117 protein-coding genes and 4 pseudogenes (2 of these 121 running past the window's edge) are annotated in these 110610 nt (G+C 69.7%); 51 read left to right on the top strand and 70 right to left on the bottom strand.

Annotated elements, in window-relative coordinates:
• A protein-coding gene (locus tag BN4251_RS06330) for a VOC family protein (RefSeq protein WP_245810226.1) crosses the window boundary here: on the top strand, positions 1–77 show its 3' portion. Its footprint begins 499 nt before the window's first position; the window shows 77 of its 576 coding nt (coding positions 500–576); its start codon lies off the left edge, out of view; it ends in the stop codon at positions 75–77.
• On the opposite strand, the gene BN4251_RS06325 is transcribed toward BN4251_RS06330, so the two are convergent.
• Entirely contained in the window at positions 67–798 is a 732-nt protein-coding gene (locus tag BN4251_RS06325) for a lysoplasmalogenase family protein (protein WP_212647591.1), read from the bottom strand. The two genes, BN4251_RS06330 and BN4251_RS06325, sit on opposite strands and share 11 nt — an antisense overlap.
• A 76-nt stretch (positions 799–874) precedes the next feature.
• On the opposite strand from BN4251_RS06325, the gene BN4251_RS06320 reads away from it, so the two are divergent.
• The 6 genes from BN4251_RS06320 to BN4251_RS06295 all read left to right on the top strand — a co-directional run bounded on the left by BN4251_RS06320 (position 875) and on the right by BN4251_RS06295 (position 7276).
• Positions 875–1786, top strand: coding sequence for a macrolide 2'-phosphotransferase (locus tag BN4251_RS06320; protein WP_087484264.1), 912 nt, complete (start codon positions 875–877; stop codon positions 1784–1786).
• A gap of 294 nt (positions 1787–2080) precedes the next feature.
• Positions 2081–2980: a transglycosylase family protein gene (locus BN4251_RS06315; protein ID WP_087484263.1), complete on the top strand. Its 900-nt coding sequence runs from the start codon at positions 2081–2083 to the stop codon at positions 2978–2980.
• A gap of 670 nt (positions 2981–3650) precedes the next feature.
• On the top strand, positions 3651–4823 hold the full coding sequence (locus BN4251_RS06310) for a Gfo/Idh/MocA family protein (RefSeq protein WP_087484262.1): 1173 nt from the start codon (positions 3651–3653) through the stop codon (positions 4821–4823).
• A gap of 124 nt (positions 4824–4947) precedes the next feature.
• Complete coding sequence (locus BN4251_RS06305) at positions 4948–5796, top strand: sugar phosphate isomerase/epimerase family protein (protein WP_087484261.1); 849 nt, start codon at positions 4948–4950, stop codon at positions 5794–5796.
• A 272-nt stretch (positions 5797–6068) separates the two neighbouring features.
• Positions 6069–6881: a SurA N-terminal domain-containing protein gene (locus BN4251_RS06300; RefSeq protein WP_087484260.1), complete on the top strand. Its 813-nt coding sequence runs from the start codon at positions 6069–6071 to the stop codon at positions 6879–6881.
• A gap of 74 nt (positions 6882–6955) precedes the next feature.
• The gene (locus BN4251_RS06295) at positions 6956–7276 is read left to right on the top strand and encodes a putative quinol monooxygenase (RefSeq protein ID WP_087484259.1); all 321 of its coding nucleotides are present in this window, start codon (positions 6956–6958) and stop codon (positions 7274–7276) included.
• A 74-nt stretch (positions 7277–7350) separates the two neighbouring features.
• On the opposite strand, the gene BN4251_RS06290 is transcribed toward BN4251_RS06295, so the two are convergent.
• Entirely contained in the window at positions 7351–8418 is a 1068-nt protein-coding gene (locus tag BN4251_RS06290; protein WP_087484258.1) for a tellurite resistance/C4-dicarboxylate transporter family protein, read from the bottom strand.
• Positions 8419–8587: 169 nt separating this feature from the next.
• On the opposite strand from BN4251_RS06290, the gene BN4251_RS06285 reads away from it, so the two are divergent.
• From BN4251_RS06285 to BN4251_RS06250, 8 genes are all read left to right on the top strand, one after another.
• On the top strand, positions 8588–10039 hold the full coding sequence (locus tag BN4251_RS06285) for an MDR family MFS transporter (RefSeq protein ID WP_087484257.1): 1452 nt from the start codon (positions 8588–8590) through the stop codon (positions 10037–10039).
• Positions 10040–10206: 167 nt separating this feature from the next.
• Complete coding sequence (locus BN4251_RS06280; protein WP_087484256.1) at positions 10207–11445, top strand: acyl-CoA dehydrogenase family protein; 1239 nt, start codon at positions 10207–10209, stop codon at positions 11443–11445.
• Between the two features lie 256 nt (positions 11446–11701).
• The gene (gene betT / locus BN4251_RS06275) at positions 11702–13939 is read left to right on the top strand and encodes a choline BCCT transporter BetT (RefSeq protein ID WP_087484255.1); all 2238 of its coding nucleotides are present in this window, start codon (positions 11702–11704) and stop codon (positions 13937–13939) included.
• A complete protein-coding gene (locus BN4251_RS06270) occupies positions 13932–15416 on the top strand; it encodes an aldehyde dehydrogenase family protein (RefSeq protein WP_087484254.1) in 1485 nt (494 codons plus the stop codon). Before betT ends, BN4251_RS06270 begins: the two co-directional genes overlap by 8 nt.
• A gap of 89 nt (positions 15417–15505) precedes the next feature.
• Positions 15506–17098 carry a GMC family oxidoreductase gene (locus BN4251_RS06265; protein WP_087484253.1) on the top strand — a complete coding sequence of 531 codons (1593 nt, stop codon included), beginning with the start codon at positions 15506–15508 and terminating at the stop codon, positions 17096–17098.
• Positions 17099–17251: 153 nt separating this feature from the next.
• Positions 17252–18010: a helix-turn-helix transcriptional regulator gene (locus BN4251_RS06260; RefSeq protein ID WP_087484252.1), complete on the top strand. Its 759-nt coding sequence runs from the start codon at positions 17252–17254 to the stop codon at positions 18008–18010.
• Between the two features lie 103 nt (positions 18011–18113).
• Positions 18114–18911, top strand: a complete 798-nt coding sequence (locus tag BN4251_RS06255) for a VOC family protein (RefSeq protein WP_087484251.1) — start codon at positions 18114–18116, stop codon at positions 18909–18911.
• A gap of 93 nt (positions 18912–19004) precedes the next feature.
• Positions 19005–19496: a flavin reductase family protein gene (locus tag BN4251_RS06250; RefSeq protein WP_087484250.1), complete on the top strand. Its 492-nt coding sequence runs from the start codon at positions 19005–19007 to the stop codon at positions 19494–19496.
• Positions 19497–19582: 86 nt separating this feature from the next.
• Here BN4251_RS06250 and BN4251_RS06245 read toward each other — a convergent pair whose 3' ends face one another.
• The 4 genes from BN4251_RS06245 to BN4251_RS06230 form a co-directional block, all read right to left on the bottom strand.
• Positions 19583–21586: a TRAP transporter permease gene (locus BN4251_RS06245; protein ID WP_087484249.1), complete on the bottom strand. Its 2004-nt coding sequence runs from the start codon at positions 21584–21586 to the stop codon at positions 19583–19585.
• Between the two features lies 1 nt (position 21587).
• Positions 21588–22580, bottom strand: coding sequence for a TAXI family TRAP transporter solute-binding subunit (locus BN4251_RS06240; RefSeq protein ID WP_087484248.1), 993 nt, complete (start codon positions 22578–22580; stop codon positions 21588–21590).
• A 219-nt stretch (positions 22581–22799) separates the two neighbouring features.
• A complete protein-coding gene (locus tag BN4251_RS06235; protein ID WP_087484247.1) occupies positions 22800–23111 on the bottom strand; it encodes a 4a-hydroxytetrahydrobiopterin dehydratase in 312 nt (103 codons plus the stop codon).
• 32 nt (positions 23112–23143) lie between these two features.
• Positions 23144–23749, bottom strand: coding sequence for a GrpB family protein (locus BN4251_RS06230; protein ID WP_170931852.1), 606 nt, complete (start codon positions 23747–23749; stop codon positions 23144–23146).
• Between the two features lie 165 nt (positions 23750–23914).
• On the opposite strand from BN4251_RS06230, the gene arfB reads away from it, so the two are divergent.
• A complete protein-coding gene (gene arfB / locus BN4251_RS06225; RefSeq protein WP_087484245.1) occupies positions 23915–24355 on the top strand; it encodes an alternative ribosome rescue aminoacyl-tRNA hydrolase ArfB in 441 nt (146 codons plus the stop codon).
• Positions 24356–24426: 71 nt separating this feature from the next.
• Positions 24427–25014, top strand: a complete 588-nt coding sequence (locus BN4251_RS06220) for a 1-acyl-sn-glycerol-3-phosphate acyltransferase (RefSeq protein ID WP_087484244.1) — start codon at positions 24427–24429, stop codon at positions 25012–25014.
• Between the two features lie 17 nt (positions 25015–25031).
• Here the strand turns inward: BN4251_RS06220 and BN4251_RS06215 are convergent, their stop codons facing one another.
• Positions 25032–25796 (bottom strand): DUF429 domain-containing protein, encoded by a 765-nt coding sequence (locus BN4251_RS06215; protein ID WP_087484243.1) that lies wholly within the window; start codon positions 25794–25796, stop codon positions 25032–25034.
• A gap of 86 nt (positions 25797–25882) precedes the next feature.
• Between BN4251_RS06215 and BN4251_RS06210 the strand changes: the two genes are divergently transcribed.
• Genes BN4251_RS06210 through BN4251_RS06200 form a run of 3 tightly spaced genes read left to right on the top strand, consistent with a single transcriptional unit; the run spans position 25883 to position 27993 of the window.
• Positions 25883–26707, top strand: coding sequence for a DUF3152 domain-containing protein (locus BN4251_RS06210; RefSeq protein WP_140398399.1), 825 nt, complete (start codon positions 25883–25885; stop codon positions 26705–26707).
• A gap of 19 nt (positions 26708–26726) precedes the next feature.
• Complete coding sequence (locus tag BN4251_RS06205) at positions 26727–27491, top strand: dihydrofolate reductase family protein (protein ID WP_087484241.1); 765 nt, start codon at positions 26727–26729, stop codon at positions 27489–27491.
• Positions 27484–27993, top strand: a complete 510-nt coding sequence (locus BN4251_RS06200) for a flavin reductase family protein (protein WP_087484240.1) — start codon at positions 27484–27486, stop codon at positions 27991–27993. Before BN4251_RS06205 ends, BN4251_RS06200 begins: the two co-directional genes overlap by 8 nt.
• A gap of 34 nt (positions 27994–28027) precedes the next feature.
• On the opposite strand, the gene BN4251_RS06195 is transcribed toward BN4251_RS06200, so the two are convergent.
• The 5 genes from BN4251_RS06195 to BN4251_RS06180 form a co-directional block, all read right to left on the bottom strand.
• Positions 28028–28984, bottom strand: coding sequence for a phosphatase PAP2 family protein (locus BN4251_RS06195; protein WP_087484239.1), 957 nt, complete (start codon positions 28982–28984; stop codon positions 28028–28030).
• Between the two features lie 153 nt (positions 28985–29137).
• Positions 29138–29422: a hypothetical protein gene (locus BN4251_RS06190; protein ID WP_087484238.1), complete on the bottom strand. Its 285-nt coding sequence runs from the start codon at positions 29420–29422 to the stop codon at positions 29138–29140.
• Positions 29419–29592, bottom strand: a complete 174-nt coding sequence (locus BN4251_RS18240) for a hypothetical protein (protein ID WP_170931851.1) — start codon at positions 29590–29592, stop codon at positions 29419–29421. Before BN4251_RS18240 ends, BN4251_RS06190 begins: the two co-directional genes overlap by 4 nt.
• Before the next feature lie 77 nt (positions 29593–29669).
• The gene (locus BN4251_RS06185; RefSeq protein ID WP_087484346.1) at positions 29670–30110 is read right to left on the bottom strand and encodes a YtoQ family protein; all 441 of its coding nucleotides are present in this window, start codon (positions 30108–30110) and stop codon (positions 29670–29672) included.
• A 70-nt stretch (positions 30111–30180) separates the two neighbouring features.
• Complete coding sequence (locus BN4251_RS06180; RefSeq protein WP_087484345.1) at positions 30181–30567, bottom strand: VOC family protein; 387 nt, start codon at positions 30565–30567, stop codon at positions 30181–30183.
• Between the two features lie 133 nt (positions 30568–30700).
• On the opposite strand from BN4251_RS06180, the gene BN4251_RS06175 reads away from it, so the two are divergent.
• Entirely contained in the window at positions 30701–31447 is a 747-nt protein-coding gene (locus tag BN4251_RS06175) for a sulfurtransferase (RefSeq protein WP_087484237.1), read from the top strand.
• Between the two features lie 27 nt (positions 31448–31474).
• Here BN4251_RS06175 and BN4251_RS06170 read toward each other — a convergent pair whose 3' ends face one another.
• The 5 genes from BN4251_RS06170 to BN4251_RS06150 are packed head-to-tail and all read right to left on the bottom strand — an operon-like array spanning position 31475 to position 35321.
• Positions 31475–32119 carry a hypothetical protein gene (locus tag BN4251_RS06170; protein WP_087484236.1) on the bottom strand — a complete coding sequence of 215 codons (645 nt, stop codon included), beginning with the start codon at positions 32117–32119 and terminating at the stop codon, positions 31475–31477.
• A gap of 13 nt (positions 32120–32132) precedes the next feature.
• Positions 32133–33290, bottom strand: coding sequence for a trans-sulfuration enzyme family protein (locus tag BN4251_RS06165; RefSeq protein WP_087484235.1), 1158 nt, complete (start codon positions 33288–33290; stop codon positions 32133–32135).
• A 45-nt stretch (positions 33291–33335) separates the two neighbouring features.
• On the bottom strand, positions 33336–34313 hold the full coding sequence (locus BN4251_RS06160) for an aldo/keto reductase (protein ID WP_087484234.1): 978 nt from the start codon (positions 34311–34313) through the stop codon (positions 33336–33338).
• A complete protein-coding gene (locus BN4251_RS06155; protein ID WP_245810225.1) occupies positions 34303–34995 on the bottom strand; it encodes a class I SAM-dependent methyltransferase in 693 nt (230 codons plus the stop codon). Before BN4251_RS06155 ends, BN4251_RS06160 begins: the two co-directional genes overlap by 11 nt.
• A 26-nt stretch (positions 34996–35021) precedes the next feature.
• On the bottom strand, positions 35022–35321 hold the full coding sequence (locus BN4251_RS06150; RefSeq protein WP_087484233.1) for a putative quinol monooxygenase: 300 nt from the start codon (positions 35319–35321) through the stop codon (positions 35022–35024).
• A 128-nt stretch (positions 35322–35449) separates the two neighbouring features.
• On the opposite strand from BN4251_RS06150, the gene BN4251_RS06145 reads away from it, so the two are divergent.
• The 4 genes from BN4251_RS06145 (at position 35450) to BN4251_RS06130 (ending at position 38477) form a co-directional block, all read left to right on the top strand.
• Entirely contained in the window at positions 35450–36190 is a 741-nt protein-coding gene (locus BN4251_RS06145; RefSeq protein WP_087484232.1) for a sulfurtransferase, read from the top strand.
• A 240-nt stretch (positions 36191–36430) separates the two neighbouring features.
• Positions 36431–37150, top strand: a complete 720-nt coding sequence (locus BN4251_RS06140) for an MSMEG_4193 family putative phosphomutase (protein WP_170931850.1) — start codon at positions 36431–36433, stop codon at positions 37148–37150.
• Complete coding sequence (locus BN4251_RS06135) at positions 37147–37710, top strand: DUF3090 domain-containing protein (protein WP_087484231.1); 564 nt, start codon at positions 37147–37149, stop codon at positions 37708–37710. The genes BN4251_RS06140 and BN4251_RS06135 overlap by 4 nt, the downstream gene beginning before the upstream one ends.
• Positions 37710–38477: an SCO1664 family protein gene (locus BN4251_RS06130; protein WP_087484230.1), complete on the top strand. Its 768-nt coding sequence runs from the start codon at positions 37710–37712 to the stop codon at positions 38475–38477. The genes BN4251_RS06135 and BN4251_RS06130 overlap by 1 nt, the downstream gene beginning before the upstream one ends.
• A gap of 51 nt (positions 38478–38528) precedes the next feature.
• Here BN4251_RS06130 and BN4251_RS06125 read toward each other — a convergent pair.
• From BN4251_RS06125 to BN4251_RS06110, 4 genes and pseudogenes are all read right to left on the bottom strand, one after another.
• Positions 38529–39431, bottom strand: a pseudogene (locus tag BN4251_RS06125) (dihydrodipicolinate synthase family protein).
• On the bottom strand, positions 39407–39985 hold the full coding sequence (locus tag BN4251_RS06120) for a hypothetical protein (RefSeq protein WP_087484229.1): 579 nt from the start codon (positions 39983–39985) through the stop codon (positions 39407–39409). Before BN4251_RS06120 ends, BN4251_RS06125 begins: the two are co-directional and overlap by 25 nt.
• Before the next feature lie 108 nt (positions 39986–40093).
• A complete protein-coding gene (locus BN4251_RS06115; protein ID WP_140398398.1) occupies positions 40094–40714 on the bottom strand; it encodes a hypothetical protein in 621 nt (206 codons plus the stop codon).
• A 246-nt stretch (positions 40715–40960) separates the two neighbouring features.
• Positions 40961–41713, bottom strand: coding sequence for an aspartate/glutamate racemase family protein (locus BN4251_RS06110; RefSeq protein WP_087484227.1), 753 nt, complete (start codon positions 41711–41713; stop codon positions 40961–40963).
• Positions 41714–41732: 19 nt separating this feature from the next.
• Between BN4251_RS06110 and BN4251_RS06105 the strand changes: the two genes are divergently transcribed.
• Entirely contained in the window at positions 41733–43019 is a 1287-nt protein-coding gene (locus BN4251_RS06105; RefSeq protein WP_087484226.1) for an ISL3 family transposase, read from the top strand.
• Between the two features lie 168 nt (positions 43020–43187).
• On the opposite strand, the gene BN4251_RS06100 is transcribed toward BN4251_RS06105, so the two are convergent.
• Both BN4251_RS06100 and BN4251_RS06095 read right to left on the bottom strand, forming a co-directional pair.
• A complete protein-coding gene (locus tag BN4251_RS06100) occupies positions 43188–43475 on the bottom strand; it encodes an SDR family NAD(P)-dependent oxidoreductase (RefSeq protein ID WP_087484225.1) in 288 nt (95 codons plus the stop codon).
• Between the two features lie 231 nt (positions 43476–43706).
• Positions 43707–44771: a helix-turn-helix transcriptional regulator gene (locus tag BN4251_RS06095; RefSeq protein WP_245810224.1), complete on the bottom strand. Its 1065-nt coding sequence runs from the start codon at positions 44769–44771 to the stop codon at positions 43707–43709.
• Between the two features lie 56 nt (positions 44772–44827).
• On the opposite strand from BN4251_RS06095, the gene BN4251_RS06090 reads away from it, so the two are divergent.
• Positions 44828–45238, top strand: coding sequence for a VOC family protein (locus BN4251_RS06090; RefSeq protein WP_087484223.1), 411 nt, complete (start codon positions 44828–44830; stop codon positions 45236–45238).
• Between the two features lie 65 nt (positions 45239–45303).
• On the opposite strand, the gene BN4251_RS06085 is transcribed toward BN4251_RS06090, so the two are convergent.
• From BN4251_RS06085 to BN4251_RS06060, 6 genes are all read right to left on the bottom strand, one after another.
• Positions 45304–45849, bottom strand: a complete 546-nt coding sequence (locus BN4251_RS06085) for a hypothetical protein (protein ID WP_087484222.1) — start codon at positions 45847–45849, stop codon at positions 45304–45306.
• Positions 45850–45858: 9 nt separating this feature from the next.
• Positions 45859–46305, bottom strand: coding sequence for an SdpI family protein (locus BN4251_RS06080; protein ID WP_087484221.1), 447 nt, complete (start codon positions 46303–46305; stop codon positions 45859–45861).
• Positions 46306–46428: 123 nt separating this feature from the next.
• A complete protein-coding gene (locus tag BN4251_RS06075) occupies positions 46429–47595 on the bottom strand; it encodes a hypothetical protein (protein WP_140398397.1) in 1167 nt (388 codons plus the stop codon).
• A gap of 89 nt (positions 47596–47684) precedes the next feature.
• On the bottom strand, positions 47685–47840 hold the full coding sequence (locus BN4251_RS06070; RefSeq protein ID WP_087484219.1) for a DUF4259 domain-containing protein: 156 nt from the start codon (positions 47838–47840) through the stop codon (positions 47685–47687).
• Positions 47841–48105: 265 nt separating this feature from the next.
• Positions 48106–49569, bottom strand: coding sequence for a BCCT family transporter (locus BN4251_RS06065; protein WP_281255307.1), 1464 nt, complete (start codon positions 49567–49569; stop codon positions 48106–48108).
• A gap of 257 nt (positions 49570–49826) precedes the next feature.
• A complete protein-coding gene (locus BN4251_RS06060; RefSeq protein ID WP_245810222.1) occupies positions 49827–51206 on the bottom strand; it encodes an MFS transporter in 1380 nt (459 codons plus the stop codon).
• Between the two features lie 1193 nt (positions 51207–52399).
• Here BN4251_RS06060 and BN4251_RS06050 point away from each other — a divergent pair.
• Positions 52400–52759: a hypothetical protein gene (locus BN4251_RS06050; RefSeq protein ID WP_087484216.1), complete on the top strand. Its 360-nt coding sequence runs from the start codon at positions 52400–52402 to the stop codon at positions 52757–52759.
• A 43-nt stretch (positions 52760–52802) separates the two neighbouring features.
• Here the strand turns inward: BN4251_RS06050 and BN4251_RS06045 are convergent, their stop codons facing one another.
• The 8 genes and pseudogenes from BN4251_RS06045 to BN4251_RS06005 form a co-directional block, all read right to left on the bottom strand.
• Positions 52803–53201 (bottom strand): hypothetical protein, encoded by a 399-nt coding sequence (locus BN4251_RS06045; RefSeq protein WP_087484215.1) that lies wholly within the window; start codon positions 53199–53201, stop codon positions 52803–52805.
• Between the two features lie 100 nt (positions 53202–53301).
• Entirely contained in the window at positions 53302–53571 is a 270-nt protein-coding gene (locus BN4251_RS06040) for a hypothetical protein (RefSeq protein WP_087484214.1), read from the bottom strand.
• Between the two features lie 156 nt (positions 53572–53727).
• On the bottom strand, positions 53728–54552 hold the full coding sequence (locus tag BN4251_RS06035; RefSeq protein ID WP_087484213.1) for an alpha/beta fold hydrolase: 825 nt from the start codon (positions 54550–54552) through the stop codon (positions 53728–53730).
• Entirely contained in the window at positions 54549–54851 is a 303-nt protein-coding gene (locus BN4251_RS06030; protein WP_087484212.1) for a HigA family addiction module antitoxin, read from the bottom strand. The genes BN4251_RS06035 and BN4251_RS06030 overlap by 4 nt, the downstream gene beginning before the upstream one ends.
• Entirely contained in the window at positions 54838–55119 is a 282-nt protein-coding gene (locus BN4251_RS06025; RefSeq protein ID WP_087484211.1) for a type II toxin-antitoxin system RelE/ParE family toxin, read from the bottom strand. The genes BN4251_RS06030 and BN4251_RS06025 overlap by 14 nt, the downstream gene beginning before the upstream one ends.
• 52 nt (positions 55120–55171) lie before the next feature.
• A complete protein-coding gene (locus BN4251_RS06020; protein ID WP_087484210.1) occupies positions 55172–56479 on the bottom strand; it encodes an ISL3 family transposase in 1308 nt (435 codons plus the stop codon).
• Between the two features lie 486 nt (positions 56480–56965).
• Positions 56966–57805 (bottom strand): class I SAM-dependent methyltransferase, encoded by an 840-nt coding sequence (locus BN4251_RS06010; RefSeq protein ID WP_087484208.1) that lies wholly within the window; start codon positions 57803–57805, stop codon positions 56966–56968.
• A 197-nt stretch (positions 57806–58002) separates the two neighbouring features.
• Positions 58003–58458, bottom strand: a pseudogene (locus BN4251_RS06005) (ISL3 family transposase); the annotation flags it as partial.
• A 102-nt stretch (positions 58459–58560) separates the two neighbouring features.
• On the opposite strand from BN4251_RS06005, the gene BN4251_RS06000 reads away from it, so the two are divergent.
• Positions 58561–59148 carry a hypothetical protein gene (locus tag BN4251_RS06000; RefSeq protein WP_087484207.1) on the top strand — a complete coding sequence of 196 codons (588 nt, stop codon included), beginning with the start codon at positions 58561–58563 and terminating at the stop codon, positions 59146–59148.
• A complete protein-coding gene (locus tag BN4251_RS05995) occupies positions 59145–59717 on the top strand; it encodes a TetR/AcrR family transcriptional regulator (protein ID WP_087484206.1) in 573 nt (190 codons plus the stop codon). The genes BN4251_RS06000 and BN4251_RS05995 overlap by 4 nt, the downstream gene beginning before the upstream one ends.
• Before the next feature lie 29 nt (positions 59718–59746).
• Here the strand turns inward: BN4251_RS05995 and BN4251_RS05990 are convergent.
• From BN4251_RS05990 to BN4251_RS05975, 4 genes and pseudogenes are all read right to left on the bottom strand, one after another.
• Positions 59747–60076: pseudogene (locus BN4251_RS05990) on the bottom strand (TetR/AcrR family transcriptional regulator C-terminal domain-containing protein); the annotation flags it as partial.
• A 349-nt stretch (positions 60077–60425) separates the two neighbouring features.
• Positions 60426–60974 (bottom strand): GNAT family N-acetyltransferase, encoded by a 549-nt coding sequence (locus BN4251_RS05985; RefSeq protein WP_245810220.1) that lies wholly within the window; start codon positions 60972–60974, stop codon positions 60426–60428.
• Between the two features lie 107 nt (positions 60975–61081).
• Positions 61082–61507, bottom strand: coding sequence for a type II toxin-antitoxin system VapC family toxin (locus tag BN4251_RS05980; protein WP_087484203.1), 426 nt, complete (start codon positions 61505–61507; stop codon positions 61082–61084).
• Positions 61504–61737: a FitA-like ribbon-helix-helix domain-containing protein gene (locus tag BN4251_RS05975; RefSeq protein WP_087484202.1), complete on the bottom strand. Its 234-nt coding sequence runs from the start codon at positions 61735–61737 to the stop codon at positions 61504–61506. Before BN4251_RS05975 ends, BN4251_RS05980 begins: the two co-directional genes overlap by 4 nt.
• Before the next feature lie 317 nt (positions 61738–62054).
• Between BN4251_RS05975 and BN4251_RS05970 the strand changes: the two genes are divergently transcribed.
• Positions 62055–62744, top strand: a complete 690-nt coding sequence (locus BN4251_RS05970; RefSeq protein ID WP_087484201.1) for an ArsR/SmtB family transcription factor — start codon at positions 62055–62057, stop codon at positions 62742–62744.
• A gap of 82 nt (positions 62745–62826) precedes the next feature.
• On the opposite strand, the gene BN4251_RS05965 is transcribed toward BN4251_RS05970, so the two are convergent.
• Complete coding sequence (locus BN4251_RS05965) at positions 62827–63186, bottom strand: ACT domain-containing protein (protein ID WP_087484200.1); 360 nt, start codon at positions 63184–63186, stop codon at positions 62827–62829.
• 656 nt (positions 63187–63842) lie between these two features.
• Here BN4251_RS05965 and BN4251_RS05955 point away from each other — a divergent pair.
• Together BN4251_RS05955 and BN4251_RS05950 are read left to right on the top strand one after the other, a co-directional pair.
• The gene (locus BN4251_RS05955) at positions 63843–64445 is read left to right on the top strand and encodes a TetR/AcrR family transcriptional regulator (RefSeq protein ID WP_342744512.1); all 603 of its coding nucleotides are present in this window, start codon (positions 63843–63845) and stop codon (positions 64443–64445) included.
• The gene (locus tag BN4251_RS05950) at positions 64442–65026 is read left to right on the top strand and encodes a hypothetical protein (RefSeq protein WP_212647590.1); all 585 of its coding nucleotides are present in this window, start codon (positions 64442–64444) and stop codon (positions 65024–65026) included. The genes BN4251_RS05955 and BN4251_RS05950 overlap by 4 nt, the downstream gene beginning before the upstream one ends.
• A 326-nt stretch (positions 65027–65352) precedes the next feature.
• Here the strand turns inward: BN4251_RS05950 and BN4251_RS05945 are convergent, their stop codons facing one another.
• The 3 genes from BN4251_RS05945 to BN4251_RS05935 all read right to left on the bottom strand — a co-directional run bounded on the left by BN4251_RS05945 (position 65353) and on the right by BN4251_RS05935 (position 67736).
• Positions 65353–66519 carry a low temperature requirement protein A gene (locus BN4251_RS05945; protein WP_087484198.1) on the bottom strand — a complete coding sequence of 389 codons (1167 nt, stop codon included), beginning with the start codon at positions 66517–66519 and terminating at the stop codon, positions 65353–65355.
• A 102-nt stretch (positions 66520–66621) separates the two neighbouring features.
• A complete protein-coding gene (locus BN4251_RS05940) occupies positions 66622–66951 on the bottom strand; it encodes a nuclear transport factor 2 family protein (protein ID WP_087484197.1) in 330 nt (109 codons plus the stop codon).
• A 29-nt stretch (positions 66952–66980) separates the two neighbouring features.
• A complete protein-coding gene (locus BN4251_RS05935; protein ID WP_087484196.1) occupies positions 66981–67736 on the bottom strand; it encodes an SDR family oxidoreductase in 756 nt (251 codons plus the stop codon).
• Positions 67737–67799: 63 nt separating this feature from the next.
• On the opposite strand from BN4251_RS05935, the gene BN4251_RS05930 reads away from it, so the two are divergent.
• Entirely contained in the window at positions 67800–68489 is a 690-nt protein-coding gene (locus BN4251_RS05930) for a TetR/AcrR family transcriptional regulator (RefSeq protein WP_087484195.1), read from the top strand.
• Between the two features lie 165 nt (positions 68490–68654).
• Here BN4251_RS05930 and BN4251_RS05925 read toward each other — a convergent pair.
• Positions 68655–69758: pseudogene (locus BN4251_RS05925) on the bottom strand (ISL3 family transposase); the annotation flags it as partial.
• Positions 69722–69949: a transposase gene (locus BN4251_RS18980; protein WP_087484194.1), complete on the bottom strand. Its 228-nt coding sequence runs from the start codon at positions 69947–69949 to the stop codon at positions 69722–69724. The pseudogene BN4251_RS05925 and the gene BN4251_RS18980, both read right to left, overlap by 37 nt.
• 232 nt (positions 69950–70181) lie before the next feature.
• On the opposite strand from BN4251_RS18980, the gene BN4251_RS05915 reads away from it, so the two are divergent.
• Entirely contained in the window at positions 70182–70631 is a 450-nt protein-coding gene (locus BN4251_RS05915; protein ID WP_087484193.1) for a hypothetical protein, read from the top strand.
• A gap of 558 nt (positions 70632–71189) precedes the next feature.
• A complete protein-coding gene (locus BN4251_RS18640; protein ID WP_342744514.1) occupies positions 71190–71357 on the top strand; it encodes a transposase in 168 nt (55 codons plus the stop codon).
• Positions 71358–71657: 300 nt separating this feature from the next.
• Here BN4251_RS18640 and ychF read toward each other — a convergent pair whose 3' ends face one another.
• From ychF to BN4251_RS05895, 3 genes are all read right to left on the bottom strand, one after another.
• Positions 71658–72743, bottom strand: coding sequence for a redox-regulated ATPase YchF (gene ychF / locus BN4251_RS05905; protein ID WP_087484192.1), 1086 nt, complete (start codon positions 72741–72743; stop codon positions 71658–71660).
• A 72-nt stretch (positions 72744–72815) separates the two neighbouring features.
• Complete coding sequence (locus tag BN4251_RS05900; RefSeq protein ID WP_087484191.1) at positions 72816–73640, bottom strand: hypothetical protein; 825 nt, start codon at positions 73638–73640, stop codon at positions 72816–72818.
• A gap of 76 nt (positions 73641–73716) precedes the next feature.
• Complete coding sequence (locus BN4251_RS05895; protein ID WP_087484190.1) at positions 73717–74748, bottom strand: WXG100 family type VII secretion target; 1032 nt, start codon at positions 74746–74748, stop codon at positions 73717–73719.
• 152 nt (positions 74749–74900) lie between these two features.
• Between BN4251_RS05895 and BN4251_RS05890 the strand changes: the two genes are divergently transcribed.
• Entirely contained in the window at positions 74901–75305 is a 405-nt protein-coding gene (locus BN4251_RS05890; RefSeq protein ID WP_140398396.1) for a hypothetical protein, read from the top strand.
• A gap of 71 nt (positions 75306–75376) precedes the next feature.
• Complete coding sequence (locus BN4251_RS05885; RefSeq protein ID WP_245810217.1) at positions 75377–76588, top strand: DNA recombination protein RmuC; 1212 nt, start codon at positions 75377–75379, stop codon at positions 76586–76588.
• Positions 76589–76631: 43 nt separating this feature from the next.
• On the opposite strand, the gene BN4251_RS05880 is transcribed toward BN4251_RS05885, so the two are convergent.
• On the bottom strand, positions 76632–77645 hold the full coding sequence (locus tag BN4251_RS05880) for a 4-hydroxy-3-methylbut-2-enyl diphosphate reductase (protein WP_087484187.1): 1014 nt from the start codon (positions 77643–77645) through the stop codon (positions 76632–76634).
• 126 nt (positions 77646–77771) lie between these two features.
• Here BN4251_RS05880 and xseA point away from each other — a divergent pair, with 126 nt between their 5' ends.
• Positions 77772–79100, top strand: coding sequence for an exodeoxyribonuclease VII large subunit (xseA, locus tag BN4251_RS05875; protein ID WP_245810216.1), 1329 nt, complete (start codon positions 77772–77774; stop codon positions 79098–79100).
• Complete coding sequence (locus BN4251_RS05870) at positions 79097–79420, top strand: exodeoxyribonuclease VII small subunit (RefSeq protein ID WP_087484186.1); 324 nt, start codon at positions 79097–79099, stop codon at positions 79418–79420. Before xseA ends, BN4251_RS05870 begins: the two co-directional genes overlap by 4 nt.
• A gap of 67 nt (positions 79421–79487) precedes the next feature.
• Here BN4251_RS05870 and BN4251_RS05865 read toward each other — a convergent pair whose 3' ends face one another.
• On the bottom strand, positions 79488–80117 hold the full coding sequence (locus BN4251_RS05865) for a DUF4245 domain-containing protein (protein WP_245810215.1): 630 nt from the start codon (positions 80115–80117) through the stop codon (positions 79488–79490).
• A 166-nt stretch (positions 80118–80283) separates the two neighbouring features.
• Between BN4251_RS05865 and BN4251_RS05860 the strand changes: the two genes are divergently transcribed.
• The 4 genes from BN4251_RS05860 (at position 80284) to BN4251_RS05845 (ending at position 83795) form a co-directional block, all read left to right on the top strand.
• Positions 80284–81195: a carbohydrate kinase family protein gene (locus BN4251_RS05860; protein WP_087484184.1), complete on the top strand. Its 912-nt coding sequence runs from the start codon at positions 80284–80286 to the stop codon at positions 81193–81195.
• A gap of 121 nt (positions 81196–81316) precedes the next feature.
• A complete protein-coding gene (locus BN4251_RS05855; RefSeq protein ID WP_087484183.1) occupies positions 81317–82732 on the top strand; it encodes a class II fumarate hydratase in 1416 nt (471 codons plus the stop codon).
• Between the two features lie 333 nt (positions 82733–83065).
• Positions 83066–83425, top strand: coding sequence for a hypothetical protein (locus tag BN4251_RS05850; RefSeq protein ID WP_140398395.1), 360 nt, complete (start codon positions 83066–83068; stop codon positions 83423–83425).
• A 19-nt stretch (positions 83426–83444) separates the two neighbouring features.
• Positions 83445–83795: a MerR family transcriptional regulator gene (locus tag BN4251_RS05845; protein ID WP_212647589.1), complete on the top strand. Its 351-nt coding sequence runs from the start codon at positions 83445–83447 to the stop codon at positions 83793–83795.
• 36 nt (positions 83796–83831) lie between these two features.
• On the opposite strand, the gene BN4251_RS05840 is transcribed toward BN4251_RS05845, so the two are convergent.
• The 3 genes from BN4251_RS05840 to BN4251_RS05830 all read right to left on the bottom strand — a co-directional run bounded on the left by BN4251_RS05840 (position 83832) and on the right by BN4251_RS05830 (position 87527).
• Positions 83832–84632, bottom strand: coding sequence for a PDDEXK family nuclease (locus BN4251_RS05840; protein ID WP_245810214.1), 801 nt, complete (start codon positions 84630–84632; stop codon positions 83832–83834).
• A gap of 356 nt (positions 84633–84988) precedes the next feature.
• Positions 84989–86299 (bottom strand): RNA 5'-3' helicase PhoH2, encoded by a 1311-nt coding sequence (gene phoH2, locus BN4251_RS05835; RefSeq protein ID WP_087484341.1) that lies wholly within the window; start codon positions 86297–86299, stop codon positions 84989–84991.
• A gap of 469 nt (positions 86300–86768) precedes the next feature.
• Complete coding sequence (locus tag BN4251_RS05830) at positions 86769–87527, bottom strand: isoprenyl transferase (protein WP_087484179.1); 759 nt, start codon at positions 87525–87527, stop codon at positions 86769–86771.
• Between the two features lie 215 nt (positions 87528–87742).
• On the opposite strand from BN4251_RS05830, the gene trhA reads away from it, so the two are divergent.
• Positions 87743–88606 (top strand): PAQR family membrane homeostasis protein TrhA, encoded by an 864-nt coding sequence (trhA, locus tag BN4251_RS05825; RefSeq protein WP_245810213.1) that lies wholly within the window; start codon positions 87743–87745, stop codon positions 88604–88606.
• A gap of 28 nt (positions 88607–88634) precedes the next feature.
• Here trhA and BN4251_RS05820 read toward each other — a convergent pair whose 3' ends face one another.
• Together BN4251_RS05820 and mca are read right to left on the bottom strand one after the other, a co-directional pair.
• Complete coding sequence (locus BN4251_RS05820; RefSeq protein WP_087484178.1) at positions 88635–89018, bottom strand: hypothetical protein; 384 nt, start codon at positions 89016–89018, stop codon at positions 88635–88637.
• Positions 89015–89926, bottom strand: a complete 912-nt coding sequence (mca, locus tag BN4251_RS05815; protein WP_087484177.1) for a mycothiol conjugate amidase Mca — start codon at positions 89924–89926, stop codon at positions 89015–89017. Before mca ends, BN4251_RS05820 begins: the two co-directional genes overlap by 4 nt.
• Before the next feature lie 212 nt (positions 89927–90138).
• Here mca and BN4251_RS05810 point away from each other — a divergent pair, with 212 nt between their 5' ends.
• Positions 90139–90531, top strand: a complete 393-nt coding sequence (locus BN4251_RS05810) for a DUF4307 domain-containing protein (RefSeq protein ID WP_087484176.1) — start codon at positions 90139–90141, stop codon at positions 90529–90531.
• A 272-nt stretch (positions 90532–90803) separates the two neighbouring features.
• Positions 90804–91295, top strand: a complete 492-nt coding sequence (greA, locus tag BN4251_RS05805; RefSeq protein ID WP_087484175.1) for a transcription elongation factor GreA — start codon at positions 90804–90806, stop codon at positions 91293–91295.
• Positions 91296–91405: 110 nt separating this feature from the next.
• Here the strand turns inward: greA and BN4251_RS05800 are convergent, their stop codons facing one another.
• Positions 91406–92842, bottom strand: a complete 1437-nt coding sequence (locus tag BN4251_RS05800; protein WP_245810212.1) for an AI-2E family transporter — start codon at positions 92840–92842, stop codon at positions 91406–91408.
• Between the two features lie 197 nt (positions 92843–93039).
• On the opposite strand from BN4251_RS05800, the gene BN4251_RS05795 reads away from it, so the two are divergent.
• Both BN4251_RS05795 and BN4251_RS05790 read left to right on the top strand, forming a co-directional pair.
• Positions 93040–93924 (top strand): ABC transporter ATP-binding protein, encoded by an 885-nt coding sequence (locus BN4251_RS05795; RefSeq protein WP_245810211.1) that lies wholly within the window; start codon positions 93040–93042, stop codon positions 93922–93924.
• Entirely contained in the window at positions 93909–95621 is a 1713-nt protein-coding gene (locus tag BN4251_RS05790; RefSeq protein ID WP_087484174.1) for a hypothetical protein, read from the top strand. The genes BN4251_RS05795 and BN4251_RS05790 overlap by 16 nt, the downstream gene beginning before the upstream one ends.
• A gap of 102 nt (positions 95622–95723) precedes the next feature.
• Here the strand turns inward: BN4251_RS05790 and BN4251_RS05785 are convergent, their stop codons facing one another.
• Genes BN4251_RS05785 through glmS form a run of 7 tightly spaced genes read right to left on the bottom strand, consistent with a single transcriptional unit; the run spans position 95724 to position 102603 of the window.
• Positions 95724–96215 carry a GNAT family N-acetyltransferase gene (locus tag BN4251_RS05785; protein ID WP_087484173.1) on the bottom strand — a complete coding sequence of 164 codons (492 nt, stop codon included), beginning with the start codon at positions 96213–96215 and terminating at the stop codon, positions 95724–95726.
• A 1-nt stretch (position 96216) separates the two neighbouring features.
• Positions 96217–96921 (bottom strand): tRNA (adenosine(37)-N6)-threonylcarbamoyltransferase complex dimerization subunit type 1 TsaB, encoded by a 705-nt coding sequence (tsaB, locus tag BN4251_RS05780; RefSeq protein ID WP_087484172.1) that lies wholly within the window; start codon positions 96919–96921, stop codon positions 96217–96219.
• Positions 96921–97508 carry a tRNA (adenosine(37)-N6)-threonylcarbamoyltransferase complex ATPase subunit type 1 TsaE gene (gene tsaE, locus BN4251_RS05775; protein ID WP_087484171.1) on the bottom strand — a complete coding sequence of 196 codons (588 nt, stop codon included), beginning with the start codon at positions 97506–97508 and terminating at the stop codon, positions 96921–96923. Before tsaE ends, tsaB begins: the two co-directional genes overlap by 1 nt.
• Positions 97505–98677: an alanine racemase gene (gene alr / locus BN4251_RS05770; RefSeq protein WP_087484170.1), complete on the bottom strand. Its 1173-nt coding sequence runs from the start codon at positions 98675–98677 to the stop codon at positions 97505–97507. The genes tsaE and alr overlap by 4 nt, the downstream gene beginning before the upstream one ends.
• Before the next feature lie 13 nt (positions 98678–98690).
• Positions 98691–100211: an NAD(P)H-hydrate dehydratase gene (locus tag BN4251_RS05765; protein ID WP_087484169.1), complete on the bottom strand. Its 1521-nt coding sequence runs from the start codon at positions 100209–100211 to the stop codon at positions 98691–98693.
• On the bottom strand, positions 100208–100693 hold the full coding sequence (locus tag BN4251_RS05760; protein ID WP_087484168.1) for a holo-ACP synthase: 486 nt from the start codon (positions 100691–100693) through the stop codon (positions 100208–100210). Before BN4251_RS05760 ends, BN4251_RS05765 begins: the two co-directional genes overlap by 4 nt.
• Positions 100694–100734: 41 nt before the next feature.
• Complete coding sequence (gene glmS / locus BN4251_RS05755; protein ID WP_087484338.1) at positions 100735–102603, bottom strand: glutamine--fructose-6-phosphate transaminase (isomerizing); 1869 nt, start codon at positions 102601–102603, stop codon at positions 100735–100737.
• Positions 102604–102859: 256 nt separating this feature from the next.
• On the opposite strand from glmS, the gene coaA reads away from it, so the two are divergent.
• Positions 102860–103816: a type I pantothenate kinase gene (coaA, locus tag BN4251_RS05750; protein ID WP_087484167.1), complete on the top strand. Its 957-nt coding sequence runs from the start codon at positions 102860–102862 to the stop codon at positions 103814–103816.
• A 20-nt stretch (positions 103817–103836) separates the two neighbouring features.
• Here coaA and glmM read toward each other — a convergent pair whose 3' ends face one another.
• Entirely contained in the window at positions 103837–105183 is a 1347-nt protein-coding gene (glmM, locus tag BN4251_RS05745; protein ID WP_087484166.1) for a phosphoglucosamine mutase, read from the bottom strand.
• A gap of 166 nt (positions 105184–105349) precedes the next feature.
• Here glmM and BN4251_RS05740 point away from each other — a divergent pair, with 166 nt between their 5' ends.
• Positions 105350–108664, top strand: coding sequence for a DEAD/DEAH box helicase (locus BN4251_RS05740; RefSeq protein WP_087484165.1), 3315 nt, complete (start codon positions 105350–105352; stop codon positions 108662–108664).
• A gap of 18 nt (positions 108665–108682) precedes the next feature.
• Here BN4251_RS05740 and BN4251_RS18870 read toward each other — a convergent pair whose 3' ends face one another.
• The 4 genes from BN4251_RS18870 to truA all read right to left on the bottom strand — a co-directional run.
• The gene (locus BN4251_RS18870) at positions 108683–108811 is read right to left on the bottom strand and encodes a hypothetical protein (RefSeq protein WP_281255305.1); all 129 of its coding nucleotides are present in this window, start codon (positions 108809–108811) and stop codon (positions 108683–108685) included.
• Positions 108812–109193: 382 nt separating this feature from the next.
• Positions 109194–109703, bottom strand: coding sequence for a 30S ribosomal protein S9 (rpsI, locus tag BN4251_RS05735; protein WP_087484164.1), 510 nt, complete (start codon positions 109701–109703; stop codon positions 109194–109196).
• 50 nt (positions 109704–109753) lie between these two features.
• The gene (gene rplM / locus BN4251_RS05730) at positions 109754–110197 is read right to left on the bottom strand and encodes a 50S ribosomal protein L13 (protein WP_087484163.1); all 444 of its coding nucleotides are present in this window, start codon (positions 110195–110197) and stop codon (positions 109754–109756) included.
• 306 nt (positions 110198–110503) lie between these two features.
• On the bottom strand, positions 110504–110610 hold the 3' end of the coding sequence (truA, locus tag BN4251_RS05725) for a tRNA pseudouridine(38-40) synthase TruA (RefSeq protein ID WP_245810210.1). The gene runs 841 nt beyond the window's last position; the window shows 107 of its 948 coding nt (coding positions 842–948); its start codon lies beyond the right edge, outside the window; the stop codon is at positions 110504–110506.

Here is a 110610-nt window from a genome sequence, read left to right as displayed (position 1 = left end):
AGATGTACACGCAGCGCAGGCTCGACGTGACGCGCCTGGAGGCCGCCGCGCAGTCCGCCCGGCCCGTCAGCCCCTGAGCGAGGGCGCCTCCCCGCTGGCGCGGACCTGCCGGTGCACGGCGAGGATCAGCATCGTCTGCGCGGCGAGGTAGGTGAGCATCACCCAGAAGCCGTGCCCCGGCAGCGTGAGCACGCCGAAGCTGTTCAGTGCGATCAGCGCATCGGAGAGCACGAACACCGCCGCACCGATGCCCGCGAGGGCCCCGAGCCCGGTGGCGAGCACCGCCATCAGGGCGATCACCGCGGCGTACACGGCGACCGCCGGCAGCAGCGTCCCCGCCGCGGGCGCGCACAGCACCACGATCACCCCCGCGACGGCCAGGTAGATCAGGGCCAGGCCGGGACGCCGCAGCAGCGACCTGTCTCGGAAGGGCCAGAAGGCTGCCGCGTAGAGGCACTGGGCGATCAGGAAGCCGCCCAGCATCGCCAGGAAGCCCGCCTCCCCCGCCAGCAGCCTCGGCACGGAGTCGCCCAGCCAGGAGAAGCCCAGGCCCAGCAGCATCAGGCGCACGAGGCGCGGCCGCGGGGAGGCGGTGGCGAGCACGAGCGCCGCGGCCAGCAGCGGCATCAGCAGCACCTGGGTGAGATCGGCCAGGCCCTTCAGCCCCAGCAGCTGGGTGCCGAGGTGCGCTCCGGAGATCGCCAGGAACCCGGCCGACGCGGCGGAGAGCGCACGTGCCGGCGCCGCCCGCATCGGGGCCCCGTCGCGCACGGCTCGCTCCCGCCCGCTCCCTCGCATGCACGGAGACTACGCGGTGGAGATCGCGGGAGGAATTCCCTGGCCGGGGCCGGGGCGGCGATGGCACACTGCCCGCATGCCCGAGACGCAGCCGCCGCAGGATGCCGCCGACCTGCTCGCCCTGGCCCGGGACCACGGTCTCGAGCTCGAGGCCTCGAGCCTGCGCACCGAGGAGATGGGCCTGGACTTCCGGGTGGCGTTCGGGAGGGGATCGGACGGGCAGCAGTGGGTGCTGCGCATCCCGCGCCGTGCCGATGTGCTCTCCCGCGCCGACATCGAGGGCCGTCTGCTCGAGCTGGTGCGCCCGAGGCTGGATGTGGCGGTGCCCGACTGGAGGATCTCCTCGCCCTCCCTGATCGCCTATCCGCTGCTGCCCGGCGTGCCCGGGCTGAGCCTCGAGGCGGACGGCACCGTCACCTGGCGCCTCGACATCGCCTCGCTCGAGTACGCGGACTCGCTCGGGCAGGTGGTCGCCCAGCTGCACGGCATCGACTCCTCCGACGCCGCGACCACCGGCATCGAGGTCCGCTCCCCCGCGCAGGTGCGGGAGGCCTGGCGACAGGACCTGGAGCGGGTCTGCGCGGAGTTCGAGGTCGCGCCCGCTCTGCGGGAGCGCTGGCAGGCCTGGATCGCGGAGGACAGCTACTGGCCGCAGCACAGCGTGCTCACCCATGGAGAGATCTACCCGGCGCACACCCTCCTCGAGGGCGAGAGGATCTCGGCGCTGCTGGACTGGACCACCGCGGCCGTCGGGGATCCCGCGAGGGATCTGGTGTTCCATCAGGCCAGCGCGCCGCCGGCTGCGTTCGAGCGAGTGCTCGAGGTCTACGCTCTCGGCGGTGGCAGGCCGTGGCCGCGCCTCGCGGAGCACTGCGCGGAGATGTTCTCCGCCTCTCCCCTGGCCTATGGCCTGTTCGCGCTCGAGACGGGCGAGGCCGAGCACCGGGAGGCCGCGGCCGCCGGGCTGAACCCCGATCAGGAGTCCTGACTCACTGTCCGTGACCGCCATCGTGATGTTGCCGTGACATGGCAGACACCGTGAGGGTCACGTCTCCCTAAGTCCTCGCCTCCGCGGTGACACCGCGTCATCGCCGGTCATGGCGCCGTCCGCGCCTGCGGCGGGTCCCATGGCCGCTGCATGACGAGGTCAAGTCTTCCCCACAGGCACGCCGGGGGCTTGCGTCGCCGGGGAGGGCTCCCCCTACGGTGGCCGACGTCCAGAACGCGGACGCCGCATCCGGCGGCTCCGCGCACCCCGCGAGAGATGTGAGAGGACGTGTTCATGTCCCAGCACAGCACGCACGCCCGCAGGACCCCCAAGATCTCCCCGCTGCGCCGTGGCCTGACCCGCACCGCAGTGACCCTGGCCGGAGGGGCCGTCGTGGCCACCGGCATGCTCGCCACCGGCACCGCGGCGAACGCCGCCGGAGGCTGGGACGAGGTCGCCCAGTGCGAGGCCAGCGGCGACTGGTCCATCAACACCGGCAACGGCTACTACGGCGGCCTGCAGTTCTCGCAGTCCTCGTGGGAGGCCGCAGGCGGCCTGCAGTACGCCGAGCGCGCGGACCTCGCCTCCAAGAGCCAGCAGATCGCCGCGGGCGAGAAGCTCCTGGAGATGCAGGGCCCGGGCGCCTGGCCCAACTGCGGCGTCCACCTCACCGGCGGCGCGGACACCAGCGGCGCCCCCGAGGGCGAGCAGTCCCAGGACGAGGGCGAGCAGGAGCAGGGCGAGGGCGAGCAGGAGCAGGGCGAGCAGCAGGAGCAGCAGCCCCGTGAGGACGACGGCGCCACCCGCGACGAGCAGCGTGAGCAGCCGGCGGGGCAGCCGCAGGAGCAGCAGGACAGCAGCGGCGGCTCCGAGCCCTCGAACGCCCCGGCCGGCGAGCCCGGCTCGAAGGCGACCGGCGACCTCTCGGTGGCCGGCACCCTCGAGGTAGACGGGAAGATGGGTCCCAAGACGGTCACCGCCCTCCAGGACTGGCTGGGCGTGGAGCAGACCGGCGAGATGGACGAGGCGACCACCCTCGCCCTCCAGAAGTGGGCGAACACCGGCCAGGACGGCGTGATCGGCGAGGACACCGTGGCCGGCCTGCAGCATGAGATCGGCGCCGAGCAGAACGGCTCCGAGAAGATCGACGAGGACACCGTGGAGGTCCTGCAGACCTTCCTGAACCTCTACTGATCTCCTACGGCGCACAGCGCCGCCCCGTGATCGCCGCGGCGCGATCACGCCTGGATCCCGACGGCCGGGCCACCCTGAGCGGTGGCCCGGCCGTCGGCCGTCCAGCGGGCACAGCCTCAGTTCCGCACGATGGCGACAACAAGCAGTTCTGGACGCTCATCGCACCATGAGAGCCGAGGTGGCGTAGGACTCATCCGCATGTGGGGTCGCCCTCGCAGCTGACAGCGCGCCCACCAAGTAGTACCATTTTCTACGACACGGCACCGACACTGCAACTGTTGGCAACAAGACCTCCTGGCGGAGCTCCATCACCAGACTCAGGGCACTCGCCGGCGCCCGTTCCCGCACCTCGCCCGGCACGTCGGAGCACCACGCGCGGACCGACCCCACGTTCAACGCTCCGGCAGTCTCAACGATGAGTCCCGAGGAGCACGATGAGCACCACCCACGCGGCAGTACCCGAGCAGAAGAAGGCCGTGCGCCCCTTCTGCTTCCGGGACGAGATCGGCTACCAGTCCGGCACCGGCACGATCGCCCAGACCGACGAGGTCCTCGAGGGCATCTACAACCCCAGCGCCCGGCCGCCAGCCCCTCACCTGCACCTCTGCTCATCCTCCGCGACACTCGACCGGGTGCCGCCCCATAGAACGCCCCACAGAACGGAGACACCATGTCGGAGAAGAACGTCCGCCTCGGAATCATCGGGCTCGGCGCCCAGGGCGGCATGTACGCCGGCCTGCTCGCCGACGGCAAGGTGGCCGGGATGACGCTCGGCGCGATCGCCGACGTCGACCCCGCCAAGCAGGAGCTCGCCGCGCAGAAGCACGCGGGGGTCCCCTTCTACGACGACTACCTCGCGATGCTGGACTCCGGGGACGTGGACGCCGTGGTCACCACCGTGCCGCACTATCTGCACCCGGAGATGACGATCGCCGCGATCGGCAAGGGCATCCACACCCTCACCGAGAAGCCGGCCGGCGTCTACACCAAGCAGGTGCAGGAGATGAACGACTTCGCGGCCGCTCATCCCGAGACCACCTTCGCGATCATGTTCAACCAGCGCACCAACCCGGTCTACACCGATCTCAAGGCGCTGATCTCCTCGGGCGAGCTCGGGAAGCTGCGCCACACCTCCTGGATCATCACCACCTGGTGGCGTCCGCAGGCCTACTACGACCAGTCGGCCTGGCGTGCGACCTGGGGCGGCGAGGGCGGCGGCGTCCTGGTCAACCAGGCCCCGCATCAGCTGGACCTGTGGCAGTGGTTGTGCGGGGCGCCGAAGAAGGTCTTCGCGAAGCTGGCCTTCGGGTTCCAGCGCGACATCGCCACCGAGGACGAGGTCAACGCCGTGGTGGACTTCGGCGACGGTGCGACCGGCAGCTTCATCACCTCCACCAACGACATCATCGGCACCGACCGCCTGGAGATGCTCTTCGACCAGGGCAAGATCGTGGTGGAGGACTCCAAGAAGGTCACCATCACGCGGCTCACGCAGGACGAGCGCAGCCTCAGCGACGGCATGTCCGCCGAGGACGTGGGCCGCCTGTTCATGGGCCAGATCGACACCTCCGAGCTGTTCACCACCGAGGTCAAGGAGTACGAGTCGGCCTGGGGCCAGCAGCACATCGACGTCCTGACCAACTTCGCCGCCCACCTCAACGACGGCACCGCGCTGATCGCCGACGGCGCCGAGGGCATCAACGGCGTGCGCCTGGCCTCGGGAATGCAGCTGTCGGCCTGGACCGGCCGTGAGATCGACCTGGTCGACTATCCGGCCGACGAGCACCTCGTCGAGCTCAACCGGCGCATCGAGGAGGAGGGGAAGTTCCCCGCCCGCTCCTGAGGCGACGCCGGCCGGGCAGGTGCTCCCGAGCGTCGGCCCGACCTCTCCCGCCCGCTCCCTTTCCCTCTCACCACTCTCACCGGCGCCCTTTCGCGCCGCTCACTCGACTCGAAGGAGACTCACCATGGCCGTCGTCGGACTCCAGCTCATGATGCTCAAGGACCGGATCAACGAGAAGGGCATGTACGAGGTGCTGCGCGAGGTGCGCGAGCTCGACATCGACTCCGTCGAGGTCTCCCAGGTGGAGATGACCGACGAGCTCATCGACGACCTCGTGCGCGGCAAGGCCGACTTCGGCGTCGAGACCGCGGCGATGAGCGCCTCGATCGCTCCCGGCGGCAACGGCTTCGCGCTCGAGACCGAGTTCGACCGTGCCGTCGAGGCATGCCGGAAGACCGGCTCCCGCTTCCTGCGCATCGGCATGATGCCCTTCACCGCGATGACCTCGAAGGCCGCCACCGAGGAGTGGGCGGCGTCGGTCGAGCCCTACGCGGCCCGTCTCGCAGAGCAGGGCATCAGGCTGTGCTACCACAACCACCACGTGGACCTGATCCAGTTCGAGGGCGAGCGGATCTTCGACATCGTGCGCCGGGTCGCCCCGTCGCTGCTGTTCGAGGTGGACCTGCACTGGGTCCAGCGCGGCGGGATGGCCCCGCTGGACATGCTCGAGGCCTACGCCGGCGCCTGCAAGCTGATCCACGTCAAGGACTTCCGCGTCGCCCCGATGCCGGCCGACGCGGTGGCGAGATTAGAGGCGAAGGAGCTGGATACGAAGGACTTCTACGGCATCTTCCTCTCCCTCGCCCAGTTCGCGGAGGTGGGCCAGGGCAACATGAACTGGCCCGCGCTGCTGCCCGCTGCGGAGAAGGCCGGCGCGGAGTACTTCCTCATCGAGCAGGACGACACCTACGGCCGCGATCCGATCGACTGCATCCGCGAGTCCCGCGAGTACCTGAAGTCCATCGGGTACTGACCGCAGCAGGACGGGCGCGATGGGAGCCGTCCACGACGGGCCGATGGTGAGGTCCACTGACACTATCGCCAGCAGACCTCGCCATCGGCCCGACTGTGCCATCAGGGGCGGAACGGAAGGCTCACGGTGAGCCATGTCTCCACGGAGAGGCCGCCTCCGGGCCGGCGTCTCCCCCGCGCACAGGCTTTCTGACCGCCGCCTGGGCATCTGTGCAACACGGTTCCAGGTTTCGGGGCGTACCGTCGCTCGCGCCAACGATCTCAGGAGGCACAGTGAAGGTTCCCAGCAGCCGAGCGCTCCGGCGCACCCTCGCCGCAGTCACGCTCACCGCAGGGCTCGCCCTGACCGGGTGCAGCGGCGATCAGGCCGCCCCCTCGGGCGGCAGCGACGGCGGCGGCCAGCCGCCCGCGGCCAGCGACGGAGGCGGTGCCCCCGCTGCTGCGGGCGGGGAGGGCGGCGCGCAGCAGGCCCCGGAAGCGGATGTCTCCGACGTCCCGGACGTGGTGGCCACCGTCAACGGCGAGGACATCACCAAGGACGAGTTCGTGCCCATCTACGAGAGCCAGTTCCAGCAGATGGCGATGCAGCAGCAGACCACCGGCGAGCAGCCCGACCAGGCCGACCTCAAGGGCCAGGTGGCCCAGCAGCTGGTGGACAACGAGCTGCTGCTGCAGGGCGCGAAGGACGCGGGCATCGAGGCGACCGACGAGGACATCGACGCCACCCTCGAGGAGGTCGCCTCGCAGAACGGCCTGGGCTCGGCCGACGAGGTCGTCTCCTCGCTCGAGCAGCAGGGCATGAGTGCGGAGGAGATCCGTGAGGACGCCGCCTCCCAGTTCGCCCTGACCGCGTACATCGAGCAGGAGGCGGACATCGCCGAGCCCACCGAGGAGGAGCTGAAGCAGCAGTACGAGCAGCTCACCGCGCAGCAGTCGCGGGCCGGTGGCGACACCTCGCAGATCCCGCCCTTCGAGGAGGTCAAAGAGCAGCTGGCCCAGCAGGCCGTCACCCAGCAGCAGAACGAGGCGGCCACCACCCTCGCCGCCGAGCTGCGTGAGGCCGGGGACGTCACGATCAATCTCTGATCCCTGCCCTCACGGCCGATCACGCTGACGAGCTGGCAAGCTGGTCCCACCCCGATCTCTGAAAGGACGCGACGATGATCCTCATCAACGTGAAGTTCCCTGTGAAGCCCGAGTTCGCCGACCAGTGGCCCGAGCTGTCCCGCGAGTTCACCGAGACCACCCTCGAAGAGCCCGGCAACCTGTGGTTCGAGTGGTCGCGCAGCGTGAAGGACCCGAACACCTACGTGCTGATCGAGGCGTTCACCGACGAGGGCGCGGGCCCGCACGTGAACTCCCCGCACTTCAGGAAGATGCAGGAGGAGTTCCCGCAGTACCTCTCGGCGACCCCGCAGATCATCTCCCACCAGATCGACAGCGACGGCTGGGGCCCGATGGGAGAGATCACCGTCGAGTGAGCCTGCCGCCGGGCCGCCGTCGGAGGGCTCAGCCTCCGCAGCGGTCCGGCCGGCTGCGCGCCCGCCCGTGGAGCTCAGGCACGGCGCGTTCCCCGCGCTCCGCGCACCAGCGTGGCCACCAGCCCGCTGAACACCGCGAGCCAGGCGAGCACGGCGATGACCAGACCGGCCACGCCGATCCCCGCCACCAGCGGCAGATGCTCCACCGTCCCCAGCCGCAGCGAGGCCACCGCGAACATCCCCAGCGGGAACACCATCGACCACAGCGTGGGCACGTAGCGCAGCGGAACGCGATGGATCAGATGGCGCCACACCCCCGCGCCGAGCAGCAGCGGGTACTGCCACAGGGCGAAGCACCAGAAGAGCACCACGGTCCCGCCGATCAGCCCACGGGAGGCCTCCACCATCGGCACCGGCGCCATGGCGTAGATCCCGGCGCCCGCGACTACCGAGATCGCCAGCGCCCCCATCGCCACCCAGTAGGTGGGCTCGAACTGCTGCGGGGTGATGCCGTGATGGACGACGCGCAGGATCACCAGCACCGCGATGCCCACGTACAGGATCGCCCCCACCGACCAGGACAGCACGGTCAGCAGCCCGAGCACCGCGGCGAAGCCGGGCGAGGCGGGCTCGAGCCCGGACAGCCCCACGGCGAGGGACTGCGAGGCGACCGACCAGATGAACCAGCTGCCGTTGGTGCGTGCCAGGATCGGTTCTCCGTCGCGGGCCATCAGCACCTGCCAGGGCAGCACGTACCCGAGCACGATCCAGATCGCGGCGCCGATCCCGAGCAGCACGGCCGAGAGCAGTCCGAGACCCACCTCCTGGAGGCCGACGGCGAGCACGCTGCACGCGGCGACGACGGTGAAGTATCCGAAGGCGATCTCGGGGTTCTTCGCGTCGGAGCGCACCCGCTCGCGATGCCGCAGCCACCGCACGCCGTAGAGCACGGCCAGAACCGCCGCCTCAAGAGTGGCGAGCACCAGCAGCGCGAGCGCCGCGGCGTCGGCCCCGACGCCGCGCAGTCCGATCGAGACGATCCCGGTCGCCATGACGAGCGCGAAGTAGCCCGGAGCGAGACCTGCCACCGCCGCGTCGGCACGGGCGGGGAGCGTCGGGGCGGTCACGGTCGAGGAGGGCACTCCCCCATTGTGCCGAGCCCGACGCGCAGGGGCAGACGCCGAGACATGGATCCCACCCCCATGTCCTTGCACCCAGTGCAACTTCGCACCTAGCCTCGTACGGGCGACATCCGCCGCATACCCGACGGGGCAGGGCCCGGCGAGGATCGAGACAGGAGGGGATCCGACCATGGGCCGCACGCATGAGGGCGCTTCAGGAGCGCACGGCGCCTCCCAGCCGGCGGTGAACCCGAACCTGGTGATGATGGTGCTGCTCGGCGGCGCCTTCGTGATCATCCTGAACCAGACCCTGCTGAACACCGCCCTGCCGGCCTTCATGGACGACTTCGGCATCTCGGCGAACACCGCGCAGTGGGTGACCACGCTGTTCATGCTGGTCAACGGCATCATGATCCCGGCCACTGCGTATCTGATCCAGAAGTTCAGCACCCGCACGATGTTCTTCGCGGCGATGGGGATCTTCGCACTGGGCACCGTCATCTGCGCCGCGGCGCCGGTCTATGCGGTGCTGCTGCTGGGCCGCATCGTGCAGGCCGCCAGCGGCGGCATGATCATGCCGCTGATGCAGACGATCCTGTTCGCGATCTTCCCCATCCATAAGCGCGGCACCGCGATGGGCACCTTCGGGCTGGTGATCTCCTTCGCCCCCGCGATCGGGCCGACGCTCTCGGGCTTCGTCGTGGATCACTGGTCCTGGCGGGTGCTGTTCGTGATGATGCTGCCGATCGCGCTCGGCGCGCTCGCCTTCGCGTACTTCACGCTCAAGAACGTCACCGAGCAGACGAACCCCCACCTGGATCTGCTCTCGCTGATCCTGTCCACCTTCGCCTTCGGCGGGCTGCTGTTCGGGTTCAGCAACGCCGGCAACGTGGGCTGGATCAGTCCGCAGGTGCTCGTCCCGCTCGGCGTGGGCGTGGTGACGCTGGTGTGGTTCGTGCATCGCCAGCTGAGCCTGGCCGATCCGCTGCTCGAGCTGCGGGTGCTGGGCAACCGCATGTTCACGCTCGGCACGGTGCTGGGCATGCTGGTGTTCATGGCCATGATCGGTGGGATGCTGATGATCCCGCTGTTCATGCAGAACATGAGCGACTTCACCGCTCTCGAGTCCGGCCTGGTGCTGCTGCCGGGTGCGGTGATCATGGGGCTGATGTCCCCGGTGACCGGCCGGATCTTCGACCGCTTCGGTGCGCGGGCGCTCGCGGTGATCGGCTTCGCGCTGCTGACCGTGACCACCCTGCTGCTGGCTCGGCTGAGCCCGGAGACCACCTTCGCGTACATCGCGATCGTCAACGCGGTGCGGATGCTGGGCACGGCGATGGTGATCATGCCGGTGACCACCGCTGCGCTGAACCAGCTCTCCGGGCGGATGATCCCCCACGGTGCCGCGGTGAACAACACGATGCGCCAGGTCGCGGCGTCCGTCGGCACCGGCGTGCTGGTGACGGTCATGACCGCCGCCGCCCTCGATCCCCAGGAGTACGGCGTGACCGGGGCGATCCATGGCGTGAACGTGGCCTTCCTCGTGGCCGCCGGGATCTCCGCGCTCGGGCTGCTCGGCGCCTGCTTCCTGCGCGGCTCGCGGCCGCTGCCGCCGGAGCCTGAGCCGGAGAACGAGGCCTGAGAGCGCTCAGCGCCCCTCTCGACGCCGTTCTCGGCGGCCCCTCCGCGTGACCCTCCATCACGCCCCGGGTCGCCGGACGACGCCGTGCGACTGAGCCCTGGCGCCTGACCGGACGCAGCTCCTAGCGTCGGCAACCACGCACCATGTGGGACGACGAAAGGACAACCATGACCACGCTCGCCGAGCTCCGTGCTCGCTTCTCCCCCGTTCTCGAGACCATCGCCGCCGGCGCCCTGGACCGGGAGCGTGAGCGCTCCCTGCCGGTCGAGGCGGTGCGCGCCCTGGCCGAGGCCGGGTTCGGGACCCTCCGGGTGCCGGTCGAGGCTGGCGGCCTGGGCGCCACGTTCCCGCAGCTCGCCGCGCTCCTGGTGGATCTCGCCGCGGCCGATTCGAACCTCCCCCAGATCTGGCGCGGCCACATCGCCTTCGTCGAGGACCTGCTGGTCTCCCCGCACGCAGATTTCCGCGACCGCTGGCTGGAGCGGATCGCGGGCGGGGCCGTGATCGGGAACGCGTGGTCGGAGATCGGCAGCGTGGAGCGCGGCACCTTCGGCACGAAGATCACCGTCGAGGGTGATCGTGCCCAGGTGAGCGGGAAGAAGTTCTACACCACCGGATCCCTCTTCGCCGACTTCTCGGACACCCTGGTGGAGGCGGCCGACGGAAGCCAGCACATCGCCGTGGTGCCGCTGGTGCAGCCCGGGGTGACCCGCAGCGATGACTGGGACGGGTTCGGGCAGAAGCTCACCGGGACCGGCACGATCGTGTACGAGCGCGCCGAGCTCGAGGCACGCGACGTCATCCCCTTCACCGATCGCTTCGGCTACCAGACGGCCGTGTACCAGCTGGTGCTCGTGGCGGTGCACGCCGGGATCGCGGCGGCTGTGCTGGAGGATACGACCGCGGCGGTCGCCGCCCGCACCCGCACCTACAGCCACGGCAACGCCGACCGGGTTCGCGAGGACCCCCAGATCCTGCAGATCCTGGGCGAGATCTCCGCGGTCGCCGCAACCTCGGCAGCGCTCGTGGAGCAGGTCGCAGGATCGATCGAGGCCGCCGTGGCGGCCACCCGCCGGGGCTCCGAGGAGGCGCGCGCCGCGGCCGTCGAGGCGGAGCTCGCCTCCGGCCGCGCGCAGATCATCACCACACGACTGGTCCCCGAGGCGGCCACACGCCTGTTCGACACGCTCGGCGCCTCGGCCGTGCGCGAGGGCTCGGCGCTGGACCGGCACTGGCGCAACGCCCGCACCGTCGCCTCCCACAACCCGTGGGTGTACAAGGCCCGCGAGATCGGCGCCTTCGAGGTCAACGGCACCCTGCCGGGCTTCCAGTGGTCGATCGGGACGGTCACGGCGCCGTCCGGTGAGGAGCGCGCAGAGTCCGCGCCGGTGCCCGTCGGCGCCTGAGGGAACGGGCGGCGCCGCGGCCGAGCGACGGCGCCGCCCATGGCACCCCTGCGCCCCGCCCCCGTCCCGGATCCGCGGGCGAATGCCACATCGGTCACTTACTTAGCCATCTGGTTGGATCGACTGGCTGTCGGACAATATGGTCATCTGCGGCGCCTGGCCCGAGCACCCCTCGAGCCCTCGGCGCTTCTCCCGTCGCCGGGCAGAGCGGCCCGTGCGGCCAGCGGCGCCCGGTCCCCCGACCGAAAGGACCGAGATGGCTGAGGCCGCGATCCCTCGCCCCACAGATCCCTCCGACGGCGGGAGGGATCCCGGAGCAACGGGCGGCGCAACCCCCGGCGGCGGTGCCACCGCGGCCCGCACGCACTCCGCGGTCAACTGGCCGGTGTTCATCGGCACCTCGGTGATCATCGTGGCCTTCGTGCTGTTCGCCGCGATCTGGCCGGGCACGGCCGAGACGGTCATCTTCGGCTCGATGGACTGGGTGGCCACCAACTTCGGGTGGTACTACGTGCTGACCGCCACGATCGTGGTGGTGTTCGTGCTGATCGTCGCCTTCTCCAAGGTGGGCGGCACGAAGCTGGGCCCGGATCATTCCCTGCCCAAGTACAACCTGTTCACCTGGGCGGCGATGCTGTTCGCCGCCGGCATCGGTGTGGACCTGATGTTCTTCGGGATCTCCGGGCCTGCCTCGAACGTGCTGACCCCGCCGGACGCCCCGGCTGGTTCAGACGAGGCGGCCCGGATGGCCGTGATCTGGACGATCTTCCACTACGGCATCCCCGGCTGGGCGATGTACGCGCTGATGGGCATGGCCTTCGGCCTGTTCGCCTATCGCTACCACCTGCCGCTGTCGATCCGCTCCGCCCTGGCTCCGATCTTCGGTCGCCGCATCCATGGCGCCGTGGGCCATGCAGCGGAGATCGGCGCGACGATCGGCACGATCTTCGGCATCTCGGTGTCGCTCGGCATCGGCGTGGTGTTCCTGAACTACGGGCTCTCCTCGCTGTTCGGGGTCCCCAACTCGATCTCGGTGCAGATCGCCCTGATGGCCCTGGCGGTGTTCATCACCGTGCTGTCCACCGTCTCCGGCGTGGACAAGGGCATCCGCCGCCTCTCCGAGCTCAACGTGGTGCTGGCCCTGACGCTGATGCTGTGGGTGCTCTTCTCCGGCCAGACCCACCAGCTGCTCAACGCCCTGGTGCAGAACATCGGCGACTTCTTCTCCCGGTTCCCCGGGATGATGATGAACACCTTCGCCTACACCGACGGCGCCGCGGACCTCGGCTACCCCGCCTCGCAGTGGATGGCGGACTGGACCCTGTTCTTCTGGGCCTGGTGGATCGCCTGGGCACCCTTCGTGAGCCTGTTCCTCGCGCGCATCTCCCGCGGCCGCACCCTGCGCCAGTTCGTGGTGGGCGTGCTGCTGATCCCCTTCGCCTTCATCCTGCTGTGGGTGTCGATCTTCGGCAACGCGGCGCTGAGCTTCTTCGATGACGAGAAGTTCCTGGACCTGGCGGTGAACCTGCCCGAATCCGGGTTCTTCAACCTGCTCGAGCAGTACCCGGGCGCGACCTTCACCGTGGCGCTGGCCGTGATCACGGGCCTGTTCTTCTACGTCACCTCCGCGGACTCCGGCTCGCTGGTGATGGCGAACATGACCTCGAAGTCCTCGACCACCGACTCCGACGGCGCGCCCTGGCTGCGCATCGTGTGGGCCGTGATCACCGGTGCGCTGACCCTGGTGATGCTGTTCATCGACGGCGTGTACACGCTGCAGGCGGCCACCGTGATGGTGGGTCTGCCGCTGTCGATCCTGGTGTACCTGGTGATGTTCAGCCTCTGGAAGGTGCTGCGCACCGAGAGCATGAACCTCGCCGCCCGCCAGGCCGCCCTGCCGGGGCTGCTGAACAGCCGGGTGCTGGGCGCCGACGGCGGCGAGCGCGGCTCCTGGCGCAAGCGCCTGCAGCACCGCATGTCCTATGCGAGCGCCGAGCAGGCCACGACGTTCATCGAGACCGTCGCCACCCCCGCGGTGGAGGAGGTCGCCGCCGAGCTCAAGGGGCTCGGGGCCGATGTCTCCTGCGATCGCGGCGAGCATCCCGACAGCGGGATCCCCTTCGTGGACCTCGTCGTCTCCTTCCCCGAGTCCGAGGACTTCAAGTACCAGACCTACCCCGTGGCCTACTCGACCCCGAGCTTCGCCACCAACCTCGCCGCGGTGCGGGACACCTTCTACCGGGTCGAGATCTTCTCGATCCTCGGCTCCCGCGGCCGCGACATCATGGGATACACAAAGGAGCAGGTCATCGCGGATGTCCTGGACGCCTACGACGCGCACATCATGTACCTCACGATGAGCACCGACATCGGCACCGCGACGGGCACGATCGCCGTCACGGCGCCGGACACCTGGGACGACACCGACCAGGTCGAGGCTCCCGCGAGCCTCGAGACCTCCAGCACGCCCGACACGAAGGAGCGCCATGACTGACACCATCGCCACCCTGTTCATCGACGGGCAGTGGGTGCCCTCCTCCTCGGGCGCAACCCGCACCGTCACCTGCCCCGCGGACCAGTCCGAGGTGGGCGTGGTCTCCGAGGCCACCGCCGAGGACGTCGAGCGCGCGATCCTCGCGGCCCGTCGGGCCTTCGACGAAGGTCTCTGGGCCGACAAGCCCGCCTCCGAGCGCGGCGACTTCCTGCTGCGCGTGGCAGACGCCCTCCAGGAGCGCAAGGACGAGTTCGCCCGCGCCGAGGCCCTCGACACCGGCAAGCGCCTGGTCGAGGCCGAGGGCGACATGGACGACATCACCTCGTGCTTCCGCTACTTCGGCAAGATCGCCGATCAGAACCCCGGCCGCCTGGTCGATGCGGGGGACGCCAGCGTCATCTCGCGCGTGGTGCACGAGCCGATCGGCGTGTGCGGCATGATCACCCCCTGGAACTTCCCGCTGCTGCAGGCCGCGTGGAAGATCGCCCCGGCGCTCGCGGCGGGCAACTCCTTCGTGATCAAGCCGGCCGAGCTCACCCCGCACACCACGATCCTGATCATGGATGTGCTGGACTCGCTGGGTCTGCCCGCCGGGGTCGCGAACCTCGTGCTGGGCGACGGCGGCGTGGTGGGCGCTCCGCTGTCCTCCCACCCCGAGATCGACCTGGTCTCCTTCACCGGCGGCCTGGTCACCGGGCGCAAGATCGCCGAGGCCGCCGCGCACGGCATCAAGAAGGTCGCGCTCGAGCTGGGCGGCAAGAACCCCAACGTGGTCTTCGCCGACGCCGACTACGAGGCGGCGCTCGACAATGCGCTCAACGCCGGCTTCCTCGACTCGGGCCTGGTCTGCTCGGCCGGCACGCGGCTGATCGTGCACGAGTCGATCGCCGAGCGGTTCGTGGACGAACTGGTCGCCCGCGCGGAGGGCATCGTGATGGGCGGTCCGCTGGATCCGAAGGCCGAGACCGGCCCGCTGGTCTCCAAGGAGCATCGCGACAAGGTCACCGACTACGTCGAGCGGGGCGTCGCCGCCGGGGCGCGGCTGCGCACGGGTGGGCACTGGGGCGGCCCCGAGCACGAGCAGGGCTTCTTCTACGCGCCGACGGTGCTGGATCAGTGCACCGCGGACAACCCCGCCGTGATCGAGGAGGGCTTCGGCCCGGTGATCACGGTGGAGACCTTCTCCACCGAGCAGGAGGCGATCGCGATCGCCAACGACACCGAGTACGGCCTGGCCGGCGCGGTGTGGACCTCGGACGCCGGCACCGCGCAGCGCGTCTCGCGGCGCCTGCGCCACGGCACCATCTGGATCAACGACTACCACCCCTACCTGCCGCAGGCGGAGTGGGGCGGCTACAAGATGTCCGGCGTCGGCCGGGAGCTGGGTCCCTCCGGTCTCGAGGAGTACACCGAGACCAAGCACATCTACCACAACACCGAACCGGCCGTCTCCGGCTGGTTCCCGCGCAAGGACTGATCCCGCGCGGTCCCGGAGCGTCCCGCCGCACGCCTCGGCGGGGCGCTCCCTCCCCCGTTCCATCCCTTCATCGACAGGAAGCAGCTGACATGTCCGCACAGGACCTCACGTCCGAGAACCCCGTCTCCGAGTTCGACTACATCGTCGTCGGCGGCGGCTCCGCCGGTGCCGTGCTCGCCTCGCGCCTGAGCGAGGACCCCTCCGTCGAGGTGGCCCTGCTCGAAGCCGGGCCCTCCGATCTCGAGCACCAGGAGGTGCTGCAGCTCAAGCGCTGGCCCGAGCTGTTGGAGTCCGGTCTGGACTGGGACTACCCGATCGAGCCGCAGGAGAACGGCAACTCCTTCATGCGTCACTCGCGTGCGAAGGTGCTGGGCGGCTGCTCCTCCCACAACTCCTGCATCGCCTTCCACCCGCCGGCCGAGGACATGGACCTGTGGGAGCAGCTCGGCGCCGAGGGCTGGAACGCCGAGACGATCATGCCGCTGATCTCCCGTCTCGAGACCAACATGGATCGCACCGGCGAGGGCCACGGCACCGACGGCCCGGTGCACCTGATGGACGTGCCCGCCGAGGACCCGGTGGGCGTGGCGATCCTGGACGCCTGCGAGCAGGCCGGTATCCCGCGCGCGCGGTTCAACGACTTCGAGACCGTGGTCAACGGTGCGAACTGGTTCCAGGTCAACCGCCAGGCCGACGGCACCCGCGCCTCCTCCTCGGTGTCCTACCTGCACCCGCACCTCGAGCGGGAGAACCTGCACGTGCTGACCGGCCTGCAGGTGATGCGGGTGCTCTTCGACCAGGAGCAGCGGGCCACGGGCGTGGAGTACATCGACAACGCCTTCGACCGTTCCTCGCTCATGCACGCGCGCCGCGAGGTGATCCTCTCCGCCGGGGCGATCGACTCGCCGAAGCTGCTGATGCTCTCCGGCATCGGCCCGGCCGAGCACCTGCGCGAGGTCGGTGTCGAGGTGCGGGTCGACTCCCCCGGCGTCGGCTCGAACCTGCAGGACCACCCTGAGGCGGTCATCTCCTGGGAGTCCACGCAGACGATGACCCGCGAGTCCACCCAGTGGTGGGAGATCGGGATCTTCTCCCCCACCGAGGAGGGTCTGGATCTGCCGGACCTGATGATGCACTACGGCTCGGTGCCCTTCGACATGCACACCCGCCGTCACGGCTATCCCACCTCGCCGGAGTCCTTCGCGCTGACCCCGAACATCACCCACGCCCGCTCGCGCGGCACGGTGCGGCTGCGCACGATGGACTACCGCGACAAGCCGCGTGTGGATCCGCGCTACTTCACCGACGAGGAGGGCCATGACATGCGCGTGGCCGTCGCCGGGATCCGCCGGGCACGCGAGATCGTCGCGCAGTCCGCGATGGACGAGTTCCGCGGCCGGGAGCTGTTCCCGGGCGAGGACGTCCAGACCGACGAGGAGATCGCCGAGTACGTCGCCAAGACCCACAACACCGTCTACCACCCGGCCGGCTCGGTGCGGATGGGCGCGGCGGACGACGAGATGTCGCCGCTGGATCCGCAGCTGCGGGTCAAGGGCGTGACGGGCCTGCGCGTGGTCGACGCCTCGGTGATGCCGCAGCTGGTCGCGGTGAACCCGAACATCACCACGATGCTGATCGGCGAGCGCGCCGCGGAGCTGATCCGCGCCGAGCACAGCGCCTGACCGCGCCCCCTCCCCGGAGGGCTCGGTCCACGAACGGGCGGTCCCGCACCTCGGTGCGGGGCCGCCCGTCTCTCGTGCGCGCTGCTGCTGCACTGCTGCGGCGCAGAGCTGGACTCTGGTGCGCTGTCCGCACCGTTCCCTACACTCGAGTGCGTGACTGCGCTCACATCGACGCCCGTGCCCACGCTCTCCGAGGCCTCCTTCGCCTCCGTGATCGACCTCGCCCGCACGCACACGGCAACCCTCAGCGTGGGCGATCTCGCCGAGCACGCCGGCTACAGCCCCTTCCACTTCTCCCGCGCCTTCCGCACGCACATGGGCATCGGCCCGGGCCAGTACCTCACGGCCCTCAGGATCGATGCGGCCAAGCGCCTGCTGCTCGCCGAGGATGATCCGGTGATCGACGTGGCCATGGCGGTGGGCTTCGACTCGGTCTCGAGCTTCAGCCGCCGCTTCCGCGCCACCGTCGGGGTCGCTCCGGGCCAGCTGCGCCGCCTCGCCGAGCGCGTCAGCGCCCGGCCACCGCGGCCGTTCACGCTCCTGCCGCCGCATCCCGAGCACGTGCGGGTGCATCTGGAGCTCCCCGCCGGCGCCGAGACGCGCGGTGACGCGTCGATCTGGGTGGGCTGGTACCCGCATCCGGCACCGATCGGCCTGCCCCGGGCCGGGGCGCTGCTGAGCGGGCAGCCCGTCGCGGACCTGCCGCTCTGCCCTGGGGCGCCGTTCCTGCTGGGCTTCGCGGTGCCCGCCCACGCGGACCCCGAGGACATGCTCGTGCCCACCGCGCCGCTGGTCGCCGTCCACCCCGCGCCGCTGACCGCACCGGCCGAGCTCACCCTGCACCTGCGCGCCGCGCCCGGTGCGGGCCGTCCCCCGCTGCTGTCCGCGCTGCCCGTCCTCTGCCGCAGCTGACCGGCTCCGCCTCCAGGCTGCGCAGGATCGGACATCGATCGCCGAGCCTGCGCGCCTAGCGTGGAGGCACACCGGGCCCACGGCCCCGACCCCAGGAGGAACGATGACCCGCACCACCGGCACCAGCACCTGGCTCGACCTCGGCGTCCATGACCTCGAGGCGGCGAAGACCTTCTACACGGGACTGTTCGGCTGGTCCTTCGAGGACCTCGGCGAGCAGTTCAACCACTACCACCTGATCCGCAACGACGGCGCCCTGGTGGGCGGGGCGATGTCGATCGCAGGCATGACCTGCCCGGAGGGGAAGGAGCTCACTGCCGAATGGGGCGTGCACCTCAGCGTGGACGACATCGATGCCCGTTCGACGAAGGCCCTCGAGAACGGCGGCACCGTGGTGATGCCCGCCCACGACATCGGCGATTGGGGACGCAACGCGCTGATCCTGGATTCCACCGGCGCACTGATCAGCATGTGGCAGCCGAACCAGCTCGAGGGCTATGACTTCACCGGCGTCCCGGGCTCCCCCGTCTGGTTCGAGCTGATGACCCTGCGCTATGACGAGGCCTCCGCGTTCTACACCGCGGTGTTCGACGCCCAGCTGGTCCCGCTCACCGAGCCGATGGACTCCGACGACTTCCGCTACGCCACCAACGGCCCCGGAGAATCCGCCAGCTGGGGCATCGGCGATGCGACCGGGGTGATGCCCGAGGAAGCCACCGGCTGGCGCCTCTACCTCGGTGTCGGCTCGAGCGAAGCGGCGCTCGCCAGGGTGCGGAAGCTCGGCGGGACGGTGCTCGATGGACCGGTGGACTCCCCCTTCGGCCGGATCGCCACGATCGCAGATCCGGAGGGCGCGACCTTCCAGATCAGCGCGATGGAGGAAGCGGTGCCGGAGGGGTGAGCACGCCCCGCCTGTGACGGCGGATGACGCCGCGAGTCCGCGATGCGTCATCCGCCGTGCGCCTGCTGCCGCTCACGGCCTACAGTGCGAAGCATGCTGACCGACATCGCCCTCCGCGAGGCGTTCTCCCACTTCCCTCAAGGTGTGGTCCTGGTCGCCGCCGAGATCGACGGCGTGCGCCACGGACTGCTCGCCTCCACCTTCACCGTGGGCGTGTCCCTGGACCCGCCGCTGGTCTCGGTCGCGGTCCAGCACACCTCGCAGACCTGGCCCGTGCTGCGTGAGCACGGCCGGCTCGGAGTGAGCGTGCTGGGCCTCGAGCAGGCGCACCTGGCCCGCCAGCTCGCCTCGAAGGATCGCGACCGGCGCTTCGAGGGCGTGGATCTCCACATCGACGAGGCCGGTGCGCTGACCCTCGGCTCCACCCCGGCCTGGATGACGGTGCAGGTGCACGACCAGGTGCGCGCCGGCGATCACGACATCGCTCTGCTCGAGGTGCTCTCGATCGGCAGCCGGCCGGAGGCAGAGGCGATGGTGTTCCACCGCAGCGAGTTCAAGGAGCTGGTGCAGTGCCGCGCCTCATGAGCGCCTGAGCACCGCATGCAAGCACGAGGAGGGGCTGCCGTCGAGTGACGGCAGCCCCTCCTCGTGGTCGGTCGCCTCCGCAGCGCTCAGGCGGTGGCGGGAGCGGTGCCGGCCCGGTCCCGGTTCCGACGGCGGCGGATGAGCTGGAGAGCGATCACCAGCGCGGCGAGCACCATGCCCGCGAGCGAGACGGGTATCGAGGGATAGACCATCAGCACGCCGCCCACGATCAGCAGCGTGCGCTCGAGCGTGGTCGTGTTCCCGAACAGGTAGCCCGCGAGCCCGGCGGCGATCGCGACCATGCCCAGGATCACCGTCACCAGCGCCGGGATCATCTCCGTGACCGTGCCGGCGAGCAGCAGCGAGGGCTCGAGCACGAACACGAAGGGCACCAGGAAGCCGGCGATCGCGAGCCTCAGAGCGGTCACACCCGTCTTCAGCGGGTTGGAGCCGGCGATGCCGGATCCCGCGTACGCCGCCAGGCACACCGGCGGGGTGACATCGGCGAGGATCCCGAAGAAGAACACGAACATGTGCGCCGCGATCACCGGGACATCGAAGTTGTTGATCAGGATCGGCGCCGCCACGGTGGCGGTGACCACGTAGTTCGCGGTGGTGGGCAGGCCCATGCCCAGGATCAGGCAGACGATCATGGTCAGCAGCAGCACCAGCAGGAAGTTGCCCTGCGCGATGCCGATGACCGCGTTGCCGAGCCGCCCGCCCAGCCCCGTGCCGGTCACGGTGCCGGCCACGATCCCGGCGGTCGCACACGCCGCGATCACCGGCAGCGCGGTGCGGGCACCGGCCTCGAGGGTCAGCACGATTCCCTTGGGGGACAGGCGGGTGGACTTGCGCAGGAAGCTCAGCGCGAAGGCCACGGCCACGCCCCACAGCGCCGCACGCGCCGGGGAGAAGCCCGAGAGCATCATCGTCACGATGATCACCAGCGGTGCGAGCAGGTCCAGCCGCGCCAGGATCGACGTCCAGCCGGGCAGCTGATCCTTCGGCATGCCCGCGATCTTCATGCGCTTCGCCTCGAAGTGCACCGAGACGAACACGCCCAGGAAGTAGAGCACCGCCGGGATGATCCCGATGATGATGATCTCGTTGTAGGGGATCCCCGTGTACTCGGCCATGATGAACGCCGCCGCGCCCATGATCGGCGGCATGATCTGCCCACCGGTGGAGGCGGTCGCCTCGGCGGCCCCGGCGAAGTGGGACCGGAAACCGGCCTTCTTCATCAGCGGGATCGTGAAGGAGCCCGAGGCGACGGTGTTGGCCACCGAGGAGCCGGAGATCATGCCCTGCAGGCCGGAGGCGGCGACCGCGGCCTTCGCCGGGCCGCCGGTGAAACGACCCGTGAGGCGGAAGGCGAGGTCGTTGAACAGGGCGCCGATGTTGGTGCGGATCAGCACCACCGCGAACAGCAGGAACAGGAAGATGAAGGTCGAGGAGACCTGGATCGGGGTGCCGAAGATCCCGGCGCGCGAGGTGAAGTACGTGCCGGTCGCGTAGTTCTGCCAGGACTGGCCCACGATCAGCGTGGAGTACCCGATCGCGGCCAGGGCGATCAGCACGATCGGCAGGCCCACGCAGCGCCGGGTCGCCTCGAGCGTGAGGGCGATGCCCAGGGTCGCGACCACGTAGTCGATCGTGTCGAAGCCCATGATCTGCACGAAGTTGCTGGTCAGGTGCGAGTACCGCACCACGATGTACAGGTTCACCGACAGCGCGACCAGGGACAGCACCACATCCCACCAGGGGATGCCAGCCTTGCCGCCGCGCCGCTCGACCCGCTTGCCGGCGGGGTAGAGCAGGAAGATGATCGAGCTCGCGGCGCCCAGATGGATCGCACCCTGGATCAGCGAGGGCCGCGACCCGAAGATGCCGGTGTACAGATGGAAGACGGTCAGTGCGACCGACAGCCCGCCCACCAGCCATGCCCACCAGCCCAGGTTCGTGCGGAACCGGCTGGAGGTGTCGTGCTCGCGCAGCAGCTCCTCGGCCTTCGCCTCGGCCTCATGCTGCGCTTCCTGATCGACCTCGAGCGCTGAGACCTGCGGAGTGTCCTCGTGGTCCTTGGCGCTCATCTCAGAGGAGTCCCTCTTCCTCGTAGTACTTCTGAGCGCCCGGGTGCAGCGGCACATCGCCCTGGCCCGAGAGCGCGAAGTCGTGCCCGATCAGGCCGCCCTGGGCGAGGGTGATCGACTCCGAGTGCTCGAAGGTGGCCTTGGTGATCTCGTACCCGAGCTCGGGGCTGACCTGCGTGGTCGAGGCGATCAGCGCCGCCGCGACCGAGAGGGTGATCACCGGTTCCTCGAGGAAGTCGTAGGCGTCCGGCTCGATCGTGTACACGTCGAACAGGCTCTCGGCGGCGACCTGGTCGGCCTTGTCCTGCTCGAGGGAGACGAGCTTGACATCGTTGGTCGCGGCGAGGTCCCCCAGGGACCCGGTGGGGGTGCCGACCACGAACACCGAGGCATCGATGTTGTTGTCCCGCAGCAGGTCCAGGGAGCTGGCGAAGTCCTGCTCGAACGCCTCGTAGTCGCCCTCGCCGATGTCGTGGGCGGCGAGGATCGCATCGGAGACGGCACGGGTGCCGGAGCCGACGTCGCCCACCGCGATGCGCTTGCCCGCGAGGTCCGCGGCGGTCTCGATGCCGCTGCCGGCGAGGGTGACGATGTGGGCGGCCTCGGGGTAGAGACCGGCGATCCAGCCGATGTTGTCGACCTGCGCCCCCTCGAACTCCCCGGCCCCGGTGACCGCGGAGTTCGCGGTGTCGGACTGGGCGATGCCGAGCTGCCACTCGCCCTGGAAGATCATGCCGATGTTCTCCACCGAGGCGCCGGAGTCGGTGTAGTTGACGGTGACGCCGTCGATGTTCGCCTCGTAGATCGCGGCGTACTCACCGCCCAGCGGGTAGTACACACCGCCGGTGCCGCCGGTGCCGAAGGTCAGATCGGTGACGAAGTCGCCCTCACCGCCGCCTTCTCCTCCTCCGCCGGCGCTGTCGCTGCAGGCGGCCAGGAGGCCCAGCGCGGCCAGCGGGCCGAGCGTCGCGAATGTCCGTCGTCCGATTCTCATGAGTGCTCCTCATCCTCGAGGCGATCGTGCCGATGTACGGGTAGGCCCGCGCTGTTCTCCAGGACAGGAGCAGAGCGGGTGCGCCCATCACACCACAGATGCGCACTTCCTCCAGGGAATGTGGATACCTGCTAGGCAACAGTGCCGTAACGGTCGCTCACCCAGCGTGATGCGGCCGGACGCCCGGACGACAGCGGCCGACGGGTTCCCGGGAGGAGCTCAGCCCTTCGCGGCGGCGCCCAGGTCTGCGGCATGCGCGCTGATGGCGCGTGCCAGATCGATGTCACGGCTGGTGACGCCGCCGACGTCGTGGCTGCTCAACGTCACCGTGACCTCGGGATAGGTGAGCGTGAGATCGGGATGGAGGTTCGCCTGCTCGGCGGAGGCGCCGATGCGCTGCACCAGCTCGAGGCCGGTGGCGAAATCACCGGTGGCGAAGCGTGCCGAGAGGGTCTCCCCCTCGCTCCTCCAGCCGGCCAGCTCGGCTGCGGAGATCTCGGAGGCGGTCAGGATCTGCGTCGGATCTGCCATTCCCCCATCGTGCCCCTCAGCCGCCCTCCCGGCTACCCCTGTGCGCAGGAGCCGTCGCGCGCGGTGACGAAGGCTGTCTTGGCCTGCAGGTAGGCCAGCCGGTCCCCGGGATGCTCGCTCGCCAGGCGCTGCTTGAGCCGCCTGTACTCCTCCCGTGCCTCGGTGCTGGTGCGCAGGTGGTCGCGGAAGCTGAGATAGCGGCGCCACTGGGCGCCGCCGTGGTCGACGACGTGCACGTTGACCAGGCGGATCCCGGGCTCGAGCTCGAGGGCGTACATCCGGTCGGGCCGGGTGCCGTCGGCCTCGCCCCGGTAGAGGTGGCCAGCCGCCATCAGCCAGCCGTGCAGCACCTGCGGGGCGGTGCCGGGACGCTGACCGATCGCCACGTCCAGGAGCGGCTTGGCGGGCAGGCCGGGCACGGCGGTGGAGCCGACGTGCTCGATCCCGAGCACCTCGGCCGGCCGGGGGGGCGCGAGCGCTGCGGCGAAGCCGTCGAAGGCCTCGGCCCAGCGGGGCGAGGGGGCGGCGACCACGACCCTGCCGCGGCGCACCCCGAGATCGGCATCGCAGAGCGCAGCCGCGAGCGCGGGCAGCATCGGGGCGGCGTCCTCGCTGCGCCGCAAGGGTGCCTGCGCCATCCCGCCGCTCCTCTCGCTGGGCTCACTGGTACTGCTGTATTGGCTGGTCCCGCTGGTCCCGCGCTGCGGGTGATGCCCGCCGCCGCGATGACCATAGGCCGCACGCGCGTCGCGGCGGCGCGCTGATCGCAGGGCGGACCTCCCGCCGTGCGGCACACTGGCGGGATGGACGATCTGCTGATCACGCCGGGGCCCGGAGCGCCTCGCGGGCTGCGGGTCCCGGAGTCGGAGCTGGTGGAGCGGTTCTCCCATGCCTCCGGGCCCGGCGGCCAAGGCGTGAACACCACCGACTCGCGAGTCCAGCTGAGCCTTGACCTGGGATCCACGAGCGCGCTCGACGAGGCGCAGCGCAGCAGGGCGCTCCTCCAGCTCGCGGCACGCCTCACCGGCACGGTGCTCACCGTGACCACGGCCGAGCATCGCTCGCAGAGGCAGAACCGTCGGGCGGCCCGGGAGCGGCTGGCCGCGCTCCTGCGCGAGGCCGTGACCCCGCCGGTGCCGCGGAAGGCGACCCGGCCCACCCGCGGCTCGACGCGTCGGCGGCTCGAGGCCAAGCGCCGACGCTCCGACCTCAAACAAGCACGCCGACGTCCCGGGGCAGGGTGATACCGGGCCACCTCCGAGCCGACCTGCGGATTCCGCTCCACGGCGAGGCGGCTGTCGCTTAGGTTGAGCGCATGGTCCGACGCCTCCTCGCCTCCGCCTTCTGGGCCCTGTCCCCCTGGAAGCTCGTCACGGAGCCCGCTCCGCAGCGGCCCGCCCTGCTGATCGGAGCGCCGCACACCTCCAACTGGGATTTCGTGCTGATGCTCGCGATCGCCTGGCGCCTGCAGCTCCCGATCCGCTGGCTGGGGAAGCACAGCCTGTTCACCGCGTGGCGAGGGCCGATGATGCGCGCCCTGGGCGGGATCCCGGTGGATCGCAGAGCACCGAGCAAGGTGGTGGGCGAGGTCGTGGAGCGCGTGCGCTCCGGTGAGGTGTTCGGGCTGGTCGTCACCCCGGACGGCACCCGGCGCGGCCACTCCCACTGGAAGTCCGGCTTCTACCGCATCGCCCGCGCCACGGGCATGCCGCTGGTGCTGGGCTACGTGGACCGCACCACGATGACCACGGGCCTGGGACCCATCCTCGAGCTGACCGGGAACATCCCGGCGGACATGGACCGCATCCGCGCCTTCTACGCCGACAAGGCCGGATACCTCCCCGAGAACAGGGTCGAGCCGCGCCTGCGCGAAGAGGAGGCACCGCCGGCCGACGCCGGCTGACTCCCCTCGGTCGCTGCTCAGCCCATGGCGGACCCGGGGCCGCGGGGCAGATCTCCCGGGCGCGGCAACCAGATCCATCCCTCCTGGAGCGCGAGCTCGCGCTCCCGTGAGGATGGGCCGACGGCGCGGCCCGCCTCGACCTCCCGCGCCACGAGCGCGGCGAGCACCGCGTCGAGAGCATCGTCGTGGGCCTCGCAGACGGCGCGATGCCCGTTCCAGTCCAGCCACGGCAGCGCCTCCTCGAGCGCTGTGAGCAGCGCGGCGCGGGCGGCGGCGTGGCGGGCACCCTTGTAGCCTCGATGCGGCAGCCCCCACTGCCGCAGGGCAGCGGCCGGGTACACCTCGCACAGCACCCCGGAGCCATCGCGCGAGACATCGACCCCGAGAACCCGCAGCCTCGCCTCGATCCCCGCCCAGCGCAGCGCGGGGTGGGCGATCCTGTCCGTGGAGACGCTCAGCGGCGTGAGCCCGGTGCGCTCATGGACCGCGAGGTCGGTGGCTCGCATCGCGAGGCCGCGCCGCCACGCACCCCCGGTGGACTCGGGGGCGGGCAGCTCTCCTGCCGCATGCGCACCCAGCAGCTCCACGAACCCGCGCGGCCATCCCAGCGGCACGTCCACCCCGACCTTCAGCGCCCCCTCGAGCACCTCGAGCAGGTGCTCGTCCTCCGCGCCGCGCACCGCCCGCTCGATCCGCACCCCCTCGAGATCCTCCGCGAGCACGGCCACACCGGTGCCGCGGGCCTGGGCGGCGAGGTCGATGCCGACGAACCGTGCACTCATCCCACCAGGCTACGACGGGAGGAGAACGCTTCCCTGGTCCCGCGTTTCTGCGGAGTCCACGGCGCACACTCCTCTACCGTGGGCATGTGTCACAGCCCACCGCCCCGCGTCCCCGACTGCGATTGACGCGCCGTGGCCGGCTGGTGCGCTCGCTCCTGGTGCTCGTGCTCGCAGTGCTGCTGGTGATCGCCCTGATCTCGCTCGTGCGCTCCCTCGGAGGCGATGCGGCGAGCGCCGACCCGGCCCCTGCATCGACGTCGCCCGGTCCCGAGAGCGCCTCCCCCGCTCCGTCGGCGGAGCCTGCTGCTCCGGAGCAGGCGAGCAGCACCCCGGAGACGGAGGGTGAGACCTCTGCGGAGCAGACGGAGATGGTGCGCAGCGGCACCGTGGGCGAGGGCACCTGGCAGTTCGCTCCGGCCGCGGAGGCGGAGGTTCCGGAGGGCGCGACGGTCCACACCTATGCGGTGCGGGTCGAGGACGGCATCGGGATCGGAGCGGGCGAGGCCGCGGAGGAGATCGCACGGGTCCTCGCCGATCCGCGCGGCTGGCAGGACGTCGAGGACGTCGTCTTCCAGCAGGTGGGCTCCGCGGAGGACGCCGAGTTCACGATCTCCCTGGGATCGCCGCCCACGGTCGATCTGCTGTGCCTGCCCGCGCGGACCGGCGGCATCTGGAGCTGCCGGATCGGCAGCGAGGTGGCGCTGAACTCCGATCGCTGGCTGCACGCGACCCCCACCTACACCGACCTCGCGGAGTACCGCGCCTATCTGGTCAATCACGAGGTGGGGCACTTCCTGGGCCATGGCCACGTCGAATGCACCGGTGACGGCGATCCGGCGCCAGTGATGCTGCAGCAGTCGATGGAGCTGCAGGGATGCGTCCCGAACGCCTGGCCGGTGAGCGCCTCGTAGTCACGCGTAGGGTGCAGAGATGGAACTCCTCGAGCACGGCGCACAGGTTCCCGACCCCCTCCAGCCCTATCTCGACGTGGATCGCTCCCACCCACGCCACGAATGCTGGGTGACCGGGCACATGGTCGCAGGTCTCGACGGCACGGCCGCCATCGACGGACGAGTCGGCGCTCTGTCCACCGCTCCTGATCAGTCGCTGTTCCGGCGCATGCGCCAGAGCGCCGACGTGGTGCTGATCGGCGCGGAGACCGTGCGCCGGGAGGGATACGCGCCGATCCGTCTGTCGGAGCGGGCGCGCGCACTTCGCCGTCAGCGCGGGCTCTCCCCCGTCCCGCCGGTCGCGGTGGTCAGCCGGAGCCTCGACCTGGACCTGTCCTCCAGCGTCTTCGTCCGCGCCCACGAGGAGGCACGCACCCTGCTGATCACCTGTGCCGCGGTGGACCCGCAGCGGCTGGAGACGGCACGCGAGGTGGCCACGGTGCTGATCGCAGGGCAGGGGCGGGTGGACCCCGCCACCGCGCTGCGCGCCCTCGCCGAGCGCGGGCACCGAGTCGTGCTGTGCGAGGGCGGTCCGCGCTGGCTCGGCGAGCTCGTGGCGTCGGACCGTCTCGACGAGCTCTGTCTGACACTCTCCCCGCTCATGGGCGGCGATCCCCTGCCCGTCAGCGTCACCCCGCCCGGGGCCGGCCTGAGCCGCTTCGCGCTCCGGGGAGCCATGGTCGAGGAGGACACCGTGTTCCTGCGCTACGAGTCCGTTCCCGCCGGGGGCAGCGCCGATGGTTGACGGGGACTTCACCGCTCTGATGAGCGCGGCGGATCCCGCGATGATCGTGGTCACCACCGCTGTGGAGGGCGAGCCGGCGGGATGCCTGGTCGGCTTCCACGCCCAGTCGAGCGTCCTCCCGGCGCACTACGCGGTGCGTCTGTCGAAGGCGATCCACACCTACCGGGTGGGACTGCGCGCTTCTCATTTCGCCGTCCATCTCCTCAGCGTCCATGACATCGCTCTCGCGGAGCTGTTCGGGACCCGCTCCGGGATGGATACCGACAAGTTCTCGGGTCTCGACGTCGACCTCGGTGTCGCGGGCGTCCCGCTGCTCGGCGCGTGCCCGCATCGGCTGCTGCTGGAACGGATCACCCTGCTCGACGACGGCGGAGACCATGTGGGCGTGAGCGGGAAGGTGCTCAGCGCGCAGTCGCCGGGCCGCCTCGAGCCGCTGCGGCTCTCTGCCGTCGCGCATCTGAGGGCCGGTCACGACAGCGCGGAGCGGGCCATCCGACCCTGATCAGCGCGCCGGGGTCTCCTGACTCGCCGGTGGGTCAGCGCAGGAGGGGGCGTCGCGGGGCGCCTTCCCCCGTGCGGATCTCGCGGCGCTGCGGCGCGCGGTGCTGACCGACGAGGAGATGCTCGGCCGGCGGCTCGGCGGGAGCAGCCGGTGGCCGTCCCTTGCCGGTGACGCCCGTCGGGGCGGGGGCACGGGGCGTCCTCTCGGGGCGCGGCTCCGCCTCGATGTCCGTGGCGATCCCGGTGCGCTCTGCGGCCTCGTCCCGTCGGCGCCGTGCGCGCCGGTCCCAGTCGACGATCAGGCGCAGGAACAGCCCTCCGGCGAGCAGCCCGCCGATCAGATCGGTCATCCAGTGCCAGCCCAGCAGGAAGGACACGGTCACGGAGTTCACGCAGATCAGCACGACGGCCCACTGCAGGCCCCGCACGAGGCGGCGGGAGGCTCCGCTGTACTGGGCGATCAGATAGACCGCCGCACCGTAGATGAGCACCGCCTCCGAGGCATGGCCCGAGGGGAAGCTGATCCCCTTGGTGCCCATCTCCAGCAGCCCGGCCTCCATGAACTCGGGGTCGCGCTCATAGGTCACGCCCCGTGCCATCAGCACCTTCATCGATCCGATGCCGACCACGAAAGCGGCCTCGGCGCGCACCGCGATGAGGATCGGCCGCCAGGAGCGTCGACGCCGGGCGAGCACGATCGCGACCGCCGCCAGGATCGGGACGCACACGATCTGGCTCGCCACCCGGTCCAGCACGTTCTGCGCGAACGGGATCAGCGAGGGGTCCAGCCGGTACAGCCATCTCTTGGCCAGGAACAGGTCGAGATCCTGCAGCACCCCGGCGGCGAGGATGGTGAAGAGCACCAGCGCGACGGTGAGCACCGGGGCGGAGGTGAGCCGCTCGAACAGGCTCCGTTCGCCGTCGGTGCCGGGACGCCGGGCGAGTCGGGACTCGCGCACGGCGTCGGCCGGCGTATGCGAGTCGGCGACCATGATCCGTCGAGCCTAGGAAAGTTCTCGGTCTGCTGTCTCGCCCGGGCGGCGGACCCCGCAGAGGATCACACTGCGCCATCCGCCCCGGGTTCAACGAGCTCGCCGCGCCGCTCGGCGAGCTCCGCTCGGCGTGAGCGCCGCTGTGCGGGCCGGTCAGTCCCCGGTCAGCGCGGTGAGCTCACGCTGGTGGCGACGCATTGACATCACGAGGTAGGTGCTGAGCAGGCCGCCGCCGACGAGGGCGATCGCCACCAGCAGCCAGACGCCCACCACGGGCTCGACCAGCTGCAGGACGTACACGACGATCACGGCGATGGCGAGGACGAATCCCTCGGCCACGGCGAATCCGATCAGCGCACGCTGCTGCCGCTTCTGCTGGGTACGCCGGAGCTCCTCGGCGCGTGTCGAGGCGGGAGACCCGTGGGGATGCTGACTCATACACACATCGTAGTGAGCTCTCTCGCCCAGGTCTGCTGGTAGAGAGCGAGCCGTGCGGCGCCGTCCGTGTCCACGCAGGTGCTCGACACCAGGACGCGGAAGGGCTCTTCGGCGCCGCATCTCGCGACGGCGAGGTAGATGAGCGCGGCGGCGTCAGTGCCGACGGGCACCAGCCGTGCCTCGGTCAGCTAGTAGTCGTCCCAGCCGCGGCGCTCCAGCGCCATGAGCTCCTCGGGCACCGGCATGATCATGCCTTCAGCACGTAACGGAGGGTCTCGACCACCTGATCGGTGGTGGTGCACCAGGCCTTCGCCTCGGCGTCGACCTCCTTGAGCGGGTGGATGAGGTCGGCGTCGTGGAGCGTGATGTAGGGCGTGCCGAGCGCTGCGGCGAAGCCGGCGTCGAAGGCGGCGTTCCACTGCTTGTACTTGTCGCCGAAGCGCACCACCACGAGGTCCGCCCGCTCGATCTGGGTGCGGGTGCGGATGGCGTTGACCTTGGCGGACTGGTGGTCGCGCCAGAACTGACTGTCGTTCTCGCCCAGGTGGTCGCCGGCCGCGTCGCTCGCGGGGTGATCGGTCACAGGGGCGGTGAAGGTGATGTCCAGGCCGGCGGCCTCGATGCCGCGGCGGATCTCCTCGCGCCAGTCGGAGTGGATCTCACCGGAGAGGTGGACGGTGAAGTTCATGACGGGATCTCCTGAGGTGTGGGTGGGCACTGCCTGCACGCTCACCATCCCATCATCTCAGCGCGGATGCTCACCTGACCGGCGTCATCACCTCGATGCGGTTCCCGAAGCCGTCGCGCGCATGGAACCGCAGGTATCCCTCGAAGGTGTCCCGCTCCGCCCAGGAGAGCTCATACCCGCCGCGCGCGATGCGCCGGGCCACCTGCTCCAGCTGGTCGAGGCTGTCGCAGACCAGCCCGGGGTGGGCCTTGTTCGCCGGGCGGAACGGGTCCTCGACGCCGAGGTGGATCTCCGCGGTGACGAGCTCGCCGTCGAGAGCCCGGAACCAGCACCCGCCGCGGCCGGCGAGGTCCGGCGGCTTCTGGACCTCCTGCAGTCCGAGGGCTTCCCCGTAGAAGCGTCGCGCCTCGTCCTCCTCGCCGCGGGGCATGGACACCTGCACGTGGTGGAGTCTCATCTGCATTAATCTTCCTTCCGCTCCTGCCACTGGATATCTTGAGATCAAGACATATCAAGCCTAGGTCTCGCACCGCGCCGGATCCAGGCCCCGCCCACAGCCTCCGCAGCTGCGCTTCGGTAGGCTCGCCCCCGTGGAACCCGTCCTCAACATCGCCGCCTATCTGTTCACGCCGATCACCGATCGTGAGCAGCTGCGCCCCGTGCTGCGCGAGCGCGCGGACGCCGCGGGCCTCAAGGGCACGATCCTCCTCGCGGAGGAGGGCATCAACATGTTCCTCGCGGGCGAGGCGGGCGCCGTGCGCGGCTTCGTCGAGCAGCTGCGCGAGGAGCCGAGATTCGCCGCGCTGACCACGAAGGAGAGCTGGTCCGCCCAGCAGCCGTTCGGGAAGATGCTGGTCAAGCTCAAGCGCGAGATCATCCGCATGGACCACCCCACGATCCGACCGCTCGAGGAGCGAGCGCCGGCAGTCGCCCCGCGCACCCTCAAGCGCTGGCTGGACCAGGGGCACGACGACGAGGGCCGCGAGGTCGTCATGCTCGATACGCGCAACGCCTTCGAGGTGGACTACGGCACCTTCGAGGGGGCGCTGGACTGGCGCATCGCACGGTTCACCCAGTTCCCCGAGGCCGCCGCCGCCCACCGCGAGGCTCTCGAGGGCCGGACGGTGGTGAGCTTCTGCACCGGAGGGATCCGGTGCGAGAAGGCCGCGATCCACCTGCGTGAGGAGGGGATCGATGCCCTCCAGCTCGACGGGGGGATCCTCGGTTATTTCGAGGCTGTCGGCGAAGCGCACTACGACGGCGAGTGCTTCGTCTTCGACGAGCGCGAGGCGCTGGCGCCCGACCTCAGCCCGCGGGCCGACGTCGCCGCGTCCTGAGAGTCCGCCGCCCCCGCGGCAGCGCGCTCACCGCTGGCGCGGCGGGCTGTCGAGGAACAGCTGGTGCGCGGCGTTGAGCAGCCCCATCACCTCGCCCTGACTCATACCCTTCACGCCGGGGACGTACACGTGCCGGTGGGTGCGATTCCAGATCGGTCCGGTGGCCGGTGAGATCCGCGGCCGGAGCTCCGGGGCGAGCCTCTGGTTCACTGCGGCGAGGCCGGCGGCCGTCAACGGCATCACCGCCCGTCGGACGAATCCGTCGGAGTTCTCGTTACGCACCAGGCGATGCTGGGCCGGTCCCACGTCATGCCACGGGATCGGGCCCACGCCGCGCAGCGTGAGACCGCGCGCATCGAGGATGACGGGCTGGCGTTCGAGCGCGAGGTAGCGCACCTGCCGGCGATAGCCGAGGACGAGCAGCACTCCCAGCACGGCGAGCATGGCGTAGACGCCGAACACCCCGAACACGATGCCGAGGCTGATCTCCGCTCCCCCGAGCAGCACGAGCGGGATCACGACCAGGGGAGCCAGCGCGAGCAGGCCCACCAGGCCTCCCAGCACCAGGAAGAGCCACCGCGTCACGCGTGACCAGGTCGCCGGTTCGCCTCGCAGGGTGACCTGCCCCGTCTGCCGCAGGGCGCTCCAGGCCGTGTCGGTTCCCGATGCCATGGCAGCAGGATAGTCAGGCGCCCGGGGCACCGGAGAGGCCGCGGAGGCCTTCGTCCAGATCCGTCCAGAGGTCCTCGACGTTCTCGATCCCCACCGACATCCGGCACAGCGTGGCGGGCACGCCGGAGGCGGCATCGCCCGCCCAGCGGGCCCGACGCTCGATCGAGCTCTCCACGTCGCCGAGGCTGGTGGCGTGGGCGAACAGGCGCAGACCGGCGAGGACCCGCTCGGTCTGCTCCGCCGTCCCGAGGGTCTCGAAGGAGACCATCGCCCCGCAGCCGCCCGGCAGCACTCGGGCCGCGCGCTCCTGCTCGCTGTCCCCGGGCAGTCCCGGGTAGTGCACAGCGGCGACCGACGGATGCTGGGAGAGCCGGCGTGCCAGCTCGAGCGCGTTCGCCTCGGCGCGGTCCAGGCGCACGGCCAGGGTGCGCAGCCCGCGCAGGGCGAGGAACGGTTCGATCCCGCCGGGGATGGAGCCCGCGTCATGCCGGTATCCGGCGATGCTCCGGGCATGCTCCTCCGACGCGGCGATCACCACGCCGAGCAGCAGATCGGAGTGGCCGCCGAGGAACTTGGTGGCCGAGTGGACCACGAGATCTGCGCCGAGCTCGAGCGGTCGCTGCCGCAGCGGGGTCGCGAAGGTCGCATCGACGGCGATCAGCGCGCCCTTCTCGCGGGCGCCCGCGGCGATCGCGGGGATGTCCGCGACCTCCATGGTGGGGTTCGCGATCGACTCGAGCCACACCAGATCCGCGCCGTCGGCCGCCGCGAGCACGGCGGCGGTGTCCGAGGGGTCGGCGGTGCGCACGCTGAGCAGGCCGCGCTCCGCGAGGCGCCCGAACCAGTGGCTGACCCCGTGATAGGCGGTGGGCGGCAGCACCACCACGCCGCCGACGGGCACCAGATCGGCGACCGCGGCGATGGCCGCCATCCCGGAGGCGAAGCTGATGGCGTGCCCGCCCTCGAGCGCGCCGAGCGCGGTCTCCAGCGCGTCCCAGCCCTCGTTGCCGTCACGGCCGTAGGGGCGGTCGCTGTCGTGGATGTACTTCGCACTCAGCGTGATCGGAGTGTTCACCGGTGCACCGGGGGTGCGGGCGGGGCGACCTGCCTGCACGGTCACGGTGTCCGGGCGCAGGGAGAGCTCAGGGGTGTGCGGATCCGGGAAGGTCATGATCCACGGTAACGCCACCCCCGGTCCCGCTGCGCCCCGGTCCGCTCAGCGGCGCGGGGCGGCGAAGGTCGAGTGGCCGGGGCCCGAGCCGGGGGCGACGACGGCGTCGATCGCCTCGAGCTCGTCGGCCGTCGGCTCCCAGGCGACGGCGCTCGCGTTGGCGGCGACCTGCTCGGGGCGGGTCGCCCCGGCGATGATGGTATCCACCGCGGGCTGTGCGCGCAGGCCGCCGAGGGCGATCTCGAGCATGCTGCGACCAGTGCGCTCGGCGAGCTCCCGGAAGCCCTCGACGACGTCCCAGCGGGCGCTGTCGAAGCGGGCCGTCTCGGTAGCGAGGCGGGTCCCCTCGGGAGCGCCGTCGGCCTTCGAGTACTTGCCGGTGAGCAGCCCGTAGGCGAGGGGGAAGTAGGGCAGCAGGCTCATCCCGAAGTGCTCGAGGGCCGGCACCAGCTCCGTCTCGGCGCTGCGGTTGTACAGGGAGTACTCGTTCTGCGCGGTGATGAAGGCGGGGGCGCCGACGGCATCGGCGAGGTGCGCGGCGTCGGCGACCTCCCAGGCGGCGAGGTTCGAGCAGCCGATGTAGCGGACCGTGCCCGAGCGCACCAGGCCGCCGAGGGTCTCGAGGGTCTCCTCCATCGGGGTGATGCGGTCCGGGGTGTGGAGCTGGAGGAGATCGATGTGGTCGGCGCCGAGGCGGCGCAGGGAGCCCTCCACCGCACGGAGGATGTAGCCACGGCTGGCCCGGTTCGCGCGGGCACCGGGATAGGTCTCCCCCATGTCCATGCCGAACTTGGTCGCGATCACGACCTCCTCGCGGCGAGCGCCGAGGGCTCTGCCGAGCATCGTCTCGGACTGGCCGACGCCGTAGGCGTCCGCGGTGTCGAAGAAGGTCACGCCCGCATCGAGGGCGGCGTGGACCACGGCGGTGGCCGCGTCCTGGTCTATCCGTCGCCCGAAGGCGTTGCATCCGATGCCGAGCGCGGAGACGACGAGACCGCTGGAGCCGAGGGAGTCATAGCGCATGGCTCCAGGCTATCCCTGAGCAGGCGCTGCTCGGCCGACGGTCTGCACCTCGGCTCCGAGGGCGGCGGCACCCCCGGGTCAGTCGCGGCGCGCGAGGATCGCTCCGTGCCGCCGTGAGCCGGGATCGGTGCGCGTCTCGGTGCGGGTGACCGTGAAGCCGGCCGACCAGGCGATCCATGGGCCAGAAGAAGGCGGTCGTGACGGCATGCTCGAAGGGCAGCAGGTCGGGACCCTCGAAGAAACCCACCGCGAGGCCGCCTCCGGGGGCGAGGATCCGGTGGAGCTCGCGCAGCGCGTCAGGGAGGTTCTCGGGCGCTGTGTGGATCAGGGAGTACCAGGCGAGCACCCCGCCGATGGTGCCCTCGTCAGCACCGATGGCCTCGGCGCGGCCGACCGAGAAGCTCTCCCCGGGGTAGGTCGCACGGGCCAGCTCGACGAACTCGGCCACAGGGTCGATGCCGCGCGCGTCGGCTCCTAGTCCTCGGAGGAGGTGCGTCCACTGTCCCGGCCCGCATCCGACATCGTGCACCGGCCCTTCGATGGCCAGTGCCCATTCGCGCACGAGGGCGATGTCCGCCTCGGCGAGGCTCTCCACGGCCCCGAGGAGGGAGGCGTACTCCTGCGCGCGCCTGCCGTAGGCGTCCCGCACGGCGCTGAGCGCTGCAGGTCCGGGGGTCTCCATACGATCCAGAGTAGAGCGGATCGATCTCAACCAGGGGCGGGCTGCTCCTCGTTCCGGGTGACGACGTAATCCCGCGGGATCGCCGTCGTGGCCTGGCCCCACTCGCTGGCCCTCACCCTCGCCTGATGCGCATCGAACGCCGTCTGGTCGGCGAACAGCTCCGCGACGGTCCAGACGAGCGGGTCCTCCGACTCCGCGACCTCGAAGCGGAGGCAGCCCTCCTCGGCGCGGGTGAGCTCGACGTGTCGGGGCAGGTGGCGTCGGACGACCTCCGCCTGCTCGGTGTTCTCACAGAGCAGGCGGCCGGTCAGCTCGATGGTGGTCATGCGGCACGGTATCGCGTGCCTGGCGGAACGGTGGCGCCGAGGCGCGGAGGACCGTGAGGTCCCGCGTCGCGCTGTGATCTCGTCGGCTCCCGACCTCCCGCGCGAGCACGCGTCGATAGGCTCGACGCGTGGAACCCGTCCTCAACATCTCCGCCTACCTGTTCACCCGGATCACCGATCGTGAGCAGCTGCGTCCCGTGCTGCGCGAGCGCGCGGGGGCGGCCGGGCTGAAAGGCACGATCCTCCTCGCGGAGGAGGGCATCAACATGTTCCTCGCCGGCGAGGCGGAGGCCGTGCGCGGGTTCGCCGGCGCGCTGCGCGGGGACCCCCGCTTCGCCTCCCTGACCACCAAGGAGAGCTGGTCGCTGGAGCAGCCGTTCCGCAAGCTGCTGGTCAAGCTCAAACGCGAGATCATCCGGATGGACCACCCCACGATCCGCCCTGGCCAGGAGCGCGCCCCGGCGGTCACGCCGCACACCCTGAAGCGCTGGCTCGATCAAGGGCACGACGACGACGGCCGAGAGGTCGTCATGCTCGACACCCGCAACGCGTTCGAGGTCGACTACGGCACGTTCGAGGGCGCGATCGACTGGCGCATCGAGAGGTTCACGCAGTTCCCCGACGCAGCCGACACGCATCGCGATGCTCTGGACGGGAAGACCGTGGTGAGCTTCTGCACCGGAGGGATCCGGTGCGAGAAGGCCGCGATCCACCTGCGTGAGGAGGGGATCGATGCCCTCCAGCTCGACGGGGGGATCCTCGGTTATTTCGAGGCTGTCGGCGAAGCGCACTACGACGGGGAGTGCTTCGTCTTCGACGAGCGCGAATCGCTCGGCCCCGACCTCACGCCGCGCCGGTCCTCGCAGTGAGTCCGCGGCGGTGATCGCGCCGGTCTCCGCTGCGGGGAACGACGCAGGCGTGGGCCTGCCGCGCCGGTGAGCCGCTCACGCGTGGCGGACCCAGCGACGTCTCTCCCCCTGTGGGCGGTAGCCCATCGCTGACCATGCCCCTCGCCGAGAGCGTTCCCCCTGGGAAGCATGAAGGCCCGCACGCAGCGGTGCTTGACCGGCCAGGATGTCCCACGCCCCGTCCGTCGTTAGGCTGAGGGGATGGCAACGGTTCTCCTCGTGCGGCATGGCCGCACCACAGCCAATGCGACGGGAATGCTGGCCGGACGGGCTCCCGGCGTCCACCTCGATGATCTCGGAGAGGACCAGGCGGCGCGGACCGGGGACAGGATCGCCGCCGTGCCCGTGGCCGCAGTGGTCTCCAGCCCTCTCGAGCGCTGCGCGGAGACCGCTCGGGCCATCGTCGAGCACCAGAGCGGCGCACCGTCCTCGTCGGTCGAGCCCGACCTCACGGAGTGTGATTACGGCCGGTGGCAGGGCCGCCCGCTCAGCGAGCTCGCGGCCGAGGATCTGTGGCAGGTCGTGCAGTCGCACCCCTCTGCCGTCACCTTCCCCGGCGGTGAGTCCATGGCAGGGATGCAGGCCAGGTCCGTGGCCGCGATCCGTCGCCACGATGCGGCCGTGGAGTCCGAGCACGGGCCGGGAGCGGTGTGGGTGGCGGTGAGCCACGGCGACATCATCAAGTCGGTCCTGGCCGACGCGCTCGGCATGCACCTCGACCTGTTCCAGCGGCTCGAGGTGGGGCCCGCCTCCGTATCGATCGTGAGCTACGGTGCGAGCCGCCCGAGGGTCCTCGCGACCAACACCGCCGCCGGCGATCTGTCGTGGCTCGCTCAGGGCATCCCCTCCGGCGATGCAGCGGTGGGGGGCGGTGCAGGCACTCCCACCGAGGGCGGCCGGACGCCTAGGATCAGGACATGACCGACGCGCCTGCACACGTTCACGAGTTCGACTGGCCGGATCGAGTCGTCATCGGGACGGTCGGGCCCCCGGGAGCTCGCACCTTCTACCTGCAGGCGCGCGCCGGGGCGCAGATCGTGAGCGTCGCCCTGGAGAAGGAGCAGTCGGCACTGCTCGCGCAGAAGATCGACGAGATCCTCGACCAGCTCCGGACCCTCGAGGGCAACCGGTTCAGCGTTCCCACCAGCACTCCCGTCGAGCTCGTCGACAACGATCCGCTCGAGGCCGTCCAGGAGCAGTTCCGCACCGGGACCATCGGCATCGGGTGGGATCCCACCACCGCCCAGGTGATCATCGACGCGCATCCCCTCCCCGCCGACGACGACGCACCCGAGGAGGACTCGCTCGACGGCATCGCCGAGGCGGAGTCGGAGATGCTCCGGGTGAAGATGCCGGTCGGCACCGCCCGCGCGTTCACCCAGCGCACCCGGGAGATCGTCGACGCCGGCCGGCCCCTGTGCACGCTCTGCGGCTATCCCATCGACCCCGACGGCCATACCTGCACCCTTCCCGAGATCTGATGACCGGGCCGGACCTGGTGACCGCGGAGCTGACACTCACCGGTCGCCTCACGACGGCGTCCAACGCGACGTTCCTGGGCCGCATCGGTGACGCAGCGGTCGTCTACAAACCGGTGGCGGGCGAGGCCCCGCTCTGGGACTTCCCCAGCGGCACCCTGGCTCGCCGCGAGGTGGCCGCCCACCTGATCTCCCAGACCCTCGGATGGGACATCGTGCCGCGCACCTGGCTGCGCGACGGCCCGCTGGGCGAAGGGATGGTGCAGCTCTGGCAGGAGCAGGACCCTTCCCAGCGCGCCGCGGACCTGGTCGCGACGGACCAGATCCCTGAGACGGGCTGGCGAAGCGTGCTCGAGGGAGAGGCCCAGGACGGCCGGAGGATCACCCTCATTCATGAGGACTCACCGGCGCTGCGACGCATGGCGGTGTTCGACATGATCGTCAACAATGCCGATCGCAAGGGCGACCACATCCTCGCCATGGCGGACGGGCATCGCTACGGCGTCGACCACGGGCTCACCTTCCACCGCGAGCACAAGCTGCGCACGATCCTCTGGGGGTGGCTGGGAGACGAATTGAGTGCCGAGGAGCGCGAGGGCATCGACCGTGTCAGCGACGGGCTGCACGGAGAGCTGGGCCAGCACCTGAGGGAACTGCTCAGCACCGACGAGATCGCAACGCTCGCCGCGCGCTGCGCCGAACTGCGTGCGGAAGGACGGTTCCCGGCCCCGAGCGGGCAGATGCCGGCGGTGCCGTGGCCTCTGTTCTGAGGGTGTGCCACATCTTCCGGCGAGGGCGCAGATCCGCTCTCTGCGTGGGACTCACTCGAGGCCGAGCTCGTCGACCACCTCGGCGACTCGAGCGCGCTGGGCCGCGTCGAGGCCCTGGATCGGCAGCGGAAGGCATTTCTCCGGGGCGAGGCCCAGCTGCTCGGCGATCACGGCGACCACGCGCAGACTGCCACCGAACTCCGCGAACAGGCTCCACAGCGGGGCGAGGCGCTCGGACCCGGCCATCGCGTCCTCGGTACGCCCTTCCCGCGCGGCCCGGCTGATCGCGAGGGCAGGGCCGGGGACGGTCCCGCCGAGGACGGAGTACCAGGCGTCGCAGCCCGCGTTCAGCCCGGTCGCGGCCATCGCGTCACCGGAGACCCCGATCGTGACGTGCTCGGGCACGGCAGCGCGGATCTCCGCGACCTGTGCGCGAGCCCGCGTCGGGTCGGCGGGGACGCCGGGGATCTTCAGCGAGGCGATGCCCGGCAGCTCGGCGATGCGCGCATACAGCTCGGTGGTGAAGGTGAAGCGGGTGGTGCCGGGGTTGTCGTAGACGATGACCGGCAGCTCCGTGCGCTCGGTGACGGTGCGGAACAGCCCGAGCACGTCATCCTCGGTGAGCGGCTGATAGGTGATCGGGCCGAGCAGCACGCCCGCCGCACCCGCGGCCTCCGCGCTCTCCACGTGCGTCAGCACCTACGATGTCCGCAGCGCCCCGACCCCCACGAACACCGGTGTCCCGCCCGCGTGCTCGACGGCGAGTCGCGCGACCCGTGCGCGCTCGGCGGCCGTGAGATAGGCGTAGGAGCCGGTCGAGCCGAGCGCGGTGATCGAGTCGACGCCTGCCGTGGCGAGCCGCTCGATGAGGCCGACGAACGCCCGCTCGTCCACGGCGTCGTCGGTGATGGGGGTGAGCGGGAAGGCGCTCAGTCCGGTGAAGGTGCTGTCCATGGGCTCTCGAAGTCGACATCGGGGTGCCGCTCCTCGTAGGAGAGGGCGAGCTCGAGCCAGACCCCGCGCGCCGCGCTCTGCTCGGTGCCGTCGGTGAGCATGCGCAGCGAATCGTGATGGGCCATACGCCACAGCAGGTCATGGACCGTGGCCTCGGCAGCCGGGTCGATCGTGAGCACGACGTCCGCAAAAGCCAGATCGTGCTCCTCCCCGAAAGGCCGGACGAGCCCGTGGGCGCGCTCGCACGCGCGCGTGTACGGGGCGCGCCACTGATCGAGCCTGTCCCGGTGCTCGCGTCGTCGCCGACTGCTGATCAGGCGGGCGATCATGCCGAGCTCGGGCCTCGGGGTGCTGTCGACCTCGGCGTTCGCGCGGGCGATCCGTGCGAGGGCGTCACTCACCGCCGCCGGGTCGGCCCCCGGGGCGTGGATCCACACGGGGAAGTCGCTGCCGGGCAGGACCGAGGCCCAGTGACGGCTCGCCACGAGATCACGGATCCGTTCGTCCTCCCAGGCGAACTGCTCGTCCAATCGGCTCTCGGACTGTTCCGGCATGACACCTTTCCGCGGCACGGCCCGTCCGTCCTCGCTCGGGCATCCTACGGTCCAGGGATCTCCGCAGGCTCTGCGCACTCCCCGAAGGACACGCCAGTGCCGTTCCGGTCACCTCCGACGAGTGCGGGGCGTCGGGGACAGCGCCCATGCCAGCACCAGCGCCAGCACGGCGACCGAGAGCGGCCCCACCGCCATCCCTCCCAGGACCGAGGAGAGCGCGTCGGCTATCCACCCATTATCCGTCCATCCGGACGCCAGCCCCTCACCCCAGGTCAGCAACGTGACGCCCACACTCACGAGCGCGACGAGACCCACCACGGCCGTGATCCAGATCTTCCTCCACGGGATCCGCACTGCGTCGCGCTCCGGGTCCCGGTGGCGGTCGACCTTCTGACCGCTGTGCCTCTCGACGGCAGCGATGATGCGGCGACTGCTCGCTCGGATCCGGGAGAGCGCGAAGCGAATCGGCCCGCTGCCCGAGCCGGTGTCGCGGATCCCGACCTCGAGCTCGCCGGTGGACCGATTCCACACGAGGCTCTCCACGCGCTCCCACTCGATGACATGCGCATCACGATCCTCGAAGGTGCGATGCAGGCCCCGCTGATCGACGATGAGGCCGAACGCCCCTTCCTTCTTCGTGCCTCGCTTCACGAAACGCACGCACAGCGCCACCACCATTATCGGGCCCGAGGCGAGCATCGCCGCTTCGATGTTGGTCGCGGTCTTCATATGCTCGAAAGTCGTCTGGCTCGCGAGGATTCCGTGCCCGCCCACGATCCACAGAGCGATGACCTGCGATGTCGCGACGACTCCACACCCGACGACGGTCAAGAACGCCATCTCGAGGACGAACGCGTTCCCCCTGCCCTTTCCTCCGGCTCCAGCGAATGTGGTCATCTGCTGATCGTCATCCCTCCTGTTGGCCACCGCTCCCGGACAAGGCGCGGTGTGCGAGCATATCGACTGCATTGCTGATCACGACAGTGACTGCGGTTCCGCAAGTGCGGCATCGACCGCGGCCGCGGCATGCAGTGCGGTCGATGCGAACACCGGCACGGGGACGTCGTCCTCGCCGAGGAGCAGCTCGATCTCGGTGCAGCCGAGGATGACCCCTTCGGCGCCCTCGGCGACGAGACCTTCGACGATCTCCCGGAGCTCGCAGCGCGACTCGTCACGGACGATGCCGAGCACGAGCTCTTCATAGATCACCCGGTGCACCGCCGCTCGTCCGGGCGCATCGGGCACGAGGGTCCGCACGCCGTTCGCCGCCATCCGATCGCGGTAGAACTGCTCCTCCATCGTGAATCGAGTGCCGAGCAGCACGACCGTCGACAGCCCGGCATCGATGATCGCGGCGGCGGTCACGTCGACGAGATGGAGGAACGGGACGCTGATCGCGTTCTCGATCGTGCTGGCGACCTTGTGCATGGTGTTCGTGCAGAGCACGATGACCTCCGCACCGGCGGCCTCGAGCGAACGCGCCTCCTGCGCGAGCACCTCGCCGGCCGCCGCCCACTCCCCCGCCACCTGCATGCGTTCGATGTCGGCGAAGTCGACGGATCCGAGGACGCAGCGTGCGGAATGCAGACCGCCTCGACGCTCGCGCACCCGCTGGTTGAGCAGGCGGTAATAGGGCTCTTCGCGGCTCGTGGTGAAGGAGAGCGTCGCGTCGCTGGCGTAGAACGACCCGTGGTCCTGCTGTGATGGGTGTTGTCTAGACAGCCACATCCCAGAGGACCACGAGCCTGTGCATGAGAATACGGGTTCGCAGCGAGATGCTGCGAGCACGATCTTCAACCTGCCCGACTACCGCGTCATCGACGCGATCGACCTGCCCGATGGAGGCCGGCGGGTGGTGATCGAATCCATCGAGCCGCCGGGCTGTCCGTCGTGCGGGGTGCTCGCGACCAAGGCCCACTCCCGCCGATCCCAGAAGGTGCGAGACGTGCCCGTGGCCGGGGCGATGGCGGTGGTGTGGGCCAAGCGGCGCTGGTTCTGCCTCGAGTCGGCCTGCGCCCGGCGCACGTTCTGGGAAGCGACCGACCAGGTCCCGCACCGCGCGCGCTCGACGACCCGGCTGCGGGATCAGGTCGTCTCCGCGGTGATCACCTCTGGCCGGGCAGCCTCGGAAGTCGCCCGGGCCCATGGCGTCTCGTGGTGGCTGGTCCAGGCCGCGCTGGCGGCTGCCGCCGTGGTCCTGCCCACCGCCGAGGACGTGTCAGTGACGCGCCTGGGCATCGATGAGCACCGCTACCGGTCGGTGCGCTGGTTCCGCACCGACGACGGTGCCTGGAGATGGTTCGAGCCCTGGATGACGACCCTGGTCGACCTCTCCACCGGGCAGGTCCTCGGTATCGTCGACGGCCGGGACTCCACCGCCGTCGGCGACTGGCTCGCCCAGCGCTCCGAGCTCTGGCGGGAGCGGATCGAGATCGTCGCCATCGATCCCTCGGCCGCGTTCCGCAAAGCACTGCGGACCTACCTGCCCCGCGTTGCGGTCTCGGTCGACAAGTTCCACCTCGTCAAGCTCGGAAACGACATGGTCACCACCGTCCGTCAGCGTCTCGCCCGCGCTCATCGTGGTCGTCGGGGCCGGAAGGACGACCCGGCCTGGGCCCACCGGATGCTGCTGCTGCGCGGAGCTGACACCCTCACCCCGAAAGCGTGGGACCGCCTGGAGACGGTGTTCCGCACCGATGACCCCACCGACGAGCTCTCGGCCGCCTGGGGCATCAAGGAGCAGCTCCGCCGCTTGCTGGCCACCGACACCCTCGCCCAGGCCTGGGACGAACGGATGCGGATGGGCTACTTCGCCCAGCTCGCGAACATGCCCGAGGCGACCAAGCTCTACGACACCGTCGTGACCTGGTGGGACGCGATCGAGGTCCTCATCGTCACCGGCGCGACCACCGCCCGAGTCGAGGCAGCGAACACCGGCATCAAGAACATCAAACGCACCGGTCGCGGCTTCCGTAACGCGGAGAACTACCGGACCCGTATCCTGTTAGCCAGCGCCGCGAGAACCGTAGCGTGAATACCCGCTACAGCAGGGTCATTCACCACGAACCGCGAAGAGCCGGTAATAGAGGGCGGAGCTCTCCCAGCTCATCCCGCCGATCAGGCCGATCTTCTTCATGGGTTCGATGCTATAAGGCACGACGGTCACACACGAGCGGGCCGAGCGCGCGGCTCCCGCCGGACGTCACAGGGCCGCACCTGACCTGGCTGTCGCGATCAGCTGCTCCGAGACCTCCCAGAGCCGTCGGGCGGTGTCGGGATCCAGGGCGTGCGGCAGCACGCCGGCCAGACCGTGGAGCTGCTCGACGACCTCGGCCTCATGGCAGTCCTCGAAATAGCGCCCTCCGATGCCCCGCACCTGAGGCGACGCGGCCAGGAACAACGACGTCGCGGCGCCCTGCTCGGGGGACTTCATGCGGAACAGCCCCGTGGCCTCGGCCTGGCGAGCATTCTCCTCATTGGTGGCCCGCACCTCGTCGCTCCAGTGCCGTTGCAGCGGTGTCCAGACACCGCCGGGCGTCAGGGCGTTCGCCGTTCGTCCTCCCAGGCGAAATCTGCGTCCATTCGGCTCTCGGCCTGATCCGGCAGGGCATCTTTCCGCGGCAGGGCCCGTCCGCCCTCGCTCGGGCATCCTACGATCCAGGGATCTCCGCAGGCTCTTCGCACTCCCCGAAGGACGCGCGAGCGCGGCTCGGGTCACCTTTTACGAGTGCGGGACGTCGGCGACAGCGCCCATGCCGTCGCCCGCCGCGCGCAACATCCTCGCCGCGGCAGCCCTGACACGGTCTCGGAGCTCGTCCGGCCCCTCGATCGTCACCTCGCAGTCGAGAGCCCCGATCACCGACGGCAGCCAGTCGAGGCTCTCGGCATGGATCTCGGCCCGGAACCAAGGCAGACCACGCTCGCCCATCCCGGCCTCACCGCGGTCCACTCGCTCGAGCCGGGCCACGCTCCGCGGCAGGTGAACCCGTATGTGATCCTCGGTCGTTCGGAGGCGCAGCACCACGTGCCACCGATACTGGGCATCGGCGAACAGATCGAGCAGGTGCCCTTCCGCGTCGGGGAGCCGAGGCGGGGTGAAGGTCTCGGGCAGAGTCCGGGCCGATCGCACCCTGTCGACCCGGAACGTCCGCTCCTGCTGCTGGTCCGTATCGAAGGCGACGAGATACCACCTGTTCGCGTGAGCCACCAGGCCGTACGGATGAACCGCACGCCTGGACGCGACACCGTCACGGCTGACGTAGCGCAGGTCGAGTCCCTGTCGGCGTGCGACGGCCTCCGCCAGGGTCAGCATCACGGCAGGGTCAGGAGGAGTCTCGCCGTGCTGGGAGGTACGCGTCATCACCCCGAGCAGGGCATCGACCCGCTCCGCTTCAGAAAGCGGCAGCGCTCGTCTGATCTTCGACAGGGCAGTCTGCGCGGAGATCTCCGGCTCGCGTGATTCCGCCTGCGCGCGGGCGAGCCCGAGAGAGACCGCGACGGCCTCCTCGGCGCTGAACATGAGCGGGAGGACTCGCTGCCCAGGGGCGAGCCGATAGCCGCCGTAGCGCCCCCGCAACGTCTCCACGGGCAGCCCCAGATCGACCATCCGCGCCACATCTCTGCGGATGGTCCGCTCGTCGACACCGAGCCGATCTGCCAGCTCGGCGACAGTGCGCTGCTGCGCGGACTGCAGGAGCTCGAGCAGCTCCAGCGTTCGAGCGGTCGTATCGGCCATGACATCCATTGTTGCGCAGATACAGGACAGTTCCCGCCCGGTATCCGCCATACCGTGATGTCCGTGGCCGATCCCGTGGGCCACATCGACGACAGGAGAAGAAGGCCATGCAGCTCTCAGCCACCCGCATCATCACCGACGACGTCGACGCACTCGTCGCGTTCTACGAGTCGGCCACCGGCATCACCGCCGACCGGCTCCACCCGATGTTCGCCGAGCTCCGCACACCCTCTGGCACGCTGGCCATCGCCAGCTCCGCCACGGTGCCGCTTCTCGGGGACGACGCCGCCGAAGCTCGCGCCAATCGCAGCATCACCCTGGACTTCCTCGTCGACGACGTCGAGGCGACCTACAAGGATCTTCAGGACGTCGTCGACGTGTTCGTCAACGCGCCGACCGACATGCCCTGGGGAAACCGCTCGCTGCTTGTCCGGGATCCGGACGGCAACCTCCTCAACTTCTTCACGCCGAACAGCGAGGCCGCCCAGCGTCGGTCCGCGGAGACGACGCGCGCCTAGTTCGGGACACCGTCAGCGCAGCTCGAGCGAGTGGGCCGCACGCGGAGTCGTGCTCGATCGCACTGTCACACCTTCTGCAGGTGGCGGGAGAGCCCCGTCTCGGCGGTCTCCATCGATGCGAAGGTCAGCGGACCGCCGAGATAGCTCGTCACCCAGCGGCCTCGCGCGTGGACGCTCGCCTGCCCGCGCGAAGCCGCGGGCGTCCGGGTCTCGGAATCCGTCGCCGCGGCGGGCGGGACTTCGGCCACCGCGACGGTCAGGGCGCCGCGCGGGAGCGCATCGGGGCCCGGGTCGCTGAAGACAGTCAGCTGCAGCAGGTAGCGGACCCTGTCGTGCTCGACGCGACGGAAGACGTGCTCCGCGCGCGCGAACACGAAATCACCGAACGGCATGAGAGGCCCCAGACCGCGGAGCCGCTCGACGTCGGATTCCGGGAAGGCCGCCGAGTAGGCGTACCCGTGCTCGCGCGCCCAGTCCGGGAACTCGGCGGCCTGCCGGGCCTGCAGCGCGAGCTGACGACGGAGTCCGCGGCGCATCGTGCTATACACGATCGCGAGACCGGCGATGACGGCCGCGACGATGATCCCGAGGACTGCCCATACCCACGTCATCGGTCCAGCCTATCGATCCAGGTCGAGCCAGGCCCGCTGCGTCGAGTCGCTCGCCGGCTGCTCCCGCAGGACCCGCTTTGCGGCGAGACGCCCGGCGATCCCTGCGGCGATGCAACATGCGATCGTCCAGAACAGGGCGATGCACAGCGTGGCGACGACGATCGGGACGGCCGCGCCCGGCCCCTGGGCGATCATCGAGACGATCATGACCGCGCCTCCGGCGAACAGGCCGGACGAGGCCGCGAACAGCCAGGGAGCGTGCGCGCGATGCGCGGCCTCCCACGTCGCCTCCGACGTCCAGAGGAGACTGCGCAGATCCTGCCGATCCGCCGTGGCGACGTTCCGATCCGGCTTTCCGTGCAGGGCGATCACAGCGAACACCAGGATCATCGCCGCCAGCAGCAGGACCGTGACGGTGATCAGGGCGCTGCCCGTCGGGCCGATCGCGCTGTCCATGCTCCAACAGTACGGAGCAGGAGACATCGCGCACGGCGAGACGCTGGAGAGTTCAGCGGTCGTTCATCTGTCGTGGGTCGTGCGGGATCGAGCGGCGCGGATGTCCTGTGGCCCCGGGGGCGATCAGTCCGGTGTCGTGGGCCAGTCCGCCGCCGACGGCTCGACGCTGGATGACGTCGCCGACAATGCGCGGCGGGCGCGTTGCTCGGCCTGCCAGGTGTCGTCGGTGATCGCGGCGCTGAACTCGCCACGGTAGTCGCGGCCGGCCTCACCTCCGCGCCGGGACAGGTCGCGCGAGTAGTACGGCGATCCCCTTCGGCCAGCAGGCCTCCTCTGCATCCGCTTCGCGAGCTCCGCGAGGTACGAGCGCCCACCGATGCGGTACCCCTCACGCTCCTCCCCGTTCAGCTCTATCAACGCAGAATCGTCAGCAACGCCGAGGGAGTAGCGCGCGTCGAAGTAGAGGGCATCGCCCTGCCGGACCAGGAACCAGCATCCTGGCTCATGGTCGACGTACTGCATCGCTGCCTGAGCCATTGCGATGCGTTCGGCCGATCCCCACTGCTCCACCGGCGGGATCGGCTCCATCGGTCTGAGCATCGCGTCGTCGCGAACGTGGTAGCCGAACGTCGCTGGCCCGTCGCGGTACAGCGTGAGACAGATGACGCGCCTGCACGTTCGGCACCTCAGCTGACTCTCGGCCCGAGCCACCAGGCCGGACGCATGGATCGCAGTCAGGTCGCCGAGCGTCACCCAGTGAGCATCTTCCGCGATCGCCTGGGACGACACGGCGGCCTCGAGCTGGCCGATGGTGGCGTCGACGTCGACCCCACGCTCACCGCGCACCAGCAGGTCGCTGCATGTCGGGCACTCATCCCCGTCGAGCATTGCGAGACCAGGCGCCTTTCCCGTGACGACGATTCTCGCCAGGTTCCCCGGCTCCTTCCACCCACCGCTGCCGTCTCGCCGGATGAAGCGGAAACAGGCATACCCGTGTCCCACGGCGACGTACGGGGAGGAGAAGCCGGCGAATCGAACGGGGAGCTCGAGCGCCGCCTTGAGCTCATCCAGAGTCGCAGCATTCGTGGCCCCCGCGATCCACTGACCGAGGTCGACCACGCCAGGACAGCCGGCGGTGGGCTCCACGTGAAGGATCGCGCCGACCACCGCTCCGTCGTACAGCACGATCTCCCCGCCCGAGGAGAACCGTAGCTTCCGCACCCGGTTCACAGGCTCCCCCAGGCAGTGCTCGGCGACCGAGGCAGGTTCGCCGCCGAAGGCCTCGACCAACCGCTGCACCTCCTCGTCCGCCTCGGCGCCGGAGAGGGCGTCGACGAGGACGGGCAGGAAGCTGCGGGTCTCCCATCGCTGCGCGACTGTCACGGCTGGTCCGACCGCCACGGGCAGGCTCCCCTCTCGTCGATGCGGTGCGGCGAGACTCCGATCGAGACAGCGAGATCGTCGTCGTGACGAATGCTGGCGATCAGATCAGCGGCGCCTTCGTCGTCGAACGGCCCCACGCCCCATGCACCCATACGTCCTTCTTAGCAGAGATCCGGGTTCACCTCACTTCATCCCTGTCAGGACTCCCGGTAACGCCGGAGCTCACACGTTGAAGCGGAACTCCCCCACGTCGCCTCACGGAGAACCATCTGCCGTCACTCACGTCCTCGAACCTCGGCAGCACGTCGAGACCCTCAGCGGTCGCCGTGCAGAGGCCGAGGATTGCGCCGCGGTGGCTGCCAACGCCTGGCTCGTCGAGCCGGACTCCCCCGACCCACTTCGTCTGGACCGAACCGCTCAGCCAGAACTCTTCCTCACGGCCCCCGCGCGGTCCCGCCACAGCATGGGGACGAGCGAGAGGCAGAGGCCGACGAGGATGACCGTGAAAGGCGCGGCAGCGATGACTGCCGCGTCGCGAAGACTGTCCGAGCCCCCGCTGAGGAGCAGGACGGCTGCGAAGGCCGCCGCGAACGACCACATCATCCGCACCGGACGCGGCGGCTTCAAGCTGCCGCCCGTCGTCGCGCTGCCGAGCATGAACGACGCCGAGTCTGCGGAGGTGATGAACAGCAGAGCCAGCATCGGCACGAGAATCACGAGCGCGAGCCCGGTCAGCGGCAGGGTGTCGAACACAGCGAAGGTGGCAACGGATTCGGCCTCAGCGGCCACGCCGGACACTGACACGGCGCCACTGAGCTCGCGCCCGAGCGATGTCCCGCCGAAGACCGAGAACCACACGACGCTCACAAGGCTCGGCACGAGCACGACAGCGACGACGACACTGCGAATCGTGCGACCGCGAGATATTCGCGCGATGAACGCCCCCACGAACGGCGCCCACCCGATCCACCACGCCCAGAAGAAGGGGATCCACTCCCCCGTCCACGCATCGCCTGTCGCACCCTCGCTCGCGAGGCTCATCGGCACGAAGGCGCGCACGTAGTCCGCCACGCCCGTGCCGAGCGTGGACAGGATCGACGCCGTGGGGCCGGTGACGAACGCGTACGCGAGGAGCAGGCCGCAGACGGCGACGTTCGCGAGGCTGAGAATACGGATCCCACGCCCCAGCCCGGTCATCGCCGAGATCGTCGCGAACGTCATCAGGGCCACGATGATCGTGATCTTCACACCGTACGAGTCAGCAATGCCGAACTGGTCGGCGAGGCCGGCATTGAGCTCACCGGTGCCGAGCCCGAGTGAGGTGGCGACGCCGAACAGGATCGCGAGCACTGCGAGCGTGTCGATGACGTTCCCCAGCCATCCGTCGACGAGGCGCCCGAGCAGCGGGCGCAGCGCGGCGCTCACGAGCATGCCGCTGCCCCGGTTGAAGGCTGCGTAGCCGATCGCGATCGCGACGACGGCGAAGATTCCCCACGCGTGCGGTCCCCAGAACAGGTACGAATACCGCATTCCGGCGCGGGCAGCTTCCTCAGACCCGGGATCAGTCGCGCCGTACGGCGGTGCGGCGAGATGGATGAGGGGCTCGGCCTCACCCCAGAACAGGAAGCTGAGCCCGACCCCGGCACTCATGAGCATCGCGACCCAGGAGATGGCGCCGAACTCCGGCTTCGCGTCGGGGCCGCCAAGCCGCTTTCGCCCGACCGGCACCAGCGCGAGCACGACGACGAACACGAGCAGCTGCGAGACAGTCACCGGATAGACGGGGCCGAGGGTCCCGACCACGGCCTCGCGGATCGCTGCGAGGGAGTCTATGAGCACGGCCGGGAAGACCAGGCCGAACGTGACGAACGCGATCGACAGTCCTAGTGAAGGGGACTGATGCGCGATCAGGTGTCAACATGACCTGACCTACGGCCTGGTTTCCAGTGTGACCTGCCCACGGATGCTCGCCTCGCCGGCCACCGCGACCCAGACGTCCGCACACCCCTACAGACCGGCCGGATGACCGACGATGATCGTGTGAAGAGTGGGCACGTGGTCTCCAGATCGTCGTCGGCGACGCAAAGGCTCGTGGCTGCCGCGCCGCAGCCATGGGCGCGGCGCGGCAACCTGTCCTGCTACGCGACCTCCGGCTTTCCGGCAGTGGCGGACGGCGAACGGGAGATGATCCCTGCACCGACCATCAGCCCGATCACAGCGAGAACCCCAGCGACCACGAACGGGTCTCCGCCGTGCAACGCCGGGGCGAACCCGAGACCGACGTACACGGCCACACCGGCCGCGCCCCCGAGCTGGTCCGCGGCACGCTGGACTCCTGAGGCGATCCCGGCGTCCTCCTCGGTGGTGCCGCTGACCGCGATGTACTGCAGCCCCACGATCCCGAAGCCCATGCCCGCGGCGATCAGCAGCATCGCCGGGAGCAACCACGCCGCGCCGCCACCCTGGAGAGCCACGAGTGCGACCACTGCCATGGCGCCCGCTGCGGCTGCGAGCCCGACCAGCACGCATGCACGTGCGCCCCAGCGTCCCAGCAGTCGGGGCACGAGCACCGAGGCCAGGATCAGCGCCGCGGCCAGCGGCAGCATCGTCAGGCCCGCCCCCAACGGCCCGATCCCGAGCCTGTCCTGCAGGTAGAAGGTGAAGAGCAGGAACGACGTCGACAACGCGCCGCTGAGCAGCATCGTCGTCAGGTTCGCCCGGACCCGGGCCCGGTCCGCGAAGAAGGCCAACGGGACCAGCGGGTTCGGCGACTTCGATTCCACACGCACGAACCACGCGCCGGCCAGCACCGCGCCGGCCAATGCGGCGACGCTCACCCACGGATCAGTGCCCGGTTCGCCGGCCTCGATCGCGGCGAAGACGAACAGCAGCGGGCACGCCGCCAGCAGGAGCGCCCCCGGCAGGTCCAGACGTACCGGCTCACGGGTCGCGGGCCGGTCCGCCGGAATCAGCACGAGCGCCGCCACGATCACGATCACGATGAACGGCACCGAGATCAGGAAGATCCAACGCCACCCCAGATGAGCGGTGATGATCCCTGAGAGGGCGAACCCCAGCACCAGGCCGCAGCTGGCGACCGCGGCCCACACGCTGAGGGCGCGCGATCGCTCCGGCCCCTCGGGGAACAACAGCACGATGGTCGCCATCGCCGCGGGCAGCGCAACAGCTTCGCCTGCGCCTTGGAGCAGGCGAGCGGTGACCAGGACGGGGTACGACGGGGCCAGGCCCGCCAGCAGGGATGCGGCCCCAAAAAGTGTGGTGCCGATCAGGAGCGTGCGGCGGCGGCGGCCGAGAAGGTCGCCGAGCCTGCCGCCGAGCATCAGCAACGCGCCGCCGGTGATCGTGTAGCCGACCACGACCCAGGTCAGCGAGTGACCCTCGACGCCGAAGTCCGAGCCGATCGAGGGCAGGGCGATGTTGACCACGGTCACATCGACGGCGATGAAGAACTGCAGCATGGACATCGCGCACAGCACGAGCCATCCGCGAACAGGCACGGGACTGAGCCTGCGGGAAGAAGAGGAAATGAAGGAAAGCACCTATTGCTCCGTCGCTCTGAGGAGTTTCGAGCAGCACGAAGGGCCGCTCCGGATGGGTCACGAAGCGACTGGACGTTCTCGGTGGTGAGTGGTGTGAGGAGGACGTCCCGCCGCTAGCGGGACGTCCTGGTCACTGCCGCGCAGGCGGCGGAGCACGAAGAGGCTGACATACGACTGACCCTAACAGCGGAGACGTCATCCCCCACTCTCATTTTTCCGGCATAGGCGAGGTCCGCGACCGTCATCGCAGGGACACCGCCTCCGCAGTGCTGCCCGCTCTCGATGCGCTCAGCGCTTCGGGCCCTCCGGAGAAGCGGTCACCGAGCGTCGTCCTCGGGAGGGGGATGCAGCCGCTCACCCCGTGGCACTTTCGACGCAGGGCGCATCTAGATCGTCCGCACGGATCCAAGAGTCACTGTTCCTGCGCGCAGGACGCATGATGCGTCCTCTGGCCTGGGATTCAGACGGTGAACCGGAGCACCGCCACGTCCCCGCGCGCAGGGCCGTTGCCCACGAGGTCGTGCGCAACACCTTCCCACGCCCCGCCTCCTTCGAGGCCGATGCCCGCCGCCCCCAGGTCCGAGGCGAGGTCGGCCGGTGCCTGGGCTGTCCAGACGTCCCGGACGCAGACGTCGCACACGGGACCACCTCGATCGTGGGGATCAGGTGCATCTCGCTCTGGAGGGAGTTCGCGATGCAGCAGCGCTCATGGGCCTGGTGACCCAAGGTCTCGACCGCATCCGGTTCCGCCCGGCGCACATGGATGACTGGCATGAACTCGCAGACACGACCACGAGCTGCTCCGGGTTGGTGAGGTGCACTTCGCCTCGGGATGCCGCCTCAGCACTCATCGTCAGGTTCTCCGATCGAGCGAGCGAGGCCGTGTGCTCGCGGGAGAAGGACCGGTATCCACCGCCAGTGCTGCCGGACCAGGTGATCGTCGTGGCGTTCTCGTGCTCAGCCATGTCACGTCGGCTGGTGCGGAACACTTCGGCCTGCATCGAGGTGTTCCGCTCCGGGCCGGGCGGTCGAGCCACCGCCGATCACGACGATCGACGGGGCGCCGACAGGTATGCTCGGGTCACACGTCGAACCGCAGCTCCACCGATGCACGGTCGACGACCTGAGTGACGAGATGAGAGCTTCCAGACATGGCACGGAAGAAGACTGCCGAGGAGAAGGCCGATGAGCAGCGTCGGTACGCTCGTGCTCGCGCGGCAGTGGAAGAAGCGGATTTCGAGCCGTTCTTCTCCGATCCCCATCAGGGAATCCGGGATGCCGCCGCAGGGAACCCGTCGGCAACAGCCTTCGTGCTCGACAAGTTTGCCTCCGACCGGTTCTGGGGCGTCCAGGTCACGGTGGTGCAGCATCGGAACGTCTCCCGCGAGACGCTCCTTCGCCTGGTCGCGGACGGTCCGAAGAATCGTGGCGTCGTCTATACGGAGGCGAGGAAGCGGCTCGAGACCGACGGCGTGCTGTTCGGCGACGACGGCTTCGCCATCTCCGTCTGACCAGCATCACCACACAGCTCCGACGAGCCCGCCTGGGTCATCATCACGAGCGATTCCCGGAGCAGTCGGAACGCTCTGGAGCCTCCGTCGTGGCCCGGAGATGCCATTGGGCAGTGGTAGCGACGCTGTCGAAGACTGCCGTCGCCGCGATCAGCGCGACGCCCAGCCGGGATGGCCGTCGTGACAGCGCCACGAGACAGATTCCGACCCAGCCGACGTTGAGGGCCGCCGAGAGAGCGAGGTCACTGTCGCGGCAGCGCACCGCGCCGGCCAGCAGCGTCGCGCTCGTGGCCCCCAGCGCGGCCCCTACGATCGGGCGGGACGCCAGCGAGCGGTCGATGGATGAGGCGAGGAGATCACTGCCCAGCACGGCCGATGCGGCGACTGCGCACCCCACGCCGTCCGCAACGAGCACGCTCCTGGCGTGGACCAGACGATTCATGTCTCCTCGCTCCCCGTGACCGCACTGCGGTTCGAGCACACATTGACGGGGAATACCACCACACGCCTGCACGGATGGCTATCTGCCTGAGCCCTCGAGGTCAGGTCGACGCACACACCGACGTGCATATCCCGGCGACGACGAACGCGGATCGGCGATCGTAGTCTTCGCGAGGCGGCCTGCCGCCGTGCTTGAGAACCAGGGCATTGTCTCGGGCGAGTGTCTGGAAGTCTGCGGCCGTGACGTCGTGCACCAGGACGCCTGCGAAATGCCCTTGCGCGACCAGGCTGTCGTGGAATGCAGTCCCGACATCGCACAGGGCGAGCAGAGGTTCGGAGTCGCTGTACTCCTGCAGCAGGACATCGTTCACGGGTGGCAATCGATACTGCAGGTCCCGGAGCGCACCGATGTACCTCTGGATCCGCTCCCGGACCTCGACGACGGATCGCGATCGTTCAATCGAGTGGCGACCTCAGCGGTTTAGTTCGAGAAGCGGAACTCCACCGCGTCGCCGTAGCTAACAACCTCAGCGGACAACGGTCCGCGAGTCGCTGGCCTGATCGCGAGATAACCAGCGGCGAAGCACGTCGATCCACTCGTCGAAGGCGTCGAGGTGCGCATCATGGCTGCCGCCAGAGAGATCGACTCTGACCGTCTCGGGCCTGCGCCGGATCAGCTCGTCCTTGTCGGCATCGCTGAACATCCCGTGCTTGGCGAAAATCGCGAGCGTCGGAACCTGCAGAGCTTCCCACTCGTCCCAGCGCGGTTCATGCACAGCCTCGATCGTGCGTTGCATGACCGCAGCGTCGAAACGCGGGACGAGCCCATCATCCGTCGACTGGAGATCCGCTACCCAGGCATCAACGATCGCGTCATCACCGAGGAACTCGCGGGCAGCGGCCTCGTCCCGGAACGGAACCGGCCAGGACGCGAAGTACGCGCCGAGACCAGCAGCCTCGCGCGGATCGTCACTCCCCGACACATGACCTTCGAGCATCACGAGCCCCTCGACCAGGTCTGGGCGCGCTGCTGCTGCGAGAAAAGCAGTGTGGGCTCCCATCGACTGGCCGACGAGCGTCGCTCGACTCCCTGGGGCGAGCTCCTCGATCGCCGCCACGACGTCGCCGACGAAGGCGTCGCGGGATAGATCATCGGGAAGCCGCGTGCTCGCACCGTGCCCTCGCTGGTCCACGAGCAGGACCCGATGGTCCTGCAACGCTCGCGCCGTGCGCAGCAACTCCCGCGAGCTCCCGGCAAGCCCGTGCAGCAGCACGACGACAGGGCCGTCGCCGCCGAGGTCGGTGACCGCGATGCAGACGCCTCCGGGGCGTTGCACGACGCAGCTGGTCACGCGACCTGTAGCGGCGCGATCGCCGCGATCTGCTCACCTGCTGCGTCCTCGGCGCGGTCGAGCTCATAGTGGCTCTGCAGGTTGATCCAGAACTCGGCCGACGTGCCGAAGTACCTCGCGAGCCGCAGCGCCGTGTCTGCGGTGATCCCCCGCTTGCCGTGCACGATCTCGTTGATCCGCCGGGGCGGGACGCCGATCGACACGGCGAGCTTGTTCTGTGTGATGCCGAAGCCCTCGATGAAGTCCTCCATGAGGACCTCACCCGGGTGGATCGGCTCGATCTTGTCAGTGGTAGTCAACGATCTGCACCTCCTCTGGTCCAGCGTCGGTCCACACGAAGCAGATCCGCCACTGGTCGTTGATCCTGATGCTGTGCTGCCCGGCACGGTCGCCCTTGAGAGCTTCGAGGCGGTTGCCGGGTGGGACACGGAGGTCCTCGATGGACTCCGCGGACCCCACCTGACGAAGCTTGCGCAATGCGACTCGATGGATCCTCGGATCAATCGACCTCACGCGTTCACGACGCCACAGCCGTTCAGTCTCCTTGTCGCCGAACGATCTGATCACGGAACCAGCATATAACGGCGAGCGTCATTAACGCTAGACGTTAAACGGCTCTTCACAGATGACGGTGTAGTTCGGTTCTGAATCCTCCGGTGTCCAGTAGGGCGCGGATGACGTAGTGGGCAAGGTTGCGGAAGCCCAGCGCGGTGCCGCGGAGGTGCTCGAGTCGGCCGTTGATCGCCTCGGTCGGGCCGTTGCTGGTGCTGGGGTGGTCGAAGTAGGCCAGCACATCGAGGGCTCGGCGTTTCAGTGTCCGGCCGAGGGTGATGAGTTCTTTGAGCTGCTTGGGCACCCCGTCGGTGAGGTCGTCGATCACTGCCTGCAGTTCTCGCTTCCCGGCAGCGCGGTCGGGATGGCGGTAGGCGGCGACGATCCGCTGATAGACGCCCCAGGTCGCCTCGACCTCGACGTGCTCATCACTGGCGAACACGGCCTTCAGGCGGGTGATCTGCTTGTCGGTGAGCAGGTCAGCGCCGGTGTGCAGCACGCGGCGGATCCCGTAGAGCGGGTCCCCGGACCGGCCACGATGGCCGAGGGTGGCCTGTTGGACGCGTTGGCGGCACTGATCGATCTTCTCGCCGGCCAGGGCGACGACGTGGAAGGGATCCATCACCGCTGTCGCCTCGGGCAGCTCCTCGGCGGTCGCGGTCTTGAAGCCGGAGAACCCGTCCGTTGCGACGACCTCGACTCCGTCGCGGAACTCGGCGGTCTGGCCCTCGAGCCAGGCCTTGAACACCTTCTTCGAGCGCCCCGGGACCATGTCCAGCAGTCTGGAGGAGCCGGTGCCGTCGCGGATCGGGGTCAGGTCGATGATGACGGTGACGTACTTGCTGCCCCGGCGGGTATGGGACCACACGTGCTCGTCCACGCCGATGACGCGGACCCCGTCGAGGCGGGTGGGATCGTTGATCAGCAGCTGTTGGCCGGTGGCCAGGATCGCATCGTTGGCGGTGTTCCAGGCGACTGCGAGCCCGGCGGCGATCCGGGCGACGGACAAGCGATCGATGACCACGCCCTTGAGCGCCCACAGCGCTGCATGCCGGGAAAGGACCGCGCGAGGTTCGGCGGCGGCCGAGGTGTCCTGCCGCCACACGCTGCGACAGTCCAGGCACCGGTAGCGGCGCACTCTGACCTGCAGCGTCGTGGGACGCCAGCCCAGCGGGACGTGGGCGAGGCGACGGACGACGGTTCCTCGGGAGACGCCCTGCTGACCGCACTGGTGGCACCAGTTGTCCGGGTCGAGCACGCGGCATTCGAGGATCGAGCGGTCGGCGCCGATCGACTGTTTGGTCGCGGTCAGGCCCAGCCGATCGAGCTGGCTGAAGGTATCGAGATCGGGCGCGGTGAAGGTAGCGTTGGGCACGTCGAGGTCTTCCAGATGGCGAGCGTAGGAACTTCCATCATCGGGAGACCTCGACGTCTATCCCGACACCGCCGCGCCGCCAGCTCCTACACCCTCATCTGTGAAGAGCCGGATTACCTCGCCAGTTCGTACTGGTTGTTGTCCGAACTCGCTATACAGGATTGCGGAGCCGTCTCGGACGACAATCACTTTCACGCAGTCGTACGAGAGAAGGCCTACGGCATTTTGTATCGTGCGTGTGCGTGCACGTATCACTCGATGCTCACGCGGCGCCAACAGACTCATCGGGCATCGTCGACTAGTGCCCTCGCCGAGAGATCGTGCAAAGGTGTGTCTGCTCCGTTTCTTGTCATATCGACCAAGAGGGTCGACTGTGAGGCCGGAGTGCTTTCACTCATGAGTGCCAGGCGTAGCGGACCTCGACAGCAGGGTGTCTCGCGGGCCAGATTGAGAACTCCGCTGCTGTCGAGGCCGCACAGGAAGCGCTTAGCGCATGACCTGAACCAGTCGGACGAGCTTCATCGGCTGCAGATGCTCTTGGTTGGCAAAGAACCCTTCAGGCACGCTCGAGGATTCATCGACATCCTCTTGAAGCTGCCAATCGTGTTCTGCCAACCATTTGCCCATCTCCTCCGGTGTCGATGAGCACTGCCAAGGCTCACCCTGATGGCCTGCCATCGCCGCTACGGCCTTAGCGTACTCGGCTCCTGGTTGGTCGCGGAATTCCGGGGCGAGGTGGTAGTCGAAGATGAGCCTGGAGCCTGCCGCGAGCTCTGACAGGTCCCCGAGGAAGGTGCGGCAGTCGGCAGGGTGGAGGTACATACTCACGCCAAGCCAAACGACTAAAACCGGACGATGAAGATCCACGCCGGCCCTTCCTAGGAGTCTTACGTCGAAGCCTTCGGCGAGGTCAGCTGCGATGTGGCGTGTTGTGTCTGGCAGTCCAGCACGATCGAAGAGCTGGGTACGCCAGGCGAGCACTCCAGGGCGGTCGATGAGCCACACCTTGGCGTCAAGCGCCGATGGTAGGCGGAAAGCAGTAGTATCCAAACCTGCACCGATGACAACCACCTGGTCGACGCGAGTTTCAGACAATGAGGCGTCAGCGTAGCGAGAGCGTGCGCAGGCCGACAGACGCGCTGCAGCGAGGACGCCCACCTCGGGTTGTGCCAGCTGGAAGTCGAGCGGCGACGGGGTCACCAACTTGCACAGTTGGGCGGCAGGTTCATCGCGCAGCAGATGCGGTTGCTGGTCCACGATGGGGTGCGCTGCGCGAGCGGCGGCGGAGAAGAGGGCGGTTTGGCTTGGAGTAATTTCTTCTGTCATCTCAACTAATTACCCGGTATTCAACTACGCTTCCAGGAGGCACGCCGGTCACGCTCAACAAGAGCGCCAAAACAGGCTCATTGAGCAGGTTGGCGCCCTCATGTCAAAAGGTCTGCGTGCCATGTCCGTCACAGCCGATAGTCAGTCGTCGCACGGTCAACACTGGCGTGGTGGCGTTAAAGCAAGCACGCCCGTAACTTGTCGACCGAGACCGCGGCGCGAGGCAGGTAGGTCCGCAGCGCCTTGAACGCGGCCGAGGGATCGATCGCGACGATCTCGATCCGCTCCCGCCACACCTCGGCACGCTGGGCGAGCCAGTCCCCGACGGCCCTGGAGTCCCGGCCGTCGACGATGCCCAGGACCTGTCCGGTGGCCAGGTCGACCAGCGTCGTCATCCACGGCTCGAACCTTCTCCAAGCGCCCTCGTCGGCGCGGAACCAGCGCACTGACCGGTAGCGGTGCTCATCGACCCCCAGACGCCTGACCCGCCTCTCGTCGACCTCAGGCAGGACCCTTGCGGCGGCGCTGAGGGCGGCCTGGACCAGCCACCACGAGACGCCGTGGGCCCGGGCCACCTCGGACGCTGCTCGGCCGGAGCTGATCACGGCCGAGACGACCTGGTCCCGTAGCCGGGTCGTCGAGCGTGCGTACCGGGAAGAGCCCATTTACACCCATCCGGCCCGGATGCCTCACAGTTGACGCACTCTCCGGTACACCCGTACAGTACCGCCCATACACTCGTATTGGAGATCGTCATGGCTCGCCTCATCGAACTCGTGGGACTGCTCGCACCAGTCGCGGGCATCGCACTCCTGCTCGTCCACCGTCGCCGCTCGCGGGCAGCCTTCGCCTGGGGGATGCTCGGCTGCCTGCTGGGCCTGATCGCTTCGGGCATCGGTCTCGGCCAGCTGCGTTGGAGCCTCCTCGCCGCCGTTCGGGCGGACTCCGGCACCGCCGGGGTCATGGACTCTCTGGAGACCTGGACGCTGCTCCGCTTCGGCCTGATGCTGCTGGCCGGCGCGATCCTGGTGATCGCCTCCCTGGTGGACCGTCGGGGACGACGGCCGACCGGCTGGATCATCGGCGGAGCGGCGGTGATGGCGGCCGGGATCGGTCTGCAGCTGGTCGGGGTCGAGCTGGGAGCGGAACACGAGCGGCTGGTCCGGATCCTGCTGGTCCTGCGCGAGATCGTCCAGGCCGGCCTGCTCGGCGCCGGCTTCCTGGTGCTCTGCGCGGCCGCCGTGTCGCATCGTCCGGGGGCAGGCGGCCGCCGAGAGCCCACCGACCAGCTGCGCAGTGCGGGCGCCGCCGCCTGGCGGTTCTATCGGGAGTCCCGGCGATGACCGCGCACGCCGCGAGCTCTCCTCGGTCGGCGCTGGTCGCGACCATGATCGCCGTGGTCGCCGAGCAGGGGTTCGAAGGGTTGACGGTGCGGGCGGTCGCTGCCCGGGCGGGCGTCTCCCCCGGGTCGGTGCAGCATCATTTCCCGTCGAAGTCCGCGATGCTCGACGCGGCACTGGACGCGATCGCCCAGGCCGCCGCCGCGCGCGGCGGCGAGCTCGAGGCGATCGCGGATCCCTCCCAGCGCCTGCACGCCCTGGTCGACCTGCTGGTACCCGACGGCGCCGATCACGCCGCCACCCGGGTCTGGCTCGCAGTCGCCGCCCGGGCCGGCATCGACCCCTCCACCCAGGAGAGCTACCGACGGCTCTGGGCGAGCTTGCGGGACCAGGTGCGATTGCTGATCGCCGCCGCGAGCGGTCGCCTCGAGGGCGCCCAGGAGGTGAGCGCGGAGCTGATCGCGCTGGTCGACGGCCTGGCACTGTCAGTCGTGGCCGAAGGACAGGAGCCCGAGGCCGCCCGTCGGCTCGTCCATCGCCGCGTCGACGCCCTGATCGCGCCGACGAGCTGAGCGCGCACCCGGGCCGCGTGCTGCGCGGGTCACTCCGTCCCGTCGGCCGCCGGGATCGATCCGATCAGCCGGTCCACGGTGCCGCGGAAGGCGGCGTCCATGTCGACGTGGGCGGCGGTCAGCATGCCCTGCACGGCTCGCGCCAGGTGCGGCAGCTCGGGATCCTCGGCGATCCTGCGCAGGTGATCGACCCGGGCGGCGGCGTCAGCCGGGTCGCGGGCGGGCGGTCCGGGCCGCTCGTTAATGGCGAAGGTGGCCACGGAGGAGGTGAAGTGGGCGATGAACTCCATCGTCTCGCCCAGATCCAGAGAGGTCGGTTCCAGCACCGCCAGGAGCGTGTCCATGTAGATCTGGGTGCACGGCCCCCCAGGTCGCCTCGGTCAGCAGCCCCAGCGCCCACGGGTGACGGCGGTGGACCGGTCGAGCCCGCCCGGCGATCAGATGCAGGTCCGCGCTCCAGGAATCAGCAGTCGACACTTCAACTCCAATTGTTCGACGAGCGGAGTCCACATCCAGCCTCCGACTCCACCACCGTGAAGCAAAAGAACTGTGGATTGTCCGGCGCCGCCCATTTCGACATGCAGCCCTGACCCCTCACTCGTCACGGAAGAACTCTATCGACGTTCGAGACCTCACCGATCAGCGCGTCGCACGTTGAAGCGGAACTCCACCGGGTTCCCGCGCGGAGAACCATCTCGCGTCCCACTGCTACCCGTCGACGATCGGGACGGGGTCGAAGGATGGCGAAGGATCGGAGCTGAGCCTCCCGTAGGTGTCCACGTCGATCCGCTGCCCGCCCACGAGGAACTTCGCCCGCTCGGTTCCCTCTTTCACGAACCCAGCGCTCCTCTCCACCGCTCCGGATACGGGGTTGTTCACCCGATGACCGAGCTCCAGGCGCTCCAGCCCACGTGTGGTCAGGGCCCACTGCGCGATGGTGGACGCAGCCGCCGAGGCCCATCCGCGTCCGCGGGCGGTATCCGTCATCCAGTACCAGAACCAGCCGCTGCGGTTCTCGTCGTCGACGCTCACGCACACCAGGCCGACCGGTGCATCGTCCGCGACGATCACCCAGGCTTCGTGCGGCGAGTCCGGCTCCGTCAACCTGCTCACATAATGCTTCGCCTCGGTGAGCGTCGATACGTCGCCCTGGCGTGCCATATCGGGGTTGGACCTGAAGGCGGAGAGAACGGCGGGAGCATCAGCACGACGAAGTCGGCGCAATGCCGGGGACGCAGCACTCAAGCGACGCTCCACGGAGTGATCGCGGCGACCCGCTCTCCCGCGAGATTCTCGCCGTAGAAGCTCATCCGGATCAGCCTCCGTGAGCCCCTTGTGAGCCAGGGCCCGGATCGAATGATGCCTCACTCGTCGACCGCCCATGGATTGACCAGCTCGACGCCGGTGTGCGCGAAGTCCTTCAGGTTGCGCGTCGCACAGGCGGCTCCGTGCGCCAGACAGATCGCGGCGATCTGCGCATCGGCGGTGCTGATCGGGGCACCTGCGGCCCACCGTGCCGCGAGCACGTCAGCATAGCTGTCGGCCGCCGCGTCATCGAACGGCAGCACAGCACGACTGCCCCGGTACGGGGCGAGCGCTATGTCGATGCGCCCGGTCAGCTCATCCCTGCGCCGACCGTCCGGCAGCCGTCGCACACCAGCCAACAGCTCCGCGAGCGTGACGGACGTGATCGCGACATCACCCGCCAGAGAGGCGAGCCAGTCCACCACGCGCGGTTCCGGCGACGGCCGGAAGATCTCCGAGATGACGTTCGTGTCGACAACGATCACTCGAAGTCCACCGCCTGCGCGACGTCATTGCGGACCGGGATCGGCAGATCGTCGATACCGCCGACGTCCCGCGCCGCGGCCAGCAGAGCGATTCCGATGTGCGGCCTCCGGGCAGCCTTGGTGAGGATCGCGCGAACCTCGGCCTCCATGGACCGGCCGTGCTCCTTCGCCTGCGCGGCGAGCTGCTGTTTCACGGCGTCGTCCAGACCGCGAACGATGATGGTTGACATCAGCGACCACCTCCTCTGCTATCAATGATGATAGCGCCGCGCACGCAACCTCGCCAGAAGGGAGGACTCCCAGCACGACTCCGCCCCGACCGCCTCATCACTAAGCGGCCGGGGCGATGTCCGGATCAAGGATCGACAGCGCCGGTCACGCGTTGAACCGGAACTCCACCGAGTTCCGTCACCGAACAACCTCTGCCTGGAGGTTCAGTGCGCCCTGATGGAACACCATCAACGGCTCCCCTGCCCACGCATTCCCTCACCCTGCCGCTCGATGGTTCGGGAATCCTCGAACCATCGGGCGCGTATCGTCGGTTTCCATGAACGGTGCCAGCAGCCCACGCCTCGCCGAGATCGCGTCGGTTCTCGCGAACGAGGCGCGCGCCACGATGATGCTGGAACTGCTCGACGGGCGGGCGTGGACCGCGACCGAGCTCGCGAAGGCGGCTGGCGTCTCCCGCCCGTCGACGACGGAGCACCTGCACCGCCTCGTGCAGATGGGCCTGCTCGGCGAAACGCATCAGGGCAGACACCGCTACGTTCGCATCGAGGATCCCGCCATCGCAGAAGCGATCGAATCCCTCGCCGCACTGTCCGGGCGCGTCCGCCCCGCCAAGCCGTCACTCCGCGCGCAGAACGTGGACCGCGCGCTTCGAGAGGCCCGCACCTGCTACCGCCATCTCGCCGGCCGTCTGGGCGTCGCCCTGAGCGGCGGCATGCGACGGCTCGGGTACGTGGATGCACAGTGGAACCTGACCGGAAGCGGCCGCGAGTGGCTGACTTCGCTCGGCATAGAACTGCCGTCATCCACGCGACGGCCTTTGCTGCGCCCCTGCCTCGACTGGACCGAGCGACGCGACCATCTCGCCGGCGTGGCGGCCGAACAGATGCTGGTCGCCTTCCAGGACAGACACTGGATCGACCGGTCCACGACATCGCGCGCCGTGCATCTCACGGCGGCCGGTCATGACGCGCTCTCCGCAGTTCTCGCCGACGCCGACGCGGCGTGAGGCTCGCTCAGAGACGTGAGCGACCAGTCAGTCATTCACGCGTCGGAGCGGTGCTCGCCCCAAGCATCCGCCAACTCGGCGTTCACCGCGGACCCGTCGTGCCTGCGGAACACCCACCCATGACGAGCACTTTCCGGTTCCGATGGTCGGAGTACTGCGCGACAAGTTCGTCACCGCGCCCTGCGAACTCGGCCATCAGGTGCCCCAATGCCCCGGGCACATCCGCGTCCAGCTCCGCGACCACGACCGGGCGCACCTCCACGTTCACGTATCCAGCGTCGGCCAGCACCGCCTGTGCTCGATCCCCGTCCTCGACGAGGTAGCGCGCGACGCCTTCCCACATTCCCCCACCCTCGAGACCGATCCCCGCCTGCCCCAGCACCCGAGCCACCTCGGCCAGCTCCCCGGCAGTCGTCACGCCGCGAACGGCAACGTCGTTCACGGGATCACCTCGATCGTCGGATCCACGCGGACCTCGCTTCGGAGAGAGTTCGCGATGTAGCAGTGCTCGTGCGCCTGATGGACGAGAGGGACAACGTCCCCAACGCGCGCTCCGCGAACGCGGATCACCGGACGAAGCTCGATCTCCGTGATCGCAACCGGATCCGGCCCCAGCGGCATCGCCCCACGCGCCGCGTCCACGTACGACACCACGTCGACACTCGCGGGCTACCGCACCGAGGAACGAGAGCATCTGGCAGGAGCTCGCGGCCAGGACGAGCAACTGCTCGGGGTTCGTGAGCTCGGCATCGCCCCGGAACTCGGCGTCCGCGCTCACAGCCAAGTCCTGGGTCGCGGTGAGCGTGGCGGCGTGCTCGCGAGAGAAGGATCGGTAGCCGCCAGCGGTGGTGCCCGTCCATTCGATGGTCGTCATGTACTCGTGTTCGGTCATGGAACCACGCTAGAAGCGGGACACTTCGGCCCGAACCGGGCCATCGCACAGGCGAGAAGCACAGGGCCCCGCCGATCATGAAGATCGACGGGGCCCAGCGGGGTCAGCGCAACTCACACGTTGAAGCGGAACTCGACCGAGTTCCGGCACGGACGAACATCTGGCACACCTTCCTCGCAATCCGATACACTCGTATCGATTAGGAGGTGCCAGTGAGCCGAGGTGTGGGGCGGGACCACGAGACAGTGCGCGGCGCTATCGCTGCCGCAGCGTGCGCACTGGTGGCGGAGGAAGGTGCCGGCGCGTTGACGGTGCGACGAGTTGCTGCCGCTGCTGGGGTCTCGCCCGGCCGGGTTCAGCACTACTTCCCCGACCGCACTGCTCTGATGCTCGCGGCCTTCGACTCGGTACAGCACGCCGTTGCCGCAGAGGTGGCCACGGCCGTCGGGGAAGCCGCCGCGCCGGAACAGGTGTTGACCGCCGTCCTGCGCGCGATGATTCCCACCGCCGACACAGCGATGCGACGACTGCGGGTGGTGGCGCAGTTCGAGTCGCTGGCGCTCACGGAGGACATCCTGGCGACGAGGATCCGCGAGGGGCACGCCGAACTTCTCGCCTTCCTCGAACGCCTCCTGGAATCCAGCAGGATCCGCCTTGACTCGAACAACACCGAAGGCACTCTTCAGGGACTCCTTGCTACGGCCGAAGGGCTCAGCGGGCAGGTTCTCCTCGGCCAGTCGTCGCCCGATCGGGCGCTCGCGCTGCTGCAGACATCCATCGACGACATGTTTCGAGGAGTCGCATCGTGACCGCGCAATCATCAACGACGCTGAGGCCCCTCCGGTGGGGAGCCGGCCTCATCCGGGGGAGATTCGAGGTGCACCGGAACGGACATCACTACGTCGTCGACTCCGGGTACCTCGATCTCGATGAGCGCATCTCCCTGTACCGCGACGGTCGCCTCGTCGACACAACGCGACGCAAGGCCTCCTTCCCCATCGAAGACGGCGCGCACATCGAGGCAGCTGTCGCAAAGCTCGGGATGAAGTACGTACGCATCCGCGAGGCAAAGGCACGGGAGACCCAGCCGCTGACCCCTGCTGCGGGCACCGCCGAGGCTTGGCGAGCGAACCTCGACCGACAGCACCCCGCAACCAGTCGAGCAGTCGGAATCGTTGCCACCCTCATCGTCGTGGGGGTGCTTCTGCTCGAGCTTCCTCAGCTGATCAACCTCGTCGGTCTGCTGACGTCGTACGTCGGGCTCCCAGTATTCGAGATCCCGGCGATCCGCCTCGCGGGTTGGCAGAACCTCCTCGTCATCATCGCCGGAGGCCTCGCGGCGATCGAACGAGGGCTGAGCATGAGATACAGCCCACTCTTGGACGACTGAACCCCCGCTGGTCAACGCGATAGGCAGCCAATCGCCTCACACATTGAACCGGAACTCCACCGAGTTCCGCTACAAACCAACCTCTGACGATGAGTAGTCAAGTTGGCAGCGCCAATCATCCCGCGGGTCAGAGCGTTGCTCTGATCCGTTCGTACAGTGCACGGCCGAGACCAGGTGCGCATAGCCACCGGCGACGCAAAGGACCATTCTCACCGCGATGCGGTCGGCCAGCTATGACCGAGGATCGCAGTTGAAAAGCAAAGCGCGTCGCTCGCTCCTGAGCACCGCGATCGGGTGCAGAAGGATCTCAGATAGAGGTTGCCAGGTCAACGCCGGTTATCGAGCGCCGACTGTTTCGATGTCGTGTACGCGGTGTGGGCGGCGAGAATAGCCGTCACGGAGAGTACAGCGACGCTCAACGCAATCACCGGCAGGTGATCGATCAGCAGCATCGCGGCGATCATGATCCCCACCAGCACGGCTGCTGCGATGAATCGTGACCGTGCGAGGCGTCCGAATCGGGACCGGAGGAACAGCAGGTTCCCTGCCAGGTATACGAGCGGACCTGCGGCCGTCACGAGAACGATTGCGGGCGTGAGGTGGTCGTGGGAGAGCCGCAGCTCGATGGAGACGGCGACGAGGATCGCGCCCAAGACCATAAAAGCATGCGCATAGGCGTAGGCCGATCGGAGAGCCCCAGTTGACGAGTCCCCGCCGTGGGTATCAGGGCCAGCGAGGGCGAAGTAGTTCCACCAGAGCACGAACAGGGACGCGAAGCCGACGATCAAGCTCAGAGCGAGGCCGGGGGTGAGCTGCCCGTGGGAGACGATGCTGCCGCCCATGAGCAGGATGGACTCGCCCAGGGCGATGATGAAGACGAGACGGTTGCGCTCGGCCAGGTGCTCGGCGTCGGTGTCCCACTGGTGCATGGGGGCTGCGCCGATACCGGGGATCCGGTAGTGGGCGAGCGGGGCCGCGTAGTCGATGAGCACCGCGATCAACCAGAGACCCAGCCGCCACTCGAGGGGCAGTGCCGCACCGAGGACCCAGAACATGCCGGCCAGCAGGGTCCACAGCAGCAGCATGCGGTAGTTGGCTGCGAGCTGGTGGCCGCGGTAGGTGATCATCATGAACATAGGACGGAGGAGGCCCATGAACAGGTAGCACCCGACGAAGAGCCAGGCTCCGTCGCCGAAGGCGCTGGGTATAGCGATCGACATGCCCAGTGCGGCGAGCATGAGCACCCCGGAGAGCAGCTGCACTGGGGTGCGGCTCGGATCCAGCCAGTTCATCGCCCAGGCGGTGTAGTTCCAGCCCCACCACACCGCGGCGAACGCCACGATGGTCTGGGCAGCACCCTCCCAGGAGAGGTGCTCGATGAGCAGGTGCGAGAGTTGGATGATGGCGAAGACGTAGACCAGGTCGAAGAAGAGCTCGACGGGGCCGACCTCGGATCGACGGTGCCCGATGCGGGCGAGCGGGACGGTAGTCATGGTTGGTGAATCTCGTATGTGTGGTGTGGGGGCCTCGAAGACGACAGCGACGAGCGGGCGTCCAACTGGCTGGACGCCCGCTCGAGACGCTCGTGCCGGCTCTCAGCCTTCGCGGATCGTCATCTTCACAAGCTTGTCGCCGTCGACGTCGAAGACGAACTTCGAGCGGCCGTTCGCGTGGTTGGAGCGCCAGTCGCCGATGACGGTGATCGTGCTAGCGGCGATGTCGACCTCCTCGACCGCGAGGGTGCCGCGCGAACCGATGAACTCCTTGTCGCTCCAGGCTTTGATCTGCTCGCGCCCAGTGAAGTCGCGGCCCCAGTCGTCGACGGTCCCGTCAGGAGCGAAGGCGTCGAGGAAGGCTTGTTCGTCGTGGTCGTTGACCGCGGTGATGAACGAGGCCACGGGTTCGGGGATGGTGGGTGCTGCCATGGGGTGCTCCTTATTTCGTAGGGTCGAGCTCAGCGGGTGGTGTAGCCGCCGTTGGCGAAGATCGTCTGGCCGGTGATCCACCAGCCCTCGGAGGCGAGGAAGCGGACGATCGGGGCGATGTCCTCGATCTTCGTGAGCTGACCACCCATACCCTGCGACTTGTGGAACTCGACCCGCTCCGGGGTCTCCTGGCCGTAGAAGAACGGCGTGTCCATCGGACCGGGCGCGATCGCGGTGACGGAAATGCCTCGGTCGGCGAACTCCTTGGCCGCGGCGCGAGTGAAGTGCTCCACCGGCGACTTGCCTCCGGCGTAGGTGGAGTAGCCGTCGGTGAACGCGGCCAGCAGCGCGGTGACGATGGTGATGATCTTGCCGCCGTCGGCGAGGTGCTTGCCGGCCTCCTGGATGAAGAAGTAAGCGGCCTTGGAGTTGATGTCGAACATCGAGTCGTACTCGTCCTCGGTGGTCTCCACGATCGGCTTGCGCAGCACCTTGCCCGCCGTGTTCACCGCGACATCGATCGCCCCCAGAGCCGCCTCAGCGTCGGCGAACAGTTCGGCCACGTTCGCCGGAACCGTGAGGTCCCCCTGAAACACCGCGCCCTTGCCTCCAGCCGCTTCGACGGCGGCCAGCGTCTGCTCCGCGTCCGCGCGACTGGAGTCGGAGTTGTAGTGGATCGCGACGTTCGCGCCGGCCTCGGCTGCTTGACGAGCGACCAGCCCGCCGAGGTTCTTCGCGCCGCCCGCGATCAGGACGTTCTTGCCGTTGAGCGTGTGATCGGCCATGACAGCCCTCCATATCGTTGGTATGCAACAGTATTACTCTGCTACATACGCTAACGTAGCACTATGACAGGAGCACCGACAAGCGATACACGGGAGCGACTGATAGCGGCAGCCGCCGACCTCATCGCCGCCGCCCCCGGCGAGGAGTTCTCCCTGCGCGCGGTGTGCGACGCAGTCGGGGTGAAGATGCCGACGCTCTACCACTTCTTCGGCTCCAAGCAAGGGCTGATCGACGCTGTCATCGAGCACGGGTTCGACCTCTACCTGAACGAGAAGTCGTCGATGGAGTCCTCGGGCGATCCCATCCAGGACATCCGTGCCGGCTGGGATGCCCACGTCGCCTTCGGTCTGGCCAACCCCGGGTTCTACACTCTGATGTACGGGAAGGTCCGCCCTGGGCACTCCCCCGAGGCGCAGTCCCGTCCCAGCGAGATCCTGCGCGCGCTCACGGCGCGGGCCGCCGAACAGGGCAGGCTTCTGGTGCCCCCTGAGCAGGCTGCCGCGCACATCCTAGTGACCAACATCGGCGTCACGCTGCGCCAGATCATCCTGGTAGCGCCGGATCCTGCCCTGTCTCAAACTGTCCGCGAAGGTGCTATCTCGGCGATCACCGGCAAGGGAACACGAGCCAACGACTCGCTCACCACTGCCATCGAGCTCGCTGCAGCACAACCAGATGTCCTCGGCAGGGCGGAGACCCAGCTCCTCATCGAATGGCTCGGCCGGTTGAGCAGGGTTGAGAAGCTGCAGTAGGCGAGTGCCACGAGCTTCGGAGAGGCACAGCGGTTCAGGAGGTAGACAAGAGACCTTCTTCGATCAAACCAACGCCGTGCAAGCGGGCAGGATTCACGCCGCGCGTACAGAGTGCCTAACTGGCTCTTCGCGGTTCGTGGTGAATGACCCTGCGGTGGCGGGTATTCACGCTACGGTTCTCGCGGCGCTGGTCAGCAGGATACGGGTCCGGTAGTTCTCGGCGTTGCGGAATCCGCGGCCGGTGCGTTTGATGTTCTTGATGCCGGTGTTCGCTGCCTCGACGCGGGCGGTGGTCGCGCCGCTGACGATCAGGACTTCAATCGCGTCCCACCAGGCCACGACGGTGTCGTAGAGCTTGATCGCCTCGGGCATGTTTGCGATCTGGGCGAAGTAGCCCATCCGCATCCGTTCGTCCCAGGCCTGGGCGAGGGTGTCGGTGGTCAGCAGGCGCCGGAGCTTTTCCTTGATGCCCCAGGCGGCCGAGAGCTCGTCGGTGGGATGATCGGTGCGGAATACGTGCTCAAGCCGTTCCCAGGCGCGAGGGGTGAGGGTGTCCGCGCCGCGCAGCAGCAGCATCCTGTGGGCCCAGGCCGGATCGTCCTTGCGGCCCCGACGACCACGGTGGATGCGTGTCAGGCGCTGACGGACGGTGGTGACCATGTCGTTGCCCAGTTTCACGAGGTGGAACTTGTCGACCGAGACTGCGGCCCGGGGCAGGTAATCCCGTAGTGCCTTGCGGAACGCGGCTGAAGGGTCGATCGCGACGATCTCGATCCGCTCCCGCCAAGGCTCTGAGCGCTGGCCGAGCCAGTCACCGACCGCAGCGGGGTCGCGGCCGTCGACTATGCCGAGCACCTGCCCGGTGGCCAGGTCGACCAGCGTCGTCATCCACGGTTCGAACCGTCTCGAGGCTCCCTGATCGGTGCGGAACCAGCGCACCGTGCGGTAGCGGTGCTCATCGATGCCCAGGCGCGTCACCGGGACGTCGTCGACGGCAGGCAGGACGACGGCAGCAGCCGCCAGGGCGGCCTGGACCAGCCACCACGAGACGCCGTGGGCCCGGGCCACCTCCGAGGCTGCTCTGCCGGACGTGATCACGGCCGAGACGACCTGCTCCCGCAACCGGGTCGTCGAGCGTGCGTATCGCGGGACCTGCTCGGTGGACTCCCAGAGCGTGCCCCTGGTGCAGGCCGGCTCGAGGCAGAACCAGCGCCGCTTGGCCCACACCACCTCTATCGCCCCAGCAATCGGAACGTCCCGAATCTGCTGGTCCCAGGCCGATGGCCCTCGTCGATCTCGGCCTGCACGACCCAGTTCCTCAGAGTCTCGGGATTAATCCCGAGCTGCTCGCCCACACGACGGAACGTGCCTGACTTCGTCGCTGGATCCCGTCGTGCGTCCACGGCAACCCTCGTGGCCCTCTCCCGAAGCTCATCGGGGTACTTCCTCGGTGCTGCCATGCTCCTCATCCTCCCGTAGATTCAGAGCCTCCACCAGACTCGGGGCGATACACCCTTGTCCTCCTTACGCACCAGCACCACGCAAAAGACCAGACCACCTAGTCTCACCGCCCCCTGCACCGCCGCGATTCATTCGAGGCTCCGGTTGCGAGGTGGGGCTTTCGCGTTACAATTAAGTCAGAATCCTCGATCGTTGCCACGATGATCGAGGCCCGCACGGAAGGCGCACCCCATGTCGGAACAGATCACCGGCGAGGTCTCCATTTTTCTCGACGCTCTCGGCCAGGGAGTATTTGGTGCTGGCGGTCTTGGTCTCCTGGGCCTCGTCGGACCCAGTTACGAGGATGACCTGTTTCCCGAAGGGGAAATGTATCGAGAATTTACAAACCAGGGCGTCACTGTTCTCTACGAGGGCGTGCCTGATTCACCGCTCGCAAAGGCTGTATTCATTTCCATCAACGACAGCGATAGTAGCGGAACGTACCCAACTCCCAATAGCCTCATCGACGGTCTCGAGCTCACCAGCACAGATCGCAAGACTGTCACGTCCTTCTTTGGTGATCCCGTGATATCGGGCGGAGCATTCGACGTGTTCGCAGCCGGTAACAAGTTCTTGCACTTTGAGTACGATGGCGAAGCACCGAAAACGATCACGGCGATGAGCGAGGTCCCAGGACTCTAGGTCCCCCTCACTCGCTCGAAGGGCCCAATAGCTCAATAAGTCTGGGAATGAGGGGGATGATCGCGGCTTTAAGGGCGACGGGCGAGCGTCGACGAAACGGATTGATTCCAAACAGATTGCGCGCATGTCCGCGCAATGTATCCACTCGCTGGCCACCCTTCAGACCCACCACCCCCCCCCCCCGGTTTGCGAAAAAGCAATACTGATATGCGGAGTTTGCCTCTGGCGCGGGAAACCGCGAGCTTCGAGGGCATAAAAAATCTCGTTTACCGGCCATTCCTGTTCAGGCGATAAATTTAATACAATGCCCTGCGGTGACGCCACGAGCATCTTCCTCACGCGTACGTTTTTAATAGCCTAACCACGCAACACCCGTGGGTTGCGCATGATCATCGCGGCTGACTGAACGAAACCGAGCCGATCACAGTGGCGATGTCAAGGCGTCGAAGGCCTCCAGCCTGGCTATCAACGACTCACAGATGAACAATGGAGCTGGATCGAGCACATCGTTCATTCAGAAGAGGGCCCTCGCCGCGGGCGTCCACACACTGACGCACGATCGTCGACGCCGCTCTCTACAAGACCCGCACCGGCATCACGTGGCGCGAGCTCCCAGCAGAGTTCGGGCCATGGCAGACCGCCTTGCGCCGGCACCGCCAACTGATCGCGAGCTCCCAGTGGGACGAGATCACTCGCACTCTGGCGGAACGAGACCTGCTCCAGTGAACCGCGGCGTCGTCGAGGCGACCGACTATTGAGTCAGGCTGCTTATTGAGTCAGCGCACCTGCCGAGAGATCGCGCGTCGAACGACTCGAACCCTCCGCAGCATTGGCCAGCCGAGGCTGCGTCCCAGAGGCGCTCCCGCACCGCAGAGAGCAGAATCGGCCCCTGCGGAAGATCCGCAGGGGCCGATCAAAGTCCCAGGTCAGCGGACCAAACGCTTAGCAACTGATGGTAGATCGGAACTCGTCCGCCAAGCCAAATCGGAAGCCGCGAAGGCAAAACCCCTGGTCAGACGCGCTTTTTTAGACATTAAACCTGAATTCAACCACATCCCCGTCGCGCATGACGTATTCCTTGCCCTCCATGCGCACCTTGCCCTTCGCCTTGGCTTCAGCCATGGAACCCGCCTCGACGAGCTCGTCGAAGGAGACGATCTCGGCCTTGATGAAGCCGCGCTCGAAGTCGGTGTGGATGACGCCGGCGGCCTGCGGGGCGGTGGCGCCCTTGGGAATCGTCCAGGCGCGGGACTCCTTGGGTCCGGCGGTGAGGTAGGTCTGCAGGCCCAGGGTGTCGAAGCCGACGCGGGCGAGCTGGTCCAGGCCGGACTCCTCCTGGCCGGTGCTCTCGAGCATCTCGGCGGCTTCGTCGGCGTCGAGCTCGATGAGCTCGGATTCGAACTTCGCGTCGAGGAAGATCGCCTCCGCGGGGGCCACGAGGGCGCGCATGCGCTCCTGCATCGCGGTGTCCGCGAGGCCCTCCTCGTCGGTGTTGAACACGTAGATGAAGGGCTTGGCGGTCATCAGCTGCAGCTCGCGCAGCGCGGTGACATCGATGCCCGCGGCGTCCGCGCCCTGGTAGAGGGTCCTGCCGGTCTCCAGCAGGGCCTTGGCCTTGATGACGTTGTCGAGCACTGCCGAGTCCAGCAGGCCGCGCTTGGTCTCCTTCTCCAGGCGTTGCATCGAGTTCTCGATGGTCTGGAGATCGGCGAGGATCAGCTCGGTGGTGATGGTCTCCATGTCGCCAGCGGCGTCGACGGAGCCCTCCACACGGGTCACGTCTGGATCGGCGAAGGCCCGGGTGACCTGGCAGATGGCCTCGGCCTCGCGGATGTTTGCGAGGAACTTGTTACCCAGGCCCTCCCCCTCGCTCGCGCCCTTGACGATGCCGGCGATGTCCACGAAGGACACGGTCGCGGGCAGCAGCTTCTGGCTGCCGAAGATCTCGGCGAGCTGCGCCAGGCGCGGGTCCGGCAGCGGCACCACGCCCACGTTGGGGTCGATGGTCGCGAACGGGTAGTTCGCCGCGAGGACCTCAGCGCGGGTCAGGGCGTTGAACAGGGTGGACTTGCCGACGTTGGGCAGACCGACGATTCCGATAGTAAGAGCCACGGGAGGTGAGTCTACGGGACCGGGCTCCCCCGAACCGCCCCGCGACGGGTGAGATCGCGGACCCTGCCGGGGTCAGAGTCCGGACACCTCGGGGATCGCGGCGGCGATCAGCGCGACCAGGCCCTCCGCGCTGACCTCGCGCACCTCGGTGCTCTCGCTCATCGCCTCCGGGGTGTCCATCGCGAGCACGGCCTCGGAGGTGGCCATCAGGCTGACCTGGGCTCCCGCGCCCTCGGCGCCCGCGGCGGTCATCACCGTCATCGCCCGGGTGTCGGCGAGCTGCTGGGCGATCGCCTCGCCGGGTGCCTCGAGCGTCGCCGTCGGCCCCTCGAACACCACCCGGTCCTCGCTGCCCGCGACCTGCGCCTGGTCGATGTACCGGGCCAGGCGCTCCGGCAGCGCCGCGCGGGTGGGGACGCTGAAGTGGTGGTAGCCGTCAGCGGTGACGAGCTCCTCGAGCACGCCGCCCTCGGGGAACACGTAGACCGTGATCGAGGTGGACTGCTCGGCGACGCGGCGGGTGAGGTTCATCAGGGCGCGGGGCGCACCGCGCAGGGTCATCAGGCCCGCGAGGGTGCGGTCGAGCTGCACGGCGCGGGCAGGGGCTGACTCGCCGGTGGAGAGCTGCTCCCCCTCGGGCTCGGCCGGGGTCTCGTCGAGGGTGACCAGGCCGCGCGCGATCAGCGACCGCAGCGCGATCGAGGCGGAGACCTCGCCGGCGGTCTCGAGCTGATCGAGGAACGGGGATCCGCTGATCTGGACGGCGTCGGCGCCGCCGAGGGCGACGAGCTCCTCATCGGTGAGCACCGCGAGGACCGACGGCGCCTCGGAGGCGGCGGCGAGGATCTCGTAGGCGCCGGCGGCATCGCGTTCGGTGAACAGTGCGGGGTTGCTCATGGCCTCATCCTATGGGTGCGGGCGGGGGTCTTCTGCAGTGTGCGGGCACGGGCCCGACGGGGCACGAGCTGCGAGCTCAGAACCCGAAGGCGTCCCCGAGCCGGCCCAGACCGTCGCTCACGCTCGAGGCGACATCGCTGATCCCGTCGGAGATGGTGTCTGCGGCGTTGCCCACGGCGTCGCTCACGCTCGAGGCGGTGTCGGTCACGAAGTCGACCCCCGAGGAGACGGCGTTGCCGACGGTCTCGGTGATGCCGTCCCAGTTCTCGTAGATGGTCTTGCCGATGTCCATCCCGGCGGAGACCAGGCCGAGGCCCGCACCGACGGCGCCGACGATCGGCGCCGCGGGCCCGGTGAACGGCGCGGCGATCATCAGCCCGCCGCCGATGGTCGAGATGATCCCGCTGGAGCGGTCGTACCAGTTGTCCGCCGTGGCGATCTGGTGGATGCCCATGCCCACGTCGAGGAAGGGCAGCGCCTTGCCGATGCCCTTGCTCGCCGTCTGCAGCCACGGGGCGACGTCGTCGAGCTTGTTGAGGACCTTCAGCGGCTCCCAGCTGCCGAGCGAGGTGGGCAGGCCGAGCTTGCCGAGCAGCTTCTCGGCACCCGCCTGCCACCCCTTGCCGCCCTTGAAGAGCTCATCGAGGTAGGACTGCTTCCACAGGCCCTCCAGACCGTGGCGCGCGAGATCGGCGAACTCGTCCGCGGCCGACGGGATGCGGCCGAGGAAGTCGGTGAGGGACTTGATGCCCTTGTAGATCCCCTGCCCGTCCTTGATGAGGTCCTTGAGGAACCCCAGCGGGCTGAACGGCGCATCGACGCCCCCGTTGCCGCCGTCGACGCTCGAGGCGGTGTCCTGCTCCTCGGCGTGCTGACGCAGCTCCTCGCGGTGGCCGGTCAGCTCCTCCGAGCGCAGCTGGAACAGGTTCGAGGTCTGGCTGGACCAGGAGGCACGGAAGCGCTCCGCATCGGCGCCGCGCCAGATCTCCTCGTTCATCACCAGCGGCTCGAGCGAATCGCGGAGCGCGAGCAGCGCCTGAGCTCGCTCCGCAACACGCTCGGAGTGCGCGCGCAGCGCGTCGGTGTCCGCCCCCATGAAGCCGTTCATGTCCACCCTCGAGATCGCTTGTCGGCCAGTATCGGACGAACCCCTGCTCGTCCTGCCTCACCACGGTAGAACCCGCGCCCGAGGAAAGCGATGGGGAGAACTGCCCATCGCCTCCCCATGCCGCGCGCCGCCCGGTCCCTAGACTCGGGGGCATGACAGTCAGCCGCGCCGCCATGTCCTATGCGACCGCACTCAACCGCAACGAGCTGTTCGAGAGTCCGGGCCTGCGCCGTGACATCCCCGCCCTGCTCCATCCCGAGGAGGAGGTGCTGCTGGTGCTGCCGGGCGTGGCCGGCGACTTCCCCGACGTGATGATCGCGACCGCCGCCCGTTTCCTGCTGGCCTCCGTGGCCGGCCCCATGAAGAAGGCCAAGATCAAGCGTGAGGTCCCTGCCGCCGAGGTGACCGGGGTCCAGTACCGTCCGGGCGTGTTCTCCCGCCTGAAGGTCACCACCTCGGGCCGCGACCTGAAGATGATGCCCCACCGCAAGGCGGATGCCGAGCGCTTCGCCCGCGAGTTCGAGCACCTGCTCCGCACCGGCACCCTGCCCTCCTGAGACGCTCCGCCGCAGCGGGCCCTCAGGCGTGGCGCAGCTGGAGTGTCCCACCCCTGTGATCTGCTGACGGCATGAGCGGAACATTGATGCTGCTGCTGGGCCTGGCTCTCGGCGCGACCCTCGGTGCGGTCGTGACCTGGCTGGTGATGCGCGAGCGCGCCCGGGTCGCAGAGGCGCGCCTGCGCACTTCGGCCGACGCCTCCGGGCAGCTGCTGCGCCTGGCCGACGAGCGTCATGAGCGGGACGTCGCCCGGCGCGACGCCGCGGAGGAGGAGCGCGAGGCCGAGCTCCAGCGCACCCTCGCCCCGATCACCGCGACCCTCTCCCAGCTCGAGCGCGCGCTGGCCCGCTCCGAGGCGGCGCGCATCGACGCCGAGGGGGCGCTGCGCTCCCACCTCACCCAGCTCGCGCAGCGCGCGCAGTCCCTCGAGACGGGCACCAGCGCGCTGACCGCCGCGCTGCGCGCACCCACCGCGCGGGGCCGCTGGGGAGAGGTGCAGCTTCGACGGATCGTCGAGGCCGCGGGCATGCTCGAGCACGTCGACTTCACCGAGCAGCTCTCCGGCACGCGGGCCGACGGGAACGCCGGGCAACGCCCGGACCTCGTGGTCCACCTCTCCGGGGGCCGGCGCGTGGTGGTCGACGCGAAGGCCCCGATGGACGCCTACCTCGATGCGACCGAGGAGATCGATCCGCAGCGCGCCGCGGCGCGCCGCAAGGCCCACGCGAAGGCGCTGCGCCATCACGTCGGGGTGATCTCCGCGAAGGCGTACTGGAAGGCGCTCGGAGACACGCCGGAGTTCACGGTGCTGTTCGTGCCCAGCGACGGCGTGCTCGCCGCCGCGCTCGAGACGGACCCCGACCTGCTCGAGGACGCCTTCACCCGCGAGGTGGTGATCGCCTCCCCCGCCACGCTGATGGCGCTGCTGCGCACCGTCGCCCACACCTGGCGCACGGACGCCCTGAACCGTGATGCGAGGGAGGTGCTCGATGCCGGTCGCGAGCTGCATCACCGCCTGGGGACGTTCACCTCGCACCTGAGCAAGGTGGGCCGCTCCCTGGATTCCTCGGTCGCGGCGTTCAACGAGGCGGTGGGCTCGCTGCAGTCCCGGGTGATGGTCACCGCCCGGCGGTTCGAGGAGCTCGAGCTGACCGGCACCGCGCTGGACGAGGTCGAGCAGCTCACCCGCCGTGCCCGCACCCTCGAGGACGAGGAGATCGCGGAGCTCGCCGATCCGGGTACGCGCAGCTCCGGCCAGCACGAGCACCGCTCGGCCGGCTGACCTCCGCCCTGCGGCGCAGGGCGTCAGCGCTCGGGGTCGAGGCTCAGGACTCGGCGGTCGCGGACTCGCCGGTGGGCTTCTTGCGGGTGTCGGCCACGCCGCGGTTCTTCATCTCCTGGCGCAGCTCGCGCGGCAGGGAGAACATGAGGTCCTCGGTGGCGGTGCGCACGGGCTTGACATCGCCGAAGCCGCGCTCGGCGAGCACGTTCAGCAGCTGCTGGACCAGCACGTCCGGCACCGAGGCACCGGAGGTCACTCCCACGGTCTCGACGCCCTCGAACCACTCGTCACGCAGCTCGTGGATCGAGTCGATGCGGTGGGAGGCCTTGGCCCCGGCCTCCTTGGCGACCTCCATCAGGCGCACCGAGTTCGAGGAGTTCGGGGAGCCGACCACCAGCACCAGATCGGCGTCGGGGGCGATCTTCTTGATCGCGACCTGACGGTTCTGGGTGGCGTAGCAGATGTCATCGCTGGGCGGGGACTGCAGGGTGGGAAAGCGCTCGCGGAGCTTGTCGACCGTCTCCATCGTCTCGTCGACGCTGAGGGTGGTCTGGGACAGCCAGACGACCTTCTCGGGATCGCGCACGGTGACCTTGTGGACGTCATCGGGAGAGTTCACGACCTGCACGTGATCGGGGGCCTCGCCCGCGGTGCCCTCGACCTCCTCGTGGCCCTCGTGGCCCACCAGCAGGATGTCGTAGTCCTGGCGGGCGAAGCGCACCGCCTCCTTGTGGACCTTGGTGACCAGGGGGCAGGTCGCATCGATGGTGCGGAGGTTGCGCTCCTCGGCCATCTCGCGCACCTTCGGGGAGATGCCGTGGGCGGAGAAGATCACGAGCGAGCCCTCGGGGATCTCGTCGACCTCCTCGACGAACACGGCGCCCTTCTCCTTCAGGCGGTCCACGACGAACTTGTTGTGGACGATCTCGTGACGCACGTAGATCGTCTCGTCGTAATGCTCCAGGGCACGTTCGACGGCGACGACGGCACGATCGACTCCCGCGCAGTAGCCGCGCGGCTCGGCAAGAAGGACGGTTCCGGTGCTCACGCCTCCCATCGTAGGAGCGGAAGCACGCTGGTGGGAGGGTGGTGGGGCAAGACTCACCATCCCTCCACAGGCCGGGCGCATCCACAGCGGCCGGGGCGGCGCTCGGCTGTCCGGTGCTCGTGCCAGAGTGGACCCATGACGCAGACTCCCGAGCCCGGCACGGACGGCGGCGCGGCGGCGCGGCCCGCCCTCGCCGCCACCGCGGCGCAGACCACTGCGGAGAACCCCTGGCCGCTGCGGCAGCTGTCGGTGAAGGTCGGCGAGTACGTCGCGCGCATGTCCCCGCTGTGGGTCGAGGGCGAGATCGTGCAGCTGAACCGGCGCCCGGGCTCCGGGCTGAGCTTCATGACGCTGCGCGACATCGACGTGGACATGTCCTTCTCCGTGCCCGTGCGCGAGCACGTGCTGCGCGCCCTGCCCGTCGAACCGGTGCCCGGTGCCCGAGTGGTGATCCATGCCAAGCCCACCTTCTGGACCAAGCGCGGCACGCTCCAGCTGGAGGCCGACGACATCCGGCCCGTGGGCCTGGGCGAGCTGCTGGCCCGGCTCGAGCAGCTCAAGCGCGTGCTCGCCGCGGAGGGCCTGTTCGCCGCCTCGAGGAAGAGACCGCTGCCGTTCCTGCCGCGCGTGGTCGGCCTGATCTGCGGCCGCGAGTCCGCGGCGGAGCGCGACGTGGTGGTCAACGCCCGTCGTCGCTGGCCCGCTGTGCAGTTCGAGATCCGGGAGGTCGCCGTCCAGGGCGCCAAGGCCGTGCGGGAGGTCTCCGCGGCGCTGCGCGAGCTCGACGAGCGTGAGGAGGTCGACGTCATCATCATCTCCCGCGGCGGCGGCTCCCTCGAGGACCTGCTCCCGTTCTCGGACGAGCAGCTCACGCGACTGGTGGCCGGCGCGCACACGCCGATCGTCTCGGCGATCGGTCACGAGGTGGACACCCCGCTGATCGACCTCGCCGCGGACGTGCGCGCCTCCACCCCCACCGACGCCGCCAAGCGCGTGGTCCCCGACATCCAGGCCGAGATCGAGCAGCTCGACCTGGGTCGCACCCGCCTGCGCTCTGCGATCCGAGCCCGGATCGAGCGCGAGCAGTCCGCGCTGGAGGCGATGCGCTCCCGCCCTGTGCTCGAGAACCCCTCCACCATCCTCGCCGGCCGTGCCGACGAGATCCGCTCCCGGATCTCGCTGGCCCGCACCCTGATCGGCTCCCGCCTCGACCGCGCGGCCGACGAGATCGACCACCTGGGCCGTCAGGTGAGTGCCCTCAGCCCCCTCGCCACGCTCGAGCGCGGCTACGCGGTGGTGCAGGACGCCGACGGCACCATCATCCGCGACCCCGCCCAGCCCGCCACGGGCGAGGCCCTCTCGGTCCGCGTGGCCGGAGGCCGCTTCGGGGTCGAGCGCACCGCGCCCGCACAGCCCGCCCCGCCCGCAGAACCCGGCCCGTCCGTCCCCGAGGAGAACCGATGACCACCAGCAGCCCCGAGAACGACTTCACCGCCGCCGAGGGCGACCCGTCGCAGGCAGCGCCCGAGGCTGTCACGCCGAAGGAGGGCGAACAGCCCCTGCCCGCGGACATCGCCGAGCTGTCCTACGAGGCCGCGCGCGACCAGCTCGTCGAGGTGGTGCGCCGGCTCGAGTCCGGGCAGGGAGGGCTGGAGGATTCGATCGCGCTGTGGGAGCGCGGCGAGATGCTCGCCCGCCGCTGCCAGCAGTGGCTGGACGGCGCCCGCGAGCGCCTCGACGATGCGGTGGCCGCGCGCCGCTCGGAGGACGCCTCCGAGCGCTGAGCTGCCGCACGGCTGAGCAGTCGGCGGCGTCGCGATGGAGCGGCGGAGACGTGGAGCGGCGGACCGATCAGCCGATCGAGGTCAGCGCCGCCTCGGCGAGCTGCTCGAGCTCTGCCCGATCCGCGTCACCGTGCACGAGCAGCCCGAAGTCCTCTCCCTCGCAGGAGATCCCCTGCTGAGGAGCGTCCTGCGGGCCACCGCTGAGCACGGAACATTCCGCGCCGTCGATGGTCAGCTCCTCCACGACGCTGCTGCCGGGCAGTGCGGAGGAGAGCATCGGAGCGCTGACCTCCGTCTCCTGAGTGAGGGTGACCAGCTGCTCCTGCGGATCGCTGTACTGGATGATCCAGCGCGGACTGCCCCCGTCGGTGAAGCGGGCGGAGCGTTCCGTCCAGCCGTCCCCGACCTCGGGAACCGCCACCGTGAACGGTGCGGTGCGCTGGGCGCGCTCCGCGCTCGCGGACACGTCCAGCTCGGAGTTCTCCAACGGCTCGCGCTCCAGATCGCTGCCCACCCCGAAGAACCCGATGCCGATCACGACCACCACCGCCATCGTCAGCGCGAGCGCCCACACCATGTTGCGCAGAACGGTGTTCTTCTTCGTGGGCAGCTCGTACGCGGACTTCGGCTGCGGCTGCGGCGCCGGGGGCTCGTTCCGCTCCGGCGATGCAGAGGTGGTCTCAGGGGCATCGTGCATGCGGCCCATTGTCCCTGTTCGCTCCTGCGAGGTCGCTCAGGGTGAGGCGCCCCACCGCGTCGACCGCGCCACAGCCCTGCAGTGCGCCGCCGCAGCGGGCTGCTCGAGCTCGGGACACCTCACCGCCCTGTTCGCCCGAGCCCGGGAAACCTGCGATGATCGAGCGGTGACCGCGACATTCCTCATCGCCGGAGAAGCCCTCACCGACATCGTCGTCGACGCCGACGGCGCGCGTCATGAGCACCCCGGCGGATCCCCCATGAACGTGGCCGTGGCGCTGAGCCGCCTCGGCCATCCCACCGAGCTGCTCACGCGCATCGGCGACGACGCGCGCGGCGATGCCATCCGAGCCCACCTCGAGGAGTCCGGCGTGCGCCTGACCCCGGGCAGCTCGGTCGCCGCCGCGACGTCCACCGCGCTCGCGCAGCTCGATACCACCGGCGCCGCCACCTACGAGTTCGACCTGCTGTGGGATCCGAATCCCGCGGGGCTCCCCGAGCAGGTCGATGCCGTGCACACCTCCTCGATCGCCGCGGTGCTGGAGCCCGGCGCGGCCACCGTGCTCGATCTGCTGCGCAGCCGACGCGACTCCGCCACCATCAGCTATGACCCCAATGCGCGCCCCTCCCTGATGGGGAACGCCGCCGTGGCCCGTGAGCGCATCGAGGCCAGCATCGCGCTGTCGGACGTGGTCAAGGCGTCCGACGAGGACGTCGCCTGGCTCTATGACACCGACGACGTCGAGGACGTGGTCGATGGCTGGCGCGCCCTCGGCCCGGCGCTGACGGTTCTGACCCGCGGCGGCGAAGGGGCGGTGGGCTTCGCCGGCTCCGGCCGCGTGCAGGTCTCCCCCGTCGTGGTCGAGGCGGTCGACACCGTCGGCGCGGGCGATACCTTCTCCGCCGGGATCCTCGATGCGCTGGCCGGCAAGGATCTGCTCGGCGCGGTGAAGCGCCCGGCGCTCACGGCGTTGCCGAGCGACGAGGTGGCCGCCGTGCTCCAGCACGCCGCGCGGCTCGCCGCGATCACCGTCTCCCGTGCCGGGGCGAACCCGCCCTGGAGCCACGAGCTCACCTGACCGACGCTCCCGGCCGCACCGCATCCGGCGTCCGCATCCCGCGCACCGCGCCTCGCAGAGCGCCCCATCCCCGATCCGTTCCCACCGACAGTCCGCACGACAATCCCGAGGGAGGCCCTTCATGAACCAGTCCACGCCCGCCGCGCAGCAGGACGGCTACCGCATCGAGCACGACACGATGGGCGAGGTGCGCGTGCCCGCCTCGGCCCTCTACCGGGCGCAGACGCAGCGCGCGGTGGAGAACTTCCCCATCTCCGGTCAGGGCCTCGAGCCCGCGCACATCCACGCTCTCGCCCAGGTGAAGAAGGCGGCGGCCCGCGCGAACAAGGACCTCGGAGTGCTGGACGGCACGATCGCCGATGCGATCGTCGCCGCGGCCGACGCCGTGATCGCCGGTGAGCACGATGCGCAGTTCCCCGTGGACACCTACCAGACCGGCTCCGGCACCTCCTCGAACATGAACATGAACGAGGTGCTCGCGACGCTGGCCACGCAGTCCGGTGTAGAGACCCACCCCAACGACCACGTCAACTGCTCGCAGTCCTCCAACGACGTGTTCCCCACCTCCGTGCACGTGGCCGTGACGCAGGGCGTCATCGAGAAGCTTCTGCCCGCGCTCGCCCACCTCGCCGAGTCTCTCGAGGCGAAGGCCGAGGCATGGAAGCACGTGGTCAAGGCTGGCCGCACCCACCTCATGGACGCCACCCCCGTCACCCTCGGCCAGGAGTTCGGCGGCTACGCGGCCTCGATCCGCTACGGCATCGAGCGGGTGGAGGCGGCGCTGCCCCGGACCGCCGAGGTCCCCCAGGGCGGCACCGCCGTGGGCACCGGCATCAACACCCCGCTCGGCTTCCCGCAGAAGGTCATCGCTAACCTGGTCGAGCAGACCGGCCTGCCCCTGACTGAGGCCCGCGACCACTTCGAGGCCCAGTCCAACCGCGACGGCCTGGTCGAGATGTCCGGTGCGCTGCGCACGATCGCCGTCTCCCTCACTAAGATCTGCAATGACCTGCGCTGGATGGGCTCCGGCCCGAACACCGGCCTGGGCGAGATCGCGATCCCCGATCTGCAGCCGGGCTCCTCGATCATGCCGGGCAAGGTCAACCCCGTCATCCCCGAGGCCGTCCTGATGGTGTGCGCGAAGATCGTGGGCAACGACGCAGCGATCGCCTGGGGCGGCGCACAGGGCTCCTTCGAGCTGAACGTGCAGATCCCGCTGATGGGCACGAGTCTGCTGGAGTCCGTGCGCCTGCTGGCCAACGCCTCCACCGTGCTCGCCGACAAGACCGTCGACGGCCTGGTCGCCAATGAGGAGAAGGCCCGCTTCTACGCCGAGGCCTCCCCCTCGATCGTCACCCCGCTGAACAAGCTGATCGGCTACGAGTCCGCGGCCAAGATCGCCAAGCACGCGGTGGCCGAGCGCATCTCCGTGCGCGAGGCCGTGATCGCCCTCGGCTTCTTCGAGCGCGGCGAGCTCACCGAGGAGCAGCTGGACTCGGCGCTGGACGTGCTGTCGATGACCGCGCCGAAAGCCTGATCCGCAGCTGCGGCGGAAGGTGCGGCTCGGCCCCTGCGGTCGTGACGGCGACTGAGCCGCTGCGGCGATTGCACCGGCCGTCCTCGCGAGGAATGGGCGCTCCACCTCCGGGTGGGGCGCCCTTCGCAATGCCACATCGCACGCACGGGTGCCCCGCGTGCCGGTCCCCCCATATACGGCCCCTCCAGCACGAATAACACCACCCCGCGCAGCTCAGCCCTGCCCTTGCCGTGCGGGACCGCACCCCTGCCGACTCTGCTCCGCCCACCCGCCGGTGCTTGACCTGGAGCGCACTCCAGGGAGTTGGCTCAGGGCATGTGGATCCTTCTGCTCGTGCCCTTCGCACTCCTCGCCCTGTCCCAGCTTCTCGCCCTGGTGGCCTTCGCTCAGGCCGCACCCACCACCGGGCTCTCCTCGGCGGCGCTCGGAGTGCCGCTACTCGCCTATCTCGGGGCGGCCCTGCTGAGCGTGGGCGCCGTCGGCCTCGCGGCCGTGCCCGAGCGGATCTCCGCCGCGGGACCGCGGGAGCCTCTGATCGCGGTAGCGACGCTCGCCGGTCTCCTGATCTGTGCGGCACCGCTGGTATGGGGGCGCTCCATCGGGGAATTCCATCTCAGCCACCATCTGGTGCGAGCCGCCGGCGTGGCGCTCGCACTCGTGCTGTACTCCTGGTATGTCACTTCCCATAGGTGAAGTCTCCCGACTCAGTGGAGTGAGCCCCGATGCGCTGCGCTTCTACGAGCGCGAGGGGCTGCTCCCAGCGGTACCTCGGAGCAGCGGCGGTGCCCGACGCTACGATCCAGCCGTCCTCGACCAGCTGAGGGTGATCACCGCGCTGCGCGGCATCGGCTTCGGACTTGCCGAGGTGCGTGACCTGCTCGGAGCGAAGACCTCCCCTACTGTGCGCGGTCGCGTCGCCGCGGCCCGCGCGAGCCTCGAACGGATGGACGAGCTCCTGGACGAGAAGGAGTGCCGCCTCGCCGACGCCCGTACGCAGCTCGCGTCATGGCGCGCCGAGCTCGACGCGGGAGAACCCTGGCCCGATACCCCTCTCCCCTGGTGAACATCCGCGTTGACCACCCGCGACGCTCCTGCTCGCTCACGGACGTGGCGCGTCGAGGTGATCGCCACGTCGGAGGATTCCCAGCAGCATCTTCTCGGTGCTCTCCCAGTCCAAGGACACCTGTTCCCATGACAGCCTGGTCACACGGAAACCACGTGAGGTGAGGTACAGGTCGCGCGCACGATCCTTCGCATAGCTGAGCGGGTCGTCGTGGAACTCGCGGCTGTCACACTCGATCACCCAGCTCCTTCCCACCAGCAGGTCCATCCTGCGCAGACCATCCGGGAACCGGGCCTGCGGCGTCACCGGGAATCGCCGGGACTCGAGCCACCACCGCACGAGCGTCTCGGTCCCGGACTCCGCATCAGATCGGAGCCGTGCGAACCGCCGACGCAACCGCACCGGCAGCGACGCCACGATCTGCTCCACGGCTCTCGGAGTGAGCTTTCCTCGGTGCATCGCGGACTCGAAGAGCACCGCCGCCTTCTCGACCGGGAGGCAGCGGGCCGCGTGGGCGAGCACCATGTCCAGGTCAGGGACGGGATCGTGGTTCGGCCATGCAGTCAGGTGAGGGCCGTGCAGGATCAACTGCTCCTTCCTGCCCAAGGTGATGATCTCGGACTTCCGACGACGCACCGGATAGGCGGTCCGGCCCGTCAACGTCGGGTCGGTGAGCGGCCGACGGGGACGGAAGACGTGGGTACCGCCATGGACCGGAGTCCAGATTCCGTGGAGCGACGCGGCGTCGAGGCAGGTGGGCCGGAGACCGAGCTCGAGCAGCGCGACGATCCCGGGTGGTGCGCCCGCCCTGAGGTACCACGGAGCGACGGTCGACACCGCTCCGGTCCGCACCCAACGTCGAAGATCCTTCGACTGCGCGCCCCTCGCGCGAATGAGGCTCTGGTGCTCGATTCCGCTGATCTTCACCTCATCGATCTGACCACTTCGCGTGGCGAGCTTACAGAGGCCTCACCGGAATGTGCACGGCGTGGAGGTGGGGAGGGGCAGTGGGACTGACGGCCGCCGCGCACGCTGAGGTGGGGAGGAACCGTGGGACTGACGGCCGCCGCGCACGCACGGGTACTCAGCGTGCTCACGACCCCGCATACGGTCCCCTCAGCACACTCAGCACCACTCCTCGCGACCCAACTCCGCAGCCGGGCCCCGAGTACCTGCCTCCGCGCCGCTCCGCCTCACGGGATCGGCTCGTCCAGCACGTGGGTGACCAGCTCGGCGACCTTGGACCGCTCGGAGCGCTGCAGGGTGATGTGGGCGAAGAGGTCCTTCTCCTTGAGCGCCTCGACCACGGAGGCGATGCCGTCGTAGCGCCCGATGCGGAGGTTGTCGCGCTGGGCGACGTCATGGGTGAGGACCACGCGCGAGTTCTGCCCGATCCGCGAGAGCATCGTCAGCAGCACATTCCGCTCGAGAGACTGCGCCTCGTCGACGATCACGAAGGCGTCGTGCAGGGAACGGCCCCGGATGTGGGTCAGCGGCAGCACCTCGAGCATGCCGCGGGAGAGCACCTCGTCGATGACGTTCTGCGAGACCATCGAGCCGAGCGTGTCGAACACGGCCTGGCCCCAGGGGCCCATCTTCTCGCTCTGGTCGCCGGGGAGATAGCCGAGCTCCTGCCCGCCCACGGCGAACAGGGGCCGGAACACCATGATCCTGCGCTGGGTGCGGCGCTCGAGCACGGCTTCGAGGCCGGCGCACAGGGCGAGGGCGCTCTTGCCGGTGCCGGCGCGGCCGCCGAGGGACACGATGCCCACGGACTCGTCCTGGAGCAGGTCGATCGCGATCCGCTGCTCGGCGGAGCGGCCGGCGACGCCGAACACCGTCTGGTCGCCCTGGACCAGGGCGACCTGCTTGTCCCGGGTGATGCGGCCGAGGGCCGAGCCGCGCGGGCTGGTGATGGTCAGGCCCGTGTGCACCGGCTGGTGGGCGACCTCGGGGATCTCGACGGTCTGGCCGTCGTAGAGGTCGGTCATGGTCTGCTCGTCCACAGCGGCGGTCACCATGCCGATGTAGCCGCGGTCGCGGGCGAGCTCGGCGCGATACTCCTCGGCGTGGATCCCCGAGGCGGAGGCCTTGATCCGCATCGGCAGGTCCTTCGAGACGAGCACGACGTTCTTGCCCTCGAGCTGGAGGTTCTTGGCGACGGCGAGGATGCGGGTGTCGTTGTCCCCGAGGCGGAAGCCGTCCGGCAGGGAGGCGGGGTTCATGTGGTTGAGCTCGACGTGCACATGGCCGCCGTCCTTGCCGATGGGCAGCGGCACGGAGAGGTTCCCGTGCTGCTCGCGCAGATCGTCGAGCAGGCGCAGGGCCTGGCGGGCGAAGTAGCCGAGGTCCGGGTGGTGGCGCTTGGCCTCGAGCTCGGTGACCACCACGATCGGCAGCACGATGTCGTGCTCGGCGAAGCGGTGCAGGGACAGCGGATCGGAGAGTAGCACCGAAGTGTCCAGCACGTAGGTGATGACCCCGGTCTCGATGTCCGCGAGCATCTGCTGGGCGGCGCCGGGGCGCAGCGAGGGCACCACCGGGGCGCCGTCGGGGTTGGCGTCCCCGATCACCGCCGTCCCCGTGCTGATGCTGAACGATGCCGTGCCGTCGGTGGCGGGCATCGTCTCGCGGGCAGTGGTGGTCTCATCCATGGGAGCCTCCCGAGATCGAGCGGATGCCTGGACCATAGCCCTGCGAACACCCGCCGTCGGGTGCGTCCCGCGGGGTGCGGGTACACGTTCACCCGATCGTCATCGGGAGTTCTGCCGAGCTCCCGACGACACCAGTGTGTCACCGATCACACGAGATGAACGGGAGCGCGTCAGGGCGAGTTCCGCCGGGCAGGCGTCAGGAAGAGTCCCGCCGGGCAGGCGCCAGAGCGCATTCCGCCGGGCAGGCGCCAGAGCGCGTTCCGCTGGGCAGGCGGCGGCGCGAGCCCCAGCACCCAGGAGGCGTCGGCCGACGAGGCGCTCAGACGCCGAAGCGGCGCTCGCGTCGGCAGAAGTCGCGCAGCGCCCGCAGCAGATCGATGCGCCGGAACCCTGGCCAGTAGGTCTCGCAGAACCAGTACTCGGAGTGCACCGACTGCCACAGCAGGAAGCCCGAGAGACGCTGCTCACCGGAGGTGCGGATGATCAGGTCCGGATCGGGCTGCCCGCGAGTGTAGAGGTGCTCGGCGATCGATTCGACGCTGATCGACGCAGCGATCTGCTCGCCGTCCATTCCTGCCGCGGCCTGCTCGCGCACGAGCTCGCGGACCGCATCGACGATCTCCTCGCGGCCGCCGTAGCCGATGGCCACGTTCACGGTCAGGCGGGCATCCGGGGAGGCCTGCTCCTGGGCACGGCCGATGCCGGCGCGCACCTCCTCGGGGAGCGCCTCGGCGTTGCCCGTCAGGCGCACGCAGTGGCCGGCCTCGATGATCTGCTCGATGGTGTCGGTGATGATCTCGTAGAGGGCCACGAGCTCCTCGGGCGGCCGACGGAAGTTGTCGGTGGAGAGCATCCACACGGTGACCAGGGGGATCTCGAGGTCCTTGCACCAGGAGAGGAACTCGAGGATCTTCGCGGCGCCCGCACGGTGGCCGTGGGCGGTGGTCTCCCCCGCCTCCTTGGCCCAGCGGCGGTTCCCGTCGACGATCACCCCGAGATGCTGCGGAAGCGAGAAGGCCTCGAGCTCCTTGGTGAGCCGGCGCTCGTAGACGCGGTAGAGAAGACCGTCGTCGTCCATCGCAGCCTCCGTTCCGTCCTCGCGGTGAGCGCGCAGGGGTGGTTCCGCTCCCCCGCCGCACGCGCTGTGTGGTGATCCGCGGCCGATGCGCCATCGGCCCGCTGTCCCATTATCGATCACGCCGCCGCAGGGTCCCGACGTTCTCGGCAGATCGACACCGTATGCGCACAGGGAGCACACGGCTAACTTACGGCCCCGTAGGTTACCGTGAACCCATGAACACCGGACTTCGCCGAGAGCGCGGCGTGCGCTCCCCCGAGACACCCGAGCAGGCCACCGATCCCGCAGTGCTCGAGGACCCCGCGCCCCGCGAGATCGCCGAGGCGGTCGCGGAGAGCGGCGGCACCGAGCTGCCCGGCGATGAGGATCTGCCCACCGCGGAGACCTTCCCCTTCGCACCCCGCACCCTGACCCGGGCGATGGCGAGGCGCGCCACCCAGCTCGGCCTCCAGCTGCCCAAGCCCCGCCTGCGCGGATTCCTGCACCTGATCGCCTTCCCCACCTCGCTGGTGATCGGCCTGCTGCTGGTGGCCCTCGGCGAGACCCTGGCGATCCGCCTCGCGTGCGCGGTGTTCGTGCTGACCGCCGGGATGCTGTTCGGCATCAGCGCCGTCTACCACCGCGGCACCTGGTCCCCGCAGCGGGCGATCATGCTGCGCCGCTTCGACCACGCGAACATCTTCCTGATCATCGCGGGCACATACACGCCGCTGGCGGTGGCGCTGCTGGAGCCGCGCCCCGCGATCACCCTGCTCGCGATCGCGTGGGGCGGGGCACTGATCGGGGTGCTGTTCCGCCTGTTCTGGACCACCGCGCCGCGGTGGATCTACGTGCCGGCCTATATCGCCCTGGGCTGGGTGGCGATCTTCTACATGCCGCAGCTGCAGGCGGGCGGGGGCTGGGCCGTGGTCTGGCTCCTGGTCATCGGCGGTCTGGCCTACACGGCGGGCGCGGTGATGTACGCGCTGAAGCGCCCGAACCCGTCACCGGCCTGGTTCGGCTTCCATGAGATCTTCCATGCGGGCACTCTGATCGGCTTCGGCTGCCACTTCGCGGCGGTGGCGGTCGCCGTCAGCTGAGCGAGACCCGCCGGGCGCCGGCGCCCGCTCAGCGGCGCTGTTCGCCCTCGGGGCCCTCGTCCTGCGCAGAGCCATCCCGCGCAGAGCCTTGAGCGGCCGGGTCATCCAGCTCGTCGGCCGCGCTGTCCGGCTCCGCACCGTCGGCGCCCTGCTCCGCAGACTCCGTCCCAGCACGCTCCTCCGCCTCCGCGGCGGCGCGCTCCTCGGCCTCCATGCGCTGCTCGACCCGGGCCTGGGCCTGGATGCGGCGGGTGTGGCGGGTCATGCTGACCGCCAGCAGCACCACGAGCACCGCGAGCACGAAGGCGGCGAAGAAGCCCGGCAGGCCCGGGGAGACGGTGACGGAGTTGAGCTCCTGACCGTCGGAGGGGCTCGGTGCGGCCAGCAGCAGGCCGGTGGCGAGGGTGTTCACGGGCGGGCCTCCACGGTCTCGTGACGGAGTCCCGCGAACAGGTCGGTCTCGGGGAGCTTGACCCCGATGCGGGAGATGTGGAGCTCGTAGTCCTCGGTGCCCCAGGCCGCGACCTCCGCCTCGTGCGAGATGCGGAAGAACGGCCCCTCCGGATCCACCTGGGTGGCGTGGGCCCGCAGCGCGTCATCGCGCACCCCGAGGAACTCGCGCACATCGATGCGGGTGGTCAGCAGGCGGTCGTGGCTCTCGTCGTAGTGCTGGAGCATCTGGTCGAGCATCTCGTTGGGCGTGCCCTCGGAGCGCAGGTGACGGCTCACCGCGGAGAAGCGCTGACGGTGGAAGCCGTTGATGTAGTAGAGCTTCGCGACGGCCCAGGGCTCGCCGAGCTCGGGCGCGTACTCGGGATCCGCGGCGAGGTCGAAGGCGGCCACGCTGATGCGGTTGACCTGGATGTGGTCCGGGTGCGGGTAGCCGCCGTTCTCGTCGTACGTGGTCATCACGTGGGGGCGCAGTCGCCGCACCGCCTCGACCAGCGGGCGCACCGCCTCCTCGACGGGGGTGGCGGCGAAGCTGCCGGCCGGCAGCGGGGGCAGCGGATCACCCTCGGGAAGGCCGGAGTCGACGAAGCCGAGCCATTCGTGGCCCACGCCGAGGATCTCCTGGGCGTGCGCCATCTCCTGGCGGCGGATCTCGGGGAGGGTCTCGCGCGTGATCGACGGGTCATCGCGCAGGCGCGGGTTCAGCACGTCGCCGCGCTCACCACCGGTGCAGGTGATGACCGTGACCTCGACGCCCTCACGTGCGTAGCGCGCCGTGGAGCCGGCGCCCTTGGACGACTCGTCGTCCGGGTGCGCGTGGACGGCCACCATCCGCAGGGCTTCATCAGGGGCGGGCAGCTGGACGGTCACGGGACTCCTCGGAGACGGCAGGACAGGGACGGGACCCACAGGGGCGAGGCACCGCCGCACGTGGCGGGCCCGGCGGCCTCCGGAGAGGGGCTCACCAGCGTCTGATGCTACGCCACCCCTCCTGGACGGCACCGGGCCGACGTGACCGGGACCTCCCAGCGCAGCACCCGTCTCACGGGTAGGTCTCGGGCTGGTTCTGGGAGACTGTGCCCATGAACGAGCTCAGGGATCGACAGGCGGAGCGCTACGGTGCTCCTCTCGTGAGCCGCCGCACGGCGCGCCTGCTCACCGCACTGGCGGCCGCGGTGTTCTTGACGGTCGTGCTCATGGTCGCCCTCCCGAGCTCCGACAGCTCGGTGCACTCCGAGGTCTACTCCTACGACCATCTCGACGACGACGTGATCGCCGTCGAGTACGTGGTGACCATGGAGCCGGGCACCGAGGCGAGCTGCCGGATCCAGGCTCTGAACAAGGGCCGCGCCCAAGTGGGTTTCGTGGAGACCACGATCCCCGCCCAGCAGGAGAAGCGGACCGCGCACCGGGTGGAGATCGCCACCCAGGGCGAGGCGGTCTCCGCAGAGATCATCAGCTGCTCCGCTCGGTGACACCGCCGGCCCGCTGACGGCGACGGGCCGGTCGCGGGCGAGGGCATGGGCATGGGCGTGGGAGCGGCGCCTATCAGCGATTACTCGGAGCGCGAAATCGGGACCGAGTTCCACGGGAAAGCGGACTTCCGTGTGTAAAGTGTCCCGGAACCGGCAGAACGCCGATTCATCATCACCCGCACACGGGGCGCATGAGGACATGTGCCCCGTGGTTCGCGTATAGGGGCACCTGTCCCCGATGCGCACTACCGAGGACGACAGGAGTGAACCCCATGAGCAGCCAGCCTGATGGCGCCTGGCTCACCCAGGACGCGTACGACCGCCTGGTCAAGGAGCTCGCTGAGCTCGAGGGCCCGGGGCGCGCCGAGATCACCGAGCGCATCGCCGCGGCTCGTGACGAGGGGGACCTCAAGGAGAACGGCGGTTATCACGCCGCCCGTGAGGAGCAGGGAAAGATGGAGGCCCGCATCGCGGATCTCCAGCGCCTGCTGAAGAACGCCGTGGTGGGCGAGGCCCCGAAGGACGACGGCGTCGTCGAACCCGGGATGGTCGTGGTCATCTCGATGGCCGGCAAGGAGCGCACCTTCCTGCTGGGCAACCGCGAGATCGCCGACGGCGATGAGGACCTCGAGGTGTACTCCTCGGAGTCCCCGCTGGGCAGCTCGATCCAGGGCTCCGCGGTGGGTGACACCGTCGACTACACCGCCCCGAACGGCAAGTCCTTCCCGATCGAGATCCTGAAGGCCACGCCCTACAAGGCGTGAGCGATCAGCGGCGCCCCAGCAGGCGTCGCCGAGACCACGACGAGGCCCCCGTGCCCGGCTCCTGCCGGGACGGGGGCCTCGTCGTGCTGCGTCGAATGGGGGCCGACGGGTCAGGCGTCGCTCTCGCGGCTCCCGCCCGAGGCATCACCCTCACCTGTGCCGGGTCCCTCTGCGCGGGGCGCGCCGGACTGCGGGGGCACCGCAGGCTGCGGGGCCGACGCGGACGGCGCCTGCGCGCCGGCCTGCTCGGAGGTTGCGGCGGGCGCCGAGGAGGGCACGGTGGCCCCGGCGGCGGGTGCCGCTGCTGCGGGTCGACGGCTCGCGCGGCGCAGGGAGGGCACCGCGGGCAGGCCGCCGAGCACCGAGGCACCGGGCCCGGCCGTCGCCGTGCTCGGGGTGCGGCGAACCAGCGAGGCGAAGTGGTCCCGGCTGGCGCGGTCCTGGCCGAGATCCGGGCTGGGATCCCTGCCCACCACGTACAGCAGCGTGGCGTTGAGGAAGGCGAGCAGCGGGATCGCGAACAGCGCACCGGGGATCCCGGCGACCATCGCGCCGGCGGCCACGCCGAGGAACACTGCCAGCGGGTGCAGCTCGACGGCCTTGCCCATCAGGAACGGCTGGAGCACGTTGCCCTCGATCTGCTGCACGGCCAGCACGATCGCGAGCATGATCACCGCACCGATCCAGTTGTTCAGCACCAGCACCAGCAGCACCGCGATGGCACCGGAGACGATCGCACCGACCAGCGGGATGAAGGAGAACAGGAACACGAGCAGCCAGATCGGCACCGCATAGGAGCCGAGCCCCAGCGCCACCATGCCGATCGCGATGCCGAAGGCGTCCACGGCGGCCACCAGGATCTGGGTGCGCATGTACGCCGACAGCGCCTTCCAGCCGCGTCGGAACGCCTCATGGGTGGGCACGCGTGCCGCGGGCGGCAGCAGACCCACCACCCAGCGCCAGATCCCCGCCCCGCCCGAAAGCAGGAAGAACAGGGTGAACAGGCAGATCACGATGCCGGTGCCGACGTTGCCGAGCACTGCCGCGGTGCCCAGCGCGCCGCTGACCAGCTGTCCGGAGTACTGCTGGAGCTGCTCGAGACCTTCGTCGATCGCCGCGTTGATCATCGTGTCGTCGATCTGGAAGGTGCTGGTCGCCCAGTCCATGAGGGACTGGAAGCCGGCGATGGCCTTGTCCTGGATGTCGGCGAACTGCGCGAACAGCTGCCGGCCCGCGAGGGTGAACATCCCGGAGATCACCAGCAGCAGCCCCAGCAGGGCGATGCCGCTGGCCGCTCCGCGCCCCAGGAAGGTGTAGCGCGTCAGGACCTTCACGATCGGGGTGAGCAGCGAGGCGAGCAGGATCGCGATGAGCACCGGGATCACCAGTGTCGTGATCTGGAGCAGTCCCCAGATGATCAGCGACGACGCGGCGACGATCACGATCATGCGCCAGGACCAGGCGGCCGCGCGACGCACGCCGAGCGGGATCTCCTCCACCTCCGGCGCGAGGCTCGTGGCCCGCGGGGCGGGGCGCAGCTTCGACATGGGACTCCTTCCGAGAGCCACGGCGGCTCACGGGCATCCTAATCGCGGGGCACCGCTCGCCCGCATCCCGGCCGGGCCTCCCGCAGCCTCACGGACCCTCGGAGGGCTCGGCGTCCCGGCAGGTTCCGACGAAGGTCTGCCCCCGCATCTCCGAGCGAAGGGCCTGTGAGCGGGTGCTCGGGCACTACCGTGAACCCATGCACAGCGACCTCCCGTCCTCCTCTCCCGAGCTCGCCGCTCCCGACGTCTCCCCCGCAGTGCCCGATGCCGCTCCCCGTCCCGTCGAGGGCGTCGCCGCCCCGGTCACCGCCGATGCCCCGGTCCCCGAGCGCACGGCGCTGTCGATCCGCGGTCTGCGCAAGTCCTTCGACAAGACCGAGGTGGTCCACGGTATCTCGCTGGACGTGCCCCAGGGCTCGTTCTACGGGATCGTGGGCCCCAACGGCGCGGGCAAGACGACCACGCTGTCGATGGCCACCGGGCTGCTGCGCCCCGACGGCGGCACCGCGCACGTGCTGGGCCATGACATGTGGACCGCCCCGCAGCAGGCCAAGGCGCGCCTCGGCGTCCTCGCCGACGGTCTGCGCACCTTCGACCGGCTCACCGGCCGTGAGCTGCTCACCTATGTGGGGCTGGTGCGCGGGATGGAGGCCGACGTCGTCGAGGAGCGCATGGAGTCGTTGCTGTCCGCCCTGGACCTCGCGGACGAGGACGGCAAGCTGGTGGTCGACTACTCCGCCGGCATGACCAAGAAGATCCTGCTCGCGAGCGCTCTGCTGCACGCCCCGCGCCTGTTGGTGCTGGATGAGCCGCTCGAGGCCGTCGACCCGATCTCCGCGCAGGTGATCCGCAGGATCCTCACGGCCTATGTCGAGGGCGGCGGCACCGTGGTGCTCTCGAGCCATGTGATGGAGCTGGTGGAGGGGCTGTGCAGCCACGTCGCGATCATCGCCGGCGGAGAGCTGATGGCCGACGGCACCCTCGATCAGGTGCGCCAGGGCGGCAGCCTGGTGCAGACCTTCATCGATCTGGTGGGCGGCGGCGACGTCGCGGAGGGGAGCCTGTCGTGGCTGGAGTCCTGAGCACGGAGCAGGCGGCGACCGCCTCCGCGACCGGCGTGCACCACGGCGAGATCTCGCAGAAGGACCTGATCCGCCTGCAGCTGAAGCTCAAGTGGACGCTGTGGAAGCGCTCGTACCGCAAGAACGTCGGCAAGATCATCGGCACCTCCTTCGGGACGCTGTATGCGCTGGGCGGCCTGGTGGGACTGGTCTTCCTGTTCCTGGGCACGACGCTGTGGGCGGGCGAGGGCTCGACCTTCCCGCTCGTGATCCGCGGCTCCGGCGCGCTGACCGTGCTGCTGTGGTTCCTGATCCCGGTGCTCGCCTTCGGGGTGGATGACACCTTGGACCCGCGCGCCTTCGCCCTCTTCCCCCGCTCCGCGAAGCAGCTCCAGCCGGGGCTGTTCAGTGCCGCGGCGCTGAGCCTGCCGAGCCTGCTCACGCTGCTCGCGGTCCTCGCCGCGACCGGCTTCGAGCTGCTGTGGCTGATCCTGTTCGGCCAGGGCGCCGCATGGATCGTGCTCGGCGCGCTCGCACTGATCCCGGCGAACCTCGCCGGCTTCGCGCTGTGCCTGCTGCTGCCGCGCGCCTGGTTCGCGCACTCCGCGAGCCGCACCTCCTCGCGCAGCGGCCGCGAGGCGGGCGGGATCCTCGGATTCCTGCTGATGTTCGTGGCCATCTACGGCTTCTCGCTGTCCATGCAGCGCGTCGACGAGATGGACGTCGACCAGCTCGCGCGCTGGCTGCCCACGGTGGCCGAGACCCTCTCCTGGACCCCGCTGGGTGCGCTGTTCGCAGTGCCGATGGATCTCGCCGAGGGCCGGGTGCTGAGCGCTCTGCTGCGCGCCCTGATCGGTGCGGCGACGATCGTGGTGGTGTGGCTGTGGTGGCGGCGCTCGATCGACCTGTCCCTCACCTCGGCGCTCAGCGGCGACGCCTCCTCCGGCGATACGAAGGTCTCCCCGCTCGTGCCCCGCTTCGTGCCGAACACTGCGTTCGGCGCGGTGATGGGCAAGTCGCTGCGGTACTGGCGACGCGACACCCGCTACCTCGCGGCGCTGGGCCTGTACCCGGTGATGATCGTGTTCTTCGTGGCGATGGGGTTCACCCTGCCCGAGTCGCGCCCCGGGATGATCGCGATGACGATCCTCATGTGCGGCATGTCCGGGATGAGCCTGTCCAACGAGATCGGCTTCGACGGGCCGGCCGGGTGGGTCAACATCGTCACCGGCCTCCCCGCCCGCGCGAACCTGCTGGGCCGCATCGCCGCGATGGCCGTGCTGATGGTGCCGGGCGTGCTGGTGGTGACGATCGCGATCCCGCTGCTGTACGGCATGCCCGAGCTGGTGCCGATGACGGTGATGGGTGCGCTCGGCACGATGATCTGCGGCTGGGGCATCTCGACGGTGGTGGGCACGCTGCTCCCCTACCCGAGCTCCCCTCCGGGCACCAACCCGATGAAGGACAAGTCAGCCTCGAGCTCGAACGCGATGATCGCGATGACGGTGGCGATGATCGCGGTGTTCGTGCCGCTGCTGCCCGCGATCGGTGTGGGCATCTGGGGCGCCGTGACCGGGAGCATGGTGCTGACGATCCTCGCCGGCGTGCTGGCGCTGGTCGCCGGCATCGTGGTCTTCCTGGTGGGGCTGCGCATCTCGGTGGTGCGGCTCGAGGCCCGCTACCCGGACATTTTCCAGAAGGTCCGCGACCACGTCTGAACGGACGCCCGGTGCTCGGAGGGCCGACGCCCGGCGCTACGAAGCCCGGCGCGCCGAGAGCCGGTGCCCGGCTCCGGGCCTCGGCCGGCGATGACGCCACGTCTAGGTCAGCGGGCGCTCCATGACGAGCGCGTCGATGTGCCGGCCGCGGATCCGGTAGTAGCCGCGGCGGCGGTCGATCTCCCGGTATCCCGCGGCGGTGTAGAACGCGCGGGCCCGGGCGTTGTCCTCCCGCACCTCGAGCAGCATCCGCTCGGCGCCGCCGGCGCGGGCCTGCTCCTCGCACCAGCTCAGCAGTGCTCTGCCGATCCCGGCGCTCTCGCGGCGGGTGCCGATGGTGTGCAGGTCCGCGACGTCCCCGGCGAGCATGATCCCGGCGTACCCCAGCAGCGCCCCGTCGGCCTGCGGGCCCTCGGCGGCGACCACGTAGCGGCGGGAGGGGTGCTCGATCTCAGCGGCGAGCTGGAAGACGTTCCAGGACTCGTCCGGGAACAGCTCGAGCTCGGCGAAGGCGATCTCCTCGACGTCCTCGAGCGTGGCCGGGCGCAGCGCCCAGCCCGCGCCCTGCGCCGAGGCGGCGGCGTCCGCGCTCACCTCAGCGCCCCAGGGCGCTCTTGCGCGCGGTGGGCTTCGCGGCGTCGGGCTCGCGCAGGTACATCGGCTCGGTGCTGCCGAGGTCCTCGCCACGGGCGGTCAGCGCCGCAGCGGCCAGCAGCAGGTGCCCGGCGTCCACGTGCACCATCTCTGCGGTGGCGGGCAGCAGCTCAGGGTAGATGCCGGTGCCGGAGCCGACCAGGAGGTCGCAGGCGGTGAGCTGCGCTGCCACCTCCGCGGGGGCATCGACCGCGGGCTCGGAGATCCGGGTGACCTCGCCGTCGGCCTCCCGGCGGTAGCGAGCGTGGTAGACCTCGCGGCGGCGCGCATCGAGGGCCACACCCACCGTGACCGGGCCCTCGCCTGCGGGGCCGTGGGCGGCGAGCGCCTGGTGGGCGAGCGCGTCCAGCGAGCTCAGGCCGTGCAGGGGCACGCCCAGCACCGCGGCGATGGAGCGGGCGGAGACCAGGCCCACGCGCAGCCCGGTGAAGGGGCCGGGGCCTCGGCCCACGACCACGCCGGTGAGCTCGGAGCGCTCGGCTCCCGCGGCCCGCATCGCCTCGTCGATCAGGGCGAGCAGCACCTCGTCGTGGTGCCGCGAGCGCTCATCGGAGCGGACCTGCAGGATCTCGGGGGCGGGCCCGGTCAGCTCTCCGCGGGCGACGGCGACGCTCACCGCGCCGGAGGTGTCGATTCCCAGCAGCATCAGCGGTTCTCCTCGTCGGGCTCGGTGCCCGGTGCGCTCGTGGTGGTGTCCCCCGGGCCGACGAGACCGTCGGGGCCGGTCACTGCGTCCAGCGCCGCCTCGAGGCACAGGATCGCCGCCTCGTCCCAGCGGGGGCCGCTCGGGGTCAGGCGCAGGGTGCGCGGCTCGTCAGGATCGTCGGGGTCCTCCACCTGGTCGGGGCGCTCGAGCTCGATCAGCAGGTGGGAGTCCATCAGATGCTCCACCCTGTCCCGACCCCATTCGACGACGGTGACGGCGCGGTCGAGATCGGCCTCGAGGTCGAGGTCGTCGATCTCCCCGCCGCCGCCGAGGCGGTAGGCGTCCACGTGCACGAGATCGGGGCCGCCTGCGAGGCTGGGATGGACCCGTTCGATGACGAAGGTGGGCGAGGCGATCGGGCCGCGCACCTCGAGCCCGGCGCCGAGGCCCTGGGTGAAGGTGGTCTTGCCGGCGCCGAGCGGCCCGTCCAGCACGAGCACGTCCCCGGCGCGGAGCGCCGCCGCGAGGGCGCGGGCCACGGTGCGGGTGCCCTCGGCCTGCCGCGTGCGCACGATCAGGGCGCTCATGAGCGGACCTCTCGGGAGACGCGGCCGGAGACGGAGGTGAGGACCTCGTAGGGGATGGTCCCGGCGGCGCGCGCCCAGTCGTCGGCCGTCGAGGCGGAGGGGTCGCTCGGGGCGCCGCCCGCATCGCCGAACAGGAACACCTCGTCCCCGGCGCGGGCCTCGGTGTCCGGGCCCAGGTCGATGACGATCTGGTCCATGCTGATGCGACCCACCTGCGGTGCGCGGCGGTCCCCGGACTCGGTGCGCACGATGACCTGGCACTGGTCGCTGCCGGTGCGGTGCAGCCCGTCGGCGTATCCGATGGGCACCAGGCCCAGGCAGGTGCGGCGGTCCGTGGAGCGGATGCGGCCGTAGCCGATGCTGTGTCCCTCGGGGACCTCCTTGATCAGCGCCAGGCGGCTGGTGAGGGTCATCGCCGGTCGCAGCGGCACGTCGGTGGGCACCGGCGGGCAGCCGTACAGCGCGATCCCGGGGCGCACGATGTCGCGGTGCAGGTCCGGGCGGGTGAGGGTCGCGGCGGAGTTCGCGATGTGCTGCAGGGGGATCGGGCCCACCTCCTCCGCGAGCGCGGCGCAGGCGGAGTCGAACAGCTCCACCTGCTGGTCGGTGGAGGGATCCTCGGGATCGTCCGCGGAGGTGAGGTGGGTCCAGGCGGCGGTGACCTGGATGAACTCGTCCTCCCGCATCGCCGCGCCGATCTCGCGGATCTGCCAGGGCAGCACCCCGTTGCGGCCCATGCCGGTGTCGATCTTCAGATGCACGCGGGCGCGGCGGTCCGCCTTCCGGGCGGCCTCGGAGACCAGGGCCAGCATCTCCGGGGAGCCGACGGCGACGTCCACGCCGTAGCCGAGCACCTCGGGCAGCACCGTCCTGGCGGTGTGCGGCTCGTACAGCCAGGTGAGGATCTGCGCGTCGAGATCCGCGCGGGCCAGGGCGAGGGCGCTCGCGGGGTGGGCGACGCCGAGCCAGGTGGCGCCGCCCTCGATCGCGGCGCGCGCCGCGGTGAGCATGCCGTGGCCGTAGCCGTCGGCCTTCACCACCGCCATCAAGGCGGTCTGCTCCTCGAGCAGGGTGGCCAGAGCACGGGTGTTCTCCGTGATCGCCGACGGGTCGATCACGGCCCGGTTGGGCACGTGCCGAGGGTCCTCGGCGGGGATCGGGATGGTCATCGGTCTCCTTGGATCACGTCTGTGCGCCCGCCAGGATAGTGCCGATCGCTGCGGGCAGGTGAGCGGCCACGTCGAGGGCCACGAGGGGGTGGAGGCCGTCGTGCGCGGCGAGACGGCCCGCCCGTCCGTGCAGCACGGCGGCGAGCGCGGCGGCATCGGGCCCGGTCAGGCCCGCCGCGAGGAGGGTGCCGAGCACGCCGGCGAGCACATCCCCGGTGCCGGCGGTGGCCAGCTGCGGTGTCGCATCGTCCTGGGCGCGCAGCGGCCCGCCGTCCCCGGGAGCGATGAGGGTCACCGCGCCCTTGAGCAGGACGGTCGCGCCGGTCGCCTCGGCGAGGGCGGGGGCGAGCGCTGGCCCCGGCAGGTCCGGGTCGAGGTCCAGGCGGCGGGCGAGGCGCTCGGCCTCGCCGCGGTGCGGGGTGAGCACCACATCCGGGCTGAAGCGGTCGGAGCCGGTGAGGGCATCCAGCGCCCCGGCATCGAGCACGCCGCGGCCGGCGCCGTCCGTGCCGCGGCGGAGCAGATCGATCCCCGCACCGATCCGGGGATCGTCACCCGGCAGGCCCGGGCCGATGACCAGGGCGTCGGTGCGCCCGATCGCGGAGAGGTCGAGGTCTCCTCCCCCGTCGGCATTCTCGCCTGTCCGGTGGCCCACGATCTCGGGGCGCTCGCGCAGCACGAGGTCCAGCACCGCGGCGGGGGCGATGACGCGCACCATCCCGGCCCCGGCGCGGGCGGCGCCGGAGGCGGTGAGCACCGCGGCGCCCGGGAAGCGCTCGCTGCCCGCGGCGAGCGCGACCACGCCGCGGGTGTACTTGCTGTCCGAGCGCCGTGCACGGGGCAGCAGGGCGCGGACGTCCTCGTCCTCCAGCCGCTCCACGGCGGCGACGGCGGGCAGGTGCGGGCCGAGCCCCAGATCGACCAGATGGACCCGGCCGGCCAGCTCCGTGCCGCCGGGCAGCAGCAGTCCGGCCTTGACCGCGCCGAAGGTGAGCGTCTCCTCGGCCGCCAGCGCGTCGGCGTCGGCCTCACCGGTGGTCGCGTCCACGAAGCTCGGCAGATCCACGGCGATCACGGGCACCGCGCGTCGTCGCACGGCGCGCAGCAGCTCCCGGATCTCGGGCGCGGCCTCGGAGCGGCCGCCGATGCCGAGGATCGCATCGAGCACCAGGTCGGTGGCCTCGAGCAGCTGCTCGAGCCGGTCCGAGGGGAGCTCGGCCAGATGATGGAGGGTGCCGCCCGCGTCCCGGAGCGCGGCCGACCCCTCCTCATCGAGGCGCTCCGCGGTCGCGAGGGCATCGGCCATGATCCCCTCGCGGCGCAGCATCGCCGCGGCGTGCAGCCCGTCACCACCGTTCGAGCCGGCGCCGGCCAGGACCAGCAACCGCTGCGGGGCGCTGCCGGGTGCGGCGCCGCACCGGGCGCCGACGTGGCCGGCGAGCGCGCGGGCGGCGCGCAGCATGAGCGGCTCCCCTGCGGCCAGCAGGGGTGCCTCTGCCTCGCGCACCGCCGGGACGGTGTGGCCGAGGATCATCGCGGCGCTCCCCCGTCGGCCGTGCGCTGAGCCGTGACGGCCTGCGGGCCGCGCTCGGCGATCACGATCGCGGTGGCGATCTCCCCGTCGTGGGAGAGGGACAGGTGCAGGTGCGCCACGCCGTGCGCCTCCGCGGCACGCAGCGTCGCGCCGCGCAGCCGCAGGTAGGGCCGGCGCACCTCGGTGCGCTCCACGGTGACGTCCTGCCAGGAGAAGTCACCCGGTGCGCCGAGGGCCTTGCCCACGGCCTCCTTCGCGGCCACGCGGGCGGCGCGGGAGGCGGCGGAGAGCCCCCGCTCGGCCGGGGTCAGCAGCCGGTCGAGCAGGGCGGGGGTGCGCTCGAACATCGCGCTCAGGCGCCCGATCTCCACCACGTCGATACCGACGCCGACCACCGTGCCGTCGCCCCGGGGCGCGAACGCCCGGCCCCCGAAGTCGTCGTCGGGGCCGGGCGTCGGCGTCGCGGTCGGGAAAGTGCTCACTCCCGAAGTATCACACCCCGGCCTGGACCGGGGTGCGGCGGTCACTCCACGGTGACGGACTTGGCCAGGTTGCGGGGCTGATCCACGTCCAGGCCCTTCGCGGTCGCGAGCTCGCAGGAGAAGATCTGCAGCGGGATCACCGTCAGCAGCGCCGCGAACAGGGTGCGGGTGGCGGGCACGCGGATCACCTCGTCCGCGTAGGGCAGCACCGCGTCATCGCCCTCCTCGGCGATCACCAGGGTGCGGGCGCCGCGGGCGCGCACCTCCTGGATGTTGGAGACCACCTTGGAGTGCAGGGAGTGGCGACCGTTCGGGGAGGGGACGATCACGAACACCGGCTGCCCCTCCTCGACCAGGGCGATCGGTCCGTGCTTGAGCTCGCCGGCGGCGAAGCCCTCGGCATGGATGTAGGCGATCTCCTTGAGCTTGAGCGCGCCCTCCATCGCGGTCGGGTAGCCGACGTGGCGGCCCAGGAAGAGCACCGAGGTGGCGTCCTTCATGTCCTGGGCGAGCTTCTCGACCTGCGCGGAGGAGTCGAGCACCTGCTGGATCTGGTCCGGGATCTGGTCGAGGTCCGCCATCAGCGCGGCGATCTCGTCGGCGTAGAGGTTGCCGCGGGTCTGGGCCAGGAACAGGCCCAGGAGGTAGCAGGCCGCGATCTGGCCCAGGTACGCCTTGGTGGAGGCGACGGCGATCTCGGGGCCCACGTGCAGGTACAGCGCCGCATCGGACTCGCGCGGGATGGTGGAGCCGCGGGTGTTGCAGATCGCGATGACCTTGGCGCCCTGCTCGCGGGCGTGGCGCACCGCCATCAGGGTGTCCATGGTCTCGCCGGACTGGGAGATCGCCACGACCAGGGTCTTCTCGGTGACCACGGGGTCGCGGTAGCGGAACTCGTGGGCGAGCTCCACCTCGGTGGGGATGCGGCACCAGTGCTCGATCGCGTACTTCGCGACCGCGCCCGCGTTCGCGGCGGTGCCGCAGGCGATCACCACGATCTTGTCCACGCTGCGCAGCACGGAGGGGTCGATGTCCATCTCGTCCAGGGTGAGCGCGCCGTCCTCGAGGCGGCCGCGCAGGGTGTCCGCGACGGCGCTGGCCTGCTCGTGGATCTCCTTGGCCATGAAGGAGTCGTAGCCGCCCTTCTGCGCGGCGGCGGCGTCCCACTCGATCGTGTAGCGCTTGGCGTCGGTGACCTCGTGGCCGTCGAAGTCGATGATCGCGACAGAGTCCGCGGTGACGGTGACGACCTGATCCTGACCGATCTCGAGGGCCTCCTTGGTGGAGTCCACGAAGGCGGCGACGTCGGAGCCGAGGAAGTTCTCCCCCTCGCCCAGGCCCACCACGAGCGGGGAGTTGCGGCGGGCGGCGACCACGGTGTCCGGGGCGCCCTGGTGCACGGCGAGCAGGGTGAAGGCGCCCTCGAGGGAGGCGGCGGCGCGGCGCATCGCCTCGGTGAGATCCCCGGCGTGCTCCATCTCGCGGGCCACCAGGTGCGCGGCGGCCTCCGAGTCGGTCTCGGAGAGGAAGGTGAAGCCGTCCTGCTCGAGCTCGGCGCGGAGGTTCGCGAAGTTCTCGATGATGCCGTTGTGCACCACGGCCAGCTCACCCTCGCGACCGCCCTGGTGGGGGTGGGCGTTGGTGTCGGTGGGGCCGCCGTGGGTGGCCCAGCGGGTGTGCGCGATCGAGACCCGGCCGGTGGTCTCGGAAGCGCCCTCGAGGGCGGTACGGAGGTTGGCGAGCTTGCCGGCGCGCTTGGTGACGCGCACGCCGCCGTCATCGATCACGGCGACGCCCGCGGAGTCATAGCCGCGGTACTCGAGGCGGGCGAGGCCCTGGAGGGCGACGTCCACGGGACGGGAGGAGGGGGCCTGGGCACGGGGGCCTGCATATCCGACGATTCCACACATGCCGATCACGCTAATCAGCCAGCGCCCGGATCCGTGGTCTCGCGCCGAATCGGTGCGAGTCCTTCCTCACCTCCGCAGGGGTCGGTGCATGGGCGTGGCCGTTCCTGCGCGCGAGCAGTCACGTTCGCGCACAGCGGTCGTCAGGGCGCCCGCGGCAGGCGGTGAGGCACGGGGGCCGACGGGATAGGCGGCCGACGGGTGCCATCTCACAGCGAAGTGGTCGGGCTGGGCCCGCGGTGCTGGAAGAATCGACCTCATGAAGGCCGGTTCACCGTCGAGCACCGTCACCCCGTACGAGGAGATCTCGCGGGAGGACTGGGCGCGCCTCTCCCAGCAGACCCCCCTCCCGCTCTCCGAGGAGGACGTCACCCGCCTGCGCGGTCTGGGCGACCGGCTCGACCTGCAGGAGGTCGACGCCGTCTATCGGCCGATCTCCCGCCTGCTGAACATCCAGGTCGGTGCCGCGCAGTCGCTGCGGCGGGCCCGCGAGGACTTCCTGGACCAGCACCAGCAGCGCACCCCGTACGTGATCGGCGTGGCCGGCTCGGTGGCGGTCGGCAAGTCCACCACCGCGCGCCTGCTGCGCGAGCTGATGGCGCGCTGGCCCGACACCCCGCAGGTCCAGCTGGTGACCACCGACGGTTTCCTCTACCCCAACGCGGAGCTCGAGGCGCGCGGCATCATGCAGCGCAAGGGCTTCCCCGAGAGCTACGACCGGCGCCGCCTGCTGCGCTTCGTCGCGGACGTCAAGGCCGGTCACGAGCGCGTCGAGGCGCCGGTGTACTCGCACCTCACCTACGACATCCTCGAGGACGAGAAGGTGGTCGTCGAGCGCCCCGACGTGCTGATCGTGGAGGGCCTGAACGTGCTCCAGCCCGCCCGTCCCCGCCGCGACGGGCGCCTGGGCATGGCCGTCTCGGACTTCTTCGACTTCTCCGTGTACGTCGATGCGCGGATGGAGGACGTCCAGCGCTGGTACGTCGAGCGGTTCCTGAAGCTGCGCCGCACCGCCTTCTCCGATCCCCGCTCCTACTTCCGCCGCTACGCCGATCTCACGGACGAGGAGGCCGTGCAGACGGCACTCGGCATCTGGCGCACCATCAACGGCCCGAACCTCACCGAGAACGTGGTCCCCACGCGCGGCCGCGCCGACCTGGTGCTGCGCAAGGACGGGAAGCACCGCGTCCACTCGGTGCTGCTGCGGAAGGTCTGAGCGGCCGCGCGGCCCGTCGGTTAGAGCCCGACGCGCTCGCGGACGATCACCGCGAGGCGCTCGGCGATCTCGCTGGCCTGCTCATCGGACGGCGCCTCGACCATCACGCGGACGACCGGCTCGGTGCCGGAGGGCCGCAGCAGCACACGGCCGGTCTCGCCGAGCTCCTGCTCCGCGGCCTCGATCGCGTCGGCGACCCCGCGGTCGATCGTGGCCTTGGCCTTGTCGACGTCCTTGACGTTGATCAGCGCCTGCGGGAGGCGGGTCATGACGCCCTTGAGGTCGCGGGCGGTGCGGCCCGTCTCGGCCATGCGCTGCATGAGGTGGAGGGCGGTGAGCTCGCCGTCACCGGTGGTGGCGTGCTCGGCGATGATCACGTGCCCGGACTGCTCGCCGCCGATGGAGTAGCCGCCGAGGTTCATCTCCTCGAGCACGTAGCGGTCCCCCACCGCGGTCTGTCCCAGCACGATGCCGTGCTCGCGCATCGCGAGCTTGAGGCCGAGGTTGCTCATCACGGTGACGACCAGGGTGTCGTCGTGGAGCTTGCCGCGCTCCTTGAGATCCAGCGCGAGGATCGCCATGATCTGGTCGCCGTCGATGATCTCGCCCTCGGCGTCGACCGCGAGGCAGCGGTCCGCGTCGCCGTCGAAGGCCACGCCGATGTCCGCGCCGTGCTCGCGCACCGCGGCCTGCAGCGGCTCGAGGTGGGTGGAGCCCACGCCGTCGTTGATCAGCCCGCCGTCGCTGCCATCGCCGATGACGTGCACCGTCGCCCCGGCACGGCGCAGCGCCTCGGGCCCGCTGACGCTCGCGGCGCCGTTGGCGCAGTCGGCGACCACGGTCAGCCCCTCGAGCGAGCGGTCCAGGGTGGCCACGAGGTGCTCGACGTACGCCTCGACCGCGCCGTCGTAGCGGCGGATGATGCCCACGTCGGTGCCCTGGGGGCGGTCCCACTCCTCACCGAGGCGGGCCTCGATCGCGTCCTCGACCTCGTCGGGCAGCTTGGTGCCGCCGCGGGCGAAGAACTTGATCCCGTTGTCGGGTGCGGGGTTGTGGGAGGCGGAGATCATCACGCCCAGATCGGCACCGGTGGACTGCACGAGGTAGGCGAGGCCCGGGGTGGGCAGCACCTCGGCGTCGAGCACATCGACCCCGGCCGCGGCGAGGCCGGCGCACACGGCGGCGGAGAGGAAGTCTCCCGAGGGGCGGGTGTCCCGGGCGACGATCGCCCGGGGGCGGGTGCCGCCGAAGGCGCCCAGCGTGCCGAGCACGTGGGCCGCACCCACGGACAGCTCGACCGCGAGCTCCGCGGTGATGTCGCCGTTCGCGCGTCCGCGCACTCCGTCGGTGCCGAAGAGTCGTGCCACAGGGTTCTCCTCACAGGGATCGGGTTCTGAGGGCCGACGGGAGCTGCCTCGCGGCAGCACCACGGGCGGCGTCCGAGCCGGCTTCCGCTGTGAGACTACCCGCTGCGGACCTGCTCTCCTCGCATCGCTCTCGTCACGAGTCGGCCTCGGACGTTACTTTGTAGGGATGCCCGATCCCGTCCTGCTCCCCCGTCTGCTGCCCTCGGCGATCAGCCATCACGTCGGCGATCGCACCGCGAGCCGCGGACTCGGCGCCGCCCGCGCGGGCCGCGTCGGTGAGGTCGCCTGGGATTCCGTCTCCTCGGTGGTCTCCGCGGAGGTGCGGGACGAGGAAGGGGACGCCCACCGGGCCGAGGTGGAGCTGACGGAGTACGAGGAGGACTCGGTCTCCCGCCGCTTCCACACCCCAGGGCCCGGCGGACTGTGGCGTCCGCGACTCTCGGGGTGCGACTGCAGCGTCGGCGAGTCGTGCGTGCACGTCGCCGCGCTGCTGTACCGGGTCAACGACCTCGGCACCCAGGCGGTGCAGGAGAGCCCGCCCGCCGAATGGCGCAGCGTGCTGCGCCCCCTGCTGCGCTCGACTCCCACCACCTACGTCGGCACCGCCGCGCTGCCGCGCCCGCTCGCGCTGCGCTTCGATCTCGAGGCCGCGCTCTCCGGCACCGGCGCCTCGCGCCACCACCGCACCGCCGCGACCCCCGAGCACGTCGAGGCCGGCGCGGAGCTGTGGCTGGGAATGCGGCCGCTGACCAGGGGCCGCAAGGGTGCCTGGATCAAGGGCGACCTGTCCTGGCGCACCTTCGAGTTCCGCCTCGCAGGGCGCGAGTACGACCCCACCCACGGGGAGGCGCTCACACGGATCTTCGCGGCGGCGTCCGTCGAACGCTCCTACTCCAGCGGCGCGATCGACCATCTGTGGCTGAACTCGATCACCTCGCCGCTGCTGTGGCAGTCCCTCGAGCACGCGCGCGCCGCAGGCATCGAGTTCCTCCCCGGCAGCGGACTGGCCTCGATCGACCTGCTCTCCGACGCGGAGACGGGCCTGGACCTGCAGGTCGAGGAGCCCTCGACGCAGCTGCACCTGCGGCCTCGCCTGTCCATCGCCGGCCAGCCCACCTCCCGCGGACGGCTGCTCGGCGCCTCGGGCGTGCTGGACGTCGAGCCGGCAGGCGATGACCTGCTCGCCGCCCGCATCGCACCGCTGGATGCGGCGGTGCCGCGCGCGCTGCGGAGCCTGCTGCAGCGCCGCGAGCCGCTGATGATCCCCGCCGAGGACCGTGAGTCCTTCCTCGAGGTCGCCTACCCGCAGCTGCGCTCTTTGACGGCCGTCACCAGCCTCGACGGCAGCGTCGACCTGCCCGCCGCACGCCGACCCGCCCTGCATCTCAGTGCCTCCTACGCCTCCGGGGACCGGCTCTCGCTGCGCTGGTCCTGGCACTACTTCGACCCGGATCGCCGCCTGCCGATGGACCAGCGGCAGGGCGCCCATCGCGACCTCGCCCACGAGGATCAGGTGATCGGCGAGGCGATGTCACTGTGGCCCCTGTCCCCCACCGATGCGCCGGAGCTGCTCAGCGGCACCGACACCGCGCACTTCACCGAGCACACCCTGGATGCGCTCGCGGCACTGGATCATGTCGAGGTCGAGGTGACCGGCACCCGCCATGCCTACCGGGAGCTGGACGGCGATCCTCGGGTACGGGTCACCCAGCAGGCCTCGCCGGGGAAGAACGACTGGTTCGACCTCGGCTTCGAGATCACGATCGAGGGCCGGCAGATCCCGTTCCCGAGCCTGTTCGTGGCGCTCGCGCAGGGCCGCAGCAAGCTCCTGCTGCAGGACCGCACCTACTTCTCGCTCGACCACCCCGCCTTTGACGCGCTGCGCGAGCTGATCCGGGAGGGCGAGGCGCTCGCGGAGTGGGAGCCCGAGCAGCAGCAGATCTCCCGCTTCCAGGTGGACATGTGGGACGACCTCCAGGAGATCGCCGAGGAGACCGTCGCCTCCGAGGAGTGGCATCGCACCGCGCTCTCGCTGCGCTCCCTCGAGGCAGCACCCACGCCCCCGCTGCCACGCTCGCTCCAGGCGGAGCTGCGCCCCTACCAGCTCGAGGGGTACTCCTGGCTGTCCTTCCTGTACCGTCACCAGCTCGGCGGAGTGCTCGCCGACGACATGGGCCTGGGCAAGACGGTCCAGACCCTCGCCCTGATCGCCCACGCCCGCGAGCACTCCCCGACGGCCCCGCCGTTCCTGGTGGTCGCTCCCGCCTCGGTGCTGCCGGTGTGGCGGCGCGAGGCCGAGCGCTTCACCCCCGGGCTCGAGGTGCGGGTGCTCGATCGCACCGCCGCGTCCCGCGGTCGGGATCTGCCCGCCGAGATGCTCGGTGCCGACGTGGTGGTGACCAGCTATTCGGTGCTGCGCATCGATGAGCAGGAGTTCGCCGCCACCACCTTCCAGGGCCTGGTGCTGGACGAGGCGCAGTTCGTAAAGAACCGCCGCTCTCGCACCCACCGGGCGGCCAAGGGGGTGCGTGCGAAGTTCCGCCTCGCCATCACGGGCACCCCGATGGAGAACTCGCTGGATGACCTGTGGGCGATCTTCGATCTGGTCGCGCCCGGGCTGCTGGGCACCGCGCTCGGTTTCCGGAAACGCTTCACCCTGCCGATCGAGACCGGCGATCATCCCGGCCGGATGGAGCTGCTGCGTCGACGGGTGCGGCCGTTCATGCTGCGCCGCACCAAGGAGCTGGTCGCCGCCGAACTGCCGGAGAAGCATGAGGAGGTGCTCACGGTGACGCTCTCGCCCGAGCACCGCGCGGTCTACGACTCGGTGCTGCAGCGCGAGCGCAAGAAGGTGCTGGGCCTGATCGACACCGATCTGGACCGCTCCCGGTTCATCGTGTTCCGCTCCCTGACGCTGCTGCGGATGCTCGCGCTGGACCCCGCGCTGGTGGACGCCGAGGAGTACGCCGACGTGCCCAGCTCGAAGCTCGAGGCGCTGTTCGACCGGCTCGAGGAGGTGATCGGGGACGGGCACCGGGTGCTGCTGTTCAGCCAGTTCACCTCGTACTTGGACCGAGTTGCGGCAGAGCTGCAGCGGCGCGGGGTGCGCTACTCGCATCTCGACGGCTCCACCCGGGACCGGGATGCGGCCGTGACCGGTTTCCGCGAGGGCGATGCGCCGGTGTTCCTGATCTCGCTGAAGGCGGGCGGGTTCGGCCTCACCCTCACCGAGGCGGACTATGTGTTCCTGCTGGATCCGTGGTGGAACCCGGCCGCGGAGAACCAGGCCGTGGACCGCGCCCACCGCATCGGCCAGGAGCGCCAGGTGATGGTGTACCGGATGATCGCCGAGGACACGATCGAGGAGAAGGTGCTCGCGCTCCAGCAGCGCAAGGCCGAGCTGTTCGACGCGCTCACCGACGGCGGCGAGGCCTTCCGCTCGGCGGTCACGGCGGAGGACCTGCGCGAGCTGCTCGGCTGAGCCGCCCACGCACGGTGCTCACCTGCCCGTGAGCTTCAGCGCGATCAGGATCGCCGCGGCGATCACCGCGATCACGGCGCCGACGGCCAGGAGCATGAGCACGATCTCCCATGCCCCCAGTGCGAAGAAGTCGTCAGCAGTCGTCATCGATCATCTCCAGAGGCGCGGGGGTTCGTTCCGGCACCCTATCGGGTTGCTCCGCGAGAGGCAGCGCAGCACGTGCGGCAGCGCACCACGTCCAGGGACGCCTCCGGAGGTGACACCGCGTGGCGAGCGAGCCTGTCTGAGGTGGCAGTGGTGACGAGTACTGGCGCAGGTGGCAGTGGTGACGAGTACTGGCGCAGGGGCGATGGCTACGGCAATATCGCCGCAGAGATCGCTGACGCGCCAGTAACTGACCAGATCCCCCGGCGCGGAGCAGGGCCGGGCAGCTCCCGCCCCGCCCCGAACACGACGATGCCCCCGACCCGGAGGTCGAGGGCATCGTGCGTTCCTGCGTGAGCGGTGCGGAGCAGTGCTCCGCGCCCGATCAGCGCTTGGAGTACTGCGGAGCCTTGCGGGCCTTCTTCAGACCAGCCTTCTTGCGCTCGATGATGCGGTCATCGCGGCGGAGGAAGCCGGCCTTCTTGAGGGTGGCGCGGTTGGAGTCCACGTCGATCTCGTTCAGCGCGCGGGCCACGCCGAGGCGCACGGCGCCGGCCTGACCGGACGGGCCGCCGCCGTGGAGGCGGACGATGACGTCGAAGCGGCCCTGCAGGTCGAGGACCGTGAACGGGTCGTTGACCTCCTGCTGGTGCAGCTTGTTCGGGAAGTACTCCTCGAGGCTGCGGCCGTTCAGGGTCCACTGGCCGGAGCCGGGGACGAGGCGCACGCGGGCGACCGCGCGCTTGCGGCGACCGGTGCCGTAGCCCGGTGCGATCGCGGACTGACCGGCGCCGACAGCGGCCTCGCCGGTCGACTCGGTGGTGAAGCTCGAGGGTGCCGACTCGTCGGTCACGCCCTCGAGGACATCGGTGGTATCGGGGGTGGTCTCAGTCACGGTTCTCCTTGGTTCTTCCGTGCGGCAGGGCGGAGTGGCGGGACACCCGCTTACTGCGCCACCTGATCGATGGTGAACGGAACGGGCTGCTGAGCGGCGTGCGGGTGCTCGGAGCCCGAGTAGATCTTGAGCTTCTTGATCTGCTGATCAGCGAGCTTGTTCTTGGGGAGCATGCCGCGGATGGCCTTCTCCACTGCGCGCTCGGGGTTCTTCTCGAGCAGCTCGGAGTAGGGGATGCCGCGGAGGCCGCCGGGGTAGCCGGAGTGGCGGTAGGCGAGCTTCGCCTCCCGCTTGTTGCCGGTCAGCGCGACCTTGTCAGCGTTGATGATGATCACGAAGTCGCCCGCATCCACGTGGGGTGCGAAGACCGGCTTGTGCTTTCCCCGCAGGAGCTGGGCAGCCTGGGAAGCGAGCCGGCCGAGGACGACATCGTTTGCGTCAATGACGTACCAGGAACGCTCGACATCGCCGGGCTTCGGGGTGAACGTACGCACTCGTGCCTTCTTCTCTCGTAGTAGTGCCCGGGCGGCGGGATGCCGGCCAGGCACGGTTCGATGGACCGTGGGCACGCTTCCTTCGGGTAAAAGCATGGCCCCTGTGGCTGTACCCGGGCCGCTCCGCTCACGACGCGACGGCGGTCCTGGATGTGGGTGAGATCCCGATCGCGCCGCACCGTGAGGAACGGCAGCGGAGTCGGGCACACATCGAGGCACAACGACCGCTCATCTTACGGGCCTTGCGAACGGAGCGTCAACGCGAAGCGGCTGTTCCCGATGTGATCTGTGCCCGGCCCGACGGTCTCAGCGTTCCGGCTGCTCGAGCGGCGGGGGCTGGCGCAGGGTGCGGGTGCGGGCGGCCCACGCGGCGAGCTCCTCGTCCGGAGGGTAGGCGACGTGGTCGAGGGTCA

Source organism: Brachybacterium massiliense (assembly GCF_900184245.1).
Taxonomy (GTDB): Bacteria; Actinomycetota; Actinomycetes; order Actinomycetales; family Dermabacteraceae; genus Brachybacterium; species Brachybacterium massiliense.
This window is presented reverse-complemented; position numbering and strand designations above follow the sequence as displayed.

What these genes read in the sequence shown, in the direction of transcription:
- trhA (WP_245810213.1), top strand. Translation starts at nt 87,743, where the DNA reads ATGAACACCGGACTTCGCCGAGAGCGCGGCGTGCGCTCCCCCGAGACA.
- BN4251_RS05810 (WP_087484176.1), top strand. Translation starts at nt 90,139, where the DNA reads ATGAACGAGCTCAGGGATCGACAGGCGGAGCGCTACGGTGCTCCTCTC.
- BN4251_RS06010 (WP_087484208.1), bottom strand. Translation starts at nt 57,805, where the DNA reads ATGACAGAAGAAATTACTCCAAGCCAAACCGCCCTCTTCTCCGCCGCC.
- greA (WP_087484175.1), top strand. Translation starts at nt 90,804, where the DNA reads ATGAGCAGCCAGCCTGATGGCGCCTGGCTCACCCAGGACGCGTACGAC.
- BN4251_RS05915 (WP_087484193.1), top strand. Translation starts at nt 70,182, where the DNA reads ATGTCGGAACAGATCACCGGCGAGGTCTCCATTTTTCTCGACGCTCTC.
- BN4251_RS06305 (WP_087484261.1), top strand. Translation starts at nt 4,948, where the DNA reads ATGGCCGTCGTCGGACTCCAGCTCATGATGCTCAAGGACCGGATCAAC.
- arfB (WP_087484245.1), top strand. Translation starts at nt 23,915, where the DNA reads ATGGACGATCTGCTGATCACGCCGGGGCCCGGAGCGCCTCGCGGGCTG.
- BN4251_RS05940 (WP_087484197.1), bottom strand. Translation starts at nt 66,951, where the DNA reads ATGGCAGCACCCACCATCCCCGAACCCGTGGCCTCGTTCATCACCGCG.
- BN4251_RS06165 (WP_087484235.1), bottom strand. Translation starts at nt 33,290, where the DNA reads ATGACCTTCCCGGATCCGCACACCCCTGAGCTCTCCCTGCGCCCGGAC.
- BN4251_RS05870 (WP_087484186.1), top strand. Translation starts at nt 79,097, where the DNA reads ATGACCACCAGCAGCCCCGAGAACGACTTCACCGCCGCCGAGGGCGAC.
- BN4251_RS06195 (WP_087484239.1), bottom strand. Translation starts at nt 28,984, where the DNA reads ATGGTCGCCGACTCGCATACGCCGGCCGACGCCGTGCGCGAGTCCCGA.
- BN4251_RS05800 (WP_245810212.1), bottom strand. Translation starts at nt 92,842, where the DNA reads ATGTCGAAGCTGCGCCCCGCCCCGCGGGCCACGAGCCTCGCGCCGGAG.
- BN4251_RS06325 (WP_212647591.1), bottom strand. Translation starts at nt 798, where the DNA reads ATGCGAGGGAGCGGGCGGGAGCGAGCCGTGCGCGACGGGGCCCCGATG.
- BN4251_RS05880 (WP_087484187.1), bottom strand. Translation starts at nt 77,645, where the DNA reads ATGGGAGGCGTGAGCACCGGAACCGTCCTTCTTGCCGAGCCGCGCGGC.
- BN4251_RS05830 (WP_087484179.1), bottom strand. Translation starts at nt 87,527, where the DNA reads ATGGACGACGACGGTCTTCTCTACCGCGTCTACGAGCGCCGGCTCACC.
- BN4251_RS06170 (WP_087484236.1), bottom strand. Translation starts at nt 32,119, where the DNA reads ATGGCATCGGGAACCGACACGGCCTGGAGCGCCCTGCGGCAGACGGGG.
- alr (WP_087484170.1), bottom strand. Translation starts at nt 98,677, where the DNA reads ATGACCATCCCGATCCCCGCCGAGGACCCTCGGCACGTGCCCAACCGG.
- BN4251_RS06205 (WP_087484241.1), top strand. Translation starts at nt 26,727, where the DNA reads ATGGAACTCCTCGAGCACGGCGCACAGGTTCCCGACCCCCTCCAGCCC.
- BN4251_RS06070 (WP_087484219.1), bottom strand. Translation starts at nt 47,840, where the DNA reads ATGGGTGCATGGGGCGTGGGGCCGTTCGACGACGAAGGCGCCGCTGAT.
- BN4251_RS06080 (WP_087484221.1), bottom strand. Translation starts at nt 46,305, where the DNA reads ATGGACAGCGCGATCGGCCCGACGGGCAGCGCCCTGATCACCGTCACG.
- BN4251_RS06255 (WP_087484251.1), top strand. Translation starts at nt 18,114, where the DNA reads ATGACCCGCACCACCGGCACCAGCACCTGGCTCGACCTCGGCGTCCAT.
- xseA (WP_245810216.1), top strand. Translation starts at nt 77,772, where the DNA reads ATGACGCAGACTCCCGAGCCCGGCACGGACGGCGGCGCGGCGGCGCGG.
- BN4251_RS05975 (WP_087484202.1), bottom strand. Translation starts at nt 61,737, where the DNA reads ATGTCAACCATCATCGTTCGCGGTCTGGACGACGCCGTGAAACAGCAG.
- phoH2 (WP_087484341.1), bottom strand. Translation starts at nt 86,299, where the DNA reads ATGCTCGCGGACATCGAGACCGGGGTCATCACCTACGTGCTGGACACT.
- BN4251_RS05945 (WP_087484198.1), bottom strand. Translation starts at nt 66,519, where the DNA reads ATGACTACCGTCCCGCTCGCCCGCATCGGGCACCGTCGATCCGAGGTC.
- BN4251_RS06245 (WP_087484249.1), bottom strand. Translation starts at nt 21,586, where the DNA reads ATGAGCGCCAAGGACCACGAGGACACTCCGCAGGTCTCAGCGCTCGAG.
- BN4251_RS05795 (WP_245810211.1), top strand. Translation starts at nt 93,040, where the DNA reads ATGCACAGCGACCTCCCGTCCTCCTCTCCCGAGCTCGCCGCTCCCGAC.
- BN4251_RS05865 (WP_245810215.1), bottom strand. Translation starts at nt 80,117, where the DNA reads ATGCACGATGCCCCTGAGACCACCTCTGCATCGCCGGAGCGGAACGAG.
- BN4251_RS05970 (WP_087484201.1), top strand. Translation starts at nt 62,055, where the DNA reads ATGAACGGTGCCAGCAGCCCACGCCTCGCCGAGATCGCGTCGGTTCTC.
- BN4251_RS06095 (WP_245810224.1), bottom strand. Translation starts at nt 44,771, where the DNA reads ATGGCGGATACCGGGCGGGAACTGTCCTGTATCTGCGCAACAATGGAT.
- BN4251_RS06315 (WP_087484263.1), top strand. Translation starts at nt 2,081, where the DNA reads ATGTCCCAGCACAGCACGCACGCCCGCAGGACCCCCAAGATCTCCCCG.
- BN4251_RS06185 (WP_087484346.1), bottom strand. Translation starts at nt 30,110, where the DNA reads ATGAACTTCACCGTCCACCTCTCCGGTGAGATCCACTCCGACTGGCGC.
- BN4251_RS05935 (WP_087484196.1), bottom strand. Translation starts at nt 67,736, where the DNA reads ATGGCCGATCACACGCTCAACGGCAAGAACGTCCTGATCGCGGGCGGC.
- BN4251_RS06120 (WP_087484229.1), bottom strand. Translation starts at nt 39,985, where the DNA reads ATGCCGGAACAGTCCGAGAGCCGATTGGACGAGCAGTTCGCCTGGGAG.
- BN4251_RS06230 (WP_170931852.1), bottom strand. Translation starts at nt 23,749, where the DNA reads ATGGCGCAGGCACCCTTGCGGCGCAGCGAGGACGCCGCCCCGATGCTG.
- BN4251_RS05765 (WP_087484169.1), bottom strand. Translation starts at nt 100,211, where the DNA reads ATGATCCTCGGCCACACCGTCCCGGCGGTGCGCGAGGCAGAGGCACCC.
- glmS (WP_087484338.1), bottom strand. Translation starts at nt 102,603, where the DNA reads ATGTGTGGAATCGTCGGATATGCAGGCCCCCGTGCCCAGGCCCCCTCC.
- BN4251_RS06045 (WP_087484215.1), bottom strand. Translation starts at nt 53,201, where the DNA reads ATGAATCGTCTGGTCCACGCCAGGAGCGTGCTCGTTGCGGACGGCGTG.
- BN4251_RS06295 (WP_087484259.1), top strand. Translation starts at nt 6,956, where the DNA reads ATGATCCTCATCAACGTGAAGTTCCCTGTGAAGCCCGAGTTCGCCGAC.
- BN4251_RS06155 (WP_245810225.1), bottom strand. Translation starts at nt 34,995, where the DNA reads ATGGAGACCCCCGGACCTGCAGCGCTCAGCGCCGTGCGGGACGCCTAC.
- BN4251_RS18980 (WP_087484194.1), bottom strand. Translation starts at nt 69,949, where the DNA reads ATGGCAGCACCGAGGAAGTACCCCGATGAGCTTCGGGAGAGGGCCACG.
- BN4251_RS06200 (WP_087484240.1), top strand. Translation starts at nt 27,484, where the DNA reads ATGGTTGACGGGGACTTCACCGCTCTGATGAGCGCGGCGGATCCCGCG.
- BN4251_RS06240 (WP_087484248.1), bottom strand. Translation starts at nt 22,580, where the DNA reads ATGAGAATCGGACGACGGACATTCGCGACGCTCGGCCCGCTGGCCGCG.
- betT (WP_087484255.1), top strand. Translation starts at nt 11,702, where the DNA reads ATGGCTGAGGCCGCGATCCCTCGCCCCACAGATCCCTCCGACGGCGGG.
- BN4251_RS06265 (WP_087484253.1), top strand. Translation starts at nt 15,506, where the DNA reads ATGTCCGCACAGGACCTCACGTCCGAGAACCCCGTCTCCGAGTTCGAC.
- tsaB (WP_087484172.1), bottom strand. Translation starts at nt 96,921, where the DNA reads ATGCTGCTGGGAATCGACACCTCCGGCGCGGTGAGCGTCGCCGTCGCC.
- BN4251_RS05885 (WP_245810217.1), top strand. Translation starts at nt 75,377, where the DNA reads ATGAGCGGAACATTGATGCTGCTGCTGGGCCTGGCTCTCGGCGCGACC.
- BN4251_RS06135 (WP_087484231.1), top strand. Translation starts at nt 37,147, where the DNA reads ATGACCGACGCGCCTGCACACGTTCACGAGTTCGACTGGCCGGATCGA.
- BN4251_RS05995 (WP_087484206.1), top strand. Translation starts at nt 59,145, where the DNA reads ATGACCGCGCACGCCGCGAGCTCTCCTCGGTCGGCGCTGGTCGCGACC.
- BN4251_RS06190 (WP_087484238.1), bottom strand. Translation starts at nt 29,422, where the DNA reads ATGAGTCAGCATCCCCACGGGTCTCCCGCCTCGACACGCGCCGAGGAG.
- BN4251_RS06110 (WP_087484227.1), bottom strand. Translation starts at nt 41,713, where the DNA reads ATGTGGCTGTCTAGACAACACCCATCACAGCAGGACCACGGGTCGTTC.
- BN4251_RS06150 (WP_087484233.1), bottom strand. Translation starts at nt 35,321, where the DNA reads ATGACCACCATCGAGCTGACCGGCCGCCTGCTCTGTGAGAACACCGAG.
- tsaE (WP_087484171.1), bottom strand. Translation starts at nt 97,508, where the DNA reads ATGAGCGCCCTGATCGTGCGCACGCGGCAGGCCGAGGGCACCCGCACC.
- BN4251_RS06115 (WP_140398398.1), bottom strand. Translation starts at nt 40,714, where the DNA reads ATGAAGACCGCGACCAACATCGAAGCGGCGATGCTCGCCTCGGGCCCG.
- coaA (WP_087484167.1), top strand. Translation starts at nt 102,860, where the DNA reads ATGAAGGCCGGTTCACCGTCGAGCACCGTCACCCCGTACGAGGAGATC.
- BN4251_RS06215 (WP_087484243.1), bottom strand. Translation starts at nt 25,796, where the DNA reads ATGAGTGCACGGTTCGTCGGCATCGACCTCGCCGCCCAGGCCCGCGGC.
- BN4251_RS06140 (WP_170931850.1), top strand. Translation starts at nt 36,431, where the DNA reads ATGGCAACGGTTCTCCTCGTGCGGCATGGCCGCACCACAGCCAATGCG.
- BN4251_RS06235 (WP_087484247.1), bottom strand. Translation starts at nt 23,111, where the DNA reads ATGGCAGATCCGACGCAGATCCTGACCGCCTCCGAGATCTCCGCAGCC.
- BN4251_RS06160 (WP_087484234.1), bottom strand. Translation starts at nt 34,313, where the DNA reads ATGCGCTATGACTCCCTCGGCTCCAGCGGTCTCGTCGTCTCCGCGCTC.
- BN4251_RS06220 (WP_087484244.1), top strand. Translation starts at nt 24,427, where the DNA reads ATGGTCCGACGCCTCCTCGCCTCCGCCTTCTGGGCCCTGTCCCCCTGG.
- BN4251_RS06090 (WP_087484223.1), top strand. Translation starts at nt 44,828, where the DNA reads ATGCAGCTCTCAGCCACCCGCATCATCACCGACGACGTCGACGCACTC.
- BN4251_RS05895 (WP_087484190.1), bottom strand. Translation starts at nt 74,748, where the DNA reads ATGAACGGCTTCATGGGGGCGGACACCGACGCGCTGCGCGCGCACTCC.
- BN4251_RS06310 (WP_087484262.1), top strand. Translation starts at nt 3,651, where the DNA reads ATGTCGGAGAAGAACGTCCGCCTCGGAATCATCGGGCTCGGCGCCCAG.
- BN4251_RS06050 (WP_087484216.1), top strand. Translation starts at nt 52,400, where the DNA reads ATGGCACGGAAGAAGACTGCCGAGGAGAAGGCCGATGAGCAGCGTCGG.
- BN4251_RS06320 (WP_087484264.1), top strand. Translation starts at nt 875, where the DNA reads ATGCCCGAGACGCAGCCGCCGCAGGATGCCGCCGACCTGCTCGCCCTG.
- BN4251_RS06000 (WP_087484207.1), top strand. Translation starts at nt 58,561, where the DNA reads ATGGCTCGCCTCATCGAACTCGTGGGACTGCTCGCACCAGTCGCGGGC.
- BN4251_RS05890 (WP_140398396.1), top strand. Translation starts at nt 74,901, where the DNA reads ATGACAGTCAGCCGCGCCGCCATGTCCTATGCGACCGCACTCAACCGC.
- BN4251_RS06270 (WP_087484254.1), top strand. Translation starts at nt 13,932, where the DNA reads ATGACTGACACCATCGCCACCCTGTTCATCGACGGGCAGTGGGTGCCC.
- BN4251_RS05855 (WP_087484183.1), top strand. Translation starts at nt 81,317, where the DNA reads ATGAACCAGTCCACGCCCGCCGCGCAGCAGGACGGCTACCGCATCGAG.
- BN4251_RS06180 (WP_087484345.1), bottom strand. Translation starts at nt 30,567, where the DNA reads ATGAGACTCCACCACGTGCAGGTGTCCATGCCCCGCGGCGAGGAGGAC.
- BN4251_RS05900 (WP_087484191.1), bottom strand. Translation starts at nt 73,640, where the DNA reads ATGAGCAACCCCGCACTGTTCACCGAACGCGATGCCGCCGGCGCCTAC.
- BN4251_RS06280 (WP_087484256.1), top strand. Translation starts at nt 10,207, where the DNA reads ATGACCACGCTCGCCGAGCTCCGTGCTCGCTTCTCCCCCGTTCTCGAG.
- BN4251_RS05740 (WP_087484165.1), top strand. Translation starts at nt 105,350, where the DNA reads ATGCCCGATCCCGTCCTGCTCCCCCGTCTGCTGCCCTCGGCGATCAGC.
- BN4251_RS06250 (WP_087484250.1), top strand. Translation starts at nt 19,005, where the DNA reads ATGCTGACCGACATCGCCCTCCGCGAGGCGTTCTCCCACTTCCCTCAA.
- BN4251_RS06285 (WP_087484257.1), top strand. Translation starts at nt 8,588, where the DNA reads ATGGGCCGCACGCATGAGGGCGCTTCAGGAGCGCACGGCGCCTCCCAG.
- BN4251_RS05930 (WP_087484195.1), top strand. Translation starts at nt 67,800, where the DNA reads ATGACAGGAGCACCGACAAGCGATACACGGGAGCGACTGATAGCGGCA.
- BN4251_RS18870 (WP_281255305.1), bottom strand. Translation starts at nt 108,811, where the DNA reads ATGACGACTGCTGACGACTTCTTCGCACTGGGGGCATGGGAGATCGTG.
- BN4251_RS06085 (WP_087484222.1), bottom strand. Translation starts at nt 45,849, where the DNA reads ATGACGTGGGTATGGGCAGTCCTCGGGATCATCGTCGCGGCCGTCATC.
- BN4251_RS06130 (WP_087484230.1), top strand. Translation starts at nt 37,710, where the DNA reads ATGACCGGGCCGGACCTGGTGACCGCGGAGCTGACACTCACCGGTCGC.